At 34.9% G+C, this 87,264-nt stretch carries 75 protein-coding genes, 4 tRNA genes and 5 pseudogenes; 63 read left to right on the top strand and 21 right to left on the bottom strand.

What is annotated here, in order from left to right; genetic code table 11:
* Positions 1-174: 174 nt before the first annotated feature.
* The 6 genes from gyrA to dnaA form a co-directional block, all read right to left on the bottom strand.
* Positions 175-2,646: a DNA gyrase subunit A gene (gyrA, locus tag Y7E_RS0104405; RefSeq protein WP_017150102.1), complete on the bottom strand. Its 2,472-nt coding sequence runs from the start codon at positions 2,644-2,646 to the stop codon at positions 175-177.
* A gap of 84 nt (positions 2,647-2,730) precedes the next feature.
* The gene (gyrB, locus tag Y7E_RS0104400; RefSeq protein WP_017150101.1) at positions 2,731-4,653 is read right to left on the bottom strand and encodes a DNA topoisomerase (ATP-hydrolyzing) subunit B; all 1,923 of its coding nucleotides are present in this window, start codon (positions 4,651-4,653) and stop codon (positions 2,731-2,733) included.
* 38 nt (positions 4,654-4,691) lie between these two features.
* On the bottom strand, positions 4,692-5,819 hold the full coding sequence (gene recF / locus Y7E_RS0104395; RefSeq protein ID WP_017150100.1) for a DNA replication/repair protein RecF: 1,128 nt from the start codon (positions 5,817-5,819) through the stop codon (positions 4,692-4,694).
* Between the two features lie 12 nt (positions 5,820-5,831).
* The gene (yaaA, locus tag Y7E_RS0104390) at positions 5,832-6,044 is read right to left on the bottom strand and encodes a S4 domain-containing protein YaaA (RefSeq protein ID WP_003194149.1); all 213 of its coding nucleotides are present in this window, start codon (positions 6,042-6,044) and stop codon (positions 5,832-5,834) included.
* A gap of 128 nt (positions 6,045-6,172) precedes the next feature.
* The gene (gene dnaN, locus Y7E_RS0104385) at positions 6,173-7,318 is read right to left on the bottom strand and encodes a DNA polymerase III subunit beta (RefSeq protein WP_017150099.1); all 1,146 of its coding nucleotides are present in this window, start codon (positions 7,316-7,318) and stop codon (positions 6,173-6,175) included.
* A 177-nt stretch (positions 7,319-7,495) separates the two neighbouring features.
* A complete protein-coding gene (gene dnaA, locus Y7E_RS0104380) occupies positions 7,496-8,836 on the bottom strand; it encodes a chromosomal replication initiator protein DnaA (protein WP_017150098.1) in 1,341 nt (446 codons plus the stop codon).
* Positions 8,837-9,399: 563 nt separating this feature from the next.
* Between dnaA and rpmH the strand changes: the two genes are divergently transcribed.
* The 10 genes from rpmH (at position 9,400) to Y7E_RS0104330 (ending at position 18,439) form a co-directional block, all read left to right on the top strand.
* The gene (rpmH, locus tag Y7E_RS0104375; protein ID WP_000831901.1) at positions 9,400-9,534 is read left to right on the top strand and encodes a 50S ribosomal protein L34; all 135 of its coding nucleotides are present in this window, start codon (positions 9,400-9,402) and stop codon (positions 9,532-9,534) included.
* Between the two features lie 76 nt (positions 9,535-9,610).
* A complete protein-coding gene (rnpA, locus tag Y7E_RS0104370; RefSeq protein WP_017150097.1) occupies positions 9,611-9,958 on the top strand; it encodes a ribonuclease P protein component in 348 nt (115 codons plus the stop codon).
* A gap of 58 nt (positions 9,959-10,016) precedes the next feature.
* Entirely contained in the window at positions 10,017-10,784 is a 768-nt protein-coding gene (gene spoIIIJ / locus Y7E_RS0104365; RefSeq protein WP_017150096.1) for a YidC family membrane integrase SpoIIIJ, read from the top strand.
* Positions 10,781-11,398, top strand: a complete 618-nt coding sequence (gene jag / locus Y7E_RS0104360) for an RNA-binding cell elongation regulator Jag/EloR (RefSeq protein WP_017150095.1) — start codon at positions 10,781-10,783, stop codon at positions 11,396-11,398. Before spoIIIJ ends, jag begins: the two co-directional genes overlap by 4 nt.
* A gap of 212 nt (positions 11,399-11,610) precedes the next feature.
* Positions 11,611-12,987 (top strand): tRNA uridine-5-carboxymethylaminomethyl(34) synthesis GTPase MnmE, encoded by a 1,377-nt coding sequence (gene mnmE, locus Y7E_RS0104355; protein ID WP_017150094.1) that lies wholly within the window; start codon positions 11,611-11,613, stop codon positions 12,985-12,987.
* A gap of 46 nt (positions 12,988-13,033) precedes the next feature.
* Positions 13,034-14,923, top strand: a complete 1,890-nt coding sequence (gene mnmG, locus Y7E_RS0104350; RefSeq protein ID WP_017150093.1) for a tRNA uridine-5-carboxymethylaminomethyl(34) synthesis enzyme MnmG — start codon at positions 13,034-13,036, stop codon at positions 14,921-14,923.
* Between the two features lie 22 nt (positions 14,924-14,945).
* On the top strand, positions 14,946-15,665 hold the full coding sequence (gene rsmG, locus Y7E_RS0104345; protein WP_017150092.1) for a 16S rRNA (guanine(527)-N(7))-methyltransferase RsmG: 720 nt from the start codon (positions 14,946-14,948) through the stop codon (positions 15,663-15,665).
* 105 nt (positions 15,666-15,770) lie between these two features.
* Complete coding sequence (gene noc, locus Y7E_RS0104340; RefSeq protein ID WP_017150091.1) at positions 15,771-16,643, top strand: nucleoid occlusion protein; 873 nt, start codon at positions 15,771-15,773, stop codon at positions 16,641-16,643.
* Positions 16,644-16,833: 190 nt separating this feature from the next.
* Entirely contained in the window at positions 16,834-17,595 is a 762-nt protein-coding gene (gene soj, locus Y7E_RS0104335) for a sporulation initiation inhibitor protein Soj (protein ID WP_000516112.1), read from the top strand.
* Positions 17,588-18,439 carry a ParB/RepB/Spo0J family partition protein gene (locus tag Y7E_RS0104330; RefSeq protein WP_017150090.1) on the top strand — a complete coding sequence of 284 codons (852 nt, stop codon included), beginning with the start codon at positions 17,588-17,590 and terminating at the stop codon, positions 18,437-18,439. The genes soj and Y7E_RS0104330 overlap by 8 nt, the downstream gene beginning before the upstream one ends.
* Positions 18,440-18,459: 20 nt before the next feature.
* Here Y7E_RS0104330 and yyaC read toward each other — a convergent pair whose 3' ends face one another.
* On the bottom strand, positions 18,460-19,056 hold the full coding sequence (yyaC, locus tag Y7E_RS0104325; RefSeq protein WP_017150089.1) for a spore protease YyaC: 597 nt from the start codon (positions 19,054-19,056) through the stop codon (positions 18,460-18,462).
* Positions 19,057-19,384: 328 nt separating this feature from the next.
* Here yyaC and Y7E_RS0104320 point away from each other — a divergent pair, with 328 nt between their 5' ends.
* The 25 genes and pseudogenes from Y7E_RS0104320 to Y7E_RS0104205 all read left to right on the top strand — a co-directional run bounded on the left by Y7E_RS0104320 (position 19,385) and on the right by Y7E_RS0104205 (position 39,406).
* On the top strand, positions 19,385-20,242 hold the full coding sequence (locus Y7E_RS0104320) for a mechanosensitive ion channel family protein (RefSeq protein ID WP_017150088.1): 858 nt from the start codon (positions 19,385-19,387) through the stop codon (positions 20,240-20,242).
* Positions 20,243-20,262: 20 nt separating this feature from the next.
* On the top strand, positions 20,263-20,460 hold the full coding sequence (locus Y7E_RS0104315; RefSeq protein ID WP_016112820.1) for a DUF951 domain-containing protein: 198 nt from the start codon (positions 20,263-20,265) through the stop codon (positions 20,458-20,460).
* A 115-nt stretch (positions 20,461-20,575) separates the two neighbouring features.
* Positions 20,576-21,676, top strand: coding sequence for a redox-regulated ATPase YchF (gene ychF, locus Y7E_RS0104310; protein WP_017150087.1), 1,101 nt, complete (start codon positions 20,576-20,578; stop codon positions 21,674-21,676).
* Between the two features lie 192 nt (positions 21,677-21,868).
* Positions 21,869-22,156 carry a 30S ribosomal protein S6 gene (gene rpsF, locus Y7E_RS0104305; RefSeq protein WP_017150086.1) on the top strand — a complete coding sequence of 96 codons (288 nt, stop codon included), beginning with the start codon at positions 21,869-21,871 and terminating at the stop codon, positions 22,154-22,156.
* A gap of 30 nt (positions 22,157-22,186) precedes the next feature.
* A complete protein-coding gene (gene ssb, locus Y7E_RS0104300; protein ID WP_017150085.1) occupies positions 22,187-22,699 on the top strand; it encodes a single-stranded DNA-binding protein in 513 nt (170 codons plus the stop codon).
* A 45-nt stretch (positions 22,700-22,744) separates the two neighbouring features.
* A complete protein-coding gene (rpsR, locus tag Y7E_RS0104295) occupies positions 22,745-22,978 on the top strand; it encodes a 30S ribosomal protein S18 (protein ID WP_000918874.1) in 234 nt (77 codons plus the stop codon).
* Between the two features lie 80 nt (positions 22,979-23,058).
* Positions 23,059-23,997 (top strand): YybS family protein, encoded by a 939-nt coding sequence (locus Y7E_RS0104290; protein WP_017150084.1) that lies wholly within the window; start codon positions 23,059-23,061, stop codon positions 23,995-23,997.
* Positions 23,998-24,137: 140 nt separating this feature from the next.
* The gene (locus tag Y7E_RS0104285) at positions 24,138-26,111 is read left to right on the top strand and encodes a DHH family phosphoesterase (protein WP_017150083.1); all 1,974 of its coding nucleotides are present in this window, start codon (positions 24,138-24,140) and stop codon (positions 26,109-26,111) included.
* Positions 26,108-26,554 (top strand): 50S ribosomal protein L9, encoded by a 447-nt coding sequence (gene rplI, locus Y7E_RS0104280; protein WP_017150082.1) that lies wholly within the window; start codon positions 26,108-26,110, stop codon positions 26,552-26,554. Before Y7E_RS0104285 ends, rplI begins: the two co-directional genes overlap by 4 nt.
* Before the next feature lie 27 nt (positions 26,555-26,581).
* A complete protein-coding gene (gene dnaB / locus Y7E_RS0104275) occupies positions 26,582-27,943 on the top strand; it encodes a replicative DNA helicase (RefSeq protein WP_017150081.1) in 1,362 nt (453 codons plus the stop codon).
* A 215-nt stretch (positions 27,944-28,158) separates the two neighbouring features.
* On the top strand, positions 28,159-29,448 hold the full coding sequence (locus Y7E_RS0104270) for an adenylosuccinate synthase (RefSeq protein ID WP_017150080.1): 1,290 nt from the start codon (positions 28,159-28,161) through the stop codon (positions 29,446-29,448).
* 154 nt (positions 29,449-29,602) lie between these two features.
* Positions 29,603-29,678, top strand: a tRNA-Lys gene (locus Y7E_RS0104265).
* 13 nt (positions 29,679-29,691) lie between these two features.
* Positions 29,692-29,763 (top strand) — tRNA-Glu (locus tag Y7E_RS0104260).
* A 22-nt stretch (positions 29,764-29,785) separates the two neighbouring features.
* A tRNA-Asp gene (locus Y7E_RS0104255) sits at positions 29,786-29,861 on the top strand.
* 42 nt (positions 29,862-29,903) lie between these two features.
* Positions 29,904-29,976: transfer RNA gene (locus Y7E_RS0104250), tRNA-Phe, on the top strand.
* 285 nt (positions 29,977-30,261) lie between these two features.
* Positions 30,262-30,969, top strand: coding sequence for a cell wall metabolism DNA-binding response regulator WalR (gene walR / locus Y7E_RS0104245; protein WP_017150079.1), 708 nt, complete (start codon positions 30,262-30,264; stop codon positions 30,967-30,969).
* A gap of 3 nt (positions 30,970-30,972) precedes the next feature.
* A complete protein-coding gene (gene walK, locus Y7E_RS0104240; protein WP_017150078.1) occupies positions 30,973-32,808 on the top strand; it encodes a cell wall metabolism sensor histidine kinase WalK in 1,836 nt (611 codons plus the stop codon).
* Positions 32,805-34,142, top strand: a complete 1,338-nt coding sequence (locus Y7E_RS0104235) for a YycH family regulatory protein (RefSeq protein WP_017150077.1) — start codon at positions 32,805-32,807, stop codon at positions 34,140-34,142. Before walK ends, Y7E_RS0104235 begins: the two co-directional genes overlap by 4 nt.
* Positions 34,123-34,967: pseudogene (locus Y7E_RS0104230) on the top strand (two-component system regulatory protein YycI). The gene Y7E_RS0104235 and the pseudogene Y7E_RS0104230 overlap by 20 nt, the downstream one beginning before the upstream one ends.
* A complete protein-coding gene (locus tag Y7E_RS0104225) occupies positions 34,951-35,745 on the top strand; it encodes an MBL fold metallo-hydrolase (protein WP_017150075.1) in 795 nt (264 codons plus the stop codon). The pseudogene Y7E_RS0104230 and the gene Y7E_RS0104225 overlap by 17 nt, the downstream one beginning before the upstream one ends.
* Positions 35,746-35,808: 63 nt before the next feature.
* On the top strand, positions 35,809-36,993 hold the full coding sequence (locus Y7E_RS0104220) for a S1C family serine protease (RefSeq protein WP_017150074.1): 1,185 nt from the start codon (positions 35,809-35,811) through the stop codon (positions 36,991-36,993).
* Positions 36,994-37,048: 55 nt separating this feature from the next.
* Positions 37,049-37,234 carry a CxxH/CxxC protein gene (locus Y7E_RS0104215; protein WP_026049089.1) on the top strand — a complete coding sequence of 62 codons (186 nt, stop codon included), beginning with the start codon at positions 37,049-37,051 and terminating at the stop codon, positions 37,232-37,234.
* A gap of 57 nt (positions 37,235-37,291) precedes the next feature.
* The gene (gene rlmH, locus Y7E_RS0104210) at positions 37,292-37,771 is read left to right on the top strand and encodes a 23S rRNA (pseudouridine(1915)-N(3))-methyltransferase RlmH (RefSeq protein ID WP_017150072.1); all 480 of its coding nucleotides are present in this window, start codon (positions 37,292-37,294) and stop codon (positions 37,769-37,771) included.
* A 266-nt stretch (positions 37,772-38,037) separates the two neighbouring features.
* Positions 38,038-38,160 (top strand): annotated as a pseudogene (locus Y7E_RS33135) (CPBP family intramembrane glutamate endopeptidase); the annotation flags it as partial.
* A 367-nt stretch (positions 38,161-38,527) separates the two neighbouring features.
* Positions 38,528-39,406, top strand: coding sequence for a radical SAM/SPASM domain-containing protein (locus Y7E_RS0104205; RefSeq protein WP_017150071.1), 879 nt, complete (start codon positions 38,528-38,530; stop codon positions 39,404-39,406).
* Between the two features lie 54 nt (positions 39,407-39,460).
* Here Y7E_RS0104205 and pepF read toward each other — a convergent pair whose 3' ends face one another.
* The 3 genes from pepF to Y7E_RS0104185 form a co-directional block, all read right to left on the bottom strand.
* Positions 39,461-41,278 carry an oligoendopeptidase F gene (pepF, locus tag Y7E_RS0104200; RefSeq protein WP_017150070.1) on the bottom strand — a complete coding sequence of 606 codons (1,818 nt, stop codon included), beginning with the start codon at positions 41,276-41,278 and terminating at the stop codon, positions 39,461-39,463.
* 222 nt (positions 41,279-41,500) lie between these two features.
* Positions 41,501-42,484, bottom strand: coding sequence for a GMP reductase (gene guaC / locus Y7E_RS0104190; RefSeq protein ID WP_017150068.1), 984 nt, complete (start codon positions 42,482-42,484; stop codon positions 41,501-41,503).
* A 303-nt stretch (positions 42,485-42,787) separates the two neighbouring features.
* A complete protein-coding gene (locus Y7E_RS0104185; RefSeq protein ID WP_017150067.1) occupies positions 42,788-43,861 on the bottom strand; it encodes a DctP family TRAP transporter solute-binding subunit in 1,074 nt (357 codons plus the stop codon).
* 87 nt (positions 43,862-43,948) lie between these two features.
* Between Y7E_RS0104185 and Y7E_RS0104180 the strand changes: the two genes are divergently transcribed.
* The 6 genes from Y7E_RS0104180 (at position 43,949) to Y7E_RS0104155 (ending at position 50,549) form a co-directional block, all read left to right on the top strand.
* Complete coding sequence (locus Y7E_RS0104180; protein ID WP_017150066.1) at positions 43,949-45,550, top strand: ATP-binding protein; 1,602 nt, start codon at positions 43,949-43,951, stop codon at positions 45,548-45,550.
* Positions 45,540-46,238, top strand: a complete 699-nt coding sequence (locus tag Y7E_RS0104175) for a response regulator (RefSeq protein WP_017150065.1) — start codon at positions 45,540-45,542, stop codon at positions 46,236-46,238. Before Y7E_RS0104180 ends, Y7E_RS0104175 begins: the two co-directional genes overlap by 11 nt.
* Before the next feature lie 127 nt (positions 46,239-46,365).
* The gene (dctP, locus tag Y7E_RS0104170) at positions 46,366-47,643 is read left to right on the top strand and encodes a C4-dicarboxylate transporter DctP (RefSeq protein ID WP_017150064.1); all 1,278 of its coding nucleotides are present in this window, start codon (positions 46,366-46,368) and stop codon (positions 47,641-47,643) included.
* A 197-nt stretch (positions 47,644-47,840) separates the two neighbouring features.
* On the top strand, positions 47,841-49,286 hold the full coding sequence (locus Y7E_RS0104165; protein WP_017150063.1) for a DEAD/DEAH box helicase: 1,446 nt from the start codon (positions 47,841-47,843) through the stop codon (positions 49,284-49,286).
* 107 nt (positions 49,287-49,393) lie between these two features.
* Positions 49,394-49,945 carry a sigma-70 family RNA polymerase sigma factor gene (locus Y7E_RS0104160; RefSeq protein ID WP_017150062.1) on the top strand — a complete coding sequence of 184 codons (552 nt, stop codon included), beginning with the start codon at positions 49,394-49,396 and terminating at the stop codon, positions 49,943-49,945.
* Positions 49,935-50,549 (top strand): hypothetical protein, encoded by a 615-nt coding sequence (locus tag Y7E_RS0104155; protein WP_017150061.1) that lies wholly within the window; start codon positions 49,935-49,937, stop codon positions 50,547-50,549. Before Y7E_RS0104160 ends, Y7E_RS0104155 begins: the two co-directional genes overlap by 11 nt.
* A gap of 63 nt (positions 50,550-50,612) precedes the next feature.
* Here Y7E_RS0104155 and Y7E_RS0104150 read toward each other — a convergent pair whose 3' ends face one another.
* The gene (locus Y7E_RS0104150) at positions 50,613-50,966 is read right to left on the bottom strand and encodes a DoxX family protein (protein WP_017150060.1); all 354 of its coding nucleotides are present in this window, start codon (positions 50,964-50,966) and stop codon (positions 50,613-50,615) included.
* A 105-nt stretch (positions 50,967-51,071) separates the two neighbouring features.
* Between Y7E_RS0104150 and Y7E_RS0104145 the strand changes: the two genes are divergently transcribed.
* A complete protein-coding gene (locus tag Y7E_RS0104145; protein ID WP_017150059.1) occupies positions 51,072-51,782 on the top strand; it encodes a Crp/Fnr family transcriptional regulator in 711 nt (236 codons plus the stop codon).
* 36 nt (positions 51,783-51,818) lie between these two features.
* Here Y7E_RS0104145 and Y7E_RS0104140 read toward each other — a convergent pair whose 3' ends face one another.
* On the bottom strand, positions 51,819-52,379 hold the full coding sequence (locus Y7E_RS0104140) for a DUF1836 domain-containing protein (protein WP_017150058.1): 561 nt from the start codon (positions 52,377-52,379) through the stop codon (positions 51,819-51,821).
* 154 nt (positions 52,380-52,533) lie between these two features.
* Between Y7E_RS0104140 and trhA the strand changes: the two genes are divergently transcribed.
* The 4 genes from trhA to Y7E_RS0104120 all read left to right on the top strand — a co-directional run bounded on the left by trhA (position 52,534) and on the right by Y7E_RS0104120 (position 56,433).
* Positions 52,534-53,181: a PAQR family membrane homeostasis protein TrhA gene (gene trhA / locus Y7E_RS0104135; protein WP_017150057.1), complete on the top strand. Its 648-nt coding sequence runs from the start codon at positions 52,534-52,536 to the stop codon at positions 53,179-53,181.
* A 303-nt stretch (positions 53,182-53,484) separates the two neighbouring features.
* Entirely contained in the window at positions 53,485-54,501 is a 1,017-nt protein-coding gene (gene galE, locus Y7E_RS0104130; protein ID WP_017150056.1) for a UDP-glucose 4-epimerase GalE, read from the top strand.
* A 347-nt stretch (positions 54,502-54,848) separates the two neighbouring features.
* Positions 54,849-55,439: an AmiS/UreI family transporter gene (locus Y7E_RS0104125; protein WP_017150055.1), complete on the top strand. Its 591-nt coding sequence runs from the start codon at positions 54,849-54,851 to the stop codon at positions 55,437-55,439.
* A 124-nt stretch (positions 55,440-55,563) separates the two neighbouring features.
* On the top strand, positions 55,564-56,433 hold the full coding sequence (locus Y7E_RS0104120; protein ID WP_017150054.1) for an NAD-dependent epimerase/dehydratase family protein: 870 nt from the start codon (positions 55,564-55,566) through the stop codon (positions 56,431-56,433).
* Positions 56,434-56,528: 95 nt separating this feature from the next.
* On the opposite strand, the pseudogene Y7E_RS31350 reads toward Y7E_RS0104120, so the two are convergent.
* Positions 56,529-56,687 (bottom strand): annotated as a pseudogene (locus tag Y7E_RS31350) (Fe-Mn family superoxide dismutase); the annotation flags it as partial.
* A gap of 292 nt (positions 56,688-56,979) precedes the next feature.
* Between Y7E_RS31350 and Y7E_RS0104110 the strand changes: the two are divergent.
* The 9 genes and pseudogenes from Y7E_RS0104110 (at position 56,980) to msrB (ending at position 65,387) form a co-directional block, all read left to right on the top strand.
* The gene (locus Y7E_RS0104110) at positions 56,980-58,050 is read left to right on the top strand and encodes a nitric oxide synthase oxygenase (RefSeq protein WP_017150052.1); all 1,071 of its coding nucleotides are present in this window, start codon (positions 56,980-56,982) and stop codon (positions 58,048-58,050) included.
* A gap of 340 nt (positions 58,051-58,390) precedes the next feature.
* Positions 58,391-59,143, top strand: a complete 753-nt coding sequence (locus Y7E_RS0104105) for a DUF6944 family repetitive protein (protein ID WP_017150051.1) — start codon at positions 58,391-58,393, stop codon at positions 59,141-59,143.
* Between the two features lie 136 nt (positions 59,144-59,279).
* The gene (locus Y7E_RS0104100) at positions 59,280-61,052 is read left to right on the top strand and encodes a sensor histidine kinase (RefSeq protein ID WP_017150050.1); all 1,773 of its coding nucleotides are present in this window, start codon (positions 59,280-59,282) and stop codon (positions 61,050-61,052) included.
* Entirely contained in the window at positions 61,030-61,770 is a 741-nt protein-coding gene (locus tag Y7E_RS0104095; protein ID WP_017150049.1) for a LytR/AlgR family response regulator transcription factor, read from the top strand. Before Y7E_RS0104100 ends, Y7E_RS0104095 begins: the two co-directional genes overlap by 23 nt.
* Before the next feature lie 132 nt (positions 61,771-61,902).
* Entirely contained in the window at positions 61,903-62,334 is a 432-nt protein-coding gene (lrgA, locus tag Y7E_RS0104090) for an antiholin-like murein hydrolase modulator LrgA (protein ID WP_017150048.1), read from the top strand.
* Positions 62,335-62,369: 35 nt separating this feature from the next.
* Positions 62,370-63,062, top strand: a complete 693-nt coding sequence (gene lrgB, locus Y7E_RS0104085) for an antiholin-like protein LrgB (RefSeq protein ID WP_017150047.1) — start codon at positions 62,370-62,372, stop codon at positions 63,060-63,062.
* Between the two features lie 226 nt (positions 63,063-63,288).
* Positions 63,289-64,323 (top strand): AI-2E family transporter, encoded by a 1,035-nt coding sequence (locus tag Y7E_RS0104080; RefSeq protein ID WP_017150046.1) that lies wholly within the window; start codon positions 63,289-63,291, stop codon positions 64,321-64,323.
* 98 nt (positions 64,324-64,421) lie between these two features.
* Positions 64,422-64,889: pseudogene (gene msrA / locus Y7E_RS34970) on the top strand (peptide-methionine (S)-S-oxide reductase MsrA); the annotation flags it as partial.
* A gap of 45 nt (positions 64,890-64,934) precedes the next feature.
* On the top strand, positions 64,935-65,387 hold the full coding sequence (gene msrB, locus Y7E_RS34965) for a peptide-methionine (R)-S-oxide reductase MsrB (RefSeq protein ID WP_371388579.1): 453 nt from the start codon (positions 64,935-64,937) through the stop codon (positions 65,385-65,387).
* A gap of 25 nt (positions 65,388-65,412) precedes the next feature.
* Here the strand turns inward: msrB and Y7E_RS0104070 are convergent, their stop codons facing one another.
* Positions 65,413-68,529 (bottom strand): efflux RND transporter permease subunit, encoded by a 3,117-nt coding sequence (locus Y7E_RS0104070; RefSeq protein ID WP_017150044.1) that lies wholly within the window; start codon positions 68,527-68,529, stop codon positions 65,413-65,415.
* A 150-nt stretch (positions 68,530-68,679) separates the two neighbouring features.
* Here Y7E_RS0104070 and Y7E_RS0104065 point away from each other — a divergent pair, with 150 nt between their 5' ends.
* The 5 genes from Y7E_RS0104065 (at position 68,680) to Y7E_RS0104045 (ending at position 73,105) form a co-directional block, all read left to right on the top strand.
* Positions 68,680-69,555, top strand: coding sequence for a TetR/AcrR family transcriptional regulator (locus Y7E_RS0104065; RefSeq protein WP_017150043.1), 876 nt, complete (start codon positions 68,680-68,682; stop codon positions 69,553-69,555).
* 201 nt (positions 69,556-69,756) lie between these two features.
* Entirely contained in the window at positions 69,757-70,710 is a 954-nt protein-coding gene (locus Y7E_RS0104060; RefSeq protein ID WP_017150042.1) for a glycosyltransferase family 2 protein, read from the top strand.
* Positions 70,691-72,439 carry a DUF6020 family protein gene (locus tag Y7E_RS0104055; RefSeq protein ID WP_017150041.1) on the top strand — a complete coding sequence of 583 codons (1,749 nt, stop codon included), beginning with the start codon at positions 70,691-70,693 and terminating at the stop codon, positions 72,437-72,439. Before Y7E_RS0104060 ends, Y7E_RS0104055 begins: the two co-directional genes overlap by 20 nt.
* Complete coding sequence (locus Y7E_RS0104050; protein ID WP_017150040.1) at positions 72,436-72,792, top strand: DMT family transporter; 357 nt, start codon at positions 72,436-72,438, stop codon at positions 72,790-72,792. The genes Y7E_RS0104055 and Y7E_RS0104050 overlap by 4 nt, the downstream gene beginning before the upstream one ends.
* Positions 72,776-73,105 carry an EamA family transporter gene (locus tag Y7E_RS0104045; RefSeq protein ID WP_026049084.1) on the top strand — a complete coding sequence of 110 codons (330 nt, stop codon included), beginning with the start codon at positions 72,776-72,778 and terminating at the stop codon, positions 73,103-73,105. Before Y7E_RS0104050 ends, Y7E_RS0104045 begins: the two co-directional genes overlap by 17 nt.
* A 258-nt stretch (positions 73,106-73,363) precedes the next feature.
* Here the strand turns inward: Y7E_RS0104045 and Y7E_RS0104040 are convergent, their stop codons facing one another.
* Both Y7E_RS0104040 and Y7E_RS0104035 read right to left on the bottom strand, forming a co-directional pair.
* Positions 73,364-74,836 carry an ArnT family glycosyltransferase gene (locus tag Y7E_RS0104040; RefSeq protein ID WP_026049083.1) on the bottom strand — a complete coding sequence of 491 codons (1,473 nt, stop codon included), beginning with the start codon at positions 74,834-74,836 and terminating at the stop codon, positions 73,364-73,366.
* A gap of 148 nt (positions 74,837-74,984) precedes the next feature.
* Positions 74,985-76,595 (bottom strand): ABC-F family ATP-binding cassette domain-containing protein, encoded by a 1,611-nt coding sequence (locus tag Y7E_RS0104035; protein WP_081584544.1) that lies wholly within the window; start codon positions 76,593-76,595, stop codon positions 74,985-74,987.
* Between the two features lie 112 nt (positions 76,596-76,707).
* On the opposite strand from Y7E_RS0104035, the gene Y7E_RS0104030 reads away from it, so the two are divergent.
* Positions 76,708-77,280, top strand: coding sequence for a TetR/AcrR family transcriptional regulator (locus Y7E_RS0104030; protein ID WP_017150035.1), 573 nt, complete (start codon positions 76,708-76,710; stop codon positions 77,278-77,280).
* A gap of 56 nt (positions 77,281-77,336) precedes the next feature.
* Positions 77,337-78,281 (top strand): NAD-dependent epimerase/dehydratase family protein, encoded by a 945-nt coding sequence (locus tag Y7E_RS0104025; RefSeq protein WP_017150034.1) that lies wholly within the window; start codon positions 77,337-77,339, stop codon positions 78,279-78,281.
* Between the two features lie 140 nt (positions 78,282-78,421).
* Here Y7E_RS0104025 and Y7E_RS0104020 read toward each other — a convergent pair whose 3' ends face one another.
* The 4 genes from Y7E_RS0104020 to Y7E_RS0104005 all read right to left on the bottom strand — a co-directional run bounded on the left by Y7E_RS0104020 (position 78,422) and on the right by Y7E_RS0104005 (position 84,610).
* Positions 78,422-81,073 (bottom strand): YfhO family protein, encoded by a 2,652-nt coding sequence (locus tag Y7E_RS0104020; protein WP_017150033.1) that lies wholly within the window; start codon positions 81,071-81,073, stop codon positions 78,422-78,424.
* Positions 81,074-81,380: 307 nt separating this feature from the next.
* Positions 81,381-82,802 carry an oligosaccharide flippase family protein gene (locus tag Y7E_RS0104015; protein ID WP_017150032.1) on the bottom strand — a complete coding sequence of 474 codons (1,422 nt, stop codon included), beginning with the start codon at positions 82,800-82,802 and terminating at the stop codon, positions 81,381-81,383.
* Positions 82,803-82,892: 90 nt separating this feature from the next.
* Complete coding sequence (locus Y7E_RS0104010; RefSeq protein WP_017150031.1) at positions 82,893-83,873, bottom strand: glycosyltransferase family 2 protein; 981 nt, start codon at positions 83,871-83,873, stop codon at positions 82,893-82,895.
* A 221-nt stretch (positions 83,874-84,094) separates the two neighbouring features.
* On the bottom strand, positions 84,095-84,610 hold the full coding sequence (locus tag Y7E_RS0104005; protein ID WP_017150030.1) for an acyl-CoA thioesterase: 516 nt from the start codon (positions 84,608-84,610) through the stop codon (positions 84,095-84,097).
* A gap of 311 nt (positions 84,611-84,921) precedes the next feature.
* On the opposite strand from Y7E_RS0104005, the gene Y7E_RS0104000 reads away from it, so the two are divergent.
* Entirely contained in the window at positions 84,922-86,229 is a 1,308-nt protein-coding gene (locus Y7E_RS0104000; RefSeq protein ID WP_017150029.1) for a membrane protein, read from the top strand.
* A 103-nt stretch (positions 86,230-86,332) separates the two neighbouring features.
* Here Y7E_RS0104000 and Y7E_RS0103995 read toward each other — a convergent pair.
* Positions 86,333-87,264 (bottom strand): annotated as a pseudogene (locus Y7E_RS0103995) (IS3 family transposase); the annotation flags it as partial.

The raw sequence follows: 87,264 nt of genomic DNA, 5'->3' as shown, positions 1-87,264 counted from the left end.
GTTCAACATCGCGTTTCAGCGACTTTTATAATATAACATAATATATTGTTTTCGTCAACAAGTTTTTTTGATAACTCGTATCTCTCATTTGCTGACTCTGCCTATTATATAGACTTTACCGCTGCTATGCAAGTGTTATTCTAAAAAAAAATAAGAGCGGGAAAATCCCCACTCCTATTCTTCAGAAGTTTCTTCACTTACCTCTTCTTCATCGTCTTCTTTTTGCGCTTTCGCTACCGTCGCTACTTCTTGTTCATTTTCCAAACGAATCAAGCGAACACCTTGCGTATTACGTCCCATTTGAGAAATTTGGTCGACTGGCATACGAATAATAACACCTGCAGCCGTAATTAACATGATATCTTCTTCACCCGTTACAGATTTAACTGCTACTAATTTACCGTTTTTATCTGTAATGTTACATGTTTTCAGACCCTTACCGCCACGACTTTGCAAGCGGTATTCCTCAACTGGTGTACGTTTTCCGTAACCATTTTTCGTTACAATTAAAACATTCATATTTTCTTCAACAATTTCCATACCTACAACTTGATCTTCATCACCTAGCGTAATAGCTTTTACACCTGCTGCATTACGTCCCATAGAACGCACATCTTGCTCATTGAAACGGATTAACATACCGTTACTTGTTCCAACGATAATATCCTTATCACCAGATGTTAAGCGTACAGAAATTACTTCATCCTCTTCACGAAGAGAAATTGCAATTAAACCATTCGTACGTATATTTGCAAATGATGAAAGAGGCGTTCTCTTAGAAATACCTTGTTTTGTTGTAAAGAATAAGAATTGATCATCACCAAATTCACGAATTGGAATAATAGCATTGACCCACTCACCTTTATCTACTTCTAACAAGTTAATAATTGGTATACCTTTTGCCGTACGACTATACTCTGGAATTTCATATCCTTTTGTACGGTATACTTTACCCTTGTTTGTAAAGAATAGAATATGATCATGTGTAGACGTTGTCAGTAAGTGCTCAACAAAGTCATCATCGTTCGTACCCATTCCTTGTACACCACGTCCCCCACGATTCTGTGTTTTGTACGTAGAAGCTGGTAATCGTTTAATGTAACCATTATGAGTAAGTGTGATAGCGATATTTTGCTCTGGGATTAAATCTTCATCCTCAATAGATTCCATACCGCCAATCGTAATTTCTGTTCGTCTCTCATCATTAAATCGTTCTTTTACTTCCGTTAATTCTTCACGAATAATTTCAAGAACCTTTTCTTCATCTGCTAGAATTGCTTTTAATTCAGCAATTAATTTCATTAAGTCTTGATATTCTTGCTCGATTTTTTCACGCTCTAATCCTGTTAAGCGTTGCAGGCGCATATCCAAAATTGCTTGCGCTTGTTTCTCGCTTAAACCGAAACGTTCCATCAATCCTTGCTTAGCAATATCAGCAGTTTTCGAACTACGTATTAAAGTAATTACTTCATCAAGATGATCTAAGGCAATTCGTAACCCTTCTAAAATATGAGCACGTGCTTCTGCCTTTTCTAATTCATAAGCTGTACGTCTACGAATTACTACCTTTTGATGCTCCAAATAATGGTATAAAGTTTGTTTTAAGTTTAATACTTGTGGCTCTCCGTTCACGAGCGACAACATATTAATACCAAAACTTGTTTGCAGTGCTGTATGTTTATATAAATTATTTAATAGTACATTGGCATTTGCATCACGACGTACTTCCATAACAACACGCATACCATTTCGATCTGATTCATCACGTAAATCTGTAATGCCTTCAATTTTTTTATCACGAACTAACTCTGCAATTTTTTCAATTAATCGAGCTTTATTAACTTGATAAGGTAGCTCTGTTACAATAATTGCTTGTTTTCCGTTTGTTTTTTCCTCGATTTCAACTCTTGCACGTAGCGTGATTGAGCCACGACCTGTTTCATATGCTCTTCGAATTCCACTTCTTCCTAAAATAAGACCCGCTGTAGGAAAATCTGGACCTGGAATATACTCCATCAACTCAGCAATTGTAATATCAGGATTATGACTTAATGCTAGTACACCATCAATTACTTCACCAAGCTGATGTGGTGGGATATTTGTTGCCATACCAACAGCAATACCTGTTGTACCATTCACTAACAGGTTAGGAAAGCGTGCAGGTAATACAATTGGTTCTCTCTCAGAACCATCATAGTTATCTTGGTAATCTATTGTATTTTTCGTAATATCACGCAATAATTCCATAGAAATCTTAGACATTCTCGCTTCTGTATAACGCATTGCCGCTGCTGAATCACCGTCGATAGAACCGAAGTTACCGTGGCCATCAACAAGCATATAGCGTTGACTAAAATCTTGCGCCATACGTACCATTGTCTCATAAACAGCTGAATCACCGTGCGGGTGATACTTACCAATTACTTCACCGACAATACGCGCTGATTTTTTATATGCTTTATCAGCAGTAATTCCTAAATCATTCATTGCATATAAAACCCTGCGATGCACAGGTTTTAATCCATCACGAACATCTGGTAGTGCACGAGATACGATAACACTCATTGCGTAATCTAAAAATGAGGTACGCATTTCATGACTAATATTAACCTCTCGAATTCGTGCTTGTTGTTGATTGTCTGACATCAACTAGCACCTCCTCTTACATTTCCGTTACACATACATTGATTTATATGTAGAAGACAGGAACACTCAGATTCCTGTCATTACTTAAATATCAAGGTTTTTCACGTATTTTGCATTTTCTTGGATAAAGTTACGTCGCGGCTCTACTTTATCACCCATTAAAATTTCAAACGTTTCATCCGCTTCAATTGCATCTTGCAGAGAAACTTGAAGTAATGAACGTACTTCTGGGTCCATTGTCGTTTCCCATAATTGAGTTGGATTCATTTCCCCAAGACCTTTGTAACGCTGAATACCCGGTTTCGGCTGAGCTGGTAACTCTGCTAATATCTTTTCAAGCTCTTTATCGTTGTAAGCATATTGAATCTTTTTCCCTTGTTGCACTTTAAACAATGGTGGTTGTGCAATATATATATAACCATGTTCAATGATTTGACGCATATAACGATAGAAGAACGTTAATAATAGAGTACGGATATGCGCACCATCGACATCAGCATCGGTCATAATAATAACTTTATGATAGCGGGCTTTTTCAATATCAAAATCCCCGCCGATATTTGTACCAATCGCCGTAATGATCGTACGTACTTCATCGTTAGATAAAATTTTATCTAATCGTGCCTTTTCAACGTTAATAATTTTACCCTTTAGTGGTAAAATCGCTTGGAAATGGCGATCACGTCCTTGTTTTGCAGAACCTCCCGCTGAGTCACCCTCTACGATGTAAATTTCACTAATCGAAGGATCTTTAGAAGAGCAGTCCGCAAGCTTCCCTGGTAAACTAGATACTTCCAGCGCACTCTTTCGGCGTGTTAATTCACGCGCCTTCTTCGCTGCTACACGTGCACGTGCTGCCATTGTTCCTTTTTCTACAACTTTACGGGCAACATTTGGATTCTCTAGTAAAAACTTTTCGAACGCTTCTGAGAAAACAGACTCTGTAATCGTTCTCGCTTCACTATTTCCAAGCTTTGTTTTCGTTTGGCCTTCAAACTGTGGATTCGGATGTTTAATAGAAACAATTGCCGTTAACCCTTCACGTACATCTTCACCTGTTAGGTTACTATCAGCATCTTTTAAGATATTATTTTTTCGACCATAATCATTTATTACACGCGTTAGGGCAGTCTTGAAACCAACCTCATGTGTACCGCCTTCATACGTATGAATATTATTTGTAAATGAATAAATATTGTTTGTATAACCTTCGTTATATTGAAGAGAAACTTCAACTTGAATTCCATCTTTCGAGCCTTCTACATATACAGGTTCTTCATGAATCGGTTGTTTCGAGCGGTTTAAATGCTCAACATAAGATTTAATCCCACCTTCATAATGGAACTCTTTCTTTTGCTTATTTTCGCGTTTATCTTCAATTGTTAATTTAATATTACGATTTAAAAATGCTAGTTCACGCATACGAGTTGCTAATGTATCAAAATCGTATTCCGTAGTTTCTTTGAAAATTTCTGGGTCTGGCTTAAAACGAGTTACTGTTCCTGTATGATCTGTTTCACCAATTACTTTTAAATCTGCAACCGGGATACCTCTTTCATACTTTTGGTAATGAATTTTACCTTCACGATGTACAAATACTTCTAACTCTGTTGATAGAGCATTTACAACAGATGCACCTACACCATGCAAACCACCCGAAACTTTATAACCGCCACCGCCAAATTTACCACCTGCGTGGAGTACGGTCATAATAACCTCTACAGCAGGACGTCCCATTTTTTCCTGTATACCAACTGGAATACCACGACCATTATCCGTCACACGAATGCTATTGTCTTCTTCGATGCTAACGTTAATTTCATCACAGTATCCTGCTAACGCTTCATCAATACTATTATCTACGATTTCCCATACAAGATGATGGAGACCTTTTCCACTTGTAGATCCAATATACATACCCGGACGCTTTCGAACTGCTTCCAGTCCCTCAAGCACCTGTATTTGGCTTTCATCATACGAATTTTCCTGCATTTGCTTTTGTTCCATTGACACAAAGATCACCTACTTTTCCATTTAAACAGCAATTATGTTCTGTCTATTTCACAATCTACCGTGCCGTTCGTCACATGAATTGTTTTCGCTTGCTTCAATGTTTCGTGTTCAATTCCGTCGACACTCGTCGTTGTCACAAATGTTTGCACTTTTCCTTGAATTGTATTTAACAGATGTGATTGACGATAATCATCTAACTCTGATAATACATCATCTAATAAGAGGATTGGATATTCCTTAACCTCTGAATAAATCAATTCAATTTCAGCTAACTTTAGGGAAAGTGCGGTTGTCCGTTGTTGTCCTTGGGAACCAAAGACTTGAACATTTTTACCATTAACGAAGAATTGTAAATCGTCACGATGAGGACCAATTAAAGTTGTACCACGGAAAATTTCACGTTGTTTCACAGATTGAAAACTTTCATAGTATACTTCTTTTATTTTCGACAAATCCATTGATTCTGATACATCTACGCTCGGTTTATAGACTATTTCTAGTTCTTCTAATCCTCTACTAATACCACGATGAATTGGACCTGCCCATTCTTGTAGTAAATGCAGAAAATCAAAACGCTTTTGCAAAATTTTTGTACCATGTTCAATGAGTTGTAGTGTAAATACATCCAACATCGTTTCCTCATTTTTACTATTCCCTTGCATTTTTTTAAGCAAGTGATTTCGCTGCGTGAGCACTTTCTGATATTGACTTAATTCATACAAATAGACAGGAGCTATTTGTCCCAGTTCCATATCTAAAAAGCGTCTTCGTACTTGAGGGCTTCCTTTTACAAGATTTAAATCTTCTGGGGCAAACATAACAACATTCATTTCACCAATATATTGGCTTAACTTTTGTTGTTCTAGTTGATTTAATTTTGCCTTCTTCCCTTTTTTAGAAATATTTAATTCTAAAGACAAGGAACTGTTTCGCTTTTGTAATCTACCTTTTATTTTACCATAATCCTCATCCCATCGGATAAGTTCACGATCGTTCGAAGTTCGATGAGATTTGGCCATCGCTAATACATAAATAGCTTCCATCAAATTCGTTTTCCCTTGAGCATTTTCACCAATAATTACATTCACTTTATCCTCAAAGGAAAGATCTAGATATTCATAATTGCGATAATTTTTTAATTGTATTTCTGTAATATACAAAGGGCTCCCCCTTTATGCTTGAACTTGAAATGTTCCGTTCCCCGGAATTTCAACAATATCATTTGCATACAACTTTCGGCCTCTTCTATTTTCAAGCTCTTGATTAACATACACTTCGTATTCTTGTAAGAACCACTTAACAGCGCCACCTGTATCAATTACATCCGCTAACTTTAAAAATTGTCCTAGTGTAATGTACTCAGTTGAAATCTTAATACGTTTCATAAAATCGCTCACTTTCTGAAAGTGTTCATTCTTTCATTGTACTAAATAAACTAGCATTAGGAAAGTAATACCCGGAAAATCAAATAAGGGCCACTAGCACATTTAAACTAGCAACCCTCAACTCTTACTTAGTAAGTACGAACTGGTAAAATTAATTGGATGATGGAATCATCATTTACTGTGCGAATTAAGAATGGTCTCATCGCTCCAGTAAAACTAATTTTAATTTCTGTACTGTCTAATGCTTTTAATGCGTCCATCATATATTTTGCACTAAAGGAGATTTTTAATTCTTCCCCTTCTACTTTTTCGCATTGAACTTCCTCTACTACTTTCCCGATTTCCGGTGAATTCGAAGAAAGCTCTAGCATTTGCTCTTCTAACGTCGATAATTTCACAACATTATTACGACCATCTCTTGCTAGTAAAGAAGCACGATCAATTGCTTGTAAAAACTCTTTTGTATTTACAAATATGTCCGTTTTACTTTCTGCTGGAATTAGACGTGTTGTATCTGGGTAATTCCCTTCTAACAATCTTGAGAAGAATAATAAATGTTTTGTTCGGAATAATACTTGATACTCCGTAATAACGATATCTACCATTTCTTCAGACTCATCTAGAATTTTGCTCAATTCATTTAAACTTTTACCAGGGATAACAACATTTGCTTGAAACTCATCAGAAATTGTATGACCTTCAATCTTTGCTTTACGAAGTGCTAGTCTATGACTATCTGTTGCAATGCAAGTGAGTTCGCTGTTATATACCTTCCAGTTTACACCTGTCAAGATCGGACGAGTTTCTGAAGTTGAAACAGCAAATACAGTTTGACGAATCATATGTTTTAGTAAATCTGTCGGGATCTTAAATACATGATGTTCCTCAATTTGCGGTAATAATGGATATTCAGCAGAATCTAAACCATTTAAATTAAATTCTGATTTTCCAGATTTTATTTTTGTCATAAAATGATTTTCCACAGAAATTTCCACTGTGTCTTTTGGTAATTTTTTTACAATCTCACTAAAATATTTTGCTTGTAAAACAATACTCCCTGATTGTGCAATTTCAACAATTTCTTTTCCGTTTTCTTCAACTGGGATAAAAGATTCAATCGAAATATCAGCGTCACTTCCTGTTAATGTAACACCTTCTTCAGTTGCTACAACTTTAATTCCTGTAAGAATTGGAATTGTTGTACGAGAGGAAACTGCCTTCATTACATCTTGTACACTTCTTACAAGGTAGTCTTTTTGAATTGTAAAACGCATAGCGAAAACCTCCGGCAAGTATAAAATTTTATTTATTTAATAAAGATAAAAAATAGTAGTAATAGTAATAGGTCTTGTGGATATGTGGATAACTCCATTTAGAGACGGAAAAACAGTCTATCTACATGTGGATAGACTGTGCGTAAAACAAGGAAAGTTATTCACACTATTCAGCTACTACTTTAAAATATCATTGATTTCTTCAACTTGTTTTTGCAGTTGTGTATCGGTTTTTAATAGCTTTGAAATTTTTTCGTGCGCATGGATGACGGTTGTATGGTCACGTCCGCCAAATTCTTCGCCAATTTTAGGTAAAGATGAATCTGTTAACTCACGTGATAGATACATTGCAATTTGGCGAGGAAATGCGACTGATTTTGTGCGTTTTTTTGCTTTAAAGTCCTCTAATTTAACTTGAAAAACATCTCCAACTGCCTTTTGAATATCATAAATAGAAATAATCTTTGGTTTAGAATTTGGAATAATATCTTTAAGTGCTTCAGCAGCTAAGTCGGCATTGATATCTTTATTTATTAGAGATGAATAAGCAACAACTCGAATAAGTGCACCTTCTAGTTCACGAATGTTCGAGTCAATTTGATTTGCAATATAGAGCATGACTTCATTTGGGATGTCAAGGCCTTCCGCTTTTGCCTTTTTTCGTAAAATCGCAATTCTTGTTTCTAAATCTGGCGGCGTAATATCTGTAATAAGCCCCCACTCAAAACGGGAACGAAGGCGATCTTCTAATGTTGGAATCTCTTTTGGTGGTCGATCGCTTGAGATAACAATTTGCTTGCTTTCTTCATGTAGTGCATTAAATGTATGGAAGAACTCTTCTTGTGTTTGTTCTTTTCCAGCAAGGAATTGAATATCATCTATAAGTAAGACATCGACATTACGATATTTATTACGGAAATCGACGGCTTTATTATCGCGAATTGAGTTAATAAATTCATTCGTAAATTTTTCTGATGATAAATAAACGACTTTGGCATTCGGATTATGCTCAATGACATAATGTCCAATTGCATGCATTAAGTGTGTTTTTCCAAGCCCAACTCCCCCGTAAATAAATAGCGGGTTATATGCTTTTGCTGGTGCTTCAGCGACTGCTAATGAAGCTGCATGAGCAAAACGGTTCCCAGAGCCAATAACAAATGTATCAAACGTGTATTTTGGATTTAACATGCTCTGTGGTAAGTGATTAGACTCATCATTTGTTCTTTTCTTTTTAGCAGGAGGAAAGTCAATCTCCTCTTCAGTTTGACTTTGGGGAATAATAAAGCGAATTTCTAGTTTTGCTCCTGTTAAATCATAGAGTGTTTCTGAAATGAGCTCTGAATAATGAGATTCTAGCCAGTCACGAGCAAATTCATTTGGAGCTGTAATCGTTAATACATCTTTTTTCAAAGCATGTGCCATGGTTGATTTCAACCATGTCTCATAACTTGGTTTACTCACCTTTTTTTCTAGTTCTTTCAAAGCACTATTCCATAAATCAGAGATATTTTCCAAAGGTGTCCCTCCTTTACAAAGATGGTAAAAGAATAAGGTTGTGCAACGATTGTACAACCTTAAAAATAATTGATGTATATTTATACGAAACGTATTTTAAAACATAAAAACGTCGTTTGTATACGAGATAGAGTTTTCGACAAAAAATACACATGTGGACAACTATTTACCCACATGTGATTATAACTGTCCACATGTTATACACAAATTGTGGATAAAATACAAGTGTAGAAAACTTGTCCAAGGTGAAAACACAACTATAATATCAAAAAAAGATAGCGATAGCAATGAATTTCAAAAAGTTATCCACAAAATCAATACCTTGTGGAATAAACTTGTCCACAACACGATATACTGTGTAAAAGCGAAAAAATAATTTGTGGATATAAAAAAATGAAAAATGCATTATCCACAAAGGAATAAAACAGCTGTGAAAAAAATTGTGAATAGGTTCAAAATGAATATTTGATGAAAATTTGGAGAACCATTGACATTTTCCTAGTTGATTAACTATAATTTATAAGACTGTCTTTAACAGATATTCCTCAGGGAGGTGTCATATAATGAAAAGAACTTACCAACCAAATAAACGTAAGCGCAGCAAAGTACATGGTTTCCGCAGCCGTATGAGCACAGCGAACGGACGTAAAGTGCTAGCAGCTCGTCGTCGTAAAGGAAGAAAAGTATTATCTGCGTAGACCACTGATCGTTCAGTGGTCTTTTTTTCTAGTAATAATGAATTTCCGCTGATGAAATACAGGAGTGTCAATTGATATGAAGAAAAAGAATCGTATAAAGAAAAATGATGAATTTCAGGCTGTTTTTCAAAATGGAAAATCAAATGCAAATCGTCAGTTTGTGGTGTATCAACTTGAAAAAGCGGAGCAACCATACTTTCGCATTGGTCTTTCCGTTAGCAAAAAGTTGGGAAATGCAGTAGTGCGTAATCGGATTAAGCGTATGATTCGCCAATCGATTGCAGAATTAAAAGATGAGATAGATTCTGGAAAAGATTTTGTTATAATAGCAAGGAAGCCTTGTGCAGATATGACATATGAACAATTGAAGAAAAGCTTAATTCATGCCTTTAAGCGCTCTGGTATTAAAATTACAAACAAGTAGCGTAGGAAAAGGGAAATGAATTACACTATATACATACCGAAACAAGGAGGAGCAGGCTGTGAAAAAGAAGATAGGCTTACTAGCCATGGTTATTGCTTTAATGGCGATCACTGCGGGCTGTAGTGAAGTGAATCAGCCGATTACACCGAAAAGCACAGGGATCTGGAATGAATATTTCGTATACCCGCTTTCTCAGTTAATCACATATTTTGCAAACTTATTTGGTAGTAATTATGGTTTAGCGATTGTTGTTACGACTCTTATTATTCGTTTTGCGTTATTACCATTAATGATTAAACAAACGAAGAGTACGAAAGCAATGCAAGCACTGCAACCAGAAATGGTGAAATTAAAAGAGAAGTATAGCTCTAAAGATCAAGCAACACAGCAAAAACTGCAACAAGAAATGATGCAGTTGTATCAAAAGAATGGTGTAAACCCGTTAGCAGGTTGTTTACCAATCTTTGTTCAAATGCCGATTTTATTCGCATTTTATCATGCGATTATGAGAACAGAAGAGATTAGTAAACATACATTCTTATGGTTTGATTTAGGACAGGCAGATCCGTACTATATCCTTCCAGTTGTTGCGGCAATCACAACATTTATTCAGCAAAAGGTTGCTATGGCAGGTACTGCTGGACAAAATCCACAAATGGCAATGATGGTATGGCTTATGCCAATTATGATTTTAATCTTTGCAATTAACTTCCCAGCAGCATTATCTCTATACTGGGTAGTTGGTAACATCTTTGGTATCGCTCAAATGTATATGATCAAAGGGCCAGAAATTAAGGCTAGTAAGGCAGGAGGATCAAGCAAGTGAGTATAATTACTGCTAAAGGACAAACAGTCGAGCTGGCAGTACAAGATGCTTTAAGACAATTAAAGGTTTCAAGGGATCAAGTAGATGTGAATGTTGTTGATGAGGGTAAGAGAGGATTTCTAGGATTTATAGGGAATCGTCCAGCTATTGTAGAAGTTGTAGTGAAGAAAGATCCCATCCAAGAAGCTGAGCGATACTTACAAAGTGTTGTTCAGGAAATGGGTGTGGATGTGATGATTACGAAAAATGTAAAAGGTCGAGAAATTGAATTTACACTTTCTGGTAAAGATGTAGGGATATTGATCGGAAAAAGAGGACATACATTAAACTCCTTACAATATTTAACAAAACTTGTTGCGAATCGTAGTACAAAGCAATATATCGGTATCACAATTGATGCTGAAAACTATCGTAGTAAGAGAAAAGATACGTTAGAATCGCTTTCTTATCGGTTAGCAAAGCAGGTAATGGTAACTAAAAAAAATGTTGTGCTAGAACCAATGCCCTCTTTTGAGAGAAAAATTATCCATCAAGCATTATCCAATCATCCAAATGTAATTACAACTTCTGAAGGTAAAGAACCCCATCGACATGTTGTAATATCTTCCAAATAACCGGTTACTCATATGAGTGCCGGTTTTTTCTTGTGGATAATTAAAAACACTAAACTTATCCACTGTGAATAAGTTTAGTGTTTTTTACATGAGGACATAATAAAATGAGTTATTATTCTTTTGTAGATAGGTTCGTTATGGTATCCTAATAGTTTAGTGAAGGTAAAAATCATGTTGAAATAGAGAGAAATAAGCAAGCGAGGTGAAAGGACATGGATTTTGATACAATTGCTGCAATTTCCACGGCACTTGGAGAAGGGGCAATTGCCATTGTTCGAGTAAGTGGAGAGGATGCGATTGAAAAGGTCAATCGCATTTTTAAAGGGAAAGATTTAACGACAGTTTCTTCTCATACGATTCACTACGGTCATATTGTTGATTTAGATACAGATCAAGTAATCGAAGAAGTAATGGTGTCAATTATGCGAGCGCCAAAGACATTTACCCGTGAAAATATTGTAGAAATCAATTGTCACGGTGGTCTTGTTTCTGTAAATAAAGTATTACAACTTATTTTGGCTCAAGGAGTACGTTTGGCCGAGCCAGGTGAATTTACAAAGCGCGCATTTTTAAATGGGCGTATTGACTTGTCGCAAGCGGAAGCTGTAATGGATTTGATTCGTGCGAAAACAGATCGAGCGATGAACGTAGCAATTAATCAAATGGAAGGGCGATTATCTAAATTAATTGGTCGTCTTCGTCAAGAGATTTTAGAAACATTAGCTCATGTAGAAGTGAATATAGATTATCCAGAATACGATGATGTAGAAGAAATGACCCACAATATTTTAATTGAAAAAGCCACACATGTTCGCGGCGAAATTAAAAAAATATTGGAGACATCTAAGCAAGGGAAAATTTTACGAGAAGGAATTGCAACAGCAATTATTGGAAGACCAAACGTTGGGAAATCTTCATTATTAAATAGCCTTGTTCAAGAGAAAAAGGCGATTGTGACGGATATAGCAGGCACAACGCGTGATGTCATTGAAGAGTATGTCAATGTTCGTGGTGTACCACTGAAACTTATTGATACGGCGGGAATCCGTGAAACGGAAGATGTCGTTGAACGAATTGGTGTAGAGCGATCAAAAAAGATGATGGGGCAAGCTGATTTAGTTCTAATTGTAGTAAACTATAGTGAAGCATTAACGACTGAAGATGAAGAATTATTCCGTGCGGTTCAAGGAAAAGACTTTATTGTTATTGTAAATAAAACAGATTTACCAAAGCAAATTGATATGGAACGTGTTACAGAATTATCAGGTGAAAATCGTATGATTACAACGTCCCTAATTGAGGAAAAAGGCGTAGATGAGCTAGAAAAGGCGATAGCAGATCTATTCTTTGAAGGAACAATTGAGTCGGCAGATATGACGTATGTTTCTAATGCAAGACATATCGGTTTATTAACACAAGCGGAAAAGACAATTGGAGATGCTATTGAGGCAATAGAGAACGGTGTTCCAATTGATATGGTTCAAATTGATCTAACAAGAACGTGGGAAATACTTGGTGAAATTACTGGTGATACTGTCCATGAAAGCCTAATTGATCAATTGTTTTCTCAATTTTGTTTAGGAAAATAACATATAGGTATTTTAGAAGGATAGATGATCTTAGGAGGAATAAATAATGGGATACAATGCCGGTTCTTACGATGTCATAGTAATCGGTGCAGGTCATGCAGGATGTGAAGCTGGTCTTGCAGCAGCACGAATGGGCTCAAAAACATTAATGTTAACAATTAATTTAGATATGGTTGCATTTATGCCGTGTAATCCTTCTGTTGGTGGACCAGCAAAAGGGATTGTTGTACGAGAAATTGATGCATTAGGCGGTGAAATGGGACGTAATATTGATAAAACTCACATCCAAATGCGTATGTTGAACACGGGGAAAGGTCCAGCTGTACGTGCTCTTCGTGCACAAGCAGATAAATTTTCATATCAACACGAATTAAAGAAAACGATTGAAGAAACGCCAAATTTAACATTACGTCAAGGAATGGTAGAGCGCCTAATTGTTGAGGATGATGTATGTAAAGGTGTAATTACACAATCAGGAGCTGAATATACAGCGAAAACAGTTGTAATTACAACTGGTACATTCTTACGTGGTGAGATTATTATGGGTGATTTGAAGTACTCAAGTGGTCCAAATAATCAGCAACCGTCTATCACATTATCTGAGCATTTAGAGGAACTTGGCTTTGACCTTGTCAGATTTAAAACAGGTACGCCTCCTCGTGTGAATAGCAATACAATTGATTATAGTAAAACAGAAATTCAGCCGGGGGATGAAAAACCACGTGCATTTTCTTTTGAAACTACAAAATTTATTATGGATCAAATTCCATGTTGGCTAACATATACAAGCGAAGAGACACATCGTTTAATTGATCGAAACTTGCATCGTTCAGCTATGTATTCTGGTATGATTAAAGGAACAGGTCCACGTTACTGTCCTTCAATTGAAGATAAAGTGGTGCGATTTAATGATAAACCACGCCACCAAATTTTCTTAGAGCCGGAAGGTCGTAATACACAGGAAGTATATGTACAAGGTTTGTCAACAAGCTTACCGGAAGATGTGCAACGTGAAATGCTTAAAACGATTCCTGGTTTAGAAAATGTTGAGATGATGCGTACAGGTTATGCTATTGAGTATGATGCAATTGTACCAACGCAGCTGTGGCCGACACTTGAAACGAAAAAAATTAAAAACTTATATACAGCAGGTCAAATTAACGGTACGTCTGGCTATGAAGAAGCAGCAGGACAAGGAATTATGGCTGGAATTAACGCAGCGTGCCGCTCCCTAGGGAAGAAAGAGGTTATTTTAGGTCGTTCAGATGCTTATATTGGTGTTTTAATTGACGACCTTGTGACAAAAGGGACGAATGAACCATATCGTCTTTTAACATCCCGAGCTGAATATCGTTTATTATTGCGTCATGATAATGCGGATCTTCGTTTAACGGAAATTGGTCATGAAATTGGCTTAATTCCAGAAGAGCGCTATGAGCGTTTTAGCGCGAAAAAGGAACAGATTGATCAAGAAAAATCCCGTTTAGAAAGCATTATTATTAAACCGCGCCCCGAAGTGCAAGAATTAATTCGCAGTGTTGGTGGAAGTGAATTAAAGGATGGAATACGTGCAAGTGACTTACTACGTCGTCCGGAAATGACGTATGAACATATTCGCATTCTTGCACCAAGTGAAGTGGAAATACACGATGAAATCGCAGAGCAGGTAGAAATTCAAATTAAGTATGAAGGATATATTGAAAAATCCTTACAACAAGTAGAACGTATGAAGAAAATGGAAAGCAAAAAGATTCCTGTCGACATTGATTACGATGCAATTTCTGGAATCGCTTCTGAAGCGAGACAAAAATTAAAAGATGTTCGTCCTCTGTCTATGGGGCAAGCGTCCCGTATTTCCGGAGTAAATCCAGCTGATATTTCCATTTTACTTGTGTATATCGAACAAGGAAAAATTGCGCGAGTATCGAACCAATAAATAAGTAAGGAGATATGGCAAGATGAACATAGAACAATTTCAATCTATGCTAGGAGAAAGAGGAATTACCCTTTCTCCTAGGCAATTAGAGCAATTTGAAATTTACTTTGAAACATTAGTGGAATGGAATGAGAAAATGAATTTAACAGCTATTACAGAGAAAGAGGAAGTGTATTTAAAACACTTTTTTGACTCGATCACAGCTGCTTTTTATAATGATTTTTCAAAACCATTTTCTATTTGTGATGTCGGTGCAGGTGCTGGATTTCCAAGTATTCCATTGAAAATTTGTTTCCCGCATTTAAAAGTAACGATTGTGGATTCATTGCAAAAACGCATCAACTTTTTAAATCATTTAGCGCAAAAATTAGAGTTAAGTGATGTTGCATTTTGCCATGATCGTGCTGAAACATTCGGGAAAAAAGAAAGTGTACGTGAATCGTTTGATATCGTGATGGCGCGTGCAGTAGCACGTCTTTCTGTATTGAGTGAGTTATGTTTACCTCTTGTAAAAGTAGGTGGGACATTTATCGCTATGAAAGGTGCAGCTGCCAATGAAGAGATTGAAAATGGTAAGTATGCTTTAGAAGTGCTTGGCGGTGAGCTAAAAGAGATGTCTACTTTTCAATTACCATTTGAAGAAAGTGAACGTAACATTTTATCAATCGTGAAAAAGCGCAAGACACCAAAGAAATATCCGCGTAAGCCAGGGACACCCAATAAATTACCTATTGAAAAATAAATCTTATTAGACGTAAGATTAAATTATATAAATGAAAACGTAAATGTTTCATAGGAAACATTTCTGTGTAGGACATTCAATAGGCCCAAAGGTGGTGGAATATGTATGAAAAATACGTTTTCTCGTTTATTTGGCTTTGGAGATAAAGAGAGCGAATTCGAATTACAAGACGAAAGCCATGAAGAAATAGATAAAAAGATACATGAAGAAATACAAGAAATTCCGATAGCTAATATCATTCCAAATCGTTATCAACCACGTACAGTTTTTGATGACGCACGAATCGATGAACTTGCCTTGACCATTCGTACACATGGACTCATTCAACCAATTGTTATAAGGCAATATGAAGACGATAAGTATGAAATTATTGCCGGGGAAAGACGTTTTCGTGCTGCGACGAAATTAGGTTGGGAAAAGGTTCCGGCAATTATTAAAAACTTAAATGATACGGAAACAGCTTCTGTTGCTCTAATTGAGAACTTGCAACGTGAAGAGTTAACAGCAATTGAAGAGGCTGTTGCTTATCAAAAGCTAATTGAGTTACATAATTTAACACAAGAGGCATTAGCACAGAGGCTAGGAAAAGGACAATCAACAATCGCAAATAAGTTGCGATTATTAAAGCTGCCTGAAGAAATTAAACGAGCATTGTTAGAAAAGAATATTACAGAACGTCACGCTCGTGCTCTTATTCCTTTAAAAAATGAAGAATTGCAGTTAAAGGTTTTACAGGAAATTGTAGAAAAGCAATTGAATGTAAAACAGACCGAGGAACGTATTGCTAAGCTACTGGAGGAAGTAAAACCAAAGCGTAAGGCAAAACAGAAAGCGGTAAGTCGTGATATGCGAATTGCGATGAATACAATTAGACAATCTTTGCAAATGGTTGCAAATAGTGGACTGAACGTAAATTCTGAAGAAGAAGAATTTGATGAGTACTATCAGATCACAATTAAGATTCCTAAAAAAAAATAACTCATATGTGATAGAGATCTCACCCTTTGGGAGAGGTCTTTTTTTCTATATTTTTCTTCCTAAATGAAGAAGGAGTTTTAGAATAAATTTTGAAGTTTAATAAGGATGCAAAAGAAAAATTTTCATTTCATGTTACAATAAACATAATTATTTTTAGAATAAGACAGAAAGGTTGAAAGTAGGTGACATCATGGGAAAAATCATTGCTATTGCTAATCAAAAAGGCGGTGTAGGAAAAACAACAACGTCTGTTAACCTAGGAGCTGGATTGGCACAGGTAGGAAAAAAAGTACTGCTTATTGACATTGATGCTCAAGGGAACGCAACGACAGGTGTAGGAATTGAAAAGTCGGAGTTAGATCAATGTATTTATAATGTCCTTGTAGAAGATGCAGAGGTTCAAGGGGTTATACAAAAAACCGCAACTGAAAACTTAGATGTTCTACCTGCTACAATTCAATTGGCAGGTGCTGAGATTGAACTGGTACCAACCATTTCCCGGGAAGTTCGTTTACAGAGGGCTTTGCAGCCAATTCGTAATGAATATGATTATATTATTATTGATTGTCCCCCATCTTTAGGCTTATTAACAATTAATGCACTAACGGCAGCGGATTCCGTTATTATTCCTGTTCAGTGTGAATACTACGCATTGGAAGGGTTGAGTCAATTACTAAATACAGTTCGACTTGTACAAAAGCACTTAAATAAAAATTTAGCAATTCAAGGTGTACTGTTAACGATGTTAGATGCACGTACAAATTTAGGGATTCAGGTTATAGATGAAGTGAAGAAATATTTTCGAGATAAAGTATATCGTTCTATTATTCCACGCAATGTTCGTTTAAGTGAAGCTCCAAGTCATGGGAAACCAATTATGCAGTATGATGCTAAATCAAGGGGTGCAGAAGTATATATAGATTTAGCAGAGGAAGTGATTGCTGGTGGCTAAAGGATTAGGAAGAGGGATTAATGCGTTCTTTCCAGATTTAGATGTGAAAGAGGAAGAGAAAATTCAAGAAATTGCACTAAATGAATTAAGGCCAAACCCCTACCAACCGCGTAAAAACTTTCAAAAAGAAACAATCCAAGAATTGGCAGCATCTATTAAAGAACATGGCATTTTACAACCTTTGATCGTAAGGAAAAGTATTAAAGGATACGAAATTGTTGCTGGTGAACGAAGATACCGTGCTGCAAAAGAGGCACGCCTTGAAACAGTTCCAGCTGTCGTTCGAGAATTAAATGAACAGCAAATGATGGAATTTGCCTTGTTAGAAAATTTACAACGTGAAGATTTAAATCCAATGGAAGAAGCTTTGGCATATCAAATGCTAATGGATGAGCTAAATGTAACGCAAGAGCAATTAGCAAAGCGTCTTGGAAAAAGTAGACCGTATATTGCTAATTATGTTCGGTTACTTACCCTTCCTTCATTTGTTCAAGAGATGATTGCAGATGGAAATCTATCCATGGCACATGGACGGACATTACTTACAATAAAAGATGAAGAACAGCTAAAGTCTTTATTGAAGCGTATTGAAAAGGAAGGATTAAATGTTAGGCAGTTAGAGCAAATTGTTCAGCAGATGCATCAGCGAGTTTCACGTGAAACAAAGAAAGTGAAGCAAGAACGAAATATATTTTTCGAAGAACGTGAAACGTTGTTAAGAGAAAAATTTGGGACAGGTGTAAAAATTAAAGAAACAAAAAAAGAAAAAGGAAAAATTGAAATAGAATTTTTCAATAAAGAAGATTTAAATCGCATTTTAGAACTATTATCTGGGAAAAACTGAAAAGCAAACCATCTTTTTATTTATAGATGGTTTGCTTTTTTTAATACGGATAATTTTTGATCTGTTTCCTTTATACTTTGGGCAATAACGTCTGCCATTTTCATAACGAGACTTAATCTTGTATTTTGTAAGACAAAAAATTCCATGAAACCATTTAAATTTACGATACCATGTATATGTAGCTTGCCGATTTCTGGTAATTTTTTATTCATTGCTGCTCCAGGTTTACTAGGCCCTTCACCAACAGTTATGGAACCGATGTTTTGAGATTTTCCAAGACAAGCATCAATTGCAATAATAAAAGAATCAGGAATAGAAGTTTGTATATTCTGAATATTATCCTCTAGATTTAGCGCATGAATTGGTTCATCAAGTGTGCCGAATACGTGGAAATTTTGAATGTTCATTTGTTCTAGTTTAGATCCGACTAACGGGCCAAGTGCGTCACCAGTTGAACGATCTGTTCCAATGCAAATTAGGATGAGGGATGTATTTGGACTAATAGGTATATGTGAGAGAAGAAAATCACTAATTATTGTACAAGCTTCTAAATCGTGATGCATAATATTTTGCGATTCTTTTTCAAAAAAGGGTAATCGGAAATTCCTTATATTCATGAATCATCCATCCTTTTGATAAATTTTACGATTCGATGTAAAAGTTTTTGGTTGTAGAATTTATTTTATAAAGCTTCAGTAATTGTGATGTTAATTCTCGGTAATTAAAGAAAAAAATAATATGAAAAATTATAAGTTCTTTATTTTTGCAAACCGTTTATAAAACCGTAAATAATAGTACTAGTATATATATATATCTGCCATTTTATACCTCAATTAAAGCGAGTCAGTAAAAATACTGTAATAAAATTTTTATCAGAAATAGGGAGAATTTCTGATAAAATAAAGAATGAATAAAAAGACATTTTGGTCGGGGAGGTAGGGAAACATGAATTTATTACAACGATGGTTTGATTCCATAGATTGGTCTAATATAGGAATGGGCGCACTAAAAATAGTAATTATTTTAGTGCTTGGTACAATAGTAGTTCGTATTGCTAGGGCAATTGTTAGAAATGCATTTCGTATGGGAAATCGCTCACCAATTCAAATCTCAGAGCGTCGTACACTTACAATAGCTAAATTGCTTGAAAATATCGTAGCATACGTTGTTATATTTATTATGTTAATTGCGATTTTAGGGGTATTCCATATTAATGTGGCAGGTTTATTAGCAGGGGCTGGAGTAGTCGGTTTAGCAATCGGTTTTGGTGCTCAAAGTTTAGTGAAAGATGTCATTACAGGAGCATTCATTTTGTTAGAAGATCAATTTTCAGTAGGTGATTATGTACGCATTGGTCAATTTGAAGGTGCTGTATTAGAAATTGGATTGCGTACAACTAAGATAAAAAGTTGGACAGGAGAAATCAATATTTTACCTAACGGAAGTATTATACAAGTGACAAACTTTTCTGTTAGTAATAGTATTGCATTTGTCGATGTATCGATTTCCTATGATAGTGATATTGCGCGTGCAGAGCAAATAATTGAAGAGTTATTAGAAGAATTACCAGAAAAATATGAGCAAATGGTAGCAACACCGCAATTATTAGGTGTTCAAACGCTTGGTGCATCTGAAGTTGTGCTTCGTGTAATTGCTGAAGTAGAACCGATGCAGCATGCACCTATCGCTAGAGCGCTTCGTAAAGAAATTAAAAATCGCCTTGATTTACACGGCATTGAGATTCCATATCCACATATGGTTTTATATAATCGTAAAGAGATGGTTAATCAAAAAGCAAATTAATGACGAGGGGAGTTTGGAGAGTGGAGCAAAAGCAATATAACTTGTACGATGTTGTGGAAATGAAAAAAGCCCATCCGTGTGGTGCAAATCGTTGGAAAATCATTCGTATGGGAATGGATATCCGCATTAAGTGCGAGGGATGTGGCCATTCGGTAATGATTCCTCGAAGAGAGTTTGATCGCAAAGTGAAAAAAATTCTTGTAAAGCACGAAGAATAAAGAAAAAGTAACAGCTGCTCCAGGCAGCTGTTACTTTTTTGAACTTTTAGGGAACTTGTCATTTTATTCGTTACTATCTATAATGATGGAAGATTGAGACATAGGAGTGAAAAATATGGGATTAACGGCTGGGATTGTTGGTTTGCCAAACGTAGGAAAATCAACATTATTTAATGCAATTACACAAGCGGGAGCAGAATCTGCAAACTATCCATTCTGTACAATTGATCCGAACGTAGGGATTGTAGAAGTACCAGATGAACGCTTAAATAAACTAACGGAACTAGTAGAACCGAAAAAAACTGTTCCAACTGTATTCGAATTTACTGATATTGCAGGTATCGTAAAGGGTGCAAGTAAAGGTGAAGGACTAGGAAATAAATTCTTATCTCATATTCGCCAAGTAGATGCAATTTGCCAAGTTGTTCGTTGTTTTGAAGATGAAAATATTACACACGTTTCAGGAAAAGTAGATCCAATTGATGATATTGAAACAATTAATTTAGAGCTAATCTTAGCTGACTTGGAATCTGTTGATAAGCGTATTGAACGTGTAGCAAAATTAGCAAGACAAAAGGATAAAGAGGCGGTATACGAACACGAGATTTTAGTTCGTTTAAAAGAGGCATTCGAAGCAGGTAAACCAGCTCGTACTGTTGAATTTACAGACGAACAAATGAAAATCGTTAAAGGTCTTCACTTATTGACAACAAAAGAAATGCTTTACGTAGCCAACGTAAGTGAAGATGATATTATGGATCCATCTGAAAACGAATATGTAAAGATGGTAAAAGAATTTGCAGCAAATGAAAATTCACAAGTGATTGTTGTTTGTGCAAAAATTGAATCGGAAATCGCTGAGCTAGACGAGGAAGAGAAAAAAGTATTCCTTGAAGAGTTAGGTATTGAAGAATCAGGTTTAGACCAGTTAATTCGTGCTGCGTACGACTTATTAGGCTTAGCTACTTATTTCACAGCTGGTGTACAAGAAGTACGTGCATGGACATTCAAACAAGGCATGAAGGCACCACAATGTGCTGGGGTTATTCATACAGACTTTGAACGTGGATTTATTCGTGCTGAAACAGTTTCATATGATGATTTAATGGAGAACGGTTCTATGACAGCTGCTAAGGAAGCAGGAAAAGTGCGTTTAGAAGGAAAAGAATATATCGTAAAAGATGGAGATGTTATGCACTTCCGCTTTAACGTGTAATTCAATATTTCCTAGGAAAAACAGGGATATAAACTTGGTGAACATATCATATGTTTGCCAAGTTTTTTATTTATTGGTTAGTTGATTCATCTAACTTACTATGATATAATCTAAACTCGTGAGTAATTACTATATAATTAATTGCTCCTTGCCCATTATGGGCCGTTTAGACCAAAAGGAGGTGAAAGTGTAATGAAAAAGTACGAAATCATGTACATCATCCGTCCAAATATGGAGGAAGAAGCTCAAAAAGCTTTAGTTGAGCGCTTCGCAGGCGTTTTAACTAACAATGGTGCAGAAATCATTAACACGAAAGAGTGGGGTAAGCGTCGTTTAGCTTACGAAATCAACGACTTACGTGACGGTTTCTACATGATCTTAAACGTAAATTCTGATGCAGAAGCTGTTAAAGAATTCGATCGTTTAGCTAAGATCAACGAAGATATCCTTCGTCACATCGTTGTTAAAGAAGAAGAATAATAATTAAGATATATAGGGAGAGTGGTTCGATTGATGAATCGTGTTATCCTCGTTGGTCGTTTAACTAAGGACCCTGACTTACGTTACACGCCCAATGGTGTTGCGGTAGCTACTTTCACGTTAGCTGTAAATCGCGCATTTGCGAATCAACAAGGTGAGCGTGAAGCTGACTTTATTAATTGTGTAATATGGCGTAAACAAGCAGAAAACGTGGCGAATTATTTGAAAAAAGGTAGCTTAGCAGGCGTAGATGGACGTCTTCAAACTCGTAATTATGAGGGACAAGATGGTAAACGTGTATATGTAACAGAAGTTCTTGCGGAGAGCGTACAATTTTTAGAGCCGCGTAATAGCGGTGGGGAGCAACGTGGTTCATTCAATCAGCAACCATCAGGAGCTGGTTACGGTAACCAAGGCTCTAACCCATTTGGTCAATCTGGTAATTCAGGTAACTCAGGTAACTCTGGATTTACGAAGAATGACGATCCATTTTCAAATGTAGGTCAACCGATTGATATTTCGGACGACGATTTACCATTCTAATGGTATAGATCGGTTATTTTTAACAAAGAATGGAGGGAAATAGACATGGCAGGACGCAAAGGTGGACGTGCGAAACGTCGTAAGGTGTGTTTCTTCACTTCTAACGGCATCACTCGCATCGACTATAAAGATGTTGATTTATTAAAACGTTTCGTTTCTGAGCGTGGTAAAATTTTACCTCGTCGTGTAACAGGAACAAGCGCAAAATACCAACGCAAACTTACAGTTGCAATTAAACGTGCTCGTCAAATGGCACTTTTACCATATGTTGGTGAATAATAGCGTATGAAATGCACAGTAGAGTGAGACTCTACTGTGCATTTTGCTATGCTTTTCTTTTTGGAAAGAGAGGTTAAAGGATGAAACGTACAAGGCTCATTACAGAAGGATCGATTTTATTAGCGGTATATGCTGTACTGCTTTTAATATCCCTGTATATTCCGATTGTAAGTATTGTTGCGATATTTGCATTACCCCTACCATTTCTATTGTTTATGGTAAGATATCCGTTTTCTAGTACGTGTATGCTTTTTGCAGCTGCACTTTTTGTTACCATTATTGTTAGTTCTCCGCTGAGTCTCGTGAATACATGTATGTCTGGCATAATAGGTGTTGCTTTAGGATATATGTATAAGAAGAAAAAAGGACCAGTGGAAATATTGTTAGTAGGAATGCTTGCATATTTGTTTAGTTTTGTTCTTATTTATGTTGTAAGTATAAAACTTTTAAACATAGATTTAATTAAGCAAATGCAAGATATGCTTAAAGAAGGAATGGAACAAAGTGAGAAGATAATGAAAGCTACCGGTGCGCCGATTAGTAAAGAGCAAAAAGATTTATTCGGACAGTTTAGTGATATAATCTGGATGCTTCTACCAAGTTTACTTGTAATGGTTTCTTTAATCTTTTCTTGGTTGACGGTCTTGATGGCAGGGAATGTTTTAAGAAGATTGAAGTATACTGTAACACCGTGGTCTAAATTTCGAGATATGCAATTGCCAAAGAATATTGTTTGGTATTACGTTATATTTATTTTGCTTTCCACTTTTATAAAGGTGGAATCAGGTTCATATTTAGACATGGCATTCACTAATCTATATACTATTTTTTCTTTGTTACTCGTATTTCAGGGATTTTCATGTATAGCCTTTTTTGCACATATAAAAGGCTATACGAAGGCGATTCCTATTATTAGCTTTGTTTTAGTTATGATTGTTCCTATCTTGTTTCCTCTTGTAACAATCTTAGGTATAATTGACTTAGGCTTCTCGTTACGTTCTAAAATACAATCAAAATAGGAGAGCGTTATATTAGCTTTTTGCATTACGGGTTTCGTAGTGAAAGTTTAACTTGAGGGCGTTTAATTTGTTCAACTAACCAGAGGTAAAAATGGATTAATTTCTACTTAGGTTAGTTTTACTTTATAGGAGTTGAATACATGCCTGAATTTTATAAGAGACAGCGGTTTTTATATCCTGTTTATGTATTGGCATTTTTTATATTTGTGCTTATTACCATTCTCGGTTGTTTTAACTGGATGATGGGAATGGCCGCTTTTTTTATTTTTTGTATTGTCCTCTTTTTTGTAATTCGATCTGAGCTTGCCTTTCAGAGGAATTTTGAAAAGTACACAACGGATATGATTACAAGGGTAAAGAAAGTAAGTAATGAAGCGTTTAATCAAATGCCAATTGGTATTTTGTTATACAATAGGGATTATGGAATTGATTGGTCAAATCCTTATTTATCTTCTTGTCTAGGGCAACATTCCTTAGCGGGATGGCATTTGTATGATGTATCAGAAACGTTACTTCTCTTTATTAAAGGAGAAACGGCTGATGATATTGTATCATTAAATAATCGTAAATTTCGTGTGTTTGTAAGGAAAGAAGAAAAGTTAATTTACTTCTTTGATGTAACAGAGCAAACAGAAATTGAAAAAATGTATGAAGATCAGCGTACAGTTCTCGCGATTATTTATTTGGACAACTATGATGAAGTTACACAAGGATTGGATGATCAATTACGTACGAATATCACGAGCCTGGTGACATCACGCTTAAATGAGTGGGCTATCAAATATGGTGCATATTTAAAACGGGCTTCTTCAGAGCGTTTCTTCGTTGTGTTAAATGAAAGTATTTTGGCACAAATGGAGAAAGGAAAGTTTGATATTTTAGATCAAGTACGTGAAGAAACATCAAAAAGAAATATTCCACTTACATTAAGTATTGGTGTAGGATCGGGCGATTTATCTTTATCAGAGCTTGGAGCAATGGCGCAATCTGGTTTAGACCTCGCTTTAGGACGAGGTGGAGATCAGGTTACGATTAAACAAGCAACAGGTAAAGTGAAATTTTATGGTGGTAAAACAAATCCTGTTGAAAAACGCACGCGTGTACGTGCAAGGGTTATCTCGCATGCATTAAAAGATTTAGTATTAGAGAGCAGTAATGTTATTATAATGGGTCATAGGGCTCCTGATATGGATGCAATTGGTGCAGCAATTGGAATTTTAAAAGTAGCGCAGTTAAACGAGCGTGAAGGGTACATTGTATTAGATGAGAATGATTCTGATAAAGGTATTAAACGTTTAATGGATAAAGTGAAACAAAATGAGGAATTATGGTCTCACTTTATTACGCCACAACAGGCTATGGAGTTTGCAACGGATGATTCATTGCTTGTTGTCGTTGATACTCATAAACCTTCCATGGTGATGGAGGAAAAGCTTTTGCATAAGATTGAAAACGTAGTTGTGATTGACCATCATCGCCGTGGTGAAGAATTTATTGAAGATCCTCTTCTTGTGTACATGGAGCCATATGCGTCTTCGACAGCCGAGCTTGTAACAGAACTTCTTGAATATCAGCCGAAACGTTTAAAAATGACAATGTTAGAAGCGACAGCATTACTGGCTGGTATTATAGTAGATACAAAAAGCTTTACTTTCCGGACAGGTGCTCGTACATTTGATGCAGCTTCTTACCTACGTTCGCATGGAGCGGATACAGTTCTTGTGCAAGAATTACTGAAAGAAGATATGGAGCAGTATTTACGAGTTGCAAAAACGATTCAAAATGCTTACATTTATAAAAATGGAATTGCGATTGCCAAAGTAGTTGGTGATGAATATTACGATCAAGTATTAATTGCGCAATCAGCTGATACGTTGTTGACGATGACAGGAGTAATTGCATCTTTTGTTATTGCAAAACGTGGGGAAAGCTTTATCGGAATTAGTGGACGTTCTTTAGGTGAAGTAAACGTACAGCTAATTATGGAAAACTTAGGTGGCGGCGGACATTTAACAAATGCTGCTACACAGATGAAAAATATAACGGTCGATGAAGCTGAAGATAAACTTCAATTTGTTATTGATGACTATTTACAGGGAGGCACACAATCATGAAAGTAATTTTTCTAAAAGACGTAAAAGGTAAAGGGAAAAAAGGAGAAGTAAAAAATGTACCGGACGGTTATGCAAATAACTTCTTATTAAAACAAGGATTAGCTGCTGAGGCAACTAACAGTAGCATGAAAACATTAGAGGCGCAAAAGCGTAAAGAAGAAAAAGATGCAGCGGCTGAACTTGAAAATGCTAAAAAATTAAAAGAAACTTTAGAGAAATTAACTGTAGAGTTAAAAGCAAAATCTGGTGAAGGTGGTCGTTTATTCGGCTCTATTACAAGTAAGCAAATTGTAGATGCAATGCAAAAAGCACATAATATTAATCTTGATAAACGTAAATTTGAAATGGACGATGCAATCCGTGCGTTAGGATATACAAATGTAATTGTAAAATTGCATCCGCAAGTAACAGCGACAGTAAAGGTTCATGTTAGTGAACAATAAAAATAAGTTAGGCAAGGAGGATTGCGTATGAGTGACGTACTTGCTGATCGTACCCCTCCGCATAATATAGAGGCCGAGCAAGCAGTTCTAGGTGCTATCTTCCTCGATCAAGATGCGTTAACTTCGGCTTCAGAACTGCTGCTACCGGAATCTTTCTATCGGACAGCACACCAAAAGATTTTTGGGGTTATGCTTGAACTATCTGATAAAGGAGAACCAATTGATTTAGTTACCGCAACAGCAGCTCTTGCTGACCAAGGGTTGTTAGAAGAGGTTGGTGGTGTTTCCTATTTAGCGGAATTAGCGGAAGCTGTTCCGACGGCTGCCAATGTAGAGTATTATGCACGCATAATTGCGGAAAAATCACTTTTGCGCCGTTTGATTCGAACAGCAACTCACATTGTATCAGATGGTTATGAACGTGAAGATGATGTAGAAGGCTTGCTAAATGAAGCGGAGAAAAAAATATTAGAAGTATCACATCAAACAAATGCAAAAGCATTCCAAAATATTAAGGATGTTCTTGTAGATGCTTATGATAAAATTGAACTTTTGCATAATCAAAAAGGTGAAGTCACAGGGATACCGACTGGATTTACTGAATTAGATAAGATGACAGCAGGATTTCAGCGTAACGATTTAATCATTGTGGCAGCCCGTCCTTCAGTAGGGAAAACGGCCTTTTCACTGAATATCGCGCAGAATGTGGCGACTAAAACAGATGAAAATGTAGCAATTTTTAGTTTAGAGATGGGTGCCGATCAGCTTGTTATGCGTATGCTCTGTGCAGAAGGGAATATTGATGCGCAAAGGCTTCGTACTGGTTCGTTAACTTCAGATGATTGGGCGAAGTTGACAATGGCAATGGGAAGTCTTTCGAATGCTGGTATATACATTGATGATACGCCGGGAATTCGTGTTAGTGAAATTCGTGCAAAATGCCGCAGGCTAAAACAAGAGCAAGGGCTTGGCATGATTCTAATTGATTACTTACAGCTTATTCAAGGTAGTGGGAAATCTGGTGAAAACCGTCAGCAGGAAGTATCTGAAATTTCCCGTACATTAAAAGGAATTGCGCGTGAGCTACAAGTGCCTGTTATTGCCTTATCTCAGCTATCTCGTGGTGTTGAATCTCGTCAAGATAAACGTCCGATGATGTCTGATATTCGTGAATCAGGAAGTATTGAGCAGGATGCCGATATTGTGGCATTCTTGTATCGTGAAGATTACTATGATCGTGAAACGGAAAATAAAAACACGATTGAAATTATTATCGCAAAGCAACGTAATGGTCCGGTAGGTTCTGTAGAACTCGCATTCGTGAAGGAATTTAACAAATTCGTAAACTTAGAGCGGCGTTTTGACGACGGACATGCACCGCCGGCATAGTAGAAGTATAAAAAAGAAACACATTTCTTATAATAAGATGTGTTTCTTTTTTTATGAACAAAAGATAGGGCTTTCATCGTGTGAATAAAGTATTCTTACGAACGAAATAGATAAAAGATAAAAAAATGTTCGTTTTTAAATTGACTTCTTTTTTCATTTTGGTACAATTATATTGTTTGAAAAGTTCGTTTGAAAATTGCGGAGGTGCTTGAATAATGTCTTCAGTAGTAGTTGTAGGAACACAGTGGGGCGATGAAGGAAAAGGTAAAATTACTGATTTCCTTTCTGAACATGCGGAAGTAGTTGCAAGATATCAAGGTGGAAACAACGCAGGACATACAATTGTTTTCGGCGGTGTTAAGTATAAACTACACTTAATTCCATCTGGTATTTTCTATAAAGAAAAAATTTGTGTTATCGGAAACGGTATGGTAGTAGATCCAAAAGCATTACTTGTAGAATTAAAATACTTACACGATCGTGGTGTAAGCACTGATAATCTACGTATTAGTAACCGTGCGCACGTTATTTTACCTTATCACTTAAAACAAGATGAGTTAGAAGAAGAGCGTAAAGGTGATAATAAAATCGGTACAACAAAAAAAGGTATCGGTCCAGCATACATGGATAAAGCTGCTCGCGTTGGTATTCGTATGGCTGATCTTTTAGATCGTGAAGCATTTAAAGAAAAGCTTGAACGCAATTTAGCAGAAAAAAATCGTCTGTTTGAAAAAATGTATGATGCAGAAGGCTTTAATGCAGATGAAATCTTTGAAGAGTACTTTGAGTATGGTCAACAAATTGCACAATACGTATGCGATACATCTGTTGTATTAAATGATGCATTAGATGAAGGACGCCGCGTATTATTTGAAGGTGCGCAAGGCGTAATGCTTGATATCGACCAAGGTACGTACCCATTCGTTACATCTTCTAACCCAGTTGCTGGTGGTGTAACAATCGGTTCTGGTGTTGGTCCTTCTAAAATCAAACGTGTAGTAGGTGTATGTAAAGCATATACAAGCCGTGTTGGTGACGGTCCATTCCCTACTGAACTTAATGATGAAATTGGTCATCAAATTCGTGAAGTTGGTCGTGAATATGGTACAACAACAGGTCGTCCACGCCGTGTAGGTTGGTTTGATAGCGTTGTTGTTAGACATGCACGCCGCGTAAGTGGTTTAACAGATCTATCTTTAAACTCTATCGACGTATTAACAGGTATTCCAACTGTGAAAATCTGTATTGCATATAAATATAATGGAGAAGTTCTGGATGAAGTTCCAGCAAACTTAAACATTTTAGCGAAATGTGAGCCTGTATATGAAGAACTTCCAGGTTGGACTGAAGATATCACAGGTGTAAAATCATTAGCTGAACTTCCTGAAAATGCAAGACATTATGTAGAGCGTGTGTCTCAACTAACAGGTATTCAATTATCTATGTTCTCTGTTGGTCCAGATCGTAATCAAACAAACATCGTTCGTAACGTATACGGTGGTTAATTAAGATAAAATTGATTTATTTAAGAAAAAACTCATGCTTATGTGAGTTTTTTCTTATTTTTTTATAAAAAAAATATAAAAAGGTATTGCAAAAATAAAAGTTGTTGTGGTAAGATAACTCTTGTCGTCACGAAAATATGACGTTGGTGAGTATGAGCCATTAGCTCAGTTGGTAGAGCATCTGACTTTTAATCAGAGGGTCGAAGGTTCGAGTCCTTCATGGCTCACCATTTTATTTTTCGTGGCCCGTTGGTCAAGTGGTTAAGACACCGCCCTTTCACGGCGGTAACACGGGTTCGAATCCCGTACGGGTCATGTCTTTTTATATATGTTTTGTGGTTCCGTGGTGTAGTGGTTAACATGCCTGCCTGTCACGCAGGAGATCGCCGGTTCGACCCCGGTCGGGACCGCCACTTTTGTTTATACCACCATTAGTGGTTTTATATATATGTTTTGGCTCGGTAGCTCAGTCGGTAGAGCAGAGGACTGAAAATCCTCGTGTCGGCGGTTCGATTCCGTCCCGAGCCACTCTCAGGATATTAAGTGGGCCCACTTAATATCCTTTTTATATTGTTCAATTTTACAAATGAGAGTAGTTATTTTACAATAGAATGAGGAGCCTCTAGCAGTTGAAGCTAGAGGTTTTTCTGTAGATCGTATAGTGATCCACTTATAAGTGAATCATACATGATTCTATGAGAATAGAGGAGAAAATACTCAAACAAAGGATACGATTGTTTGGCTATATGCCATACAGATAGCTGTGCATGTTTGAGGATGATTGACCATATTTTTATTAGGAGGAAATAAACAATGATGGGAAAGAAAATCTTAGTCGTTGATGATGAGAAACCGATTGCAGATATTTTAAAATTTAACTTAGAAAAAGAAGGCTTTGAAATTGTGATGGCGCATGACGGTGACGAAGCCATTGAAAAGGCGAACGAGGAACAACCAGATATGGTTTTATTGGATATTATGTTACCGGGGAAAGATGGGTTAGAGGTTTGTCGTGAAATACGAAAAAACTCTGAAATGCCAATCATTATGCTAACTGCGAAAGACTCTGAAATCGATAAAGTGCTGGGACTAGAACTTGGTGCAGATGATTATGTAACAAAACCATTTAGTACGCGCGAATTATTGGCGCGTGTCAAAGCAAACTTGCGTCGTCATCAACAAGGTGGCTCAGCTGAAAAAGAAGAAAATACAGAAATGGTTATTGGACCAATTGTGATTAATCCAAATGCGTACAGTGTAACAAAAAGAGAAGAAAGCATTGAACTTACGCATCGTGAATTTGAATTGCTTCACTATTTGGCGAAACATTTAGGACAAGTTATGACGCGTGAGCATTTATTACAAACAGTTTGGGGCTATGATTATTTTGGAGATGTACGTACGGTAGATGTAACAGTACGCCGTTTACGTGAGAAAATTGAAGACAATCCAAGTCACCCGACTTTAATTGTAACAAGACGTGGAGTAGGGTATTACTTGCGTGATCCAGAGCAGGAATAGTATATGAAGAAAGTTGGTTTTTTTCAATCGATTCATTTGAAATTTGTGCTCATATATATGCTATTAATTTTGATAGCAATGCAGGTTATTGGTGTATATTTTGTTCGTGAACTTGAGAAAAGTCTCGTACAAAGTTTTAAGGATTCATTAACGCAACAAACGAATTTACTGTCTTACAATTTGAAGCAAGAGTTTACAAAAGAGCGTGAAAAAACAGACCCACCCTTAGAAGAGGCTATTAAAACGTCAATCACGGAATTCGCATCAGACCGAAAAAAAGACATTCAAGAAGTAAGTGTTATTGATCCAAACAGACGGCTTTTAGCGGTATCCTTAGAATCTAAGCAAGGTAGGGTAGGTAAAACGGTAACAGATATATCTGTCCAACGGGCTATTGTACAAAAAAAGGCTGAAGGAAAGATTGAGAAAGATGGAACTACCGGTCATCGTGTCCAAGTTATGGCAACCCCAATTGAGGGAGAGAAGGGGAAAATAATTGGTGTCATTCATATCGTTGCTTCTATGGAAGATGTTTATAAGCAGATGAAGGATATCAATCAAATTTTTGCAACCGGGACAGTGATTGCTTTATTAGTAACAGCAGTTTTAGGAATTTTATTAGCTCAAACAATTACAAGACCAATTTCAGATATGCGAAGACAAGCAATTGAAATGGCAAAGGGAAATTACTCTCGTAAAGTAAAAGTACATAGTCACGATGAAATTGGTCAATTAGCACTATCGTTTAATAATTTATCAAAAAAATTACAACAAGCACGTTCTTCGACTGAAAGTGAAAGACGTAAGCTTTCGTCCGTTTTATCTCATATGACAGATGGCGTAATTGCTACTGATCGAAAAGGAGACATTATTTTATTAAATGATCCTGCGGAAAAGATGTTAAACGTTTCACGTGAAACGGCATTAGATCAGTCTGTTTTAGAAGTATTAGGTATTCAAGAGGAATTTACACTCGATCATCTGTATGAAGAACCAGATTCTGTTTTATTAGATTTCAGTACGCGAAATGAACCGTATATTTTGCGAGCTAGTTTTTCCGTTATTCAAAAGGAAACAGGGAAAACAAATGGTTTAATTGCTGTATTATATGATGTGACAGAACAAGAGCGTATTGACCGTGAGCGCCGTGAGTTTGTGGCGAATGTATCACATGAACTGCGGACACCGTTAACGACGATGCGTAGCTATTTAGAGGCACTTAGTGATGGTGCATGGCAAGATCCGAATATTGCACCACAATTTTTAACAGTTACACAAGAAGAAACGGAAAGAATGATTCGACTTGTGAATGCATTGTTGCAATTATCTAAATTAGATAGTACGGAACATCGTTTAATGAAAGAATGGGTAGACTTTACAGATTTCTTTAATAATGTTATCGATCGTTTTGAAATGTCGAAAGAACAAAATGTAATCTTTAAACGTTCATTCTCTAAGAAATCTCGATTCATTGATATGGACGCTGATAAAATTACACAAGTTTTATATAACATTATTTCAAATGCTTTAAAGTATTCTCCTGAAGGTGGAACAGTAACATATCGCCTGCGCGATCGAGAGGATATGTTAGAAATTAGTGTAAGTGACCAAGGAATGGGTATTCCAAAAGAAAATGTAGAGAAGATTTTCGAACGTTTTTATCGTGTAGATAAGGCACGTTCAAGACAGATGGGTGGAACAGGCTTAGGTTTAGCAATTGCTAAGGAAATGATTGGGGCGCACGGTGGATCTATTTGGGCGAAAAGCGAAGAAGGGAAAGGAACAACTATTTATTTCACCCTTCCAATGGCGAAGGAAGAAGAGGACGATTGGGAATGAATATGGAAAACTTTAAAACCATTGTCCTTATTAACTTAGTTGTCATTAGCCTGTTTCTTACTTTTAATTTGTGGACGTATGTACCTGATTCTAATTCGGTGCAAAGCACAAAGGTTGTCCAAGGGAATGCAGATGCACTAAAACAAGATATTTCAGATGTAATTGTCCCATCCTCTATGATTGTTCATAAGGATAAGAAGCATTTCGTAAGTGAAAGGAAAGCTAATATTGACTTGTTATATACAGTTATCGAGAGAGGAGAATTACATGATTTTAAGGATATCACGAATTCTATCTCAAAAGGTGATTTCCTCTCTTATGTGCATGGGGAAGACAAGATTGAAATTGTCTTTCCGACCGAGGTTCCATTTGATGCAATTAGGAGCGTATTAACAATTAAAGATAAGAAATTAGATATGCTTAATTTTGATCGTATTATTGTCGATCCATCTAGAAGTCGTGATCAAAATATTGATGTGAATTTTGTTTCTTACAGCAATCGTAAAATATATAAAATGACATTAACAGGTGTGAATCTAAGAGATATTGTAAATGCACAAAATCAATTTCTAGCTTTAGCAAGACCGTATTTTGCTTATGAAATAAATGATACGAAAAAAATATTTTTACCAGATGATTCAACAGAAATGCAAAATCTAATGTATTTTGCTACAGAAATGGGAGTGGAATCATTTAAAAATGCACTATTTAGTGATCCGCGTTATGTAACTCCTATTTCTAATGAATTAGAAGAAACCTATACAGATGGTATTCGCCTTATGCAAATAAACAAGCAGAACCGAATACTGAAGTATACAAATTCATCTGTGGCTAGCGGTGCGCGTATGTCCGGTAATCTCCTTATGCAAAGAAGTTTCGAATTTGTTAATAGTCATAGCGGCTTAACGGATGCATATAGATTTGATTATCTAAATTCAAAGGGGAAAACAAAATTCCGTTTATATGAGGAAGATTTACCTGTATTTAATCGTGACGGAATGACTGAATTAACACAAGTATGGGGATCGGAAGAACTAATTAGCTATAAGCGACCATTATTTAATTTATTAATTAATAAAGCTGAGGATAAAAAGACAGTGCTTCCAGCTGGACGGACCGTTATCCAGTCATTAGAAAAAAATCCGAATATAGATAAAAAGTTAATTCAAGATATAGGAATTGGTTATAAATTAGTAACAGAAAATGGACCGAATGGACATGTTGCAAGTGGAAACTTAGAGCCAATTTGGTATGTAATTTATGATGAAGATTATCAAGTATTTGAGTGGAGTGAAGAGAGGGAGGGAGAGCTAATTGGATTGGAATCGGATTAAAACAATATTTATTGTTACCTTTTTTATTTTAGACCTCTTTCTCGTGTTTCAATTCATTCAAAAGCAAGATAGTAATCAATTAGAGTTAATGGCAGAAACAAAGGTAGATCAGCAGTTAAAAGATGATAAAATTACCGTTGGTGATTTGCCAAAAGAACCAAAGAAAGATTCTTTTATTATAGCGAAAAATAAGGAATTTAAAGAAGAGGATATCCGTTCCTTAAAAAACCAAACAGCTATTTTACAAGATGTAAATACAATTGTAAGTAAATTAAAGGAACCATTGTTAAACGCAAAAACATTATCTAAAGATAAGTATAGTGATTTTTTGAAAAACTATGTGTTAGATGGTCAGAAATATGAGTTTGGTAAAGCGGAAGCAACGAAAATCTATTTCTTTCAAAAATATAAAGATAAGCCTATTTTTTATAATGATCATGGGATGATTGTTGTGGATTTAAATGAGAAAGGTGAATTTGTTTCGTATACACAAACAATGTTAACCGATTTAAAAGAGATGGGTGAAAATGAAAAAGCAAAAGAGCAAGAAATTATTACAGCTCAAACAGCTTTAGAAAATTTATACTTTAAGAATGAAATAAAACAAAATACGCATTTTAAAGAAGCACAGATTGGATATGCAACTCTTGTTGCATCTTCTGCTTCTAATATACAAGTGCTTGCTCCGACATGGAATTTAAAAACAGATCGAAAAGTAGATTATTTTGTGAATGCTATTGAAGGACAAGTTATTAAGTTAGAGAAAGAAAAGGAAAAGGAAAATGAAAAAATAATGGAGTGAGCAGAAATGAGTTTGCATTTTAGTGTACTTGCAAGCGGCAGTACAGGAAATGCGCTATATGTAGGGACTGAGAAACAAAAATTGCTCATTGATGCAGGCTTGAGTGGAAAAGCGACAGAAGCTTTATTTCAGAAAGCTGAATTGGACATTCAAGATATATCAGGTATTCTTGTAACACATGAGCATAGTGATCATATTAAAGGTCTCGGTGTTTTGGCACGTAAATATCAGTTACCTGTGTATGCAAATGAAAAAACGTGGAACGCTATGGAACATTTAATTGGTAACATTCCAACTGATCAAAAGTTTGTTTTCTCAATTGGTGATGTGAAAACATTTGGAGATATTGAAGTGGAATCGTTTGGTGTTTCTCATGACGCGGCAGAGCCAATGTTTTATGCATTTCATCATAATGGTAGGAAATTGGCTCTTATTACAGATACAGGTTATGTAAGTGATCGTATGAAAGGTATCATTAAAGGAGCAAATGCATTTGTGTTTGAAAGTAATCATGATGTTGAAATGCTTCGTATGGGACGCTATCCATGGAGTATAAAACGACGCATTTTAAGCGATGTGGGTCATGTTTCTAATGAAGATGCAGCACTTGCAATGACTGATGTTATCACAGATGAGACGAAACACATTTATTTAGCGCATTTAAGTTTAGATAATAATATGAAAGAATTAGCACGTATGTCTGTTGCACAGGTGCTAGAGGAAAAAGGTTTTGCAGTTGGAGAAGCGTTTGAGATACATGATACGGATCCAAAGGCACCAACGAAAATTCAATACGTATAATTCTTGATTTTAGTAAACAATAAAGGAAAATATAGTTGTTTTCAGGAGGATTGGTGAACAAGTATGTCCTTTATTGATGAAGAAGAATTTCGTATGAAACGAGCAGGTAAAAAGAAGCACAAAGGTATCGTTATTTCTAGTATAGCAGGAACAATTGTTGGGGCTTCATTGTTTGCATTTGGAGCTCCTTTATTTTCTGAATCTGAAACTAGCCCATTACAGCAAGCAGAAGCAAGTGAAGAGAATATGATAGTAAAGCAATCACAAACAGCGAACCATTCTGGTTTTGTAGATGCTGTTGATCGTGCATCGGAAGCGGTTGTTGGTGTAATAAACATTCAGCGTGATAATTTTTCAGAAGCAGATTCAGAAGCTGGGACAGGATCAGGCGTCATTTATAAGAAAACAAATGGTCATGCTTATATCGTAACGAATCATCATGTTGTTGCGGGAGCGAATCGTATTGAGGTGAGCTTAAGTGATGGAAAAAAGGTTCCTGGTAAAATATTAGGTAGCGATGTAGTTACAGATTTAGCTGTTCTAGAAATAGATGCAAAACCAATAAAGAAAGTAATTGAAATTGGTGATTCTAATACGGTTCGTCGTGGAGAAGCAGTTATTGCAATTGGAAACCCACTTGGATTACAATTTTCAGGAACTGTTACACAAGGAATTATTTCTGCAAATGAGAGAATTGTACCTGTAGACTTAGATCAAGATGGGCATTATGACTGGCAGGTAGAAGTATTGCAAACAGATGCAGCTATTAACCCAGGGAATAGTGGCGGTGCACTTGTAAATGTGGCAGGACAACTTATTGGAATCAACTCGATGAAAATTGCAGCGAAAGAAGTAGAAGGAATTGGGCTTGCTATCCCAGTTACAAGAGCAGTTCCTGTTATGAATGAGCTTGAAAAGCACGGGAAAGTAAGGCGCCCTTATGTTGGGGTCGAACTAAGATCTTTAAATGAAATTCCGAATTATCACTGGTCCGAAACATTGCATTTACCAAGTAGTGTAACAACGGGCGTTTGTATTTTAGATGTAAAAAGTCCATCACCTGGTGCAGATGCTGGATTACGAGAATATGATGTAATTGTAGCAATCGATGGAAAACCAGTGCATGATATTATTGGATTCCGAACAGTTTTATATAATAAAAAAATCGATGATAAAATGACACTAACATTTTATCGTGGTACAAAAAGGTCAACAACAACAGTGAAATTAGGCAGTCAAAACTATTAAGAAAACAGGAGGACAGCCCTCCTGTTTTCTATTGTGGAAAAGTGAGGTGAAGAATATGGATTTACCTTGTTGTCTAGAACATGTAGAGTTAGCACTAGATATCATTGTGGATGAGTGTGAAGTGGCGCCGGTTATCAACAATGTGGATAACTCAGAAAAAGAACAAAAAACATGTGAATTTTGTCAAAATAAGGCGACATATGTTGTATCGAACACAGATTCTCACACAATATGTGGGTAGTGTGTGGATATGTGGATAAGTTTTGTGGATAACGTGTTTGTAAGGTGGGGAATACGTGTGAATATCTCGATTATTTCAATTGGAAAATTAAAAGAAAAATATTTAAAACAAGGTATTGCAGAATACTTAAAACGACTATCTGCGTATGCAAAAGTAGAAATTATTGAATTGCCGGATGAAAAAGCACCGGAAAATTTAAGTGAAGCAGAAATGTTAATTGTAAAAGAAAAAGAAGGTATACGTATACTGGATAAAATTTCAGATGATACACATGTTATTGCATTAGCAATCGAAGGAAAACAAAAGTCATCAGAAGAATTTGCAGCAAATCTTGATCGCCTTGCGACATATGGAAAAAGTAAAGTGGCATTTGTAATCGGGGGCTCACTAGGCCTTAGCTCGGAAGTGATGAAGCGCTCTAACGAATCACTTTCATTCTCGAAAATGACACTGCCGCATCAGTTGATGAGATTGGTACTTTTAGAGCAAGTGTATCGGGCGTTTCGGATTAATCGTGGTGAACCGTATCATAAGTAAATAAGATTTTTCAAATAGGATGTTCTTTATTGTGAAATACAGTTGCAGAGTCTACGCTTGTATTCAAGTATAATGTAATTAAAAGGGAAAATTTCGAATATTATACCGGAAAAAATCGCTATTTTAAGCTGTTTTTTAGAAAACTAAAGTAGAAGTTAACTCTTGATATAAATACCCCTTGGCACAATTGTGCCAAGGGGTGTTTATATTGGTACAGCTGTTATAAATGTAGATAGTTTACAGGAGGAGAACTACATGCGTCATATAATCCAATCAGCGGAGTTGTTGCAACGGTCTTATTTCTTGGAATAGGGCTGTTTCTTAGAGCGATAAGAATCAAAAGAGAAAGTAATCCAAACGATAAGGTTGAACAATCAGTTACAATTTAAAGTCCCTCTCTTTAAGGTATCAATATTTTACGTATATAACGATCTTACTGGCTTAAAATAGGTGGAAATATAACCCTCATGAAATACAATATGGTGAACCGGATCTTAAGTGAAAATATATTAATATATGAATTAATTTATATATATTGGTATTCTTGTTGTAATAATAGTATAGTAATACACTAGTGTGTGAATGGTAGAAGATTATCGGAGACAAGTTTCTGATGGTCTTCTACATATTTTTTGAGTGAAAATGGTAACATGTGTCTTGAATAAGCATATTTTCATTTTTGAGAAATTATGTTGTAATAGTGATAGAACAATATTTCGTTCTGTTCTAAGTAGTCAAAGAAGTGGGGAATTAAGATTGAAAAAGTTTAAGAAGTTTTACTTAGAGATTACTAGTGTATGTAATCTTGCATGCAGTTTTTGTCCGCCAACAGAACGACAGAAGCAATTTCTTTCTGTGGAGGATTTTTCTAAGAGATTAGACCAGATTAAACCTCACACAGACTACATTTATTTACATGTAAAAGGTGAGCCGTTGCTCCATCCTAAAATAGATCAATTGCTAGACTTAAGTCATGAAAAAGGGTTTAAAGTTAATATTACAACCAATGGAACGTTAATTAATAAAAAGAGGCATAAATTATTAAATAAACCTGCATTAAGACAGATGAATTTTTCACTTCATAGCTTTGATGGTCATCCAGGATCTGAAGATAAAGAAGGATATGTAAGAAGCATCCTTTCTTTTATTAAAGAAGCAACGAGTCAATCAGAATTAATTGTTTCGCTGAGACTATGGAACCTGACACAAGACAATAAGACGAATCTTGAAATACAAAGAAACAGACAGTTATTAGAAATTATTGAGAAAGAATTTGATTTACCATACAAAATTGAAGAGAAGATCACACCAGGAAGTGGTGTGAAGATTGCGGATCGCATTTTCATTAACCAAGATTACGAATTTCAGTGGCCGGCCTTGCATGAAGAAGAGGACGATGGAAAGGGCTTCTGTCATGGTCTTCGAAATCAAGCAGGTATTTTAGCAAACGGAACTGTTATTCCTTGTTGTTTAGATGGTGAGGGAATCATTAACCTTGGAAATATTAATGAGGCCTCATTCTCTGAGATTATCGAAAGGGATAGAGCTAAAAATCTTGTAGATGGATTTTCACGTAGAGTGGCAGTAGAGGAATTATGTAGAAAATGCGGGTATCGTAAAAGATTTGGAAAATAAGAAATGAGCCCTCATAAGAATGGTAAATACATTCTCATGGGGGCTCATTTTTGATTACTCTTGATAAGAACGTTCTAACTCATCAATTAATGAACCAACATAAGAAACAGCTTTACGGACTGGCTCTGGTGTCGACATATCAACTCCAGTATGTTTTAGTAGTTCAAGTGGTTCCATCCTTCCGCCTGCACGCAGTACATCGAGCCAACGATCAATAGCTGGCTGTCCTTCTTCTTGAATCAACTGGGCTACAGCAGTCGATGCAGTTAAACCGGCAGAATACGTGTATGGATATAAACCCATATAATAATGCGGTTGACGCATCCAAGTTAAACCTGCCCCTTCATCAATTTTAACCGTATCTCCCCAAAACTCAGAAAGAACATTCGTTTTTACTTCTGTTAATGTTGTTGCAGTAAGGGCTTTTCCATCCTCAGCTAAAGTGTATACCCTACGTTGATATTCGGCTTCAAGTAAATGGGTGACAAAATTATGATAATAAGTTCCTACTAACTGTGAGATAACCCATCGGCGCATTCTCTTATCTTCATTTGTAGCTAGCAAATGCTGGGCAAGTAGCACTTCATTCATCGTAGATGGTGCTTCAACGAAATACAAGGACGGACGAACGTTCATCATACGTTGATTTTTATTTGCTAAATAAAAATGTCCGGCATGTCCGAATTCATGTGCTAATGTAAAACATCCACGCATATTACCTTGCCACGTAATGAGGATGTAAGGATGTGATCCATATGGGCTAGAGCAGAAGGCGCCAGTTGATTTTCCAACATTATCTGCGAGGTCTACCCATCTTTCTTTAAAACCTTTTTCTATGATTGCACTGTATTCAGGGCCCAATACTTTTAAAGATTCCTGAATTAATTTACCAGCTTCTTCGTAATTTATTGTTGGATTGAAATCTGGATCTAGCGGTGCATGCAAGTCACAAAAAAGCATTTGTTCAAGTCCTAAAACTTTCTTTTTAAGCGCAGCAAAGCGGCGCATATGAGGTGCTAATTCTTTATAAATAATATCTAGCTGATTGTTATACATTTCGAGTGTTACTTTCTGTGGATCCAAAAGCATATGAGTGACAGAATCATACTTACGTAAACGAGAGAGTGTTACTTGCTTCGTGACCTCTGTTGAGTAAGTAGCAGCAACAGTGTTTTTATATTGTTTGAGCGTTGAAATGAAAGATTTATACGCTTTTCTGCGAATATCTGTGTTAGGAGAAAACTCGTAGCGACTTTCAAATAATGCAAAGGATACCGGTAATTCCGCGCCTTGTTCATCCTGTATAGGAGAAAACTCCATATCTGCTAACTTAGTCATTCCATAGATTTTATAAGGTGCTCCATGTACTTCACCAAGCGCTGCGAGTGCTTCTTCTGTTTCTGGCGAAAGCTTATGCTTTCTCGTTTCCAGAATGTCTAATAGCGATTTACGGAAAGGCTCAAGCTCTGCTTCATCTTGAAGATATTTTTCAATTGTTCCTTCAGGAAGTAGCAGAACTTCATTTGGAATAAAAGATAGGGCTGTATGCAGCTTTGTGCCTAAGGTAGAAATTTTTGATGAATTTGCTTGGATAATCGGATCTGTTCGGTCTGTAGATTCTTTTAAGTTTGCAAATGTCAAAAGTTTAATCAATTTCATCAACAGTTGCTCTTGTAAGAGTAGGCAATCTAATAAAACCCTTGGTCCATTATGCAAAGTTGTTTTAAAGGTATCTATTTTCTTCATATCTTCTTCCAGCACTTTGAGTGCATCTTCCCAATCCTGATCGGACGTAAATAAATCAGTGAGGTCCCATGTTAATTCGACAGGGACTTCTGAGCGAGTAAGCCGTTTCTCTATTACATTTTCCATTTTGAATCCCTCCTTATTATTTCTAATATTTAATAACATAATACTAGAAAATTCTGTTAATTGAAACTATTTATCTATTTGATAAGGGAATCGGAGGAATCTCTGATTGGTTATGTACATTGAATCGTATCATAAGAAAAACGAGCAAGCACGAAATGAAGTACTTGCTCGTTTTTTATATAACAATCGAATATTTATTACATTTAAAATAGAGAATATCACTTAGTATACTTTATCTCCATTAAAGATTGAGTTTTTCACGACAACATAATCTACGGTACGAATTGATTCTAATTTCGTTCCGCCAGCATAAGAAATGGAAGATTGAAGATCTTGCTCCATTTCGATTAATGTGTCTTCTAAAGAACCTTTGTGTTCGACAAACATTTTTTTGCCTTCAACATTTTTCTTTTCACCTTTTTGGAATTCTGAAGCTGAACCAAAGTATTCTTTATAGAGTTTCCCATCTCTTTCAATTGTTTCTCCTGGAGATTCTTCATGTCCAGCAAATAAAGAACCAATCATAACCATAGTTGCGCCGAATCTAATGGATTTAGCGATATCACCATGTGTACGAATGCCTCCGTCAGCAATAATTGGTTTACTTGCTGCTTTTGCACACCAGCGTAAAGCGGCTAATTGCCAACCGCCAGTTCCAAATCCAGTTTTAATTTTCGTAATACATACTTTACCAGGACCAATGCCTACTTTTGTTGCATCAGCACCAGCATTTTCTAATTCTCTTACTGCTTCTGGAGTTCCAACATTTCCTGCGATAACAAAGCTCTCAGGTAAATGTTCTTTAATATGTTGAATCATTTTTATTACAGCGTTGGAATGGCCATGTGCAATATCTATTGTAATGTACTCAGGTACAAGGTGTTCTTCAGCTAATTGTTGTATAAATCCATATTCTTCTTCTTTAACTCCAACACTAATAGATGCGATTAATCCACGTGAGTGCATATCTTTAATAAAAGATGTACGTTTCTCTGGTTCAAAACGATGCATTACATAGAAATAGCCACTTTCTGCTAAGTAAGTAGCAATCTTTTCATCTATAATGGTTTGCATATTTGCAGGTACCACGGGTAATTTAAATTTATGTTTACCTAAAGTTACAGTTGTATTACATTCAGAACGGCTATTTACCACACATTTTGCCGGAATTAATTGAATATCTTCATAGTCGAATACGTTTTCCATTATTCACACCCCTAAATACGAATATTTTATTGTATATCATTAAAAATGTTCGTCCATTTGATAATGTACATCATTTTTACCAATAAGTCAAAGTTTTTAAGTGTTTATTTAGCAAATATAGGTGTGAAATTTAATTTTTATAGAAGTAATACCGAATTAAACTTCTGTTATGTTAGAAAAATGTTCGTGTTTTAAAATTGTATATTGCAAAAGTTTGAATGATAATATCAGAATAATATTTCAATATATATAATGACGGACTTAATAAAGAAAAAGGGTATTGTTTAATACCCTTTTTCTTTGTTAGTTATTATCTTCAAGAAATTGATATTTCTTTTTCAATTCTTTTAAATCATTTATCAAATTCTCTCCAATTGTAGGAGCAAGATCTTCATATATAGGAGCTAATGCCTTTTCCCATTCTTTCTTTTGTGCATAAGTTAGTTCATGAATTTGAATGGATGAATTTTGTTTAATAAGTTCAAGTTGTTCTTCATTCATTCGGATGGACTGATGATTATTCCAGTCAGTCGTTTCTTTTATTGCGTCAAGTAGTATTTGCTTCGTTTTTTCTGTTTGTTGATTCCATGTTTTTTGATCCATCATGACAACATAGCCTAAATACCCATGATTACTAATTGTCAAATAGTTTTGAACGTTATAAAATTTTTTAGAGTAGATATTTGAAATTGTATTTTCTTCACCATCAACTTTACCAGTTTCAATTAATTTATATGTAGAATTAAAGGAATCTTGGTGTGCATCAACTTTTAATAAATCAAATTGAGATTGGATCACATCGCTTTGCATAATGCGAAAGGATTGTCCTTTTATATCTTCAGGTGTATAAATAGGCCCTTTATTTGAAGTGATTTGTTTAAAGCCATTTGACCAATGGGCAAGACCTTTAATTTTATCTTTTTGTAAGGACTGAAGTAAGTGGGCCCCAATTTTTCCGTTTAAGCCTTCTTGAATGGCTTCATAATTTGGAAAAGCAAATGGCAAATCTAGTACACCCCATTCGTGAGATAGCATGCCAAGCTTTGAAGTAGAAGGAGCAATAAAATGAACTTGGCCAGCTTTTAAAGCACGGATTTCTTCTATATCAGAGTAGAGGCTCCCGTTTGGGAAAATTTCTATTTTTATAGTTCCATTTGATTTCTCGTTCACAAGCTCAGCAAATTTACTAGCAGCAAGCCCTTTAGGGGTATTTTCTGCTACAACGTGACTAAATTTGAAAACAATTTGTTTTTTCAGCCCTTCTTGGTCATCGTCATAAGCAAGTTTACTTTTGGAAAAAAGACTGTGAGACCCTACAATTAAAGCACTAGTAATTAAAACAATAACAAGGAGTATAAAAGTAACTATTTTTTTCATCTTAAACCTCCTCTTGGGTTGTTATTGTAAGCATACCGAGAAGATTTTTATTCGTAAAGATGCTTTTAGGGGAAAGGGGAATGAACAGTGAAACAATTGCCCATCCGCTGGAAAATTACGATTTTATCCTATGCTGTAGTTATCTTTTCATTACTGATAGGTGGAATTATTATCATCGCAAATATTCAACAGAAGGAAGAAAAAGAATTAAGAATTAGATCTATGAATACGGCGCGGACGGTAGCGGAACTATCAGATGTAAAGAAATCACTTCAGGAAAAAACGGGGTGGTTTACATTGAATTCTGTTATTGAAAATATTCGGGTGATTAATGAAACAGATTATATTGTAGTAATGAATATGGAGCGAATTCGATATTCTCATCCTGTGAAAGAAATGATTGGAAGGCAATCAAAAGGGGCTGATGAAGAACCAGCATTTGCGGAACATATTTATTTTTCAAAAGCAAAAGGAGAGATAGGTACTGTAATTCGTGCTTTTATGCCCATTAAGGATCAAAGCTTAAATCAAATTGGTGTTGTTGTTGTAGGGAACAAAGTCCCGAATTTTTGGGAGATTATGATAGGACTAGCGGAAGAGATTTCTTTTATTGTTATATTAACTTTAATATTTGGATTGATAGGTTCGTTAATGCTTGCCAACCATATAAAAAAACAGATGTTTCAGTTAGAACCATATGAAATTAAGCGAATGTTAGAAGAAAGGACAGCAACTTTTCATTCGATTAATGAGGGCGTGATTGCAATTGATAACCAAGAAGTTATTACAATTTTTAATGAGAAAGCAAAGCAGGTTTTTCATGTAGATGGAAATGTCGTAGGAAAGCCTATCCGTACAGTTTTAAAGGATACAAGACTTCCAGAAATCGTGGAGAGGAATCAGGCAGTATACAATGAAGAGATAAAAGTGAGTGGGAAGGTAATTTTAAGTAATCGTATACCAATCAAGAAGGATAATGAATTAATTGGAGCCGTGGCAATCTTTCAAGATCGTACTGAAGTAACAAAGCTTGCAGAGGAATTAACGGGAGTGAAAACCTTTGTAGAGGCACTTCGAGTGCAAAGCCACGAGCATATGAATAAACTCCATACAATAGCAGGTTTAATTCAACTTGGTAAAGCAGATAAGGCATTGCAACTTGCTTTTCACACTTCAGAAGAACAGGAAAGTGTAACAAATTTTCTAAATGAAACGATTAAAAATGATGCTATCGCAGGTCTCCTCTTGAGTAAAATAAGTCGAGGAAGGGAATTAGGTATACAAGTTGTAATTGATCAAAATAGTTATTTAGAAGCATTTCCTTATCAACTAGATCAACATGATTTTGTTGTATTACTAGGTAACTTAATTGAAAATGCATTTGGATCATTCGAACAAACTGATGTAGAGAATAAAAGAATTGATATTAGTATTGAACAGTCAGAAGATGTATGTGCGATATTGATTGAGGATAATGGATGTGGCATAAAAGAGGAGTATTTACCAAGGGTGTATAAGAAGGGATTTACTGTGAATAAAATGAGTGGGACAGGTTATGGACTTTTTCTAGTAAAGCAAATTGTTGAAAAGGGAAGAGGAGAAATTTGCATTTCATCTTTTCAAGGTGAAGGAACTTCTTTTATCATTACTTTTCCAATGGAGATAGGGGCGGAATTGTATGAAATATAAAGAGGAAATCAAAGTACTATTGGTTGAAGACGATCCAATGGTTCAAGAAGTAAATAAAGAATTTATTAGAAGTGTAAAGGGATTTCAAGTAGTCGCCGTCGCTAGCAATGGCGAGGAGGGGATTAACCTTGTCCAAAAAATAAATCCAGATCTCGTTATTTTAGATATTTTTATGCCGAAAAAGGATGGTATCAAGGTATTACAGGAATTTCGAAAACAAGAGTTAGAAATAGATGTAATCGTTGTGTCTGCTGCAAAAGATAGGGAAACAATTAAACTCATGCTTCAAAATGGGGCGATAGATTATATTATTAAGCCTTTTAAGTTATACCGAATTCAGCAAGCTCTAGAAAAATATCGGCAATATAGAATGAGTCTGAAGGAATCTGGGGCGATTTCACAGGAACAGCTTGATTTATTATTATATTCCGGGCGTTCTAAAAAAACATCAACCAATTTGCCAAAAGGATTAAATGAATTTACCTTGAATGAAATTAAAGATTATGTAAAAAAACAAGATGAACCTCGTTCTGCAGAAGAGGTAGCGAGTGCAATTGGGATAGCCAGAGTTACGGCTCGGCGATACTTAGATTATTTAGAGAAAAACGGATTGATTCGTTTAGCAGTTCAATATGGAGGAGTTGGAAGACCAATCAATCGTTATGTATATCGTGAAGTAAAAAAGTGAGACCAAAATGACCAAAACATTCGTTATGACCATAAACTTTTCATCTCTAATTGGAAACGCTATCATTATGTAAAAACATAAGGATGGGAAAGTTTTCAAAAATGAAAAAGAGGGAGGAGAAGTGAAGGTGAGACGACTGTTCAAAAATTTAACCTTTCAAGTATTAACAGCCATTGCACTCGGCGTATTAGTCGGGCTTATGTGGCCAAGCGTTGGAAAGGAAATGAAGCCGATAGGCGATACGTTTATTAATGCTGTAAAAATGGTAATTGCACCGATTATCTTCTTAACTATTGTACTTGGTATTGCCAAAATGGGAGATATGAAAAAGGTTGGTAAAGTTGGAGGGAAAGCCTTTATTTATTTTGAGGTGGTGACAACATTTGCACTTATTGTTGGATTAATCGTTGTAAATGTTATGAAGCCGGGTTCAGGTCTTAACTTTAATGAACTTGCAAAAGGAGACGTATCTAAATATACACAAGACGGGGGACAGGGGATTAATTGGATTGATTTTGTTACTCATATTGTTCCTTCTAACATGGTTGATGCGTTTGCAAAGGGTGATATTTTACAAGTATTATTCTTTTCCATTTTATTTGGTGTTGGGCTAGCAGCTCTTGGGGAAAAAGGAAATTCGGTGATTGATTTCTTAGACAAACTTTCACACGTATTCTTTAAAATTATTGGTTATGTAATGAAGGCAGCTCCGCTTGGGGCATTCGGTGCTATGGCATATACAATCGGTCACTTTGGACTTGCTTCACTCGTACCACTTGGAAAATTGATGATGTCGGTATATATTACGATGTTCTTATTCGTATTTGTTGTCTTAAACATTATTTGCAAGATATATGGATTTAGCTTATGGAATTATTTGAAGTTTATTCGAGATGAAATATTAATCGTATTAGGAACAAGTTCTTCGGAATCAGTACTTCCAAGAATGATGAATAAAATGGAGCGATATGGCTGTTCAAAATCTGTTGTTGGACTTGTTATTCCAACTGGTTATTCTTTCAACCTTGATGGTACATCAATTTATTTATCCATGGCAGTTGTCTTTTTAGCGCAAGTATTTGGTGTCGATTTAACAATCGGGCAGCAAATTACGATTATTTTAGTACTTATGTTAACGTCTAAAGGTGCTGCTGGTGTAACAGGAAGCGGATTTATCGTGTTAGCTTCTACGTTAGCGGCACTAAAGGTTATCCCTTTAGAAGGATTAGCATTACTTCTTGGTGTTGATCGTTTTATGAGTGAGGGAAGAGCGATCGTAAACTTAATTGGAAATGGGATTGCTACAATCGTTGTTGCAAAGAGTGAGAATGAGTTTGATGAAACAAAGCATGAAGAAGCAGTTGCTAATATGAAAGTGTTGAAGGAGACAAAAGAAGCTGTATAAATACGTGTAGAACATAAGAAATAGAAAAGCGGACTTTATTCTAAGTCTGCTTTTTGTTTTCTTATTAAATGATGAACATAATTTTCTATTAGGGAAATAATTTCAGTATAATGAAGTGTAGGGAATGACAAATATAATATTTAGATTATAGTCAAATAATGAACAAATTAAAATACATAACAAAATGAGGTTAGCATATGAGCGGAAAAAGTTTTAAAGAATATGCATTGAGTAAGGAAATTGTAAGAGCACTTACTGGTTTAAAATATGAGCAGCCAACAGAAGTGCAAGGAAAAATAATTCCAGTTGCATTAGAAAAAAAAGATCTTGTCGTGAAATCACAAACTGGAAGCGGGAAAACGGCCTCATTTGGTATCCCGCTTTGTGAAATGGTCAAATGGGAAGAAAATAAGCCGCAAGCATTAATACTTACACCAACGAGGGAACTTGCTGCGCAAGTGAAAGAGGATATCACGAATATAGGAAGATTTAAACGGATTAAGGCAATAGCCATTTACGGAAAATCACCGTTTGCACGACAAAAATTAGAATTAAAGCAAAAAACACATATTGTTGTCGGAACCCCTGGGCGTGTGTTAGATCATATTGAAAAAGGAACTTTTTCTTTAGAGCGTCTGAAATATTTGGTGATTGATGAGGCAGATGAGATGTTAAATATGGGATTCATCGATCAAGTAGAAGCAATCATTGATGAATTACCTACAAACCGAATGACAATGCTATTTTCTGCGACATTACCAGAGGACGTTGAGAATTTATCTCGTACCTATATGAAATCGCCAGTCAATATTGAGATAAAGGCGTCTGGAATTACGACAGATAAAATTGAACATAGTCTTTTGAATGTGAGAGAGGAAGAGAAGTTTTCACTTTTAAAAGATATAACAACTGTTGAAAATCCGGATAGTTGTATTATTTTCTGTCGTACGCAAGAAAATGTAGACCATATATTTAGGCAGTTAAAACGTTCTGGTTACCCTTGTGATAAACTTCATGGCGGTATGGTACAAGAAGACCGCTTTGCGGTAATGAATGACTTTAAAAGAGGGAAGTTCCGTTATTTAGTCGCGACAGATGTAGCAGCGCGAGGAATTGATATTGAAAATATTACCCACGTTATTAATTATGATATTCCATTAGAAAAAGAAAGCTATGTACACCGGACAGGAAGAACGGGGCGTGCTGGTAATAGCGGAAAAGCAATTACATTTGTAACGCCGTATGAAGATAGATTCTTGACCGAAATTGAAGAATATATTGGTTTTGAAATTTCACAAATGGATAATCCATCAAAAGAGGATGTTGCAAAGAAAACAGCAGCCTTTGAAGATAAAATATATGCTAAACCAATTATGAAAAAAGAGAAAAGCGCAGGGATAAATAAAGATATTATGAAGTTGTACTTTAACGGTGGAAAGAAAAAGAAAATCCGAGCAGTAGATTTCGTTGGTACAATTGCCAAAATCCCAGGTGTCACAGCGGATGATATAGGTATTATTACGATACAAGATAATGTTTCTTATGTTGATATATTAAACGGGAAAGGCCCACTTGTTTTAAAAGTAATGAAAAACACGACGATAAAAGGTAAACAGTTAAAGGTTCATGAGGCGATTAAGTAAAAGAAACGATCCACTCTAACGGGTGGATCGTTTTTTATTGAAAAATAAGGAAATCATGTAAGATTATATTTGTTATATTCGTATATATAAGTGAAGGAGGTACAGATATGAATGATAGGGAATTAATAGATGAAATAAAAAAACAAAATACGGAAGCATTGGATGAATTGATTCTTCAATATAGTAAGTTGATTTATGGAGTAATTGGAAGTGTATTAGGAGAGCATCATGAAAGAGCAGAAATTGAAGAGTGCTATAACGATGTTCTTCTTATACTTTGGTATAAAATAGACAATTTTCGAATTGAAAAAGGACAGCTTAAGAACTGGATTATTTCTATTGCGAAGTTTAAAGCACTGGATTATAAAAGGAAACTTAAGCGAAAGCGTATTGAACAAACAATAGAGCAACTGATTTTACAAGATGATGAAGATGTAGAAAAAGTATTGCTTAAAGAAGAGGAAAAAGAGTTTGTTTTGCAAGCGATTAATCAGTTAGATGATGTAGATCATAGTATCTTTTATCGAAGGTATATTGTGGATGAGAGTATAGGAGACATTTCAAAAGGGTTACATATGAGTACAAGTGCAGTGTATACAAGATTATCAAGGGGAAAGCAAAAATTAAAAAGAGTAATGGAGGGGTATTATGAATTGTGAAAACTACAGTATCGATCAAATTGCTTTTGAGCAGTGGGATGAACAAGAAATACTCCAATTTGAAGCAATAGGGGAGCGCCTTATTGGAAGTTTAGAGAATAAGAAACAAGATATTAGAAAACGAATTGCTAGAGAAAATTTTAAAGAGATAGAAGAAAAAGCAAATAATGAATTAGAAAAAAAGGAATTTATCGAATTACAATTTCAAGCACGAGCTACAGGTGGCTACTATTTGAGCACGCTTATGTGTTCAGCGGACTATGCTGTAATGCCATTAGCGCTTATGGATGTAGGAAATCGATTTGTTGTTTTTGGAACAAGACATAAAGTTATGATCTATGAAGTAAAGGAACTTTATCAAGTTCAAAGGGCGTATATTATTGATTATGATGATATCTTTAAATATTATTATAAAATAAAAAAGAGCCATGCGGTATTATGTTTTAAAGCTAAAAGGGATAAGTATAATCAGTTAAGAGAATGTTCAAATTGGATGTTTTATGGATATTTGCAAGGAAGAATTAATATGGTTATTAATAGCTCAGATAGGGATAGTATAGCTAAGTATTTTGATAAGGAGATTAATTCGAAAAGAGACCATTAAAAAGGAAAAAGTACATTCTTTTGGTGTAAGCTGTACTTTTTCCTTTTATTTTGGGGATTTTACCTACATATTCTGTGAAAACAATAGAACGACAACAGAAAGAATAAGCATAAGAAACGCATTAAGTGTCATAACTGTTTTATGTTTTGCGCGAAAGAAATGAGCATGTAACGCCCCTAACATAAGAAAAATAATAAGAATAGCCGAATATTTTAAGAAGTTTAGATGCCAAAACCCTATAATTACCCCAATAACACTAGTTAGCTCTAATAAAGCAATAACATTCATCAACCACTTAGGATAACGGTACTCATTCCAATGATGAACCATTGATTTTGCACGTGAAACTTTTAGGGAGAATGATAATAAAAACATACATGCTAAAACAATCTGAATGATAATAATAACAATATCCATACGATGTCCTCCTTGATAAGATAATAGAATAAATGATTCTTACATAAGAGTGTAGTATGCTTCATCCGGAAAATATGTAGTCTAGACTACAAGGAGAGGAATTTCATGGATAAAATAAAATATTTATCAAGGATACAGTTATTTCATGAATTAGAACTAGAAGAATTAAAGAATATTGAGCCGGATACCCCGATTGATGTGATGAAAAGGGGAACGATTATTACATCTCCACATATGGAACAAAAATTTTTATATTTGATTAAATCAGGTAAAGTTCGCTTATATAAATTATCTGAAGATGGAAAAGAGCTTACGATCGATATATTAGGTATGGGGCATGTATTTGGCGCAGTGGGAGTATTTACAATGGGATCTGAAGGTGTATACGCAGAAACATGGGAAGATTCGCATATCTGTAAAATGGATAAAGTACAATTTGAAAAAATCATACGCGACAGGCCAGATATCGCTTTAAAGTTTATAGAAGTAATATCCAATCGTCTGAAGGAAATGGAAGAGCTTTTAGAACATATGGCGTATGGCAGTGCCAGAAAACGATTGCTCTTTTTATTATATAAATTATCGCAGAAATTTGGAGTAGAAGTAGAATCTGCTGAAGATTGGAGACAACTTGAAATTTCTATTACACATCAAGAATTGGCAAATATGATGGGAAGTATTCGCGAAACGGTAACAGGTTTATTAAGTGATTTAACTAAAGATGGTATTATCCGTAAAATAGGCGTACGTAAACCAATACACATTCATTTGGTGAAATTAATGAGGGCGTTAGAAAGTGATGAAAAACAAAAATAAGTAAAAGCCACCTAGAAAGGTGGCTTTTCTTCATGGTTAAGATTCTTTCAAATCATCAACTAATTTCTCTGCTAAACGTCTATACATATTGCTCATTGTTACAAATGAAGTTAGCAATAAGAATTTTTCTAACTCTTTATCCTCAAATGAAGCAGCAGCTTTTACCTCAGCCACCCGATGATCTACATCCTTTTTAAAGTTCTCAACATTGGTTTCTGTAAGTTCAAGATAATCTTTGTAGAGGCTGTCCAATTCAAAAGTATCCTCGTTTATTAGTCTCTCATTGAGATTTGCCAAAGAACTTTTAATATCATTAATTGAGAGAGCACCTTTTAATTGATAAATTAAACTAATTAAAATCATATGCTCTTTTGAGTATTTCTTATTCTTTATAGGGATGAATAATTTTCCTTTTGCGTAGTTATTGATCATTGTTTTTGTAAGTACTTTTTCATCTTTTGTTCGTGTTGTATCGCCGTAGTTATTTTCAAATAGTTGAACCACTTGATCTACGTATAAATCCACATTAGGGATATCTTCAAGCTTAATATTTTTTTCTAAATGTAATGTTTCGAGTAAGTTCTTTATGTTTTCCATATAAACCCTCACCTTTGTAGGAATAATGTACACTTTATCTTTAAATATGGTATTACGAAACAAATAAAATGTAAATGTTGACCCTTAGATGAATTGTGTATATAATTACATGTAGTTATCGAAACTACATGTAATTATATAAGGAGTTGTTAATGTGAATGCTTATGTGAGAGAACCAGTTAATGCGTTTACCCATCTAGGAGGCGCCGTGTTATCATTCGTTGCACTTTTAGCTATGCTTGTGAAGGTTTCTGTAAAAATGCCATCTGTTTCTACAATTTCAGCAGTTATTTTATTTGGAGTAGGGATGATGATTCTTTATACAGCTTCAGCCATGTATCACAGTGTTGTAGCAAGTGAACGTGTTATTTATTTCTTTAGAAAACTGGATCATTCTATGATTTTCATTTTAATTGCAGGCACATATGCACCTTTTTGCTTAATTACATTACAGGCTGCAAATGGTTTGCTATTGTTTGTGCTAGTTTATGCAACAGCTATATGTGGCATTGTTTTTAAGATGTTTTGGTTTAACTGTCCGAGATGGCTATCAACAGCAATTTATCTTATGATGGGATGGCTAATTGTTTTATTCTTTGCACCACTATCAGAAAATCTAAGTATGGAAGGTATTTTGTTTTTAGTACTTGGTGGTATTTTTTATACGATTGGTGGATTTATTTATGGTGCAAAACCAAAATGGTTAGAATTTAAATATATGGGACATCATGAAATTTTTCATATTTTTGTATTATTAGGTAGTCTTGCACACTTTTTATGTATATATTTTTATGTAATTTAGCGTAAATAAACTATATGGCAGAGCTACATAGCGGAAGTTATGTGGCTTTTCATTATTTAGGATAAAGTGAAACTTCCCTCAGTGAAGGTTTTCTTCATCCTCCACTTATCTTCTTCGCTTCTCTCTGAATCTTGAGATGGAGACTTTACTGCCCGTTCATGCGGGATAAAGCGACTATTGTAACATTTATATATGGGATGAAATGTAAAATGAAGTATATGATGAATAAACATATAGTAGCGAATATGTGGTATAATTTTAAAAGTTTATAATGAATGAAATAAAATATGGAGGACTATAACTATGGCGATACTTGTAACAGGTGGAGCAGGATATATTGGTAGTCATACATGCGTGGAATTATTAAATAATGGTTATGAAATCATAGTAGTTGATAACCTTTCTAATAGCTCAGTAGAATCGTTAAATCGAGTAAAAGAAATAACAGGAAAGCAATTCAAATTTTATAAAGAAGACCTTTTAAATCATGAGGCAATTGATACGATTTTTGAAGAAAATATAATTGAAGCGGTAATTCATTTTGCTGGTTTAAAAGCAGTGGGGGAATCAGTAGCAATTCCGCTTACTTATTATCATAACAACATTACAAGTACATTAGTGTTATGTGATGTGATGCAGAAGCACAATGTGAAGAAAATGATCTTCAGTTCATCTGCAACAGTGTATGGTATTCCTGAAACATCACCAATTACGGAAGAATTTCCTTTAAGTGCAACAAATCCGTACGGTCAAACAAAATTGATGATCGAACAAATTATGCGTGATGTAGCTGTAGCTGATTCTGAATGGAGCATTGCGTTACTTCGTTACTTCAACCCATTTGGTGCACATGAAAGTGGACGTATCGGAGAAGATCCAAATGGAATTCCAAATAACTTAATGCCATATGTAACACAAGTAGCAGTTGGGAAGCTTAAGGAATTAAGTGTGTTTGGAAATGACTATCCAACAAAAGATGGTACAGGTGTCCGCGATTATATCCATGTTGTTGACCTTGCAAATGGTCACGTGAAGGCTCTTGAAAAAGTATTAGATACAACAGGAGTAGACGCGTATAATCTTGGTACAGGTACTGGTTATAGTGTATTAGAAATGGTTGAAGCTTTCGAAAAAGTTTCAGGAAAAGCCGTTCCATATAAAATTACAGAGCGCCGTCCTGGAGATGTAGCGGTATGTTTTGCGGATGCCTCTAAAGCAAAGAAAGAATTAGGATGGGAAGCGAAGCATGGGCTTGAAGAAATGTGCGCAGATTCATGGAAATGGCAGTCGAATAATAAAAATGGCTATCAAGAAGCATAAAATAAAAAATGACCTTTTTAGAAAAGTTAAAAAGGTCATTTTTATTTTCATCCACTTGTATCGATCTCAGAGTAAGTTTATAGTCAAGGAATCCTACTTTTGATTTGCTCTTGATGCATTTCATTGAAAGCGCTTTAACCATTGAGTTGTGTAGTTAATATTTTTTTATATCTTTAATTTCAGAGGTAGGAAGTCTGACTTATTATTTTTGTGAAAATACAGGTAGGCGTTGTTGATATATATTTTTATGTATTCAGTTCTAAATAAGAAGAAAAATACTACTAGTATGATTTTATGATGCGGGGAGGATAGGGTGTGAAAAGGAATAATTTTTCACACGAATAGGTATGGGTTATGTTGGATTATTACTTTCAGGTGCAGCACTATTTTTAAATAGCCTTGTTATATTAGGAAAAGCAGAAGAAAAAAGTGCAGGTGTTTTTAATTTATTTGTAGGGGTACTACAAATTGTAATTCCGTTTTATCTTATTATGATATCAGATCAAAGTAACTGGACTGTGTATTCATATGCAGCTACTTTTCTATTTGGTTTGACGTACTTATATGTAGGTATCAATTTTATTACAGGAATGAGTGGTAATGGGCTAGGATGGTTTTGTCTATGGGTAGCCATTATTGCATTATTCTATATGGTTGTGTCGTTTGTTCAATTTCAAGACATCGTTAATGCACTGACTTGGTTTATGTGGGCTATTCTTTGGTATTTATTCTTTGTATTAAATGTACAGAAAAAGAATATAAACCAATATCTTGGGAGAATAGCATTTGTACAATCATGGGTAACGCTCACGCTTCCATCTCTTCTTTATTTTATGGGGGTATGGGGAACACCGGTAGCCTATCAGGCATGGGTTTATGTCTCAGTGCTTTCAATTTTATATTTTTGTTATTGTATTTTTAAGTATCGAATACGATAACTGTTTTAATTTGAGGAGCAGGGAATCTGTATGGAGATTCCCTGCTTTTTATATATAATTAATAAAGGTAATAATCATAAATTCAGTCATCATGAAAAACTATAGTAAGTAGGGAATGGTGAATATGAAAAAGGTATTAGTATTGGGCGGAACAAGATTTTTCGGAAAACGATTAGTTGAAAGTCTCATGCAAGCTGGACACGATGTAACAATTGCAACGAGAGGACTTACGAAAGATTCATTTGGTAGTGCTGTTAAAAGACTCGTTGTAGATCGAGAAGATGAAGCGGCACTTCAGAAAGTGCTAGTAGGAAAAAGCTATGACGTTGTATATGATAACCTTTGTTATAGCTCCAATGCAGCACAGGTTATATGTAATGTACTTCATAACAAAGTAAAAAAATACATTGTTATATCTTCAATGGCTGTCTATGAGCCAGCATTATCTGTAAAAGAAGGAGATTTCAATCCGTATCAGTATCCGATTGTTTATGGAGACAGACATGATTTTTCTTATAGTGAAGGAAAAAGATTAGCAGAGGCCGTTTTGTTTAAACATGCAACATTCCCTGTAATTGCAGTGCGTTTCCCAGTTGTCATTGGTGAAAATGATTATACAAAGAGATTGCAGTTCTATGTTGAGAATATTGTAAAAGAAAAGCACTTTGTAGTAGAAGATATAGACGGAGAAATGTCCTTTATACATGAAAAAGAAGCGGGAGAATTTCTAGCTTGGCTTAGTACGATAGATGTAAGTGGTCCAATCAATGCATGTAGTAATGGTGTGATCTCTATGCGAGAAGTTATTCATTTTATAGAAGAGAATACAGGGATGAAAGCTCGTATGGAATCAAAAGGAGAGAACACAGCCCCGTATAATGGGATGACAAATTGTACAATAAATAATACGAGAGCAAAAGAGTTAGGATTTCAGTTTAGGAAGTTAGAGACTGATGTGAATAATATATTGAAACATTATATTGAAGTAATTTAATGGTTATGTATAAATCCCCCGGTGGCAATTCGAGGGATTCTGGAGGATTTCGATGATACTACTTTTACATTACCAAATCTACTTTATACGCATAACTAATGTTTTTGTGATTTAATTGCTTTTAAATAATTTTCATTTACTTGATCCCAGTTAATAGTATTCCACCAATTTGTAACAAATTCTGAGCGACGGTTCTGATACTTCAAATAATAAGCATGTTCCCATACATCAATTACAAGCAATGGGACTTTTTCTCGTACGGCTCTAGTTCATCATAGTCATATGAAAGTTCAGGCAAATGAAATGAAGACATATGATTCACCTCCTTTTTTAATTTGAAAGTTGCGCAAGGTAAAGAGAATTTATCCAACTCAAAAATGCACCTGTTTTTTTATAAGTTAACAATAAAACATATAATTCTATTAATTTTCTGAAAATATAAGTTGTAATGAAGAAGATAGACCATCCTATTTGGTTTGTTACTACACTCCTTTTTGCTTATACTATAAAGTAATAGTGTCTTGTTGAAGTAGAAGGAGATTGTTTATGGATAAAATGAAAGAATTAATAGATGAGGCAAGGAAGTTTATTACAACTTGCTATCAAGAGCTTGGTAGAGAACAGCAAATTGAAGAACGTCTCAATCAAATTATGTTAGAAATAGAGCGGACAGGAACGTATGAACATATTTTTGATGAACTTGTTCATGGTGCACGGATGGCATGGAGAAATAGTAATCGATGTATTGGAAGATTATTTTGGAATAAAATGCATATATTAGATGCTCGTGAAGTAAATGATGAGGAAGGTGTATATAATGCGCTTATTCATCATATTCGATATGCAACAAATAACGGGAAAATTAAACCGACAATTACGATTTTTAAGCAGTATAACGGTGAACAAAACAACATTCGAATTTATAACCATCAGTTAATTCGTTATGCGGGATATGAAACAGAAATGGGAGTGATTGGTGATTCTCATTCAGTTCCATTTACAGTGTTTTGTCAGGAGCTTGGTTGGAATGGAGAAGGTACGAACTTTGATGTATTGCCACTCGTATTTTCTGTTGATGGACGAGAACCTGTATATAGAGAAATTCCTAAAGAAGAGGTAAAAGAGGTTGAGATTGAGCACCCAGAATACCCATTGTCCGACCTAGGAGTAAAGTGGTATGGAGTACCAATGATTTCAGATATGCGTCTAGAGATTGGTGGCATTTCTTATACAGCTGCTCCTTTTAATGGTTGGTATATGGGAACAGAGATTGGAGCTCGTAATTTGGCAGATTATGATCGTTATAATTTACTTCCAGCTGTTGCGGAAATGATGAACTTGGATACTTCGAGAAACAGTACATTATGGAAAGATAAGGCGCTAGTTGAATTAAATGTAGCTGTTTTGCATTCTTTCAAAAAACAAGGAGTAAGTATTGTAGATCACCATACAGCTGCACAGCAGTTTGGGCAATTTGAAAAGCAAGAAGCAGCTTGTGGACGCGTTGTAACAGGAAATTGGGTATGGCTTATTCCGCCGTTATCACCAGCTACAACACATATTTATCATAAACCTTATCCGAATAACATTTTGACTCCAAATTTCTTTCATAAATAAAAATAAAAGCATTGAAATAAGAGATTTCAATGCTTTTTTCTTTGATTAAGTCTAGTACTTTCCCTTTGGTTCTTCTGCTATTTGTTGTACTCCACCTGTTACGTTCATCATTACTCCTCCTTATTTGTTATACAGTCGCTATGGAAGAATAATAAAAGGTCTTCTCACCTAGTATTGTGAGAAGGCCAAAAAAGCATACGTGTTCCTGTAAAAGGATATACGTATTTATATGAATAAAGAGGTAAAATGGGATTTGTTTTAATTGTATATAAACAATGGGCAAGGGTTTCGAATATTGTAATAAATTATAAGGTGATTTATTTAGGGTGGATGAAGAATCATGAATCCAAGAGGTTTCGAAGTTACGGGAGCGTGGTTTCAAGCGGGTGGAAATATTATATCAGCCATTGGAAATACAAGAGCGTTTATAGGAGAAGAAAATGTAGAGGATCCGCTTGTTATTGTTGGGGAGTCATTGCAAGCTCTTGGGAATGTATTACAAGCGGTGGCGCCAGAACATTTAATAAACAACGAAGAAGATGAAAAGGAAACAACCGGACAGTTAGATGAATCCGTTCAGGAAAAAGAAAATAAACAATTAGATGATGCAAAAGAGCAAAAAGAAAATAATATAAAGCCGATGAGGGAACAAGGAAAATCACTCGAGAAAACGGGTGCTGAAGTGCAAGCCTTAGGGAATATTTCTGATATTATTGGGACGATTTTGAATATGGAGAAAGAACAAAAAGAAAATGATTATTTAATCATTACGGGCAATAGTTTGCAATCTTTAGGGGCTTTTTTAGAAGTTGTTGATGAACTGCGAGACGTTCCGAATATTCAATGGTTAGAGGTAATAGGAAACTCTATACAAACACTCGGGGCTGGATTACAAGCGTTTCAAGGTATATATAATGTTTTAAAGGAAGAGCGGATGGAAAAAGAAAATGCTGATGATCAGGAAGCTGCTAATAAGAAAGAGGGGGAAAAGAAAGAAGTAGATGAACAATTACTTGGGCTTATTGGAAACTGGGTACAAGCAATTGGAGCAGTAATTGAAGCAATTGGAGAAACAGTAGAGCCACAAAGTTGATAAAGGGATGTTTTCATAATAAAGAAAACATCCTATTTTTATATAATTTTACTTTCGTTGATTTATTCATCCTTGACTCTTGCTCCATTATTTTCCGATAATAAAACTAACTAAACAAATAAAGGATGAATCACAGATGCTAGATTTAGTGCTTATGATGATTGAACGTGTTGGATTAATTGTTATATTAGGGTTTTTACTGTCTCATATTAAAACATTCAGACGTCTCCTTCATAAACAGGATGGATATAAAGATAAGCTTATGCTTATTTGTATTTTTTCGTTATTTACAATTGTAAGCAATTACACAGGGATTGAAATTGCTGGGAATACAATTATGAATGAAAATTGGCTGCAAGGTGTCTCTTCATCGAGTACGATTGCCAATACGCGTATTATGGGGGTGGGAATTAGTGGTTTATTAGGTGGACCGATTATTGGGATTGGCGTTGGATTTATTGCTGGTATTCATCGTTATATGCTTGGGGGAACGACAGCGCTTAGCTGTGCGATTTCGTCTATTTTAGCAGGGATTATTACTGGTTATATTGGCCGTATTTTTCAAAAGCATAATCGTGTAATTACACCTAAGTTTTCTGCTATTTTAAGTGTTTTTATTGTATCTTTAGAAATGGTGATGATTCTGTTTATTGTAGAAGATGGGATAAACGTTGTGAAAACGATCGCAATCCCAATGATTCTCGTGAACAGTTTTGGTAGTTTTATTTTACTGTCTATGGTACAAGCTATTATGCGCCAAGAAGAAAACGCAAAGGCTTTACAAACTCATAAAGTACTTCGGATTGCTGATAAGACATTACCTTACTTTCGCCAAGGTTTAACGGAGGAATCTTGTAAGCATGTGGCACAAATTATTCATCGTTTTACAGGGACAGATGCAGTATCTTTAACAGATACAGAAAAAATATTAGCACATGTTGGATTAGCATCTGATCACCATATTCCGTCCCATAGTTTAATTACAGGATTATCAAAAGAAGTATTAAAAACAGGGAAAATAATGAAAGCGAAATCACGAGAGGTGATTAATTGTCAACATGAAGGGTGTCCATTGCAAGCAGCGGTAGTAATTCCGCTAACATCACATGGGAATACGATTGGGACATTAAAGCTTTATTTTAAAAATCCAAATCGATTAAGTCGTGTAGAAGAAGAATTAGCAGAAGGATTAGCGAAGATTTTTTCGACACAGCTTGAATTAGGAGAAGCAGAATTACAAAGTAAATTGCTTCAAGATGCAGAAATAAAGGCATTACAAGCACAAATTAACCCACATTTTCTATTTAATGCAATTAATACGGTGTCAGCTTTATGTCGTACAGATGTAGAAAAGGCAAGAAAGCTTTTATTACAACTTAGCGTTTATTTTCGTTGTAATTTACAGGGAGCACGTCAGTTACTTATTCCATTAGAACAAGAATTAAATCATGTACATGCATATTTATCATTAGAGCAAGCGAGATTCCCAAATAAATATGAGGTGAAAACATATATTGGGGAAGGATTAAAGACGATTTTACTTCCACCATTTGTACTGCAATTGTTAGTAGAAAATGCACTTCGCCATGCTTTTCCCAAAAAACAACCGATTTGCCAGGTAGAAGTGTATGCACACGCTAAGGGAGATATGATTCATTTTAAAGTGAAAGATAATGGCCAGGGAATTGAAGAAGAGCGTCTAGAACAATTAGGAAAAGCAGTTGTGCCATCAAAAAAAGGGACTGGCACAGCTTTATATAATATTAATCAACGGTTAATAGGACTGTTTGGGAAAGAAACAACCCTTCATATCAAGAGTGAAGTAGAAATAGGGACAGAGATTTCATTTGTAATACCCATCCAAAACATAGGGGAGGAAGAAAGCGGTGTTAAAGGTATTAGTAGTTGATGATGAAATGTTAGCACGGGATGAATTGAAATATTTATTACAGCGTACAAAAGAAGTTGACGTAATTGATGAAGCTGATTGTGTGGAAGATGCATTAGAAAAGTTAATGGGGAACAAGCCAGATCTTGTTTTTTTAGATATTCAGCTTTCAGATGATAATGGGTTTGAGATTGCGAATATATTAAAGAAAATGAAGAATCCGCCAGCCATTGTTTTTGCAACAGCGTACGATCAATATGCGCTGCAAGCATTTGAGGTGGATGCATTAGATTATATTTTAAAGCCGTTTGATGAAGAGCGGATTGCACAGACACTGAAAAAATATAAGAAGCGCAAGCAAAGTGAAACAGAGAAAAAGCAGGATGTGAAAGTTCCAGATGTTACAGCAGAGATGCATAAGCTTGCACTGCCAATAGAAGAGTCCATTGTACTTGTGAATATTGAAGATATTGTTTATGTAGGGCTTGTGGACGGGAAGGTAACTGTAAAGACAACCCTGGAAACATATGTAACCCATGATACACTTGTTATTTTAGAAAAAAAATTACCACAAACAAATTTTATGCGTGTTCATCGCAGTTTTATTGCGAATATCAACCATATTTCAGAAATACAACCTTGGTTTAACTCTACTTATAATTTAATTATGAAAGATGGGTCTAAGGTACCTGTAAGTCGTACATATGCAAAAGAACTTAAAAAGCTGCTTCGTATTTAAGAAGCAGCTTTTGCATTTCATCCTGTTATTTTTGTAACTGATTCCGTATATTTGACGTTCCGATATGTAAACGCTTACATGATTGTTTACATCATATACAATAAAGGTACCAAATCGAAAGAGGTGGCCAAAATGAGTACAAAAAAAGTATACAGTTTCTTATCACAAGCATTTGTTTTTTCAGCTATTATGTTTGTTTCTCATATTATTGCAACGCATTTACCAATTCCAATGCCTTCATCAGTAATCGGATTAGTCATTTTGTTTAGTCTATTATGTTTAAAGGTTATCAAATTGGAACAGGTTGAATCACTTGGAACAGCATTAACAGGTATTATCGGATTTTTATTCGTACCATCTGGTATTTCCGTTATTAACTCTCTTGGCGTAATGGGGCAGTACTTTGTACAAATCATAACTGTTATCGTTGTTGCAACAATCATCTTATTAGCAGTAACAGGTTTATTTGCACAATTTATTCTAGGCAAAGACGAAAAAGAAACAACAGATACAAAACAATTAGATGTTGTAAATAAAGGACGCAAACACGGAAAAGTTGCGTAATATATTAGACCATACATGGTTAGGAGGTAATGAACATGGCAAGCACAATGACTCCATATTTCGGAATCGTCGTTTCATTAATCGCATACGGGATCGGAACATTCTTATTTAAACATTCAAAAGGATTTTTCTTATTCACACCACTGTTTGTAGCAATGGTACTTGGAATTGTCTTTTTGAAGGTTGGTAACTTTACATTTGAAGAATATAATACTGGCGGTAAAATGATTAGTTTCTTCTTAGAGCCAGCAACAATTGCCTTTGCAATTCCGTTATATAAACAAGTTGATAAGCTGAAAAAATATTGGTGGCAAATTTTATCTGCTATCGTTGTTGGGTCTATTTGTTCAGTGGTTGTCGTGTTCATTGTCGCAAAAGCAATTGGCTTAGATACATCTGTAATGAACTCTATGTTACCACAAGCAGCAACAACAGCAATTGCATTACCACTATCTGAAAGCATTGGCGGTATTCCAGCAATTACATCTTTTGCAGTTATCTTTAATGCGGTTATTGTGTATGCACTTGGTGCTTTATTCTTAAAAACATTTAGAGTGAAAAATCCGATTGCAAAAGGCTTAGCGCTAGGAACAGCAGGACATGCACTTGGCGTTGCAGTTGGGATTGAAATGGGTGAAGTAGAGGCAGCGATGGCAAGTATTGCTGTAACAGTAGTTGGGGTTGTAACAGTTGTTGTCATTCCAATGTTTATGCCATTCATCGCGTAGCAGGATATATTTGTGAAAAATAAAGGCAAGCTATTCGTAGAACAGATTTCTACTGATAGCTTGCTTTTTGTGTTACAGTAGTCGTAAGACCTATTTTATATGAAAGAAAATAAGATTTTCCTTAAATCTTCATTAATACTTTGCATAATGCGTTCTGAAAAGGACCATTGTATTGTAAAATAGAAAGTAACATGATTTATAGGACAGGAGAGATCACTCGTCGATTATGCAAATGAAAAACCTGTTTCAAAGCAAAGGATTCCAAAGATTACTTGTACTACTTATACTTGCCCTTATGCTGTATGGGCTAAGAAGTATGTTTAATTTAATTTTAATTACGTTTATTCTTACGTATTTAATGGATCGATTCCAAAAGTTTATTTCTCGAAAATTGAATCATTTTATGCCGATTAATCGGAAAATTATTATAGCATTTTTATATGTAATGTTAGTTGGTGGAATTTTCATTACATTATTTAAATATCTACCAGTATTGACGGTGCAAATCTCACAATTGATCTATCAGTTCAACGTGTTTCTTAAAAATCCACCAGATAATGAGATTATCAAGGCTTCAATTAATGCAATTAACCATATGGAACTTTCTAAATATGTGGGGCAAGGTGTAGATATTCTTTATAAATCTATTGCCAATGTCGGAAAATTTGGCCTGCAATTTTTACTTTCTCTCATTTTAAGTTTATTCTTCTTACTAGAGAAAGCTCGTATTGTTGCCTTTACTGCAAAATTCAAAGAGAGCAGACTTGCTGTTTTTTATAATGAAATTGAATATTTCGGAAAGAAATTTGCTCGTTCGTTTGGGAAAGTAATTGAGGCGCAGTTCCTAATTGCAATTGTCAATTGTATTCTGTCAGTGATTGCACTATGGATTTTAGGATTTCCGCAATTACTCGGTTTAGCGTTAATGATTTTCTTACTCGGTTTAATTCCAGTGGCTGGTGTCATTATTTCGCTCGTTCCGCTTTGTATGATTGCTTATAATATTGGTAGCATTACGTATGTAATCTACATTTTAATTATTGTTACCGTTATTCATGCACTTGAAAGTTATGTCTTAAATCCAAAATTCATGTCACAAAAAACAAATTTACCGATTTTTTATACATTTATGGTGTTAATTTTCTCAGAACACTTTTTAGGTGTATGGGGACTTATTATCGGTATTCCAGTCTTTATGTTTTTATTAGATGTGTTAGATGTGACGAGTGATGAGAAAGAAAAAGATCTTGCTGAAAAATAAAGTAAAAGAAAAAGCATCGGTGTCCGATGCTTTTTCTTTCATATTGTCTATCTTTATATGCCATACTGTAGGAAGAATAAATAGTGAGGTGATGCGAATTGACTATAAATGAAAAAGTAGAGCTTGCTACATTTGCTGGAGGCTGTTTTTGGTGTATGGTTTCACCATTTGAAGAGATGGAAGGCATAATTAAGGTTGTTTCAGGTTACACGGGTGGGCATAAAGAGAACCCAACATATAAAGAAGTATGTTCTGAAACAACAGGGCATTATGAAGCGGTACAAATTACATTCGATGCAAATAAAATGCCGTATGAAAAATTATTGGATATTTATTGGAGACAGATTGATCCAACAGATGTCGGCGGCCAATTTCATGATCGTGGACAATCTTATGAAACCGTAATTTTTTATCATAGTGAAGAACAACGTGCACAAGCAGAAGCTTCAAAAATAAAACTTGCTGAGAGCGGTCGTTTTTCGAAACCAATTGCTACAAAAATTCTCCCTTCAGCTACTTTCTATCCAGCTGAAGAATATCATCAAGGATATCATAAGAAAAATGCTTTTCGGTATGAATTATATCGCCAAGGGTCAGGACGAGATGCTTTTATTAAAAAACATTGGCCAAAAGATAATGCACACTTAAAAGAGCGATTAACAGATATGCAATTTTATGTAACACAAGAAAATGGGACGGAGCCACCGTTTCAAAATGAATATTGGAATCATAAAGAGGAAGGTATTTATGTGGATATTGTTTCTGGTGAACCACTATTTACCTCTTTAGATAAATTTGATAGTGGATGTGGGTGGCCAAGTTTTACAAAGCCAGTTATGTCAGCTAGTGTAAAAGAGAAAATGGATGTTAGTCACAATATGACGCGTACGGAAGTAAGAAGCAAAGAAGGAGATTCCCATCTTGGTCATGTATTCCCCGATGGACCAGGGCCAAATGGCCTCCGTTATTGCATTAATTCAGCAGCACTTCGCTTTATTCCGAAAGAGGAACTAGAGAAAGAGGGCTATGGGGATTTTCTCATTCTGTTTGGAAATAAAAAATAACCTCGCTGCACGCGAGGTTATTTTTTTATTTTACTATTTTCTTTTTCTTTTTAAATTTACTAAGCACTTCATACACAATTGGAACGATAAGAAGTGTTAATAATGTAGAACTTGTTAATCCACCAATTACCGTTACTCCAAGGCCTTTAGAAATTAATCCACTGCCTTCAAATCCTAGTGCAAGTGGGATAAGAGCGCCAATTGTTGCAATTGCTGTCATTAGGATTGGACGTAAGCGTGTTGCGCCAGCTTCTAATAATGCTTCGCGTGTTGATAGACCTTCATTCTCTTTATGAATAACACGGTCGATGAGAACAATCGCATTCGTTACAACGATACCGATTAACATAAGGGCACCAATCATTGCTGATACACTTAATGTCTCACCAGAAATCAATAGGGCAACAAGAGCACCAATGATTGTAAATGGTAGCGAGAATAAAATCGCGAATGGTGCAAGGGCACCGCCGAATGTAACGACAAGAACGAAGTATACAATGGCAATCGCAGCCAACATCGCTAAGCCGAGTTGCTGGAATGATTCTTGAATATCTTTTGTTACACCGCCCATAGACACATCTACACCAGAAGGAAGATCCATTTTATCTACTTCTTTCTGAACAGCAGCAGATGCTTTGGAAACATCATCGGATGTTAATTTTGCACTTACTTCTGCATAAACGCGGCCATCACGATGGGTTACTGTATTAGAAGTTTCACCTTCTTTTACAGTCATAACATCTTTAACAGCTACCTCGTTACCAAGTGGTGTTGTAATTTTACGATTTGTTAAATCATCGATAGTTTCATAATTTTGTTTTTCAGCTTCTACATATACGTTAATATCTTTACCATCTTTTTTTATGGTTGTAAGAACAGGGCGATCATGTTGATTAGAAAGTCCCATTCCAATCTGCGCAGCAGTTAGACCCATTTTACTTAGTTTTTCTTGATCTGCCACTAATGTGTATTCTGCGTATGTTTTTGCAATACTAGAGTCGGTATCTTTTAGGTCTTTATTCTTTTTCATGATATTTTGAATATCTTTAACGACAGGTTTAATGTCTTCTGAGCTATCTCCGTATACGTATAGCTTAATTTCATTGCTACCGCCACTAGCCCCGAAGTCTTGGCTCTTCCATTCACCTTTTCCTGTCATCTTTTGCAAGTCTTTAATTACTTTTTCTTTCTCTTTTTCAAAGTTTTTCGTGTCATTATCATACTGAACGAAGAACATAGCTTGATTTGTTTGCCCTGGGCTCATTGGGTTTTCTCCACCTAATGAGAACTGAATTGTTTTTACATCCTTTTTATCTTGGAAGTGTTTTTCAGCTTTTGTTGTTATTTTTTCAACGTCTTCCAATGTTTGTCCTGGTTCAGGGTTATATGTTGCAATAATCATTTTCTCTTCTTCGGATGGTAAGAAACTTACACCGATAATTGGTACAAGTGCAAGGCTACCTACTAATAAAAGAATAGCGATGCTAGATGTAATGATTTTATGATTTAGTGCCCATTCAAGCACTTTTTTATAGCCATTTGCTAACCTACTTGGTTTTTCTTCATGATGTACTTGCTTTTCTCTCATACTTTCCTTTTTGAATAAAGAGTGTGCTAGCATCGGTACAATTGTAACTGCTACAAGTAATGAAGCTAATAAAGCAAAGACGATTGTTAAAGCAAACGGTAAGAACATTTCACCAATCATACCTTTTACAAGTCCAAGAGGTAAAAAGACCGCAATTGTTACAATTGTAGAGGACATAATTGGAACAAACATCTCTTTTGTCGCTTCACGAATTAAGTCTCTACCTTTTAATTTTTCGTCTGATAAGGACATACGTCGGTAAATATTTTCAATAACAACGATCGAATCATCGACAACGCGCCCAATGGCAACGGTCATGGCTCCAAGTGTCATCATATTAAGCGTAATATCCATCTGTTTTAGTACTAAAACGGCGATTAATAAAGAAAGTGGTATAGAAACGACAGAAATCAATGTTGTTCGGATATTGCGTAAGAACAACATAATAATGACAATGGCAAAGATTGCACCAAAGATGGCTTTGCTTAGCATTGTCTCAACTGATTTTTCAATTGGTGCACCTTGGTCAAATGTTGAGATGATTTCTAAGTCTTTATATTTCTTCTCAAAGTCTTTTACTTTATCTTTGACCGCATTTACAACGTCAACTGTATTCGCATCGGCAGCTTTGACAATTTGAATGCCGATTGCTTCTTTTCCATTTGTACGAGAGATGGATTCAGCTTTTCCAATTTCTTTTATATCAGCAATTTCTTCTAATGTAACAGTAGGGATACCGTTAGCTGCAGCTGGATTCATCTGCGGTGCTTGAGCCCCTGCTCCTGGATTACCTTGATCACTTGCTGCTGAAGGAACAGCAGGAATCTTCATTTCTTTTAAAGCTTTGAGTGTTGTGATATTACCATCTACAACAACTGATTTTTCCGTATCTTTAAAAGTATAAAGTCCAAGTGGTAAAGATACGTCAGAACCTTTAATGAGATTTTTAACGGTATCTTCACTTAAACCTAATTCTTTCATCTTATCCTTTTTGAAGACAAGTTGTACTTCATTTACTTGTTGTCCCGAAATTTGAACAGATGCAACACCATCAAGTCCTTTTAGTCCTGGGACAATATTTTTTTCAACTTTTTCAGTTAAGGCAGCTAAAGATTCATCTTTACTTGCTACGCTTAATGAAATAACAGGAAAGGCATTGAAGTTTACTCGAGAAACTTTTGGATCTTGCACGCCTTCTGGTAATTTTACATTTGCGAGTGCTTCTTTAATTTCAGTTTCAGCTTTCTCCATATTCTTCTCAAAGTCATATTCTACTTGAATAGAAGAGGCATTTTGATAAGAGGAAGAACTGACAACATTGACTCCGCTTAAATTCTGCAGTTGCTGTTCCATCGGTTTAGATACCTTATCAGCTACTTCCGCTGGTGTAGCACCAGGATAAACCGTTGTTACTGTTACAACAGGTGTTGTAATGTCAGGGATTGTTTCTAGCTTCATATTAAGCCCAGAATAAATTCCTGCCACGGTAACGATAATGGTTAATAGCCAAACTGCGAACTTGTTTTTTAACGAAAAGTTAATAATTTTGTTCATGTTTGCGCTCCCTTTTTTAACATGTATTGACCAACTGGTCAGTCTAATACATAATATAACTGACTGAGTGGTCAGTCGTCAATGGAAAAGGATGATATAATAAAAGGCAGTTAAAATCTTATGATGCGAGATTGAATTAGGAGAGAAACCATGAAAGAAAAAGAACGTTTAATTATAGAAATGGCAATGAAGTTATTTGCAACTAAGGGCGTGAATGCAACGTCAGTTCAAGAGATTGTAACAGCATGCGGCATATCCAAAGGGGCTTTTTATTTATATTTCAAGTCGAAAGATGAATTGTTATTAGCGACACTCCGATATTATTATGACAAAATCCATAAAAAGATGATGGATCTTGATAAAGAATCATTAGTTCCACGTGAGAAGTTTGAAAAACAATTGTATTGTCAGTTTAGTGATGTACAAGAGCATAAGGAATTTATTATTATGCATGCAAGGGAAAGTGCTATTCCGTTTAATAAAGAAGTAGAAGCATTTATGATGAGAATGAAGCTCGAGTCACATGCATTTTATCGAAATAGTTTATTATCAATTTATGGTGAACAGGTTATTCCATACCTGTTAGATCTTGTTATTATGGTAGAAGGGATATGCAGGGGTTATTTAGAGTTGATTATTTTAAATGCAGCTGAAATAGATCTATTTCATGTTTCATCATTTATTGTAAAGAGAATGGATAATATTGTAGCAGGTCTTGTACAATCTAAGGATATGCCTGTTTTACATGAAGAAAAGCTAAGACAATTCTTTTGTAGTTCAGAGCTTATTAAAGAGCAGGCAAAAGAGCATTTTTTACAAGAAATTGTTACGTTCAAACGTACATTAGCAGATCAATTAGAAAACGATGAGTTGTTAGTTACACTGGATGTTTTGGAAGCTGAAATGAGACTACTAAATCCAAGAATCCCGGTGATTCAGGGGATGTTGGCAAATTTGAAGTCATATGCTAAGTTGAAAGATTTTCGGTTGAGGTTAGCGGGATATTATCATATAAAAGTGTTTTAAACGGTAGAGTATGTATAAATTTAAAGTAATTTTAGTGAAAATCCGTGTCTTTTCATCAAAAGACACGGATTTTTAAATTAATTAAAGGGATTTAATATTTTCTTTAATTTATGATAGAATTGTTTGGTAAATGTTACTAAGGTAATTTTATACAAAGTGATATTTGGAAGGTTGTTCGTATAATTAAAGGAGGAGTAGTAAGTGGATATAGCGGTCTTAGTACCTTGTTATAATGAAGAGATAACAATAGGTAAAGTAATTGATGATTTTAAAAAAGAATTACCAACTGCGAAAATTTATGTTTATGACAATAATTCATCTGATCGTACATCAGAGGTGGCATTATCGCATGGGGCTATTGTGAGAAAAGAATTCCGACAAGGAAAAGGGAATGTTGTCCGTTCCATGTTTATGGACATTGAAGCTGATTATTATATTATGGTTGATGGTGATGATACGTATCCGGCTGAATTTGTACATTCAATTTTAGAACCGTTGATAAATAATGAGGCAGATATGGTTATTGGAGATCGTTTGTCAAATGGAACCTACGGAAATGAAAATAAAAGAGCATTTCATAACCTTGGTAATAATCTTGTAAAAGGCTTAATTAATAAGTTATATAAAAGTGATATTGAAGATATTATGACAGGATATAGAGGATTTAATAAGTTCTTTGTTAAATCATTCCCAGTTATGAGCCCAGGGTTTGAAATTGAAACGGAGCTGAGTATTCATTCTTTAGATAAAAGAATGAAACTGAAAGAGATCCCAATTGATTATCGTGATAGACCAGAGGGTAGTGAATCGAAATTAAATACATTTTCTGATGGTATGAAAGTATTAAAAACAATCTTTACATTGTTTAAAGACTATAAACCATTTGCATTCTTCTCTGTATGGTCTAGTGTATTTTTATTATTAGGGCTTATTGTAGGGGTTCCTGTAATTATTGAATTTTTCACATCCCAGTATGTAGCAAAAGTTCCTTCTGCAATTCTTGCTGTTGGGTTCGTGGTTTTATCCATGCTAAGCTTCTCTTGTGGTTTAATTCTAGACACGGTTGTTTCTAATAATAGAAAACAGTATGAAATGGAATTGCACCGTGTTTATGAAAGAGTAGGAGGAACTGAGCGTGAAGCAAGCAAATGTTAGTTTAGTAAGAATAGCTATTATTCTACTACTTGCTGTGTTTTTTGGAATCGGATTTATTTTCTTCTTCTATCCGATTCGTGATGTATCGACTACTCATTTGATTATTAGCTTAATTGCAATTAGCGTTTTATTTTCTATTACTTTCAGCCGAAAGACATTTGAACCGTACTATCAACTAAAGCGTAGAAATCAAAGATTTTCTTTTACTTTTCTTACGTTATATACATTATGTTTATTACTCAGTTTAAAGGGTGAACAGTATTATTTACAAGATAACAGTACTTTCACGAAAATCTATGTGTACGTATCAACATATATTGTGTTGTTTGCACTCACATTGGTAATTGTTCGGTTTCTTTTCCGATTACGTAACGATAAGAAGGACGTTAGTAAAGTTCATATTCTTTGGTATGCAGTACCGAGTATGGCTGTTTTTTCTTTATATTTAGCTGGTCTTTTCCCAGGGATTATGACAGTGGATTCTTTATTCCAATGGATCCAAATCCATATACTCGAATTTAATGATTGGCATCCTGTTGTACACACATGGTTTTTATTATTACTTACAAAGATTTGGGATTCGCCAGCTGTAGTTGGTATTGCGCAAATCTTAATCATGTCATTTGTATTTGCTTATGGCGCTTATCGGTTTAGAAAACAAGGTGCGAATAAATGGATTGTTTACTTAGCGATCGTAGGTTTTGCATGTATGCCAATTAATGGTGTTTATTCTGTAACACTATGGAAAGATATTTTATTTAGCACAGCAATCATGTTCTTAACCATTTTGCTGTTTAATATTGTTAGTACGGAAGGAAAATGGTTACATAAAAACACAAATGTGCTACTATTCTTTATAGCAAGTGTGGGCGTTGTGTTCTTCAGACACAATGGTTTTCCAGCCTTCTTTGTTACAATGATCATTTTCTTTATTATTTTTAGATTTAAGCTTGTTAAAATGTATGCGGTCGCTATTGTTGTAATCGCACTGCATTTTATCGTAACTGGACCTATCTTTTCATATTTTCATGTAAAGCCATCGGACCCAAACGAAGCTTACGCAATACCGATTCAGCAAATTGGTCGAGTAATTTCATATGATGGTAATATTACAAAAGAACAGTTAGAGTATTACGGACAAGTATTACCGTTAGAAGAGTGGAAAAACAATTATAATCCATATATTGCGGATCCATTGAAAGGAAGTCAAAATTATAATCGTAAGTTTCTATACGCAAACAAAGCTGAATTCTTTGAGCATTGGTTAGAACTATGTAAACAAAATCCGAAACTAGTTACGGAGAGTTACTTAGATATTACCTCTCTTGTGTGGCAAATTAAGGTGCCAGCTGATGGATATACATCTACTTATGGAAAAGAGCCACCATCTCCTGAAGTGCTAAAAGAGCATCGTATTAAAGTTGCTTATGGAAGTGAAAAAGTTCAAACTGTACTAAGCAAAGTACTTACTAAAGTTGAGAATAGTCCTTTAAATATTTTAAATCGTCCTGCAGTTTACCTGTTTATTATGATTTTATGCTTATTTGTAACAGCTATAAAAAGTAACTGGAAACTTATTTTAGTAGCCTTACCATGTTTATTAAATGCAGGAACAGTGGCAGTTGCTTTACCAGCCCAAGACGTGAGGTATTTATATGCAAACATTTTAGTTACGTACATATTGTTCTTAATGGCGAGTGTACAGGTGAAACGAGAGCAGCAATCATGATGAATGGACTAGGGAACTCTATTAAAAATAACCAGATTGGTATTGTGCTTATTCTTATAGCATCTTTCAGTACCGCAGTTGGACAGCTTCTTTGGAAGTTGTCCAATGGTCATATAAATTTATATTTTTTAATTGGATTTTTTATGTATTTTGTAGGAGCAGCACTTATGATTGTAGCTTTTCGTTTTGGAAGTTTATCGGTACTACACCCTTTGTTAAGTATGGGATATGTATTTGCACTTTTCTTAGGAACATTCTTTTTAGGAGAGTCTTTAACGTATCGGCATATTTTAGGAACAATATTAATTGTTATAGGAGCTGTATTAATTGGCGGCAGTGATACTGAAAGTTAGTTTACTCATATTCATGACAATTTTAGGTGCTTTAGGTGGCTATTTTTTTAAAAAAGCAACATCGAATGGAATCGGATTTCAGAAGAGCTTTCTTATTAATTTCATTATAGGAGGCATTCTGTATTCAGGTGGCGCAATCTTTAACATTATCTTGTTAAAATATGTTCCTTATACAATTGTATATCCATTAACAGCTATTACGTATGTATGGTCATTGGTCATTGCATATTTCTTTTTATCGGAAAAGATTACAAAAAGAAAATGGATTGGTGTGAGCTTTATTATTGTAGGTGCCTTAGTCATTAGTATGTAACGGATATAGAAAAGGTCATTGAGGATAGTGTCTCAATGACCTTTTTATGTTCATTCTTCAATGTTCTCAATCTTTGTTATCCCAATTTTAATGAAGAGTTAGTTTATGAAATATGAAAGAACATTGCGTAAAGCATTCATATTTGTAATGATTTTTTATCCCGCATTAACGGGCAATAATACACTCACCTCAAACTTCAGAAAAGGTAAAGAAATCAGATGGAGGATGAAGAAAATCCTCATTAATTAAAGGAGCACTTTATTTACTAATAGAGGATGTTTTTACATTATTTCTTTTGGTTACTGCTCTTTTTGTTATCAGTTTATAGCACATGTATATGCCATAACTTTGGATAATGGTGAAACTTGGAATAATGAAATAACGGTATCGTGCCTGAATTTCTATTAAGAAATGAATGAGTATATATCCAATAATTAGTAAACAAAAAGGAGTATAATAATAATTTTTTTGTTTCGTTGCTATGAGAGATAAGAGTGATACGATACCGAATAGCATAGTTGCTATATACATATAGCGTTCATATTTTAAGGAAGTCTCTTTTAAATCTTCTTTACCTTCCATATTTAAGCTCCAATATGGAGATGCATCGATATCCCCCCACATAAGAGCAAACTTATTTTTAAATAAAGCTAAAACCTCTTGTTTATCAGCTAGTCTTTCTTTAATGATTCTCTTTTCTTCAGCCTCTCGCTTTTCACCAATTTTAAAAGACATAATATGAGCTGCGTCTGTATCTGAATAGCTTCCCCTTGTTTCATGGTTGAATCCCAAAACAAATTTCCATAGGGAGTCACGGTTTGATAAAGGATACTGTGTAATTCCGGATGTAATGAAAGCGTAGCTTATTACATAGTGTACAAGATAGAAGACAATTAAAATCCCACTTAGTTTTTTGAAAGAATTGAAAATCACCTTTTTCGTTTGTCCCAACATTCCTTGAAGGAAAATATAAATAACTACGGCTACTAAAATTAGCATGCCGAGTGGACGAATGATGTCTCCTAGAGATAATGTAAGACCTATGAAAATCCATGTATATTGGCTACTTAGTCCTTTTGCAATTAATAAATAAAATCCAAGATAGAAAAGGAATGTAGCAAGATGCTGGTTTGTTAATACTGAGGTCATCATAATACTTGGAATATATAATGAATACAGTAATCCAGCAATACGTCCAGACCATTCATTAAAAACTTTTTTAGTAATGAGATAAATGAGTAATACAGTTCCTGTGCAATATAGAACATTTAATAATTTGAGTGGGAAAGCTCCTTCACCAAATAATTTAATAATGAAAGCTTGATACATTGTAAAGCCAAGTTGATAAACCCATGTAGTAAAATACGTGCCTTGAGCAAAGCTAAAATCTCCATTAGCTGCTTGCACTGCGCTATTATACAGCATTTCAAAGTCAGATTCGATGAGAGTGGGTATGGTTATAATCCAAATCAATCGAATAGAAAAAGCTAAGATAGTTAGTAAAACAATAAATGATATCTGGGAAATATATTTATTTACAATATACCCTAGAAGAAGTAGGAGAAGTAGAATTATAACAATGATTGGGAATATAATCAGGATTCGAGTCCAGAAAGTATCTCTAGTAATGATTACAGAATTCCATGTGGTAAATATAAAAATAATGAGACACAGTATCAATAAACATTTTGTTAAAAGGGAATTGATTTTAGTGGAGGATATACTTTTCATTTTGCGTTCATACTCCTTGTATATCCATACTTTTAGTAATGAGATATTACATGAGATGAAATTTATTTAAGTAAAGTACGGATAGAAATTTTGTTCTATATAGTAAACATTTTCCTTGCATAAGAAAGCAAGGAAAATGTTTTAGTATTTAAGCTTTTTGTTGTGCCCATTCTTCTACATTCCAAACTTTTGTTACCCAATCTTCATAAAAGTCTGGTTCATGGCATACGAGAAGGATTGTTCCTTTATATGCTTTCATAGCTTTCTTCAATTCTTCTTTTGCTGTAACGTCAAGGTGGTTTGTCGGCTCATCAAATAATAGCCAGTTACTTTGTTCACCCATCAATTTACATAAACGAACCTTTGCTTGCTCTCCACCGCTTAATTGGCTTAATGGACGAGTGATGTGTTCATTTTTTAGACCACATTTCGCTAACATTGCACGAATTTGATGTTGGTCTAAATTCGGGAATGTGTTCCACACATCATCGATAGGTGTTAAGTTATCTGCTTTTACTTCTTGTTCAAAGTATGCTGGTTCTAAGAAATCACCAAGACTTGTTTTTCCGTTTAATGGTTTAATTTTTCCAAGGATTGTTTTTAATAATGTCGATTTACCGACACCGTTACACCCAACAATTGCAATTTTTTCACCGCGTTCAATTGTCATTGTTAGTTTTGGTAATAGTGGATGTGTATATCCGATTTCTACGTCTTCCCCTTCAAAGACAAAGCGACTACTCGCACGGCATTCTTTGAATGAAAATTCTGGTTTAATCGCTGTTTCTGGGCGATCGATACGCTCCATGCGGTCAAGTTGTTTTTGACGGCTCTTTGCACGGCCCGTTGTAGAATAACGAGCTTTATTTTTTGCAATGAAATCTTCTTGCTTTTTAATGAATTCCTGTTGCTTTTGATAAGCATTTAAGTGTTGATTTTTATTGATTTCTGCAAGTTCTAAAAACTTCTCATATGTCGCTGTGTAACGCGTCATTTTTGAGAATTCTAGATGAAAAATAACATCGACACATTTGTTCATAAATTCCGTATCATGGGAAATTAATAGGAACGCATGTGGATATTCTTTTAGATAATTTGTTAACCATTGAATATGTTCAACGTCTAAATAGTTGGTAGGCTCATCCAGTAATAGTACTTCTGGCTGTTCAAGTAATAGCTTTGCAAGTAATACTTTTGTACGTTGTCCACCACTTAATGCAGAAACATCACGATCTAAACCAATTGCATCAATTCCAAGACCACGCGCAGCTTCTTCAATTTTAATATCTAATAAATAGAAACCACCTGCTTCAAGCGCATCTTGAATCTCTGCCATTTGATCAAGAAGTTCTTCTAATTCCTCCGGCGTAGCTGTTCCCATTTTCTCAGTAATGATATTGAGTTCTTTTTCTTTCTCAAATAAAGGTAAGAACGCATCTGTTAATACGTCACGAATTGTTCTGCCCGGTGTTAAGATTGTATGTTGGTCTAAATATCCGTAATGTGTACCAGGTGTCCATTCTACGCGTCCCTCATCATGGATAAGTTGTCCAGTAATAATATTCATAAATGTTGATTTACCAACGCCGTTTGCACCAACTAAACCAACATGTTCTCCTGCTAATAAACGCATTGATACGTCTTTAAATAGTGTACGATCACCAAATGTATGACCTAAATTTTCAACTGTTAATAAGCTCATAATGTCCTCCGTCCATTTCAAAATAGTATCTTGAATCATGATACTAAATTCTCGGATATAATGCTATCCTTTCAAAATGTATATTTTTTCAAAAATAGGATTGCTTTTTTTTTGGAAAAACAATACAATATAATTGACCAGTGGTTAATTATATTGTGAGGTATGAGAAATGTCGCCAAGAAGAGCAGTTAAACAAGAATTAACGAGAGAAATGATTATGAATGCAGCGAGGGATTTATTTATAAAACAAGGGTATCAGCATACTTCAATGCGTAAAATCGCAGCAGAATTAGGATATAGTCATGGCTCAATCTATTATCATTTTAAAAATAAAGCAGAGCTTTTTTATGCGATGGTTGAACAAGATTTTCGATTATTGGATCAAAAACTAGATGAAATTAATGCTCTAAATTTAAAACAGGAAGAGCAATTAAAAGCGGTTTTATTTGGCTTTATTGAATTCGGTTTACGAAATCAAAGTCATTATGAAATCATGTTCTTGATTAAAGACGATGAATTAAAAGAATGTTTAGCAGATGGACCAAATGTTAGTTATGAGAAGTTCGCTTCTGTTATATCTTCTTTATGTAAAGGAAATATAAATGCGATGACAGTATGGTCTGTTTTTTTATCATTACACGGATTTGTTGCACATTATTGTGGAAGTGATCAAACATTTGAAGATGTAGAAGATTTAGCTAAAGCACATGTGAATTTTATTGCAAAATCGCTTCTGATGTAAGTGATTTTCTTTTTAACATTAATTGAACAGTGGTTAATTAAAAGGGGGATATGGTGATGAAAAAGGCGTTAGTATTGGGAGCATCTGGAGCAATGGGGTATGCAATTACGAAAGAGTTATGTGCCAGGAGAATTGATGTAGTTGCTTTTGCAAGAAATAAGATGAAGCTGGAAAGGTTATTTCACGGAGAAGAAAAGGTACAAATAATTGCAGGAGATGTATTTCAACAATTGGATGTAATGGCAGCAGCTGAAGGTGTTGATGTTATTTTTCACGCTGTAAATATCCCGTATACAGATTGGGAAGCAAAACAGTCAAGACTACTAAATAATGTACTTGAGACAACGAAATATTATGGTGTTAAATTGGCAATGGTAGATAATATTTATGCGTACGGAAGGCAGGGGCGAGAGAAGATAACGGAGGAAGCAGAAAAGAATCCGCACACAAAGAAGGGGAACATTCGCTTACAACTTGAAATAATGGCAAAGCAATATGGCGTGCCAGTGCTTATTGCTCATTTTCCAGATTTTTATGGTCCGAATGCGGAAAGTACGCTCATTCATCATACGTTACAAAGTGTTCTTGAAAATAAAATATCTAGCTTTGTTGGGGATAAAAAGCTTGCGAGAGAATATATATTTACACCTGATGGAGCTAAGGCAATTGTCGAATTAGCATTACGTGATGATGCATACGGACAGAACTGGAACATACCCGGTTCTGGTGTGATTACAGGGGAAGAGATGATTCAATGTATGAGAGAACTAACAGGATATAAAAAAACTGTAATGACTGTAAAAAAACGTATGATAGGGATGCTTGGTCTATTTGATAAACAGATGAAAGAGTTTGTGGAGATGGTATATTTAACGGAAGAACCGGTAGTGCTCAGTGGAGAGAAGTATGAACGATATATAGGAGAAGTTCCGAGGACAGCGTACATTGATGGTTTGCGGGAAACAATTGAGTATATGAGGTCTAGAGTTGAAATTGGTTAGGTTATTGATTGTTTTCTATTAATATTGTTAATATTAAGATATATTGATGTAAAATTAGTTCAATTAATAATGAAAAAAGGTTACTTCCTTATATCTTGGAAATAACCTTTTTATTATCGTATATGCATCAGTAAAAAGGTTTACTGAGAACTTTTTTGTCTGCGTTTCTTTTCAAAAACCATTAATAGTATACAGATGATTAATGAAGTGATGGATATGATTACACCTAATTTGAAATATGGAGTGACATAAGTCATTTCAATGGTATGGGATCCTTTTTGAATCGGAATACCGATGAATGAAGAATTTGCCTTTACAAAGCTTGCCTCTTTTCCATCTACTTTTACAGACCATCCTTTACCATATGGTACGGATAGATATAATAATCCATCTTTTTTGGAATTTATATCACCTTTTAGGTAATTATTTTTTATATAAATATTTTGAAGTCTATTCTCTTTTAAAGCTGTTACTTTTTCTTTCATGTTTTGATAGTTGGTAACATTAACTTGTAAGTCTTGAAGAGAATACTCACCTGGATCTATAGAAATAGTTAATTCTGATGGGTGGTTATTTTTTCCTAAGTTATAGACAAATCGTTCTAATGGATAGGAATAAGCACCGTCTTCATGACCTTTTGTCATAGATTTTCCATTGATATTGACTGTAAAAGTATTTTTATTTACATCTTTAATCTTCAGCTCAACGAGATAGTCACCTAGAACATTAGAAGAGTCAACAGGTACGATCATACGTCCGTTTTCATGGACAGTTAGTATATCGCCATTTTTTTCGATATTTTCCCATTTGATTTGATCATGATGAATAGGTAATGATTTAGAATCCAGTTTATTTGTATCAAAATGAGCTAATGAATAATTTTTTGCATTATTAACAACTACAGCATCTAATAGTAATTGATCTCTTTGTGCAAAGTTTAATTTAGAAAACTCTTCTTCACTTATAGCGGAATCGTATACAACTCCTAATGGCAATGCATTTTCATTTTCATAAATATTATGCGTCCCCACTTGTTTTAGTAACTTATAATCATATGGGATATTTTCCGGAGTTACGTCTGCGCCCATTACATAATATTTAACACCTAGCATGTTTTCTAGAAATAGTCGGTTATCTAATTGGAAGAACATTGAAGGGGTATCAGTTTTTTGCATAACATTGTATTTGTTTTTCATAAAGTCATGGACATAAAAATCAACTAAACTTTGGTAAGTGCTCGTGCCATGATATTCTTGAACAAACGGCGTATTGTGAACACTATTTGGGTTGATAACTCGATAGAAATCTTTATCTTGATTTTGTATATAACGAATTGCAGCTATTTCTTCTTTATTATCATAACCAGATGCATGTAATGTTTCTTTTGTGACTCTAGCTTGTCCGAAATATTCACCGAGCGATTTATCGGAATAGGCGTAATTTACAATTGCTAAATTAAAAAGTATATTGAGAGCGATTAAAAATTGTATGAATTTTTTTGGTACAAATCGCCATATGCTCAGCATAATAATAGAAGCAACAATGACACCCATTGTAATATAATCAATTTTTGTAAATGCTTTGCCATTTACGTTTAATTTGTGATTAAATCCATAAATAAATGTTCCACTAGCAAGTACAATAGTTGTTAGTACATAGATGAATTTACTTTTATGACTAAGTAGCCAATCTAATATATACGCAATAGCTTGTGCAATTACAAATACGAATAAGAAAAACCATCTTGATTGCATTGCTGAAAATCCATTAAAGACAGAATAGGTATATGGAAGTAGATAAAGTATAAACATAAATATTGTAAATAATACTTTATTAAAAATCGTTTTTTCACGAATGAATAAGCCCATAAAACCTAGGAAAAGTAAGAATACAGGTAATGCTAATTGGTATTCTGGATCATGAATGAAAAAGATACTTTCTACTACATTTTTATAAAATGAATCTTCAAAGAATAGCGGAATATGGAACTTTTTCGATAAGCGATCCGCACTTAATACACCATTTACAGAAGGAATAAAGCAAAAAGCAGCTAATCCTAAGGATAAGGCGTATAGTAAAGCAATTCTTATATAGTATGTTACAAAGGATTTAATCGATTTATTTTGTTGTGTAGCGAAATATTGGAAAAAAGCATAAATATAGATAAAGATACTTATCATAAATGCAAAATAAAAATTTGATGCTAACATACAAGCTGTAGCAAATAAAAAGAGTCCTTTTTTCTTTTCAATAATATATTTATCTAGTCCCCATATTACTAAAGGTAGAAAAACAATAGCATCCGCCATAAAATCCCATAATAAAGAATGACGGATAAATGTGATACATCCACCGTATATAATGGAAGCAATAAAAGAAGAAAAGGCTGTTTTTTTATGATAACGTAAAGAAACATACATAAAGAGCATTGCTAGAAAGTTTTTTATAATACTCATGTATAATTTCAAATCAAAAATTTGCTCAAGGTTTAGTTTTGGAAGTAATAATGTGATCCAAAAGAATGGGGCTGTACTATAATAGTAACTAAATTCTTTGAACAAATCTCCGCCTAATCCATAGTTAAAAGACCAAAATAGGTTTCCATCTTTAAAAGCATGTTGAATTAGAAATGTGAAAAATCCAAATTGGGTTAATGCATCTCCTGTACTGGAAAAAACATTATCTGATTCTAAAAAAAAGAAATGAAAAATAAACGCACATGCAATCAGTAATGGAATTACAATGAGAGTGCTTTTTGTAATCCATTTACGATTATTCTGTTCTACATTCATTACAAAATAACTCCTTCTAAGTAGTGTTTTTTCAAAGTGTATCTTTTATGTGCACTACAGTTGAAAAAATAATAGTACTGTAGTGCTATAACAACTATATCAACATAAAGCAAACAATAGCTGTTATATGTATTATTAAATCATATGAAATTAACAGTATTGCCCAATCTACAGTATATCATTCTGGGAAAACAAGTCAATTTGGCATGGGAGTACACACTCAGCATCATATAAAGGCTTGGAGTAAAGTAAAAAAAGATCAAAATATTAAGGAGATATTTTGATCTTTTTTGTCTAACCAAGTATGTTACGCTTCTTTACGAGCTAATTTTTTATTTACAAACCCTAAAATTAAACCACGTATTTGTGGGTCAATTGCGAGACCAATGATACCGTACAGTATACCAGTAAGCGTTAATGCAACGAGTGGTGGTAAATTAATTAATATAACGCGATATAAACCGTAACTAATTGCAAATGCTAGGGTATTAAATATAATCCCTTTAAATAATAGTTGGAATCCTTTATGAACAAATAAAGTAAATCCTAATAATAAAGTAACTTCTGTTAGGATAGCTGCGGCAGCAGCACCCATCATTCCGAATTTGCTACCTAATACGATATAACTGATTACGGCAACTGCTAAACCAATTGCCATTGTTGTCGTACGTTTCCACTGCTGTCCAATTGTTGTTAAATTGTCAGCAAGTGGATAGTTAATGGATTGCAAAATAACCATAAATGCTAAAATAGCAAGCGCATTACCTGCTGGTGCATATTTTTCTCCTAGTAGACTAACAATCCAAAAACTTGGGTCAGCGATAAACGGAATAGAAATTCCCATTCCTAAAAAAGACATAAGTTTTAATTCAAAATGTGATAATTTTCTATGCTCATCAATATTTTTTTCATTTCCAAAAGCGAATAGTTTTGGATAAAAGGCAGCCGCAATTACACCAGGTATTTGATAAAGTACTGCTGGGATTTTCGATGCAGCTCCAAAGAATCCGACTTGCTTTAATGTCGAAACCTTCTCTAATATGATTGGACCTAGCTGTGGCAGTAACATAATGATGATTCCATTGATTGTGAAAACAAGCAGCTGATCTAAAATTTTTCTATCCCAACCTTTATGAATGGTTGTATAGCGGATTACCATTATAAATGCGATCAGTCCTGTTACAAGGCTTGATACCCCGTACATTGCTGCAACCATCATAAGCGACCACTTAAAAGACATTCCTAGTAAAAGTGCAACTGCTGCTGTTAGACCTTGTAATACAGAGATGATAGCAGTGAATTGCATACGTTCTGTTACTTGGAAATAGGCCATTCCTACACCTTGTAAGGTTGCCCCGAACATTGTTGGCAATACAATTAAATATACCATCGCGCGTAAGTAAGCATTGTCATAGAAAAACTGTGCGAAAATGGCAAAGAGAATAGAAATGACAACGGCTAAAACTAAGCGAACACGTAAATAACTACTTATGAGTTCACTAATATTAGCACCTTGTTTCGTTCCTTCGCGCATAAAGGTATGTGTTAAACCTGCGTCTGTAAAATAACAGATAACAGCTGAAACAGCTAATGCGGTTGTAAACATACCATAATCTGTTGGCGAAACATATCTCGCAAAGAGAATTGTAGCAATAGCGAGTACAAAACGAACAATAATATTTCCTACAAAGAGATAGGATGCGTTTTTAAGGATTTTATTTGTTTTCATTGAAAATACCTTTCTATTCTTCAGGACTGAATTTGTCCTATTTGTAACAATGATTTATTTACAAAAGAATGTTTAGAATCATATTTTTATTTAAGAAAACATGAATTTGATTCGTACGAACCAAAGCATTGCATATAGTTTTTTACTTCGTTTTCCGTTTTTAGAATAAATTTTGCGGCAATACTTCTTTAAATCTTTCTTAATCAAGTTAATTTGTGATTTTTCTAATTTTGAGTTCTCTTTAATATAGATACAGGCATTATTAATAACTGTATATGGGAATAGGTATGTCTCTAAGATTTGAATAAGTTCTTGAGAATCCTTTGTTATCAAATCTTGAGATTTTTGATGAACCCAGTCTTTCATCCGATTGAATACCTCTAACTCTTTTGTTGTTTTTAATTCATAATCTTTATATTTAGAAGAAAGATTTCCTTCAGATAAAATTCGATAATATGTTAAATATTCATCGACGTAGCACACGTTTGTAACACTCATCAGTTTAAAGAGAAACTCTAAATCTTCTCCCCAGCTGCAGCCAGGTGTAAAGCGGATATCGTGATCCATGACAATAGAACGTTTAAAAATCCATGTACTCGTTTGAGCAACAACTTGATGTGTTAAGAAGGCTTTTGTCATATCCCCCTTGATGAAGTTTGTTACATGCTCTACTTTCTCACCTGTTTCTTCATAGAAGTTCATATATCCACAATAACAAGCATCCATGCTGTTCCTATGCATACTTTCCACTTGTTTTTCTATTTTACTTGGATGCCATAGGTCATCGCTATCAAGAAAAGCAACATACTCACCATTAGCGTGTTCAATTCCTGTGTTACGAGCAACAGATACGCCTTGATTGTTCTGATGAACATATCTCACTTGCTCAGGATATTTTTGCTGAAATTCTTTTACAATAGCAGGTGATTGATCTTTACTTCCATCATCTACAACTACAATTTCAATGTTTTTATATGTTTGATCTAATATTGATTGCATCGTTTCTTCAATATATTTTTCCGCATTATACAGCGGGATAACAACTGAAACGAGGTGTTTTTGTTCTATCATAGAATTTTATCTCCTCTAGTTTTTTATGTTTTGCATCATATATATAAGCCTTTTTTAAAGGAAGAAGATTACAAGAACATCTGTATAAGTTTACCGCATATAAACTTTGTAAAGCAACTCTCTGTTTTTTGTATAATACGCTTTAAAATACTAGAAAGTATATGTTTTATTATAAAAAACCTTCCTTTTTTATTTGTATTTAAAAAAGGAAGGTAAGGTATTTATTGAATATTCCAAGGTTTATTTAAGGTTAATACTTCGGCCATTTCTTTGCTTTTTAAACGCCCTTTTTTTCGACTTTCAGCACGTTCTAATCCTGTTTCATATAGCCAATGTTCTTCCTCTGTTTCAGGTATCACTTGTGGTACGGAAGAAGGTTTACCATCTTTGATCGCTACGAATGTAATAAAGCAAGTTGCAGCAATGCGGCGTTCCCCAGATAATAGATTTTCTGCAACGACTTTTACGAACACTTCCATAGAGGATTTCCCAGTATAGCAAACGAATGCCTCATAGCAAACGGAATCAGTTTGGTGGATTGGCGTTAAAAAGTCAACGGAATCAATTGAGGCTGTAACACAATGTTTACGGCTATGCCTTGCTGCTGCAATAGATGCAATGCTGTCAATTTCCGCTAATAATTTTCCGCCAAATAATGTTTGGTGATTGTTCAAATCATTTGGGAAAACACGTGTTGTTTTAATTGCTTTTGATTCTCTCATAAATTTTTTATTCATATAATCTACTCCTATTTATGTTTTCAATCAGGGCGGCATGTAGTGTGTATTGTATAAAATCTCATTCGTTAGCTAGGTGATTGAGATTAGATAAGGAATTTGTTTTATCAAATATAAAATAATGTTGTATTTCTATGCGTGTAACTGAAAGAAACTTTGTTTTGTATAGATTGTAGTGTAAAAGAGGTTTCGCTTACATTGCAAGTGAAAGGTGGCTACTACACTTTTGCCATACAAATTTTCTAACAGCCATGTATCTATTCGTGGTAGAATCGTTGTGTTATGAATGGAAATAGAGGTGCAATGTACATATGAATCACATACAAACAGGATTTAGTAAAATAATTGTTGGAATTATGTTTTTCTTTTTTGCTTACTCTTGCTGGAACGCTTTCGAGGGAAGTAAGCAATTTTTTGGTGGAAGCTCTACGAGTTTAACGATTGTATTATTTATTTTCGTTATACTTCTTTTACTTCTTTCATCTATTTTGCAATATCGATTTACAGATAAACAATTTCTCATTTTTTTGATGAGTATGACGTTACTTGTCAGAATAGGAGCAGTTCTTTTTTTAGATGCCTCAGTGATCGGTGATACGAGAGCTATGTATGAAACTGCAAAACAGGTTGCATTAGGAAACAGTGGTAACATAAATATTGTGGGGCAATTACCTTTCGTTATATATGAGTCATTTTTGATTCGGATGTTTGGTGATGCTACATTTGTTTTACAACTATGTAATATTTTATATTGTGCAGGAATCGTGTTTTTCATTTATCGAATTGCGACAATTTTATTCCAAGAAGAATGTGGTCGCATTGCGGCAATATTTTATGCACTATACTTGCCAAATATTCTTTCTTGCCTAGTATTAACAGGGGAACTATTCTCTATATTTTTATTTTACTTCGCCTGTTATATATTGCTCCATAAGGGATTAAGTCACTCTTACATGTGGGCATGTGCAGCGATATTACTTGCTCTTAGTAATATCATTTATCCAGTAGGAATATTCATCATTATTTTGGTACTTGTATATGTGTCACTAGTGGAAGTATTTCAAAGTGCAGACAAACAAAATGTCTTGTTGAAAATGATTGGAATTGTTGCTGTGTTTTACGCCACCCATTTTGGTATGAATTATGGGGTTCAAGCGATGGGAATGAAACAGTATACAATTTCTAATCATGCGTATGTGCAGTCAATTTTAATCGGAGAACAACGAAATAAACAAGAAACGGCTCAGGCACAAAGTATGAAAGAGAGTATGAATCAAACATTAAAAGAACTAGAAGTAGAACGGTTAGCTTCTCTTAAACCAAGTATAGATCAACTATCATCAGAAGGAATGAATGGGATACTGTTAAAAAGTGAAAAGCTTATCTATCTAGTTGTTACTTTATTTATGGCAATCGCCTTATTACATTTTCTTATTCAAAAGCAAAAGAGCGAAGGGTATATGTTGTTATTGTTACTTATAGCAGGATATATTGTTATGAGGTTTTTGGATAAAGATATTGTATCTGGTGGCTTAGTTATACCAAGCGTTTTTATTTTACAAAGCTTAGGGGCTTATATGCTGTTATTTTATTGCCAAAAGTTATTCTTTAAAAAATAAAGTGAAGTAGAGAGGTTCGCATCTTACTTTTAAAGGGATTTTGAAATATAAAAGAAAACGTACCACTTGTAATGAAGTGAACCCAAAAAGTTAGACAAATATTCTAAGCAGCTAATAAGGATTGGATTCTGTATTCCACAGGGCTCAATCCTTTTAGTTTTGTCTTAATACGTTTGTGATTGTAATAGTAAATATATTTTTCTAATTCCAAAGTAAAATGTTCCATACTTTCAAACTCTTGTAGATAAAGTAATTCAGATTTTAATAAGCCAAAGAAATTTTCAATGACTGCGTTATCTAAACAGTTTCCTTTACGGGACATACTCTGTGTAATTTGATGTTCTTTAAGTAAGTGCTGGTATCGAGCCATTTGATATTGCCACCCTTGATCCGAATGGAGTATAGGGGAATCACCTTCGTTTAAACGCTCAAACGCTTGATCTAACATCTTTGTAACGAGTGGAAATACAGGTCGTGTTTCTATATTATAAGCAATGATTTCACCATTAAAGAGATCTAAAACTGGCGATAAATAGAGCTTCTTCCCGAATAAATGGAATTCTGTCACATCCGTAACCCATTTCTCATTAGGCTTAGAAGCCTTAAAATCACGCTGAAGAACATTTGGAGAAATTCTTCCAACATTTCCACGATAAGAACGATACTTCTTCATGCGGACAAGACATTTTAAACCTAGCTCAACCATTAATCGACGTACCGTTTTATGATTGATTGAGTAACTTCGATTTTTTAATTCTAACGTGATGCGTCGATACCCATATCTTCCTTTATGTTCATCGAAAATCTGTTTAATGATTTCTTTTACTTCTTTGTATTTGTCAGGGCGAGTAAATTGTTTCACCCAGTAGTAATACGTACTACGCGCAATCTCAGCTATTTTCACTAAGTGACTTACCTTAAAAACATGCCTTAATTCATAAATTACTTGCGCTTTTTGACGTTCTGAGATTTTCTCTCCTCTTGAACTAAGGCGTTCAACTTTTTTAAATATGCATTTTCCATACGTAAACGCTC

Source organism: Bacillus bingmayongensis (assembly GCF_000299035.1).
Classification (GTDB): Bacteria; Bacillota; Bacilli; order Bacillales; family Bacillaceae_G; genus Bacillus_A; species Bacillus_A bingmayongensis.
The sequence above is the reverse complement of the archived record's forward strand: the minus strand, read 5'-3'. Positions and strand labels throughout refer to the sequence as shown.

Excerpts from the sequence above, each read along its gene's own strand:
- gyrA (WP_017150102.1), bottom strand. The coding sequence starts at position 2,646 with ATGTCAGACAATCAACAACAAGCACGAATTCGAGAGGTTAATATTAGT.
- gyrB (WP_017150101.1), bottom strand. The coding sequence starts at position 4,653 with ATGGAACAAAAGCAAATGCAGGAAAATTCGTATGATGAAAGCCAAATA.
- yaaA (WP_003194149.1), bottom strand. The coding sequence starts at position 6,044 with ATGAAACGTATTAAGATTTCAACTGAGTACATTACACTAGGACAATTT.
- dnaN (WP_017150099.1), bottom strand. The coding sequence starts at position 7,318 with ATGCGTTTTACAATTCAAAAAGACTACCTTGTAAGAAGTGTACAAGAT.
- rpmH (WP_000831901.1), top strand. The coding sequence starts at position 9,400 with ATGAAAAGAACTTACCAACCAAATAAACGTAAGCGCAGCAAAGTACAT.
- rnpA (WP_017150097.1), top strand. The coding sequence starts at position 9,611 with ATGAAGAAAAAGAATCGTATAAAGAAAAATGATGAATTTCAGGCTGTT.
- mnmE (WP_017150094.1), top strand. The coding sequence starts at position 11,611 with ATGGATTTTGATACAATTGCTGCAATTTCCACGGCACTTGGAGAAGGG.
- mnmG (WP_017150093.1), top strand. The coding sequence starts at position 13,034 with ATGGGATACAATGCCGGTTCTTACGATGTCATAGTAATCGGTGCAGGT.
- rsmG (WP_017150092.1), top strand. The coding sequence starts at position 14,946 with ATGAACATAGAACAATTTCAATCTATGCTAGGAGAAAGAGGAATTACC.
- noc (WP_017150091.1), top strand. The coding sequence starts at position 15,771 with ATGAAAAATACGTTTTCTCGTTTATTTGGCTTTGGAGATAAAGAGAGC.
- soj (WP_000516112.1), top strand. The coding sequence starts at position 16,834 with ATGGGAAAAATCATTGCTATTGCTAATCAAAAAGGCGGTGTAGGAAAA.
- yyaC (WP_017150089.1), bottom strand. The coding sequence starts at position 19,056 with ATGAATATAAGGAATTTCCGATTACCCTTTTTTGAAAAAGAATCGCAA.
- Y7E_RS0104320 (WP_017150088.1), top strand. The coding sequence starts at position 19,385 with ATGAATTTATTACAACGATGGTTTGATTCCATAGATTGGTCTAATATA.
- ychF (WP_017150087.1), top strand. The coding sequence starts at position 20,576 with ATGGGATTAACGGCTGGGATTGTTGGTTTGCCAAACGTAGGAAAATCA.
- rpsF (WP_017150086.1), top strand. The coding sequence starts at position 21,869 with ATGAAAAAGTACGAAATCATGTACATCATCCGTCCAAATATGGAGGAA.
- rpsR (WP_000918874.1), top strand. The coding sequence starts at position 22,745 with ATGGCAGGACGCAAAGGTGGACGTGCGAAACGTCGTAAGGTGTGTTTC.
- Y7E_RS0104290 (WP_017150084.1), top strand. The coding sequence starts at position 23,059 with ATGAAACGTACAAGGCTCATTACAGAAGGATCGATTTTATTAGCGGTA.
- Y7E_RS0104285 (WP_017150083.1), top strand. The coding sequence starts at position 24,138 with ATGCCTGAATTTTATAAGAGACAGCGGTTTTTATATCCTGTTTATGTA.
- rplI (WP_017150082.1), top strand. The coding sequence starts at position 26,108 with ATGAAAGTAATTTTTCTAAAAGACGTAAAAGGTAAAGGGAAAAAAGGA.
- dnaB (WP_017150081.1), top strand. The coding sequence starts at position 26,582 with ATGAGTGACGTACTTGCTGATCGTACCCCTCCGCATAATATAGAGGCC.
- Y7E_RS0104270 (WP_017150080.1), top strand. The coding sequence starts at position 28,159 with ATGTCTTCAGTAGTAGTTGTAGGAACACAGTGGGGCGATGAAGGAAAA.
- walR (WP_017150079.1), top strand. The coding sequence starts at position 30,262 with ATGATGGGAAAGAAAATCTTAGTCGTTGATGATGAGAAACCGATTGCA.
- walK (WP_017150078.1), top strand. The coding sequence starts at position 30,973 with ATGAAGAAAGTTGGTTTTTTTCAATCGATTCATTTGAAATTTGTGCTC.
- Y7E_RS0104235 (WP_017150077.1), top strand. The coding sequence starts at position 32,805 with ATGAATATGGAAAACTTTAAAACCATTGTCCTTATTAACTTAGTTGTC.
- Y7E_RS0104225 (WP_017150075.1), top strand. The coding sequence starts at position 34,951 with ATGAGTTTGCATTTTAGTGTACTTGCAAGCGGCAGTACAGGAAATGCG.
- Y7E_RS0104220 (WP_017150074.1), top strand. The coding sequence starts at position 35,809 with ATGTCCTTTATTGATGAAGAAGAATTTCGTATGAAACGAGCAGGTAAA.
- Y7E_RS0104215 (WP_026049089.1), top strand. The coding sequence starts at position 37,049 with ATGGATTTACCTTGTTGTCTAGAACATGTAGAGTTAGCACTAGATATC.
- pepF (WP_017150070.1), bottom strand. The coding sequence starts at position 41,278 with ATGGAAAATGTAATAGAGAAACGGCTTACTCGCTCAGAAGTCCCTGTC.
- guaC (WP_017150068.1), bottom strand. The coding sequence starts at position 42,484 with ATGGAAAACGTATTCGACTATGAAGATATTCAATTAATTCCGGCAAAA.
- Y7E_RS0104185 (WP_017150067.1), bottom strand. The coding sequence starts at position 43,861 with ATGAAAAAAATAGTTACTTTTATACTCCTTGTTATTGTTTTAATTACT.
- Y7E_RS0104175 (WP_017150065.1), top strand. The coding sequence starts at position 45,540 with ATGAAATATAAAGAGGAAATCAAAGTACTATTGGTTGAAGACGATCCA.
- Y7E_RS0104165 (WP_017150063.1), top strand. The coding sequence starts at position 47,841 with ATGAGCGGAAAAAGTTTTAAAGAATATGCATTGAGTAAGGAAATTGTA.
- Y7E_RS0104160 (WP_017150062.1), top strand. The coding sequence starts at position 49,394 with ATGAATGATAGGGAATTAATAGATGAAATAAAAAAACAAAATACGGAA.
- Y7E_RS0104155 (WP_017150061.1), top strand. The coding sequence starts at position 49,935 with ATGAATTGTGAAAACTACAGTATCGATCAAATTGCTTTTGAGCAGTGG.
- Y7E_RS0104150 (WP_017150060.1), bottom strand. The coding sequence starts at position 50,966 with ATGGATATTGTTATTATTATCATTCAGATTGTTTTAGCATGTATGTTT.
- Y7E_RS0104145 (WP_017150059.1), top strand. The coding sequence starts at position 51,072 with ATGGATAAAATAAAATATTTATCAAGGATACAGTTATTTCATGAATTA.
- Y7E_RS0104140 (WP_017150058.1), bottom strand. The coding sequence starts at position 52,379 with ATGGAAAACATAAAGAACTTACTCGAAACATTACATTTAGAAAAAAAT.
- galE (WP_017150056.1), top strand. The coding sequence starts at position 53,485 with ATGGCGATACTTGTAACAGGTGGAGCAGGATATATTGGTAGTCATACA.
- Y7E_RS0104125 (WP_017150055.1), top strand. The coding sequence starts at position 54,849 with ATGGGTTATGTTGGATTATTACTTTCAGGTGCAGCACTATTTTTAAAT.
- Y7E_RS0104120 (WP_017150054.1), top strand. The coding sequence starts at position 55,564 with ATGAAAAAGGTATTAGTATTGGGCGGAACAAGATTTTTCGGAAAACGA.
- Y7E_RS0104110 (WP_017150052.1), top strand. The coding sequence starts at position 56,980 with ATGGATAAAATGAAAGAATTAATAGATGAGGCAAGGAAGTTTATTACA.
- Y7E_RS0104105 (WP_017150051.1), top strand. The coding sequence starts at position 58,391 with ATGAATCCAAGAGGTTTCGAAGTTACGGGAGCGTGGTTTCAAGCGGGT.
- Y7E_RS0104100 (WP_017150050.1), top strand. The coding sequence starts at position 59,280 with ATGCTAGATTTAGTGCTTATGATGATTGAACGTGTTGGATTAATTGTT.
- lrgA (WP_017150048.1), top strand. The coding sequence starts at position 61,903 with ATGAGTACAAAAAAAGTATACAGTTTCTTATCACAAGCATTTGTTTTT.
- lrgB (WP_017150047.1), top strand. The coding sequence starts at position 62,370 with ATGGCAAGCACAATGACTCCATATTTCGGAATCGTCGTTTCATTAATC.
- Y7E_RS0104080 (WP_017150046.1), top strand. The coding sequence starts at position 63,289 with ATGCAAATGAAAAACCTGTTTCAAAGCAAAGGATTCCAAAGATTACTT.
- Y7E_RS0104070 (WP_017150044.1), bottom strand. The coding sequence starts at position 68,529 with ATGAACAAAATTATTAACTTTTCGTTAAAAAACAAGTTCGCAGTTTGG.
- Y7E_RS0104065 (WP_017150043.1), top strand. The coding sequence starts at position 68,680 with ATGAAAGAAAAAGAACGTTTAATTATAGAAATGGCAATGAAGTTATTT.
- Y7E_RS0104050 (WP_017150040.1), top strand. The coding sequence starts at position 72,436 with ATGATGAATGGACTAGGGAACTCTATTAAAAATAACCAGATTGGTATT.
- Y7E_RS0104040 (WP_026049083.1), bottom strand. The coding sequence starts at position 74,836 with ATGAAAAGTATATCCTCCACTAAAATCAATTCCCTTTTAACAAAATGT.
- Y7E_RS0104030 (WP_017150035.1), top strand. The coding sequence starts at position 76,708 with ATGTCGCCAAGAAGAGCAGTTAAACAAGAATTAACGAGAGAAATGATT.
- Y7E_RS0104025 (WP_017150034.1), top strand. The coding sequence starts at position 77,337 with ATGAAAAAGGCGTTAGTATTGGGAGCATCTGGAGCAATGGGGTATGCA.
- Y7E_RS0104020 (WP_017150033.1), bottom strand. The coding sequence starts at position 81,073 with ATGAATGTAGAACAGAATAATCGTAAATGGATTACAAAAAGCACTCTC.
- Y7E_RS0104015 (WP_017150032.1), bottom strand. The coding sequence starts at position 82,802 with ATGAAAACAAATAAAATCCTTAAAAACGCATCCTATCTCTTTGTAGGA.
- Y7E_RS0104010 (WP_017150031.1), bottom strand. The coding sequence starts at position 83,873 with ATGATAGAACAAAAACACCTCGTTTCAGTTGTTATCCCGCTGTATAAT.
- Y7E_RS0104005 (WP_017150030.1), bottom strand. The coding sequence starts at position 84,610 with ATGAATAAAAAATTTATGAGAGAATCAAAAGCAATTAAAACAACACGT.
- Y7E_RS0104000 (WP_017150029.1), top strand. The coding sequence starts at position 84,922 with ATGAATCACATACAAACAGGATTTAGTAAAATAATTGTTGGAATTATG.